At 60.5% G+C, this 114,154-nt stretch carries 105 protein-coding genes, 2 tRNA genes, 1 pseudogene and 1 other annotated feature (2 of these 109 cut by a window edge); of the genes and pseudogenes, 45 read left to right on the top strand and 63 right to left on the bottom strand.

Annotation, left to right across the window (positions count from 1 at the left end):
• The 5 genes from PUT78_RS01155 to PUT78_RS01135 form a co-directional block, all read left to right on the top strand.
• On the top strand, positions 1-518 hold the 3' portion of the coding sequence (locus PUT78_RS01155) for a LysE family translocator (RefSeq protein WP_274350172.1). 76 nt of this gene lie to the left of the window's left edge; 518 of the gene's 594 nt are visible here — the last part of the coding sequence; its start codon lies off the left edge, out of view; its stop codon occupies positions 516-518.
• Between the two features lie 75 nt (positions 519-593).
• Positions 594-1,916 carry an omega-aminotransferase AptA gene (aptA, locus tag PUT78_RS01150; RefSeq protein ID WP_274350171.1) on the top strand — a complete coding sequence of 441 codons (1,323 nt, stop codon included), beginning with the start codon at positions 594-596 and terminating at the stop codon, positions 1,914-1,916.
• 5 nt (positions 1,917-1,921) lie between these two features.
• Positions 1,922-2,389: a YbaK/EbsC family protein gene (locus PUT78_RS01145; RefSeq protein ID WP_274350170.1), complete on the top strand. Its 468-nt coding sequence runs from the start codon at positions 1,922-1,924 to the stop codon at positions 2,387-2,389.
• Complete coding sequence (locus PUT78_RS01140) at positions 2,386-2,820, top strand: RDD family protein (RefSeq protein ID WP_274350168.1); 435 nt, start codon at positions 2,386-2,388, stop codon at positions 2,818-2,820. Before PUT78_RS01145 ends, PUT78_RS01140 begins: the two co-directional genes overlap by 4 nt.
• Positions 2,821-2,902: 82 nt before the next feature.
• Positions 2,903-3,763: an arginyltransferase gene (locus PUT78_RS01135; RefSeq protein WP_274350167.1), complete on the top strand. Its 861-nt coding sequence runs from the start codon at positions 2,903-2,905 to the stop codon at positions 3,761-3,763.
• A gap of 82 nt (positions 3,764-3,845) precedes the next feature.
• Here PUT78_RS01135 and PUT78_RS01130 read toward each other — a convergent pair whose 3' ends face one another.
• On the bottom strand, positions 3,846-4,457 hold the full coding sequence (locus PUT78_RS01130) for a CDP-alcohol phosphatidyltransferase family protein (RefSeq protein ID WP_274350166.1): 612 nt from the start codon (positions 4,455-4,457) through the stop codon (positions 3,846-3,848).
• A 249-nt stretch (positions 4,458-4,706) separates the two neighbouring features.
• Between PUT78_RS01130 and PUT78_RS01125 the strand changes: the two genes are divergently transcribed.
• Genes PUT78_RS01125 through PUT78_RS01115 form a run of 3 tightly spaced genes read left to right on the top strand, consistent with a single transcriptional unit; the run spans position 4,707 to position 8,249 of the window.
• Positions 4,707-5,924, top strand: coding sequence for an ABC transporter substrate-binding protein (locus PUT78_RS01125; RefSeq protein ID WP_274350164.1), 1,218 nt, complete (start codon positions 4,707-4,709; stop codon positions 5,922-5,924).
• A 1-nt stretch (position 5,925) separates the two neighbouring features.
• Positions 5,926-7,614: an ABC transporter permease gene (locus PUT78_RS01120; protein WP_274350163.1), complete on the top strand. Its 1,689-nt coding sequence runs from the start codon at positions 5,926-5,928 to the stop codon at positions 7,612-7,614.
• Positions 7,611-8,249, top strand: coding sequence for an ATP-binding cassette domain-containing protein (locus PUT78_RS01115; protein WP_274350162.1), 639 nt, complete (start codon positions 7,611-7,613; stop codon positions 8,247-8,249). The genes PUT78_RS01120 and PUT78_RS01115 overlap by 4 nt, the downstream gene beginning before the upstream one ends.
• A 112-nt stretch (positions 8,250-8,361) precedes the next feature.
• Here PUT78_RS01115 and PUT78_RS01110 read toward each other — a convergent pair whose 3' ends face one another.
• The gene (locus PUT78_RS01110; protein WP_274350161.1) at positions 8,362-8,802 is read right to left on the bottom strand and encodes a DUF1178 family protein; all 441 of its coding nucleotides are present in this window, start codon (positions 8,800-8,802) and stop codon (positions 8,362-8,364) included.
• Positions 8,803-9,136: 334 nt separating this feature from the next.
• Between PUT78_RS01110 and PUT78_RS01105 the strand changes: the two genes are divergently transcribed.
• Positions 9,137-10,396 (top strand): aspartate kinase, encoded by a 1,260-nt coding sequence (locus PUT78_RS01105; RefSeq protein WP_274350160.1) that lies wholly within the window; start codon positions 9,137-9,139, stop codon positions 10,394-10,396.
• A 30-nt stretch (positions 10,397-10,426) separates the two neighbouring features.
• Positions 10,427-12,670 carry a phosphoenolpyruvate--protein phosphotransferase gene (gene ptsP, locus PUT78_RS01100; RefSeq protein WP_274350159.1) on the top strand — a complete coding sequence of 748 codons (2,244 nt, stop codon included), beginning with the start codon at positions 10,427-10,429 and terminating at the stop codon, positions 12,668-12,670.
• Here ptsP and PUT78_RS01095 read toward each other — a convergent pair.
• Positions 12,649-13,167: a GNAT family N-acetyltransferase gene (locus PUT78_RS01095; protein ID WP_274350157.1), complete on the bottom strand. Its 519-nt coding sequence runs from the start codon at positions 13,165-13,167 to the stop codon at positions 12,649-12,651. The genes ptsP and PUT78_RS01095 overlap by 22 nt on opposite strands.
• An 81-nt stretch (positions 13,168-13,248) precedes the next feature.
• Here PUT78_RS01095 and PUT78_RS01090 point away from each other — a divergent pair, with 81 nt between their 5' ends.
• On the top strand, positions 13,249-13,854 hold the full coding sequence (locus tag PUT78_RS01090; RefSeq protein WP_274350155.1) for a flavin reductase family protein: 606 nt from the start codon (positions 13,249-13,251) through the stop codon (positions 13,852-13,854).
• A 314-nt stretch (positions 13,855-14,168) separates the two neighbouring features.
• Here the strand turns inward: PUT78_RS01090 and PUT78_RS01085 are convergent, their stop codons facing one another.
• From PUT78_RS01085 to PUT78_RS01065, 5 genes are all read right to left on the bottom strand, one after another.
• Positions 14,169-14,654: an RNA pyrophosphohydrolase gene (locus PUT78_RS01085; protein WP_274350154.1), complete on the bottom strand. Its 486-nt coding sequence runs from the start codon at positions 14,652-14,654 to the stop codon at positions 14,169-14,171.
• A gap of 9 nt (positions 14,655-14,663) precedes the next feature.
• Positions 14,664-15,992 (bottom strand): S41 family peptidase, encoded by a 1,329-nt coding sequence (locus PUT78_RS01080; protein WP_274350153.1) that lies wholly within the window; start codon positions 15,990-15,992, stop codon positions 14,664-14,666.
• A gap of 10 nt (positions 15,993-16,002) precedes the next feature.
• Positions 16,003-17,118 (bottom strand): murein hydrolase activator EnvC family protein, encoded by a 1,116-nt coding sequence (locus PUT78_RS01075; protein WP_274350151.1) that lies wholly within the window; start codon positions 17,116-17,118, stop codon positions 16,003-16,005.
• Positions 17,115-18,632: a 2,3-bisphosphoglycerate-independent phosphoglycerate mutase gene (gpmI, locus tag PUT78_RS01070; RefSeq protein WP_274350150.1), complete on the bottom strand. Its 1,518-nt coding sequence runs from the start codon at positions 18,630-18,632 to the stop codon at positions 17,115-17,117. Before gpmI ends, PUT78_RS01075 begins: the two co-directional genes overlap by 4 nt.
• A gap of 98 nt (positions 18,633-18,730) precedes the next feature.
• Positions 18,731-19,969 carry an argininosuccinate synthase gene (locus PUT78_RS01065; RefSeq protein WP_274350149.1) on the bottom strand — a complete coding sequence of 413 codons (1,239 nt, stop codon included), beginning with the start codon at positions 19,967-19,969 and terminating at the stop codon, positions 18,731-18,733.
• 128 nt (positions 19,970-20,097) lie between these two features.
• Here PUT78_RS01065 and PUT78_RS01060 point away from each other — a divergent pair, with 128 nt between their 5' ends.
• On the top strand, positions 20,098-20,526 hold the full coding sequence (locus PUT78_RS01060; protein WP_274350148.1) for an acyl-CoA thioesterase: 429 nt from the start codon (positions 20,098-20,100) through the stop codon (positions 20,524-20,526).
• Complete coding sequence (gene ilvA / locus PUT78_RS01055; protein WP_274350147.1) at positions 20,519-21,766, top strand: threonine ammonia-lyase IlvA; 1,248 nt, start codon at positions 20,519-20,521, stop codon at positions 21,764-21,766. Before PUT78_RS01060 ends, ilvA begins: the two co-directional genes overlap by 8 nt.
• 127 nt (positions 21,767-21,893) lie before the next feature.
• On the opposite strand, the gene htpX is transcribed toward ilvA, so the two are convergent.
• Positions 21,894-22,787: a zinc metalloprotease HtpX gene (htpX, locus tag PUT78_RS01050; RefSeq protein WP_274350146.1), complete on the bottom strand. Its 894-nt coding sequence runs from the start codon at positions 22,785-22,787 to the stop codon at positions 21,894-21,896.
• 117 nt (positions 22,788-22,904) lie between these two features.
• A tRNA-Lys gene (locus PUT78_RS01045) sits at positions 22,905-22,980 on the bottom strand.
• A gap of 129 nt (positions 22,981-23,109) precedes the next feature.
• On the opposite strand from PUT78_RS01045, the gene dapF reads away from it, so the two are divergent.
• The 5 genes from dapF to PUT78_RS01020 are packed head-to-tail and all read left to right on the top strand — an operon-like array spanning position 23,110 to position 27,359.
• Positions 23,110-23,943 (top strand): diaminopimelate epimerase, encoded by an 834-nt coding sequence (gene dapF, locus PUT78_RS01040; protein ID WP_274350145.1) that lies wholly within the window; start codon positions 23,110-23,112, stop codon positions 23,941-23,943.
• Positions 23,940-25,193, top strand: a complete 1,254-nt coding sequence (mtaB, locus tag PUT78_RS01035; protein ID WP_274350144.1) for a tRNA (N(6)-L-threonylcarbamoyladenosine(37)-C(2))-methylthiotransferase MtaB — start codon at positions 23,940-23,942, stop codon at positions 25,191-25,193. The genes dapF and mtaB overlap by 4 nt, the downstream gene beginning before the upstream one ends.
• Before the next feature lie 54 nt (positions 25,194-25,247).
• The gene (locus PUT78_RS01030) at positions 25,248-26,141 is read left to right on the top strand and encodes a D-amino acid aminotransferase (RefSeq protein ID WP_274350143.1); all 894 of its coding nucleotides are present in this window, start codon (positions 25,248-25,250) and stop codon (positions 26,139-26,141) included.
• Positions 26,138-26,890, top strand: a complete 753-nt coding sequence (locus tag PUT78_RS01025) for a sulfotransferase-like domain-containing protein (protein WP_420793435.1) — start codon at positions 26,138-26,140, stop codon at positions 26,888-26,890. The genes PUT78_RS01030 and PUT78_RS01025 overlap by 4 nt, the downstream gene beginning before the upstream one ends.
• A 4-nt stretch (positions 26,891-26,894) precedes the next feature.
• Positions 26,895-27,359: a RidA family protein gene (locus tag PUT78_RS01020; protein ID WP_274350141.1), complete on the top strand. Its 465-nt coding sequence runs from the start codon at positions 26,895-26,897 to the stop codon at positions 27,357-27,359.
• 338 nt (positions 27,360-27,697) lie between these two features.
• Here PUT78_RS01020 and PUT78_RS01015 read toward each other — a convergent pair whose 3' ends face one another.
• Positions 27,698-28,357 carry a dienelactone hydrolase family protein gene (locus PUT78_RS01015; protein WP_274350140.1) on the bottom strand — a complete coding sequence of 220 codons (660 nt, stop codon included), beginning with the start codon at positions 28,355-28,357 and terminating at the stop codon, positions 27,698-27,700.
• Between the two features lie 132 nt (positions 28,358-28,489).
• Here PUT78_RS01015 and PUT78_RS01010 point away from each other — a divergent pair, with 132 nt between their 5' ends.
• From PUT78_RS01010 to PUT78_RS00995, 4 genes are read left to right on the top strand one after another with little or no spacing between them, the layout of a single operon-like run.
• Positions 28,490-29,167, top strand: coding sequence for a TetR/AcrR family transcriptional regulator (locus tag PUT78_RS01010; protein WP_274350138.1), 678 nt, complete (start codon positions 28,490-28,492; stop codon positions 29,165-29,167).
• Positions 29,168-29,185: 18 nt separating this feature from the next.
• Complete coding sequence (locus tag PUT78_RS01005) at positions 29,186-30,112, top strand: TAXI family TRAP transporter solute-binding subunit (RefSeq protein ID WP_274350137.1); 927 nt, start codon at positions 29,186-29,188, stop codon at positions 30,110-30,112.
• A 13-nt stretch (positions 30,113-30,125) separates the two neighbouring features.
• Positions 30,126-32,063 carry a TRAP transporter permease gene (locus PUT78_RS01000; protein WP_274350136.1) on the top strand — a complete coding sequence of 646 codons (1,938 nt, stop codon included), beginning with the start codon at positions 30,126-30,128 and terminating at the stop codon, positions 32,061-32,063.
• Positions 32,060-32,929 (top strand): amidohydrolase family protein, encoded by an 870-nt coding sequence (locus PUT78_RS00995; RefSeq protein ID WP_274350135.1) that lies wholly within the window; start codon positions 32,060-32,062, stop codon positions 32,927-32,929. The genes PUT78_RS01000 and PUT78_RS00995 overlap by 4 nt, the downstream gene beginning before the upstream one ends.
• A 40-nt stretch (positions 32,930-32,969) precedes the next feature.
• Here the strand turns inward: PUT78_RS00995 and PUT78_RS00990 are convergent, their stop codons facing one another.
• On the bottom strand, positions 32,970-34,001 hold the full coding sequence (locus PUT78_RS00990) for an AbrB family transcriptional regulator (RefSeq protein ID WP_274350134.1): 1,032 nt from the start codon (positions 33,999-34,001) through the stop codon (positions 32,970-32,972).
• 90 nt (positions 34,002-34,091) lie between these two features.
• Here PUT78_RS00990 and PUT78_RS00985 point away from each other — a divergent pair, with 90 nt between their 5' ends.
• A complete protein-coding gene (locus PUT78_RS00985; RefSeq protein ID WP_274350133.1) occupies positions 34,092-34,796 on the top strand; it encodes a GntR family transcriptional regulator in 705 nt (234 codons plus the stop codon).
• A gap of 111 nt (positions 34,797-34,907) precedes the next feature.
• Here PUT78_RS00985 and PUT78_RS00980 read toward each other — a convergent pair whose 3' ends face one another.
• The 3 genes from PUT78_RS00980 to PUT78_RS00970 form a co-directional block, all read right to left on the bottom strand.
• The gene (locus PUT78_RS00980; RefSeq protein WP_274350131.1) at positions 34,908-36,002 is read right to left on the bottom strand and encodes a PrpF domain-containing protein; all 1,095 of its coding nucleotides are present in this window, start codon (positions 36,000-36,002) and stop codon (positions 34,908-34,910) included.
• 12 nt (positions 36,003-36,014) lie between these two features.
• Positions 36,015-38,021, bottom strand: a complete 2,007-nt coding sequence (locus PUT78_RS00975; RefSeq protein ID WP_274350130.1) for a tripartite tricarboxylate transporter permease — start codon at positions 38,019-38,021, stop codon at positions 36,015-36,017.
• Between the two features lie 123 nt (positions 38,022-38,144).
• Positions 38,145-39,248, bottom strand: a complete 1,104-nt coding sequence (locus tag PUT78_RS00970) for a Bug family tripartite tricarboxylate transporter substrate binding protein (RefSeq protein WP_274350129.1) — start codon at positions 39,246-39,248, stop codon at positions 38,145-38,147.
• 134 nt (positions 39,249-39,382) lie between these two features.
• Between PUT78_RS00970 and PUT78_RS00965 the strand changes: the two genes are divergently transcribed.
• The 3 genes from PUT78_RS00965 (at position 39,383) to uxuA (ending at position 42,827) form a co-directional block, all read left to right on the top strand.
• Positions 39,383-40,054 carry a response regulator transcription factor gene (locus PUT78_RS00965; RefSeq protein ID WP_274350128.1) on the top strand — a complete coding sequence of 224 codons (672 nt, stop codon included), beginning with the start codon at positions 39,383-39,385 and terminating at the stop codon, positions 40,052-40,054.
• Positions 40,051-41,478, top strand: coding sequence for a sensor histidine kinase (locus tag PUT78_RS00960; protein WP_274350127.1), 1,428 nt, complete (start codon positions 40,051-40,053; stop codon positions 41,476-41,478). Before PUT78_RS00965 ends, PUT78_RS00960 begins: the two co-directional genes overlap by 4 nt.
• Positions 41,479-41,609: 131 nt before the next feature.
• A complete protein-coding gene (gene uxuA / locus PUT78_RS00955) occupies positions 41,610-42,827 on the top strand; it encodes a mannonate dehydratase (protein WP_274350126.1) in 1,218 nt (405 codons plus the stop codon).
• A 183-nt stretch (positions 42,828-43,010) separates the two neighbouring features.
• Here uxuA and PUT78_RS00950 read toward each other — a convergent pair whose 3' ends face one another.
• The 8 genes from PUT78_RS00950 to PUT78_RS00915 all read right to left on the bottom strand — a co-directional run bounded on the left by PUT78_RS00950 (position 43,011) and on the right by PUT78_RS00915 (position 52,901).
• The gene (locus tag PUT78_RS00950; RefSeq protein WP_274350125.1) at positions 43,011-44,525 is read right to left on the bottom strand and encodes an aldehyde dehydrogenase (NADP(+)); all 1,515 of its coding nucleotides are present in this window, start codon (positions 44,523-44,525) and stop codon (positions 43,011-43,013) included.
• A 15-nt stretch (positions 44,526-44,540) separates the two neighbouring features.
• Positions 44,541-45,458 (bottom strand): dihydrodipicolinate synthase family protein, encoded by a 918-nt coding sequence (locus PUT78_RS00945; protein ID WP_274350124.1) that lies wholly within the window; start codon positions 45,456-45,458, stop codon positions 44,541-44,543.
• A gap of 15 nt (positions 45,459-45,473) precedes the next feature.
• Entirely contained in the window at positions 45,474-46,403 is a 930-nt protein-coding gene (locus tag PUT78_RS00940) for a Gfo/Idh/MocA family protein (protein ID WP_274350465.1), read from the bottom strand.
• A complete protein-coding gene (araD, locus tag PUT78_RS00935; RefSeq protein WP_274350123.1) occupies positions 46,403-48,148 on the bottom strand; it encodes an L-arabinonate dehydratase in 1,746 nt (581 codons plus the stop codon). Before araD ends, PUT78_RS00940 begins: the two co-directional genes overlap by 1 nt.
• Positions 48,149-48,172: 24 nt before the next feature.
• Positions 48,173-49,384 (bottom strand): multiple monosaccharide ABC transporter permease, encoded by a 1,212-nt coding sequence (gene mmsB, locus PUT78_RS00930; RefSeq protein ID WP_274350122.1) that lies wholly within the window; start codon positions 49,382-49,384, stop codon positions 48,173-48,175.
• A 12-nt stretch (positions 49,385-49,396) separates the two neighbouring features.
• Positions 49,397-50,914: a multiple monosaccharide ABC transporter ATP-binding protein gene (gene mmsA / locus PUT78_RS00925; RefSeq protein WP_274350121.1), complete on the bottom strand. Its 1,518-nt coding sequence runs from the start codon at positions 50,912-50,914 to the stop codon at positions 49,397-49,399.
• A gap of 72 nt (positions 50,915-50,986) precedes the next feature.
• Positions 50,987-52,039, bottom strand: a complete 1,053-nt coding sequence (gene chvE, locus PUT78_RS00920) for a multiple monosaccharide ABC transporter substrate-binding protein (protein ID WP_274350120.1) — start codon at positions 52,037-52,039, stop codon at positions 50,987-50,989.
• 322 nt (positions 52,040-52,361) lie between these two features.
• Entirely contained in the window at positions 52,362-52,901 is a 540-nt protein-coding gene (locus tag PUT78_RS00915) for a plastocyanin/azurin family copper-binding protein (RefSeq protein ID WP_274350119.1), read from the bottom strand.
• A 236-nt stretch (positions 52,902-53,137) separates the two neighbouring features.
• On the opposite strand from PUT78_RS00915, the gene PUT78_RS00910 reads away from it, so the two are divergent.
• Entirely contained in the window at positions 53,138-53,704 is a 567-nt protein-coding gene (locus tag PUT78_RS00910; RefSeq protein ID WP_274350118.1) for a carboxymuconolactone decarboxylase family protein, read from the top strand.
• Here the strand turns inward: PUT78_RS00910 and PUT78_RS00905 are convergent.
• From PUT78_RS00905 to PUT78_RS00895, 3 genes are all read right to left on the bottom strand, one after another.
• Entirely contained in the window at positions 53,698-54,228 is a 531-nt protein-coding gene (locus tag PUT78_RS00905; RefSeq protein ID WP_274350117.1) for a TetR/AcrR family transcriptional regulator, read from the bottom strand. The two genes, PUT78_RS00910 and PUT78_RS00905, sit on opposite strands and share 7 nt — an antisense overlap.
• Positions 54,229-54,475: 247 nt before the next feature.
• Positions 54,476-55,444 (bottom strand): DUF3179 domain-containing protein, encoded by a 969-nt coding sequence (locus PUT78_RS00900; RefSeq protein WP_274350116.1) that lies wholly within the window; start codon positions 55,442-55,444, stop codon positions 54,476-54,478.
• Positions 55,445-55,631: 187 nt separating this feature from the next.
• Positions 55,632-55,799 (bottom strand): hypothetical protein, encoded by a 168-nt coding sequence (locus PUT78_RS00895; protein ID WP_274350115.1) that lies wholly within the window; start codon positions 55,797-55,799, stop codon positions 55,632-55,634.
• Here PUT78_RS00895 and PUT78_RS23765 point away from each other — a divergent pair.
• The 6 genes and pseudogenes from PUT78_RS23765 to PUT78_RS00870 all read left to right on the top strand — a co-directional run.
• Positions 55,798-55,920: pseudogene (locus PUT78_RS23765) on the top strand (DUF6969 family protein); the annotation flags it as partial. The gene PUT78_RS00895 and the pseudogene PUT78_RS23765 overlap by 2 nt on opposite strands.
• A complete protein-coding gene (locus tag PUT78_RS00890) occupies positions 55,868-56,386 on the top strand; it encodes a DUF6969 family protein (RefSeq protein WP_274350114.1) in 519 nt (172 codons plus the stop codon). The pseudogene PUT78_RS23765 and the gene PUT78_RS00890, both read left to right, overlap by 53 nt.
• Positions 56,383-56,697, top strand: coding sequence for a hypothetical protein (locus PUT78_RS00885; protein ID WP_274350113.1), 315 nt, complete (start codon positions 56,383-56,385; stop codon positions 56,695-56,697). Before PUT78_RS00890 ends, PUT78_RS00885 begins: the two co-directional genes overlap by 4 nt.
• A 146-nt stretch (positions 56,698-56,843) precedes the next feature.
• Positions 56,844-57,128: a hypothetical protein gene (locus PUT78_RS00880; protein WP_274350111.1), complete on the top strand. Its 285-nt coding sequence runs from the start codon at positions 56,844-56,846 to the stop codon at positions 57,126-57,128.
• A 96-nt stretch (positions 57,129-57,224) separates the two neighbouring features.
• Positions 57,225-58,799 (top strand): ABC transporter substrate-binding protein, encoded by a 1,575-nt coding sequence (locus tag PUT78_RS00875; RefSeq protein ID WP_274350109.1) that lies wholly within the window; start codon positions 57,225-57,227, stop codon positions 58,797-58,799.
• Positions 58,800-59,045: 246 nt separating this feature from the next.
• A complete protein-coding gene (locus PUT78_RS00870) occupies positions 59,046-59,690 on the top strand; it encodes a methyltransferase domain-containing protein (RefSeq protein ID WP_274350108.1) in 645 nt (214 codons plus the stop codon).
• Positions 59,691-59,764: 74 nt separating this feature from the next.
• On the opposite strand, the gene PUT78_RS00865 is transcribed toward PUT78_RS00870, so the two are convergent.
• The 20 genes from PUT78_RS00865 to rpsF form a co-directional block, all read right to left on the bottom strand.
• Positions 59,765-60,628 (bottom strand): universal stress protein, encoded by an 864-nt coding sequence (locus PUT78_RS00865; RefSeq protein ID WP_274350107.1) that lies wholly within the window; start codon positions 60,626-60,628, stop codon positions 59,765-59,767.
• A 13-nt stretch (positions 60,629-60,641) separates the two neighbouring features.
• Entirely contained in the window at positions 60,642-62,132 is a 1,491-nt protein-coding gene (locus tag PUT78_RS00860) for a SulP family inorganic anion transporter (RefSeq protein WP_274350106.1), read from the bottom strand.
• 62 nt (positions 62,133-62,194) lie between these two features.
• Positions 62,195-62,250, bottom strand: a sequence feature (sul1 is cis-regulatory element that is thought to sense ions involved in sulfur or methionine metabolism; They are found in Alphaproteobacteria).
• Between the two features lie 348 nt (positions 62,251-62,598).
• On the bottom strand, positions 62,599-63,630 hold the full coding sequence (locus tag PUT78_RS00855) for an ATP-binding protein (protein ID WP_274350105.1): 1,032 nt from the start codon (positions 63,628-63,630) through the stop codon (positions 62,599-62,601).
• Between the two features lie 7 nt (positions 63,631-63,637).
• Positions 63,638-64,447, bottom strand: coding sequence for a phosphate ABC transporter ATP-binding protein PstB (gene pstB, locus PUT78_RS00850; protein ID WP_274350104.1), 810 nt, complete (start codon positions 64,445-64,447; stop codon positions 63,638-63,640).
• A 10-nt stretch (positions 64,448-64,457) separates the two neighbouring features.
• Complete coding sequence (pstA, locus tag PUT78_RS00845) at positions 64,458-66,206, bottom strand: phosphate ABC transporter permease PstA (RefSeq protein ID WP_274350103.1); 1,749 nt, start codon at positions 66,204-66,206, stop codon at positions 64,458-64,460.
• 21 nt (positions 66,207-66,227) lie between these two features.
• Entirely contained in the window at positions 66,228-68,849 is a 2,622-nt protein-coding gene (locus tag PUT78_RS00840; RefSeq protein WP_274350102.1) for an ABC transporter permease subunit, read from the bottom strand.
• Positions 68,850-68,924: 75 nt separating this feature from the next.
• A complete protein-coding gene (locus tag PUT78_RS00835; RefSeq protein WP_274350101.1) occupies positions 68,925-69,890 on the bottom strand; it encodes a PstS family phosphate ABC transporter substrate-binding protein in 966 nt (321 codons plus the stop codon).
• 437 nt (positions 69,891-70,327) lie between these two features.
• Positions 70,328-70,486, bottom strand: a complete 159-nt coding sequence (locus tag PUT78_RS00830) for a DNA gyrase inhibitor YacG (protein ID WP_274350100.1) — start codon at positions 70,484-70,486, stop codon at positions 70,328-70,330.
• Positions 70,486-71,520 (bottom strand): ribonuclease E/G, encoded by a 1,035-nt coding sequence (locus PUT78_RS00825; protein ID WP_274350099.1) that lies wholly within the window; start codon positions 71,518-71,520, stop codon positions 70,486-70,488. The genes PUT78_RS00830 and PUT78_RS00825 overlap by 1 nt, the downstream gene beginning before the upstream one ends.
• On the bottom strand, positions 71,517-72,092 hold the full coding sequence (locus PUT78_RS00820; protein WP_274350098.1) for a Maf family protein: 576 nt from the start codon (positions 72,090-72,092) through the stop codon (positions 71,517-71,519). Before PUT78_RS00820 ends, PUT78_RS00825 begins: the two co-directional genes overlap by 4 nt.
• A gap of 3 nt (positions 72,093-72,095) precedes the next feature.
• On the bottom strand, positions 72,096-72,314 hold the full coding sequence (gene infA, locus PUT78_RS00815; RefSeq protein ID WP_071470354.1) for a translation initiation factor IF-1: 219 nt from the start codon (positions 72,312-72,314) through the stop codon (positions 72,096-72,098).
• 67 nt (positions 72,315-72,381) lie between these two features.
• Positions 72,382-73,278: a carbon-nitrogen hydrolase family protein gene (locus PUT78_RS00810; RefSeq protein WP_274350097.1), complete on the bottom strand. Its 897-nt coding sequence runs from the start codon at positions 73,276-73,278 to the stop codon at positions 72,382-72,384.
• Positions 73,275-73,862, bottom strand: a complete 588-nt coding sequence (locus tag PUT78_RS00805; protein WP_274350096.1) for a GNAT family N-acetyltransferase — start codon at positions 73,860-73,862, stop codon at positions 73,275-73,277. The genes PUT78_RS00810 and PUT78_RS00805 overlap by 4 nt, the downstream gene beginning before the upstream one ends.
• Complete coding sequence (locus PUT78_RS00800; protein ID WP_274350095.1) at positions 73,859-74,257, bottom strand: ketosteroid isomerase-related protein; 399 nt, start codon at positions 74,255-74,257, stop codon at positions 73,859-73,861. The genes PUT78_RS00805 and PUT78_RS00800 overlap by 4 nt, the downstream gene beginning before the upstream one ends.
• A gap of 3 nt (positions 74,258-74,260) precedes the next feature.
• Positions 74,261-74,719 carry an arsenate-mycothiol transferase ArsC gene (locus tag PUT78_RS00795; protein ID WP_274350094.1) on the bottom strand — a complete coding sequence of 153 codons (459 nt, stop codon included), beginning with the start codon at positions 74,717-74,719 and terminating at the stop codon, positions 74,261-74,263.
• The gene (locus PUT78_RS00790) at positions 74,720-75,199 is read right to left on the bottom strand and encodes a UPF0262 family protein (protein ID WP_274350092.1); all 480 of its coding nucleotides are present in this window, start codon (positions 75,197-75,199) and stop codon (positions 74,720-74,722) included.
• A 228-nt stretch (positions 75,200-75,427) separates the two neighbouring features.
• On the bottom strand, positions 75,428-75,757 hold the full coding sequence (locus tag PUT78_RS00785; RefSeq protein WP_274350464.1) for an ArsR/SmtB family transcription factor: 330 nt from the start codon (positions 75,755-75,757) through the stop codon (positions 75,428-75,430).
• 276 nt (positions 75,758-76,033) lie between these two features.
• Positions 76,034-76,642 carry a 50S ribosomal protein L9 gene (rplI, locus tag PUT78_RS00780; RefSeq protein WP_274350090.1) on the bottom strand — a complete coding sequence of 203 codons (609 nt, stop codon included), beginning with the start codon at positions 76,640-76,642 and terminating at the stop codon, positions 76,034-76,036.
• A gap of 12 nt (positions 76,643-76,654) precedes the next feature.
• Positions 76,655-76,882 (bottom strand): 30S ribosomal protein S18, encoded by a 228-nt coding sequence (rpsR, locus tag PUT78_RS00775; RefSeq protein WP_263714540.1) that lies wholly within the window; start codon positions 76,880-76,882, stop codon positions 76,655-76,657.
• Between the two features lie 19 nt (positions 76,883-76,901).
• Entirely contained in the window at positions 76,902-77,255 is a 354-nt protein-coding gene (gene rpsF / locus PUT78_RS00770) for a 30S ribosomal protein S6 (protein WP_274350088.1), read from the bottom strand.
• 262 nt (positions 77,256-77,517) lie between these two features.
• Between rpsF and PUT78_RS00765 the strand changes: the two genes are divergently transcribed.
• Positions 77,518-78,093, top strand: a complete 576-nt coding sequence (locus PUT78_RS00765) for a biotin transporter BioY (RefSeq protein ID WP_274350087.1) — start codon at positions 77,518-77,520, stop codon at positions 78,091-78,093.
• 48 nt (positions 78,094-78,141) lie between these two features.
• Here PUT78_RS00765 and PUT78_RS00760 read toward each other — a convergent pair whose 3' ends face one another.
• From PUT78_RS00760 to PUT78_RS00735, 6 genes are all read right to left on the bottom strand, one after another.
• On the bottom strand, positions 78,142-78,558 hold the full coding sequence (locus tag PUT78_RS00760) for a DUF1284 domain-containing protein (RefSeq protein ID WP_274350086.1): 417 nt from the start codon (positions 78,556-78,558) through the stop codon (positions 78,142-78,144).
• Entirely contained in the window at positions 78,555-80,006 is a 1,452-nt protein-coding gene (purF, locus tag PUT78_RS00755) for an amidophosphoribosyltransferase (RefSeq protein ID WP_274350084.1), read from the bottom strand. The genes PUT78_RS00760 and purF overlap by 4 nt, the downstream gene beginning before the upstream one ends.
• 109 nt (positions 80,007-80,115) lie before the next feature.
• On the bottom strand, positions 80,116-80,667 hold the full coding sequence (locus PUT78_RS00750; protein ID WP_274350083.1) for a CvpA family protein: 552 nt from the start codon (positions 80,665-80,667) through the stop codon (positions 80,116-80,118).
• A 44-nt stretch (positions 80,668-80,711) separates the two neighbouring features.
• Positions 80,712-82,070 carry a DNA repair protein RadA gene (gene radA / locus PUT78_RS00745; RefSeq protein ID WP_274350082.1) on the bottom strand — a complete coding sequence of 453 codons (1,359 nt, stop codon included), beginning with the start codon at positions 82,068-82,070 and terminating at the stop codon, positions 80,712-80,714.
• Between the two features lie 24 nt (positions 82,071-82,094).
• A complete protein-coding gene (locus PUT78_RS00740) occupies positions 82,095-83,240 on the bottom strand; it encodes a cation diffusion facilitator family transporter (protein WP_274350081.1) in 1,146 nt (381 codons plus the stop codon).
• Between the two features lie 109 nt (positions 83,241-83,349).
• Positions 83,350-84,261, bottom strand: coding sequence for a LysR family transcriptional regulator (locus PUT78_RS00735; RefSeq protein WP_274350080.1), 912 nt, complete (start codon positions 84,259-84,261; stop codon positions 83,350-83,352).
• 104 nt (positions 84,262-84,365) lie between these two features.
• On the opposite strand from PUT78_RS00735, the gene PUT78_RS00730 reads away from it, so the two are divergent.
• From PUT78_RS00730 to PUT78_RS00720, 3 genes are all read left to right on the top strand, one after another.
• Positions 84,366-85,589 (top strand): acyl-CoA dehydrogenase, encoded by a 1,224-nt coding sequence (locus PUT78_RS00730; protein WP_274350079.1) that lies wholly within the window; start codon positions 84,366-84,368, stop codon positions 85,587-85,589.
• Positions 85,590-85,708: 119 nt separating this feature from the next.
• Entirely contained in the window at positions 85,709-86,392 is a 684-nt protein-coding gene (locus PUT78_RS00725; protein WP_274350078.1) for a GntR family transcriptional regulator, read from the top strand.
• An 84-nt stretch (positions 86,393-86,476) separates the two neighbouring features.
• On the top strand, positions 86,477-87,871 hold the full coding sequence (locus tag PUT78_RS00720; RefSeq protein ID WP_274350076.1) for an aspartate aminotransferase family protein: 1,395 nt from the start codon (positions 86,477-86,479) through the stop codon (positions 87,869-87,871).
• Positions 87,872-87,879: 8 nt separating this feature from the next.
• On the opposite strand, the gene PUT78_RS00715 is transcribed toward PUT78_RS00720, so the two are convergent.
• Positions 87,880-89,202, bottom strand: a complete 1,323-nt coding sequence (locus tag PUT78_RS00715) for an NAD(P)/FAD-dependent oxidoreductase (RefSeq protein ID WP_274350075.1) — start codon at positions 89,200-89,202, stop codon at positions 87,880-87,882.
• 62 nt (positions 89,203-89,264) lie between these two features.
• Here PUT78_RS00715 and speB point away from each other — a divergent pair, with 62 nt between their 5' ends.
• Together speB and PUT78_RS00705 are read left to right on the top strand one after the other, a co-directional pair.
• Positions 89,265-90,236, top strand: a complete 972-nt coding sequence (gene speB, locus PUT78_RS00710) for an agmatinase (protein WP_274350074.1) — start codon at positions 89,265-89,267, stop codon at positions 90,234-90,236.
• Positions 90,233-90,697 (top strand): DUF1499 domain-containing protein, encoded by a 465-nt coding sequence (locus PUT78_RS00705; RefSeq protein ID WP_274350073.1) that lies wholly within the window; start codon positions 90,233-90,235, stop codon positions 90,695-90,697. The genes speB and PUT78_RS00705 overlap by 4 nt, the downstream gene beginning before the upstream one ends.
• Here PUT78_RS00705 and PUT78_RS00700 read toward each other — a convergent pair.
• Positions 90,687-91,304 (bottom strand): COG3650 family protein, encoded by a 618-nt coding sequence (locus PUT78_RS00700; protein WP_274350072.1) that lies wholly within the window; start codon positions 91,302-91,304, stop codon positions 90,687-90,689. The two genes, PUT78_RS00705 and PUT78_RS00700, sit on opposite strands and share 11 nt — an antisense overlap.
• A 46-nt stretch (positions 91,305-91,350) precedes the next feature.
• Positions 91,351-91,827 carry an Lrp/AsnC family transcriptional regulator gene (locus PUT78_RS00695; RefSeq protein ID WP_274350071.1) on the bottom strand — a complete coding sequence of 159 codons (477 nt, stop codon included), beginning with the start codon at positions 91,825-91,827 and terminating at the stop codon, positions 91,351-91,353.
• A gap of 207 nt (positions 91,828-92,034) precedes the next feature.
• Between PUT78_RS00695 and PUT78_RS00690 the strand changes: the two genes are divergently transcribed.
• Entirely contained in the window at positions 92,035-92,841 is an 807-nt protein-coding gene (locus PUT78_RS00690) for a ferredoxin--NADP reductase (RefSeq protein ID WP_274350070.1), read from the top strand.
• Positions 92,842-93,192: 351 nt separating this feature from the next.
• Here the strand turns inward: PUT78_RS00690 and pbpC are convergent, their stop codons facing one another.
• The 5 genes from pbpC to PUT78_RS00665 all read right to left on the bottom strand — a co-directional run bounded on the left by pbpC (position 93,193) and on the right by PUT78_RS00665 (position 103,176).
• Positions 93,193-95,226, bottom strand: a complete 2,034-nt coding sequence (pbpC, locus tag PUT78_RS00685; protein ID WP_274350069.1) for a penicillin-binding protein 1C — start codon at positions 95,224-95,226, stop codon at positions 93,193-93,195.
• Positions 95,223-100,679, bottom strand: coding sequence for an alpha-2-macroglobulin family protein (locus PUT78_RS00680; RefSeq protein ID WP_274350068.1), 5,457 nt, complete (start codon positions 100,677-100,679; stop codon positions 95,223-95,225). The genes pbpC and PUT78_RS00680 overlap by 4 nt, the downstream gene beginning before the upstream one ends.
• Positions 100,680-100,900: 221 nt before the next feature.
• Complete coding sequence (gene ppk2, locus PUT78_RS00675) at positions 100,901-101,800, bottom strand: polyphosphate kinase 2 (protein ID WP_337994651.1); 900 nt, start codon at positions 101,798-101,800, stop codon at positions 100,901-100,903.
• Between the two features lie 63 nt (positions 101,801-101,863).
• Positions 101,864-101,937: transfer RNA gene (locus tag PUT78_RS00670), tRNA-Gly, on the bottom strand.
• A 45-nt stretch (positions 101,938-101,982) separates the two neighbouring features.
• The gene (locus tag PUT78_RS00665; protein ID WP_274350067.1) at positions 101,983-103,176 is read right to left on the bottom strand and encodes an MFS transporter; all 1,194 of its coding nucleotides are present in this window, start codon (positions 103,174-103,176) and stop codon (positions 101,983-101,985) included.
• A gap of 164 nt (positions 103,177-103,340) precedes the next feature.
• On the opposite strand from PUT78_RS00665, the gene PUT78_RS00660 reads away from it, so the two are divergent.
• The gene (locus PUT78_RS00660) at positions 103,341-104,021 is read left to right on the top strand and encodes a D-lyxose/D-mannose family sugar isomerase (protein ID WP_274350066.1); all 681 of its coding nucleotides are present in this window, start codon (positions 103,341-103,343) and stop codon (positions 104,019-104,021) included.
• Between the two features lie 29 nt (positions 104,022-104,050).
• Here the strand turns inward: PUT78_RS00660 and PUT78_RS00655 are convergent, their stop codons facing one another.
• Positions 104,051-107,761, bottom strand: a complete 3,711-nt coding sequence (locus PUT78_RS00655) for an efflux RND transporter permease subunit (RefSeq protein WP_274350065.1) — start codon at positions 107,759-107,761, stop codon at positions 104,051-104,053.
• Positions 107,758-108,855: an efflux RND transporter periplasmic adaptor subunit gene (locus PUT78_RS00650; protein ID WP_274350064.1), complete on the bottom strand. Its 1,098-nt coding sequence runs from the start codon at positions 108,853-108,855 to the stop codon at positions 107,758-107,760. Before PUT78_RS00650 ends, PUT78_RS00655 begins: the two co-directional genes overlap by 4 nt.
• A 218-nt stretch (positions 108,856-109,073) precedes the next feature.
• Here PUT78_RS00650 and PUT78_RS00645 point away from each other — a divergent pair, with 218 nt between their 5' ends.
• The 4 genes from PUT78_RS00645 (at position 109,074) to PUT78_RS00630 (ending at position 113,635) form a co-directional block, all read left to right on the top strand.
• Positions 109,074-109,724, top strand: a complete 651-nt coding sequence (locus PUT78_RS00645; RefSeq protein ID WP_274350063.1) for a hypothetical protein — start codon at positions 109,074-109,076, stop codon at positions 109,722-109,724.
• Positions 109,725-109,807: 83 nt separating this feature from the next.
• Positions 109,808-111,124 carry a PQQ-like beta-propeller repeat protein gene (locus tag PUT78_RS00640; protein ID WP_274350062.1) on the top strand — a complete coding sequence of 439 codons (1,317 nt, stop codon included), beginning with the start codon at positions 109,808-109,810 and terminating at the stop codon, positions 111,122-111,124.
• 103 nt (positions 111,125-111,227) lie between these two features.
• The gene (gene der / locus PUT78_RS00635; protein WP_274350060.1) at positions 111,228-112,688 is read left to right on the top strand and encodes a ribosome biogenesis GTPase Der; all 1,461 of its coding nucleotides are present in this window, start codon (positions 111,228-111,230) and stop codon (positions 112,686-112,688) included.
• Positions 112,689-112,768: 80 nt separating this feature from the next.
• Positions 112,769-113,635, top strand: coding sequence for a hypothetical protein (locus PUT78_RS00630; protein WP_274350059.1), 867 nt, complete (start codon positions 112,769-112,771; stop codon positions 113,633-113,635).
• 446 nt (positions 113,636-114,081) lie between these two features.
• Here the strand turns inward: PUT78_RS00630 and aroC are convergent, their stop codons facing one another.
• Positions 114,082-114,154, bottom strand: the end of a protein-coding gene (gene aroC, locus PUT78_RS00625; RefSeq protein WP_274350057.1) for a chorismate synthase. 1,043 nt of this gene lie beyond the right edge of the window; 73 of the gene's 1,116 nt are visible here — the last part of the coding sequence; its start codon lies beyond the right edge, outside the window; its stop codon occupies positions 114,082-114,084.

Genomic DNA, 114,154 nt, shown 5'->3' with positions numbered 1-114,154 from the left:
CAGCTTCGGGGGCGCGTTTCGGGTTCCGGCGCACAGTTCCGCACCTGTTTGGGGTGGTTGCTGGTGTTGGTATCACAGCGGGGGTTACCGGGTTCGGGGTTGGTGCGCTTGTGCTGGCCAATCCGGTGCTGGGGCTGGTTCTGCGCTTGCTGGCGGCCGGGTGGATCCTGTTTATGGCGTGGTCCTATTTCAACGCGACACGCCGCCCGGCATCAGACACGCAGGAAACCGGCCAGCCCATGACATTGCTGCAGGCAGTGCTGTTTCAATGGATCAACCCCAAGGTTTGGGCCATAGCCTTTGCCGCATCGGCGGGATATGGGGCAGGACTGTCCCCGTCGCTGGAAGGGCTGCGCCTTGGTCTTGCGTTCAGTTCGGTCAATCTTGGCGTATGCCTGTTCTGGACCAGCGCAGGCGCATTGCTGACAGCGCTTTTGCGCGCACCGCATCACTGGAAAATCTTCATGCGCGTCATGGCCGGATTGCTTGCTGCATCTGCGCTGATGGTCTTTATCTGACCCACGGTTCAGCCCCCTTGCCATGGCGCGCAAATCTGGTAGCGTCATTTGATCAAATCTACGGGAGAAACCCTCATGGCCCTCGACCGCCCTACGCCCAATGACCTGCGCGCATTCTGGATGCCATTCACCGCGAACCGCCAGTTCAAGCAGGCCCCACGCATGCTGGTGGCCGCAGATGGCATGTTCTACACCACATCGGACGGGCGGCAGGTGCTGGACGGCACAGCCGGTCTTTGGTGCTGCAATGCAGGCCACAAGCGCCCGAAAATAACCGAAGCCATCCAGAAACAGGCTGAGGAACTGGATTACGCGCCAGCCTTCCAGATGGGCCACCCCAAGGCGTTTGAACTGGCAAACCGACTGGTGGATCTTGCGCCCGAAGGCATTGATCATGCGTTCTTCACCAACTCCGGGTCGGAAAGCGTGGAAACCGCGCTGAAAATCGCGCTGGCCTATCACCGCGCCAGGGGCGATGCCAGCCGCACCCGCCTTATCGGGCGCGAGCGGGGCTATCACGGGGTGAATTTCGGCGGCATTTCGGTCGGCGGGATCGTCAATAACCGCCGCCATTTTGGCGCAATGCTGGTGGGCGTGGACCATATGCCCCACACCCATATCCCGCAAAACCAATGGTCCAGGGGTCAGCCCGAACATGGCGCAGAAATAGCCGATGAACTGGAACGCATTGTCGCCCTGCACGGCGCCGATACGATTGCGGCTGTCATTGTCGAACCGGTCGCGGGGTCCACCGGCGTTCTTATCCCGCCCAAGGGCTATTTGCAGCGCCTGCGCGAAATCACGCGCAAACATGGTATCCTGCTGATATTTGATGAAGTGATCACCGGCTTTGGCCGCCTTGGCAGCCCTTTTGCCGCGCAGCATTTCGATGTGATGCCCGACATGATCACCTGTGCCAAGGGGCTGACCAATGGTGTCATTCCCATGGGTGCGGTGCTGACCACGGCTGAAATTCACGACGCATTCATGACCGGTCCTGAAAACCTGATAGAGTTGTTCCACGGCTATACCTATTCCGGCAGCCCGATCGCATCTGCAGCGGGGCTGGCCACGCTGGAAACCTACCGCGAAGAATCGCTGTTTGAACGCGCCGCCGACCTTGCGCCCTATTGGGAAGATGCCGTGCATTCGCTGAAGGACCGCCGCCATGTCATCGACATTCGCAACATGGGGCTTATCGGCGCGGTGGAACTGGAACCGATTGCAGGTGCGCCCACACAACGCGCCTTCAACGCTTTCCTGAAAGCCTATGAAAAGGGCGTGCTGATCCGCACAACCGGCGACATCATTGCCATGTCCCCGCCCCTGATCATCGAAAAGGCACATATCGACCAGTTGATCGGCACCCTGGGCGAGGTTCTGGACAGTCTGGACTGAGCGGTATGAGCAAATCCCTGAAACGTGTGGCCCGCGCCCTGTCGGATGCGGGCCTGCACGACACCATCAAGGAAGCAGGCGAGACCCGCACCGCCGAGCAGGCCGCCGCCGCTTGCGACTGCGCGATTGACCAGATTGTAAAATCTATCATCTTCTGCGGCCTGTCATCGGGGGCTGTGCGGCTTTTCCTTACGGCCGGTGGCAACCGTGTCTGCGCACAAAAAGCGTCGGCGCTGGCGGGCGAGGAACTGGGGCGCGCGGATGTCAGCCTTGTGCGCGCATCCACGGGATTCGCCATCGGCGGTGTCGCGCCAATCGGCCATCTGACCCCGCAACCCACATGGATTGATCCACGCTTGCTGGACTTCGGAACTGTCTGGGCCGCTGCTGGCACGCCTCGCCATGTCTTTTCAATTGATCCGCAAATGCTTATGTCACTGTCGAATGCAACACTTGCGGATTTTGTGGAATGACCCTGCCCGACCCAGAACTGCAGCCGGAATTTTATGCCGATGTGCCCCTGAAACGGGTTGGCGCCTGGGCGATTGATCTGGTAGTAACCGCGCTGCTGACGCTGATCGGACTGGTCATGACCTTGTTTATCAGCGTGTTTTTCCTGCCGGTTCTGTTTGCAACCGCCTCAATTGCCTATCGAACGGTAATGCTGGCACGCTATGGCGCGACCCTGGGCATGATGGGAACAGCCCTGAAATGGCGCAGCCTTGACGGGCGCAACCCTGACGCCATGACCGCATTCTGGTATAGTGTAATGCATGCGGGCATGTGGACAGTGTTTCCGCTTCAGGCCGCGTCCATGGTCATGATCCTGCTAACGCCTTATCGTCAGGGGTTGCATGATTTTGTCCTGAATACCACAATGCTGCACCGTATCGCACCACAATAGGGCATCAGACCAATGATTACTTGGCGCAATCACAAAGCCTTGCTAATCTGCGCGCCATCCCATTGCCAACAAGCTTACTCTCATGCGCCATAGCCTTCCGACCATCCCCCAGTTTTATGTGACAGCGCCACAGCCCTGTCCCTATCTGGATGGGCGCATGGAACGGAAACTGTTTACCGCGCTGCAGGGCGATCAGGCCGAAGCCATGAACGACACCTTGTCCAAGCAAGGGTTCCGCAGATCGCAGAATGTTCTGTACCGTCCGTCATGTTCGGATTGCTGCGCATGTTTGTCCGCCCGCATCCGTGTGGATGATTTCACGCCATCGCGCGGCCAGCGCCGCACACGCAGGCGCAATGCCCATCTGATGCGCGAAGTGACCAGTGCCTGGGCCACCGAAGAACAATATGATCTGTTCCGCCGCTATCTGGACAGCCGCCATGCCGATGGCGGCATGGCCGATATGGATGTGTTCGAATTCGCCGCCATGGTCGAAGAAACCCCGGTGCGCACGCGCGTCATTGAATACAGAATCCAAGGGGAAACCGGCAGCAAATCCCTTGCTGCTGTGTGCCTGACCGATGTGCTGGATGACGGGCTGAGTCTGGTCTATTCCTTCTTCGATCCGGATCTGGACAAGCAATCGCTTGGCCAGCACATGATCCTTGATCATCTGGAACTCGCACGGGCTGCAGGACTGCCCTTTGTCTATCTTGGGTATTGGGTGCCTGGCAGCCCCAAGATGGATTACAAGGCAGGCTATAGCGCGCTGGAAGTCTATCACGAAGGGCATTGGCGCGATCTGGTTGATAAATCGGATTATTCACGGGCAACGCATCCGCTGTCGGTGCCGCCCATCGCAGAACAGGTTACTCGTCTGGTCATGCCAAAGGAAATGTCGGCCCCGGTGGGCCTGTCACAGCGCGTGCCGAACCGGGGTTAGAACGCGCATTCGTTGCCCTATGGCATTCTTGTATCAGGTGGCAATGTAGGGCCGGGCAATTCCGGTCTTCTCGGCCCCCCGCTTATTTCGTGGCAAACACCTTCCAGGCCAGCAATACACGCGCGCCGGCTGTGAACAGGCACAACACCCCAAACCCGAAAGCAAGCGGCGAAAACCATGCGGGCAGCAGACACAGCACCAGAAAAAACACGATCGTTTCTGTCCCCTCCAGCAGGCCACTGGTGAAATACAGCGACTTCATCCCATGCGCATCACTTCTCATCTTCCGGCGTTCCGCCAACACGGAAAACCCCAAAAATGACCCCGCATTGACATAGAAGCTCAGTAACAGGAACGTCCCCGCCACGCCATGCGCCGCGGGATTCAGCATGACAAAGGCCAGCGGAATCGCGGCGTAGAACGCGTAATCACAGGTGATGTCCAGATAGCCACCAAAATCAGTGACACCACGCGCGCGGGCCACGGCACCGTCCAGTCCGTCCGCCAGCCGCGACGCCAGAATAAACAACATCGCCAGCACAAAGGCTTCGGCCACCACGGCCCCCGCCGCCGCCAGACCAAAAGCAAGCCCTGCAAACGTCACGGCATTGGCACTTAGTCCCCACCCGGCGATATGCCCGCCAATCCGGTTCAAGGGCGGGTCAATATAAGGGCGGATATGACGATCCAGCATCGCATTTTGCCTTCCTGTGGAACTTCGGAAACACGTAGCATTGCACCATATCAGACCCTTGCAAATCCGATCACACCCAATGTCAGCCCGGAAACGAAGAAACCTGTTTTACACACATAACCGATACGTGCATTGCGGCCAGAATGTTTCAAATAAACTTGCCAGTGTGACAAGGAACAATATCTTCCTGTGAAACAATCGCGTAGGCCGCGCGTATAGGGTACGAACACAATATCGAAAGGACTATCCGTGAAAAGCCATATACTTGCGTTCTCGCTCGCGTTGTTTTCGGCCCTGCACACCCCGGCGCTGGCACAGAATGTCGACCCGAAGGACTGGGACGCGGTGCTGGAACAGGCCCACGGGCAAACAGTATACTGGCACGCATGGGGCGGGGATGCGCGCATCAATGCCTTCATTGCGTCCGTCGGGGATAATCTGCAGGCCCGCCACGGCGTCACGCTGGAACATGTCCGTCTGGCCGATACCGCCGATGCCGTCACCCGCGTCATTACCGAACGCAGCGCGGGCCGGGACGCAGGCGGCGCGGTGGATGCGATCTGGATCAACGGCGCTAATTTCGCCTCGATGAAGGAGCAGGGCCTGCTTTTCGGCCCGTTTGCCGATGATCTGCCAAACTGGGCGCTGGTCGATACTGATGCGAACCCCGGTATTCTGGTGGATTTCACCCTGCCTGTTGAGGGCTATGGCAGCCCCTGGGCCATGTTCCAGATGGTGTTTGAATATGACAGCACCACCCTGCCGGAGCCGCCACGCTCGCTGGATGCCTTGCGTGCATGGATTGCGGAAAATCCGGGGCGGTTTACCTATCCGCAACCACCGGATTATCTGGGCACCAGTTTTCTGAAACAGGCTCTTTACGGCGTGCTGGATGATCCCGCCATCCTGTTGAAACCTGCCGGTGATGCCGATTATGACGCAGTGACAGCGCCCCTTTGGGCGTTTCTGGACGAAATCACCCCGTACCTGTGGCGACAGGGCCGCGCCTATCCCGCGAATGAACCTGCCCTTGGGCAATTGCTGGCCGATGGGGAAATTGACATAGCGTTTGCGTTCAATCCGGGGCGCGCATCCGCCGCCATTGCAGATGGTGAATTGCAAGACAGTGTGCGCACCTATGTTTTCGACGAAGGGACGCTGGCGAATTCATCCTATCTGTCCATCCCCTATAATGCCGCGAACAAGGCTGGCGCGCTGGTGTTGGCCAACCTGATCCTCGACCCTGAAATTCAGGCCCGCGCACAGGATCCGGATGTGCTAGGGTTTCAGACAGTGCTGGGCCTGGACCTGCTGGCCTCTGAGGATCGCGCGCGCTTTGATGCACTGGAGCTGGGCATTGCCACCCTTGCGCCCGACCAGATGGGCACGGGCCTGATGGAGCCGCACCCGACATGGATGACGCGCATTGCCGATGACTGGGTAGCGCGCTACGGCACAGGCCAGTAACATGCCCCACCCGCGCGGCTGGTCGCTGGTACCATGGGTCAGCATTGCGGTGCTGGCCCTTCCGGTTCTGGCGGGCCTCGTGGGGGTTGTGGCCCCTGCCTTTGGCTATATGCCAGCGTTGGGCGGAAATGCTGTTTCGCTGGCCCATTGGCAGGCGACCCTTAGCTGGCCCGGCCTGCCTGCTGCAATACGCCTGTCGGTTGTGACGGGCGTGGCAGCCACCGCGCTGTCGCTGGCATTGACCATCCTTATCGTGGCCGCGTGGCAGGGCACACGCAGCTTCGTCTGGGTCACGCGCGCGCTTGCGCCGCTGCTGGCGCTGCCCCATGCGGCGGCGGCGTTCGGGCTGGCATTTCTAATTGCACCTTCGGGCTGGTTGGCGCGCGCCGCCTCGCCCATGCTGACCGGATGGGACCGCCCCCCCGACCTGCTGATTGTCAATGACACATGGGGAATGGCGCTGATCGCGGGGCTTGTGGTCAAGGAAGTGCCGTTTCTGCTGTTGATGACGCTTGCCGCGCTGGGACAAACCGACAGCCTGCGCACGCAGCTTGTCGCACGCGCATTGGGCTATGGCCGGGTCACAGGCTGGCTGAAAACTGTGTTGCCGCGCGTTTACCCACAAATCCGTCTGCCGGTCTATGCGGTACTGGCCTATTCCATGTCAGTGGTCGATGTGGCGCTGATCCTTGGCCCGACACGCCCACCCACATTGGCCGTGCAGATCCTGGACTGGATGACCCGCCCCGACCTGGCAATGCGGTTTCAGGCAGCGGCGGGGGCTGTGCTGCAATTGGCGCTGGTGCTGGGTGTGCTGGTATTGTGGCGCTTGGCGGAACTTGCCATTGCCCGATGGGGGCGCAACTGGGCCGCAAGCGGTGAGCGCGGGGTGATGGCGGATCGCGGCCTGCGTCCACTCGCGGCCCTCGGCGCGCTGATCATCGGCGCGGTCGTCGCCCTGGGTCTGGCGGGGCTGGTGGTCTGGTCCTTCGCGGGCCTGTGGCGCTTTCCGGACCTGCTGCCGCAAAGCTGGAGCCTGCGCAACTGGACAGGCCAGATGGGCAGCCTTGGCCCGATCACGCGCGACACGGCACTGATTGCACTGGGGGCAACCGCCATCGCCATGGCGCTTAGCGTGTCGGTGCTGGAAGCCGAAGCGCGCGGGAACAAGACCCACGCTATCGCGCTGGTCTATCTGCCGCTGATCGCACCGCAGATCGCGTTTGTGCCGGGGCTTGCCAGTTTCGCGCTGGTGCTGGGGCTGGACGGGTCGCGCCTTGCGGTCATGGCGCTGCATCTGGTGTTCGTGCTGCCCTATGTCTATCTGTCGCTGGCCGACCCCTGGCGCGCATGGGACGCGCGCGCGGGCCTGTCAGCGCAAGCGCTGGGGGCCGGGCCGTGGCGGGTGCTGTGGGCAGTGCGCCTGCCGATGCTGACGCGGCCCTTGCTTATTGCATTCGCGGTCGGGTTTGCCACATCGGTTGCGCAATACCTGCCCACGCTGCTGATTGGCGCGGGGCGGGTGACAACGGTGACCACCGAAGCAGTCGCGCTGGCCAGTTCGGCCAATCGTCGCCTGATCGGGGTGTGGGCCGCTGTCCAGATGGCGCTGCCGATGCTGGTATTCGCGCTGGCGATCCTGTTGCCCACCTTGATTTTCCGGCGCCGCCAAGGCATGCGCGTTACATGACCCTGCGCCTTGAAAACCTGTGCATCACGCTGGCCGGTCGCGTACTGGCCAAACTGGACCTGACGGTTTCCGGCGGCAATGTGCTGACCATCATGGGCCCGTCTGGATGCGGGAAATCCACCGTTCTTGCCGCGCTGATCGGGGCCTTACCGCCCGCCTTCAGCATGCGCGGGCGTATCTGGTTGGATGGCGTGGACGTAACGCAAGTGCCGACCCATGCGCGGCGCATGGGGATTCTGTTTCAGAATGACATTCTGTTTCCGCATATGTCGGTTGCCGGTAATCTGGGATTCGGATTGCCCGGAAATGTGACCGCACGCCGCGCCGCCACAGACGCCGCCCTGTCAGAGGCCGGACTGCCCGGCATGGGCGCACGCGACCCCGCCACCTTGTCAGGCGGGCAGCGCGCGCGCGTGGCATTAATGCGCACGCTTCTGTCTGGTCCGCGCGCATTGCTGCTGGACGAGCCGTTCTCCAGTCTGGACAGCAATATGCGCGCCAGCATGCGCCAGTTCGTGTTTGAACGGGCGACTGAGCGCAACCTGCCGGTGATTCTGGTAACCCACGACCATGATGACGCCCGCGCCGCTGCCGGGCCGGTCATCAACGTCATGGGGGAACGGATACAACTTTAGACATCGGTGCGCACCCATATCAGCGTCGGCTGACAACGCAGATGGTGGGTGGCGTATTTTCCGCAAGATGAAGCAGCCCGGGACATGCGACAGGTTCTGCGGTAGCCTTGGATCAATTGGCCTTGCGGCTGGGGGTAAAAGGCAGGGGCAGCACCGGAACACCGTCATCGATCAAGGCTTTTGCCTCAGACGGGTGTGCCTCGCCATAGATCGGGCGGTCGGGAATGTCGCCCAGATACATCGCGCGCGCCTGCGTGGGGAAATCCTCGCCGACATATTCGGAATGCGCTTCGACATGGGCGCGCAATTCCCGCAATCTGGCCGCCATTTCGGGCGAATGTGATGATGGTGTAGGGGGTGTGTCCGCGTGCTCACGCGCCGACTGCTGGCCCTGCGCCACCGCCGGGGCCATCAACGCCTTTTCAACCTCGGTGCCGCCACAGACAGGACAGGTGACAAGATTGCGCCCTTTCAGGCTGTCAAATGCCGCGCCGGACTGAAACCAGCTTTCAAAACCATGCCCCTGCGCGCATCTGAGGGAGAACTTGATCATTCCGCACGACCCTTGCGACCTCTATATGGTAGTTATACGCAACTTCGCTGAATTCAAGGCAAAACCGTATGCCCGAAGGGTGACATGCACTGCCGGATTGCGGAAAACGACGCCGAAACCGCCCACCCCGCAACGCCGCCCAAAGTTCAGGGATTCGGCACCTGGCGGCCTACCTGCGCGTGCAATCTGACGTTACGTCATGGCGGCAGGTGAAATTCCCCCGCATCACTGGTAAAAAACTGCCCAAAGCCCTACCCTGGTGGCACTGGCCACCTTGCGCGCCCCCCTGCCCCCGCATATGAAGTGGCGCGAAACCGTGTGGAGGGGTCGGCCAATGCCGCTTCTGGTAATGAAATTCGGCGGCACTTCGGTCGCGGATCTGGCGCGCATCCGCAACGCGGCGCAAAAGGTCAAATCCGAGGTTGAGCGCGGCTATGACGTGATTGTCATTGTGTCGGCCATGTCGGGCAAGACCAATGAACTGGTGGGATGGGTCAATGAAACCTCGCCCATGTATGACGCGCGTGAATATGACGCCGTTGTCAGTTCGGGCGAGAATGTAACCGCGGGCCTGATGGCGCTGACATTGCAGGAAATGGATGTGCCCGCACGCAGCTGGCAGGGCTGGCAAGTGCCCATCCAGACCACAAGCCAGCATGGCGCGGCGCGGTTTCAGGACATTCCGCGCGCCAATCTGGACGCCAAATTTGCCGAAGGGTTCCGGGTCGCCGTGATCGCAGGCTTTCAGGGTGTCAGCGCTGAAGGGCGTATTACCACATTGGGACGTGGCGGTTCGGACACCACGGCCGTGGCCTTTGCGGCGGCGTTCGACGCGGAACGCTGCGACATCTATACGGATGTGGATGGCATCTATACAACCGACCCGCGCATCACATCCAAGGCGCGCAAGCTGGACAAGATCAGCTTCGAGGAAATGCTGGAACTGGCCAGCCTTGGTGCCAAGGTACTGCAAACGCGGTCCGTTGAACTGGCAATGCGCTATAAGGTACGCTTGCGTGTGCTGTCATCCTTCGATGATACGGATGAGCTATCAGGAACCCTGGTCTGTGATGAGGATGAAATCATGGAATCGAAAGTCGTGTCTGGCGTGGCCTATAGCCGCGAAGAAGCCAAGCTTACCCTTGTCACCGTGGAGGACCGCCCCGGTATTGCCGCCGCCATTTTCGGGCCACTGTCGGAAGCAGGGGTCAATGTGGACATGATTGTCCAGAATATTTCAGAACAGAATTACAAGGGCCGCGAAAAACCGGTCACCGACATGACGTTTTCCTGCCCCGTCGAACAGGTTGCCCGCGCGCGCAAGGCACTGGAAACCGCGCGCGACGCCGGGACGATAAGCTATGACGCGCTGGAAATAGATGAAGACGCGGCCAAGGTTTCGGTCGTGGGGATCGGCATGCGCAGCCATGCCGGCGTGGCCGCACGCATGTTCCGCGCTCTGGCGGATGAAGGTGTCAATATAAAGGTCATTGCGACATCGGAAATCAAGATTTCCGTCCTGATTGACAGGAAATATATGGAACTGGCTGTTCAGGCGCTTCATGATGCGTTTGAACTGGACAAGGCAGGCTGACCCAACAGCCTGCAACAATTTGGAGGGGCCATGCCCCACAGAACAAAGACAGACAGTCGCATGCTGTTGCGCCGTTTGCGCGACACACTGGCACAAGGCAGCCCCGGACAGGAGCGCCTTGACCGCATTACCACCATCATCGCGGAATCCATGGGGACGGATGTGTGCTCTGTCTATCTGTTCCGCGACCCCGATACGCTGGAACTTTGCGCAACCGAAGGGCTGAAACCTGAATCGGTGCATCATACCCGCCTGCGGCTGGGCGAAGGGCTGGTCGGCAAATCAGCGCGGCTGGCACGCCCCATCAACACAGCTAACGCCCCGGCTGAACAGGGTTTTCGCTATATGCCGGAAACCGGAGAGGATGTGTTCACGTCCTTTCTGGGGGTTCCAATACAGCGTCTGGGCGAGCGGCTGGGCGTTCTTGTGGTCCAGTCGCGCGAATCGCGCCTGTATTCCGAGGACGAAGTTTACGGCCTGGAAGTGGTTGCCATGGTCTTAGCGGAAATGACTGAACTGGGTGCCTTTGTCGGCATGTCGGCTGATATGCCGTCACCCCATATGCGTCAGGCCGTCCTGCATGGCATTCCCGCCCAGGAAGGCGAGGCGGAAGGCCATGTATGGCTGCACCAGCCGCGCGTTGTCATCACCAATCTGGTCAATGATGATTCACAGGCGGAACTGAAACGCCTGCAACAGGCGGTCAATGCACTGCGCGTTTCAGTCGATGACATGCTTGCCGCGACCCGTTCGCGCGACAAGGAGCATATGGAAGTCCTGCAGACATATCGCATGTTTGCCCATTCCCGCGGCTGGCTGAAACGGATGGAAGAAGACATTCGCCTTGGCCTGTCGGCAGAAGCCGCCGTGGAAAAGGAACAATCCGAAGCGCGGGCACGGCTGGAAACGGTGCCCGATGCCTATTTGCGCGACCGGCTGCATGATCTGGATGATCTGTCGAATCGACTGCTGCGCATTCTGACAGGTCAGGGAAATGAAACCGGCGCGGAAATGCCCGAACGCCCAATTCTGGTTGCACGCAATATCGGGCCGGGGGAATTGCTGGAATATGGCCGCAACCTGCGCGGCGTTGTGCTGGAAGAAGGATCCGTCGGCAGCCATGCCGCGATTGTCGCACGTGCGCTGGCCATCCCGCTGATCATCAATGTACCGCGCATCACCACCGAGGCACTGAACGGCGACCACATCCTTGTCGATGGCACCGAAGGTGTTGTGCATCTGCGCCCCGATGACAGTATCACCTCGGCATTCCGTGACAAGATGGCCATGCAGGCCAAGGCGCAGGAACGCTATGCCAGCCTGCGCGGCAAACCCGCAACGGCCCTGTGCGGAACGCGGATCACATTAAAGATGAATGCGGGCCTGATGGCAGACCTGCCATCCCTGCGCAGTTCCGGTGCTGAAGCCGTGGGCCTGTTCCGCACGGAGCTGCAATTCCTGATACGCGACAAGATGCCGAAGCGGGCGGAACTGGTGGCGAATTACACCCGTGTTCTGGACGCAGCGCATGGCAAGAAGGTGTATTTCCGTACCCTGGATATCGGGTCGGATAAGGTTACGCCCTATATGAAGCGCCCGGACGAACCCAACCCAGCGATGGGCTGGCGGGCGCTGCGGGTCGGGCTGGACAAGCCCGGTGTGCTGCGCATGCAGTTGCAGGCCCTGATCCGTGCCGCCGCCGGACGCCCGCTAAGTGTGATGTTCCCGCTGGTGGCACAGGCCAGCGAATTTGACCGCGCGCGCGATGTCTTGATGCGTGAACTTGACCGCGAACGCAGGCTTGGTCATGTCCTGCCGGAAAAGGTGGAAATCGGCACGATGCTGGAAACACCGTCACTGGCCTATGCGCCTGACAGTTTCTTCAAGGCAGTGGACTTCATCTCGATCGGCGGGAATGACCTGAAACAGTTTTTCTTCGCTGCTGACCGCGAAAATGAACTGGTGCGGCGCCGGTATGATACCCTGAACCTGAGTTTTCTGACCTTCCTTCAGCATATTGTGGACCGGTGCCACGTTGCCGGAACCGACCTGTCATTTTGTGGAGAGGATGCCGGTCGCCCATTGGATGCGCTGGCATTCGCAGGAATCGGCATTCAGGCGCTGTCCATGCGTCCCGCGTCCGTCGGGCCGGTAAAATCGCTGATCCGGCGTGCAAACCTGAATGAAGTCTCGGAAATCATCGCCCGCACCAAGGCCCGCGGGCTGGAAAACGCGCGCCCTGCCCTGCTGGACTACGTTGCATCGCTACCCTGAGCGGCGTCGGCATCGGTCGCACAGTATTTGACCACATCGCCGCGAACGCCATCCCAGCCGCCGGGCACCAGCGCCAACCCCAGAATGCGGGCCGGGTTCGTAGGGGGGGGCATATGAACACCGTCCAGCCGGTGGAAACCAAAGCGCCCATAATAGGGTTCATCCCCCACCAGCAGCACCCGCGCCCAGCCCAGTTGCGCGGCGCGCGACAGGCTTTCGCGCATCAGCCAGCCGCCCAGCCCCTCGCCCTGATGGGTGGGGTGAACCGCGATTGGTCCCAGCAACAATACATCCTTGCCCGCAACGCACACAGGCCAGAACCGGATGGCCGCCGCAACCCCGCTGTCATCGCGCAGCAACAGACACAAACCGGCCACTGGTTGCACATCATCACGCAGGCGGTAGGATGACAGCGCCTCGCGCCCCGGTGCGAAGCACAGGTCATAAAGGGCCTCGACCTCCCACCAGTCTGCACGCGCTTCCTGAAATAGCTGCATCACCCGTTCCCCGCGTGCTCAACGCTGGTCGCGGCCCTAGCATGACGCTACACTGGGTGCAAACACACGAAGAGGCATGTTTTGTTTTATGAACCCCGCAACGGCCACGGATTGCCGCACAACCCTTTTAACGCCATCGTGACACCCCGCCCCATTGGCTGGATTTCAACGCGCGGGCGGGACGGGCAGGACAATCTGGCCCCCTATTCCTTTTTCAACGCCGTCGCCTATGTGCCACCACAGGTGATGTTTGCATCCACCAGCACCAAACCTGATCGCGATGGCACCAAGGACAGTGTGGCCAATATTCGTGAAACAGGGGTGTTCTGTGTCAATATCGTGGAACATGCCGCGCGCGATGGCATGAATACCACATCCGGCCCCTGGCCGCGCGAGGTAGATGAATTCCAGCAGGCGGGCATTCCCCGCACCCCCTGCCGAATGATCGATGCTGCACGGGTAGCAAACGCCCCTGCCGCGCTGGAATGCCGGATGACACAAATTGTCACGCTGGCGGGAGAGGCCAATTTCATGGTTCTGGGCGAAGTCATTGGTGTGCATATGCGCGATGACTGCCTGCAGGATGGTATGTTCGACATTACACGCTTCAAACCGTTGGCGCGCTGCGGATACCGGGATTATGCCGTGGTGGAACAGGTGTTCAGCCTGAAACGGCCGGGGGAGTAACGTCAGCGCATGATCAAGGCGAATGGCAAAGCGGGCTGGTCAAATCTGGCCTGAAGGGGACGGTCGAGGTGTAACCCGGTGCGGAATCAAGGACGAAGGCCGCCGCGCCATCGGCGGGCCGTCCCGCGGCCTGCCGATGACCTGATGTCAGTCAAGTCCTTTGAACTCAGGAGTATGCCGCCTGCATAAAGTGAACTTCTCCGGGCGTGGGATCGGCAGTCCCCGGCCCACCGCTGGCGCGGGCTTTAGGCGCTCCCCAACACCCGATTCACACCAGAACCATCCGCTTCAACCCGGCCTGATCACGCATTCGCTTACGCCAACCAGTCGCGGAATTCATCAATGACGCTGGCGTAAATCTCGCGTTTGAAGGGTACGATCGCGGCCAGCATCTCCTGCGCCGTGATCCAGCGCCATTGCGAAAATTCAGGATGTTCCGTCTGAATGTCGATCTGCTCATCGCGCCCGGTGAACCGCATCAGGAACCAGCGCTGTTTCTGCCCGCGATAGCACCCTTTCCAGATACGCGGCACTATGTCATGCGGCAAGTCATAGGCCAGCCAGTCACGGGTTTCCGCCAACGGGGTAACCAGATCAGGGGTCACGCTGATTTCTTCATGCAGTTCACGCAAGGCGGCGGCGCCGGGGTCTTCGCCCGCGTCAATACCGCCTTGCGGCATTTGCCACGCAGGAATGGCACTGTCGATGCGTTGGGCGGCAAAGATCAGCCCGTCGGCATTGATCAGCATCACCCCGACACAGGGACGATAGGGCAGTCGCGCAATCTGTTCGGGGGTCATGGAAACGTATCACCGCCCGTTCAGCGCTGTCAGCCCGCGCAGGATGTCCAGCGCATAGGCCAGCTGGTAGTCATCCAGCCGAAGGCGCGCAACATCCTCGGCCTGCCTGCGCTCATCCTCCAGCTGGCGGCGTTCATCATCGGTGATGTCGCTGTTATCCAGCCGCCCGCGCAAGTCGTCTTCCGACCGGATCCGCGGTGTTTCAGCCTGATCTTCTTCGATCGGCTGGCGGCGGGGCTGTTCGACAACAATATCGGGCGAAACGCCCAACGCCTGAATCGACCGCCCTGAAGGTGTGTAGTAGCGCGATGTCGTCAGACGAATCGCCCCGTCCCCGCGCAAGGGCACCACGGTCTGCACAGACCCTTTGCCGAAACTGCGTGTGCCGACCACGATGGCGCGGCGGTGGTCCTGCAACGCACCTGCAACGATTTCGGACGCCGATGCCGAACCGGCATTAATAAGGACCACAATCGGCTTGCCATCGATCAGATCACCCGACTGGGCATTGAACCGTTCACCAGCGCCTTCATTGCGGCCACGAGTCGAGACGATTTCGCCGCGGTCCAGAAACGCATCGGACACGCGGATTGCCTGTGTCAGCAAACCGCCCGGATTGTTGCGCAGATCCAGCACAACACCGCCCAGTTCATCCAGCCCGCCGAGTTCGTCGATCGCGTCCTGCAACCCGTCGCGCAGGTTCGGAAAGGTCTGTTCGTTGAACGTCGTCACGCGCAGGATGACATTGCTTCCTTCCGTGCGCACACGCACGGCCTGCAGCCGGATGGTGTCGCGGATGATCGACAGGTCGAACGGTTCGGCCACACCGTCACGCAGAATCGTGATGATGATTTCGGACCCGACAGGCCCGCGCATCATATCCACGGCCTGCGACAGGTTCAGCCCCATCAGCGCTTCACCATCGACATGGGTAATCAGGTCGCCCGGTTCCACGCCCGCCTGATCGGCGGGGGTGCCGTCCATGGGGGTGACCACCTTGATGAAGCCATCTTCTTGTGTGACCTCAATGCCAAGGCCACCGAATGACCCGCGCGTCTGTGTGCGCATGTCATCGAAATCATCCGGTGGCAGATACCCCGAATGCGGGTCCAGCGACGTCAGCATGCCATTGATCGCGGCTTCGATCAGCTTCGCGGTTTCGACATCATCTACATATTGGTTGCGAATGCGTTCAAACACATCCCCGAACAGGTCAAGCTGTTCATAGACCGAACTGGTCTGGCCACGTTCCTGTGCCAGCAGCGGGGCTGCAACCTGGGTGGCCAGCACCACACCCGCAAGCGCACCGCCAATACCTGCCACAACGTAACGTTTCATGCTGTCGTTCCTATTCTGGTTCCTGACGTGCAGTGAATGCGAACCAGGGCTCGGGGTCAATGGTGTTCCCGTCATCACGCATTTCAAAATAGAGTGTTTGATTGCGCGTTCCAGTCCCTGGGGCGTCTGAACCGGCGGCAGGCATGGTACCCAAAGGGGCACCACGGGGTAAAATTTCGCCGTTTTCGACCATAAGCCCACCCAGTCCGACCAGCACCATCAACTTGTTTTCCGCAGGTTCCAGAATGACAGTATTGCCCTGCCCCGCCAAAGGTCCGGCATAGCGCACTGTACCCGACCATGGGGCAGTCACCAATGCTTCGGGGGTGGTGGCCAGAACCAGACCGGGGCGCGCGATTCCTGCCGCATCCGGCTGGTTGAAGCGGCGCAACACAGTTGCGCGCACGGGCAGATCCAGCGTGCCATGCGCCGCCGCAAGACTGGCCACCGGTGTATTTGCCAGCGCGGCCACCCCGCCCAGCGCCAGTTCGGCGGCGAATTCATCCAGCGTTGCGGCGTCCTGGGCCAGTATCTGCAAGCGTTCTGGCGCATCGATCAGCCGCTTTGGCAGCGGGCCACGATCGGCTATAGCCTGTGCCAGTGCGATGCGGGCTTCCTGCGCGGTGCCAAGCCCCTGTTCCAGCGCCAGAAGCCCGTATTGACGCGCGCGGCGCAGGGCGCGCAATTCCTGCAAATCATCGCGCAGCGCAGCCACTTCCGCACCCAGACCGGGGGCCAGTTCACCCAGCAATTGCGCAGTGCGCGCGGCCTCCAGCGCGCCGGAAGGATGTACAAGCGCGCTGGCGGCATCAACCCTATCCGTCGCCATCAGAACCGCCAGCAAACGCGCCAGATCCCCGCCGCGCGCAGAAAACACACTCGCCATTGTCGCTTCACGCAACTGCACATCGCGCAACCCTTCGCGCAGGGCGACCATGCCATCCTCATAGGCCTGAATTGTCAGGCTGAGCGCGGCAATCCTGTCGCGCCCGGAACTGGCCTGTTGCAACTCCGCGCCCGCGTCCTGCAATGCGCGCGCCGCCGCCATGGCGCGGTCTGCCGGGTGGCCCAACGCGGGCAGGGATGCAAGCATCAGCCCTGCTGTAATCAGGGCCGCGCGGATCATTCCTGCGCAATCAGGCTTTGGCCTGTCATCTCAGGCGGGGTGTCCAGCCCCATCAGTTCCAGCACTGTGGGCGCGATATCGGCCAGACGCCCCGCGCGCAGCCGCGCGCCCGCAGGCCCGCCGATCAGGACCACCGGCACGGGGTTCAGCGTATGCGCCGTATGTGGCCCACCGGTTTCGGGGTCAGTCATCATTTCGCAATTGCCATGATCCGCTGTTAACACCATGGCCCCGCCCGCAGCCGCAAGCGCATCCAGCGCCGCGCCAAGGCCGGTATCCACCGCTTCGACCGCGCGAATGGCGGCACCCAGATCGCCGGTATGGCCCACCATATCCGGATTGGCGAAGTTCACGACAATCAGGTCATAGCCGTCGCCGATGGCCTGAACCAATTTATCGGTCACTTCGCCCGCAGCCATTTCCGGTTGCAGATCATACGTCGCAACCTTCGGGCTGGAGGGCATGGCCCTGTCTTCACCCGTTTCCATATCTTCCTTGCCGCCATTCAGAAAGAAGGTGACATGCGGGTATTTTTCGGTTTCTGCCAGACGGAACTGGCGCAACCCCTTGGATGCAACCCAAGCGCCAAGCGTGTTCACGATCCTGCGTTTAGGGAATGCTGTGGACATGAAGGCATTATGCGCGTCGGAATATTCAACCATCCCAAGAAGTGCGCACCATTGTGGGGTAGCCCCCCGTTCAAAGCCGCTGAAACTCGGCGCGGCCAGTGCCGCAAGGATTTCGCGCGCGCGGTCAGCACGGAAGTTCAGGCAGAACAAACCATCCCCCGCCCGCGCGCCTACATAGCCCGAAATAACCGTGGGCGCGATGAATTCATCGTTTTCGCCGCGCGCATAGGCTTCGGTCACAGCGGCGGCAGCACTCGCAGCTTCCAGCCCTTCGGCGCGCATGATCGCGTCATGGGCGCGCTGCACGCGGTCCCAGCGATTATCGCGGTCCATCGCCCAATACCGCCCGATCACCGTGCCGATGCTGGCATTCTGCGGCAGGCTGGCTTGCAGATCGTCGATGAACGGGGTGGCGGATTGCGGTGCGACATCGCGCCCGTCAGTAATGGCATGCACCACCACCGGAACGCCCGCCGCACAGATCCCGTTTATCGCCGCTTTCAGATGCGTGATATGGCCATGCACACCGCCATCCGACACCACACCGAACAGATGCGCGGTACCCTTGCTGGCTTTCATCTTGTCGATGAAGGCCTGCAGCGCCTCGTTGCGCAGGAAACTGCCATCTTCCAGCGCCAGATCGATCTGCCCCAGATCCATTGCCACCACACGGCCTGCGCCAATATTGGTATGGCCCACTTCGGAATTCCCCATCTGCCCGCTGGGCAGGCCCACATCCGGGCCATGGGTAATCAATGTCGCGTTCGGGCAGTCGCGCATAACACGGTCGAAATTCGGCGTATTCGCCTGGGCAACGGCATTGCTGGTGCTGTCGGGGTTCAGGCCCCATCCGTCAAGGATGCATAAAACGACAGGTCTGGTCATGGCGTTCCCTTTTTCCGAAGGCCGGTTTTCCGGGCCAGGCCTGAAGGCAGGCTGCCTTCAGGCCGCGAGTATTTCAGGCAAGATGAAGCGCTGTTCGATCAGCCCTTCAGCCGCCGGTTGCGTGCAGCAAGCAGTTTCAGACGCAACGCATTCAACTGGATGAAGCCTGCCGCATCCTTCTGGTCATAGGCGCCGGCATCATCTTCAAAAGTGACATGCGCTTCGGAATACAGGCTGTGCTCGGACCAGCGCCCGACTGTGCGCACGGACCCTTTGTAAAGTTTCAGCCGAACCGTGCCAGTCACATGTTCCTGACTTTTGTCGATGGCAGCCTGCAGCATTTCGCGTTCCGGCGAGAACCAGAAACCGTTATAGATGAGTTCCGCATACCGCGGCATCAGACTGTCTTTCAGGTGGCCCGCGCCACTGTCCAGGGTGATCTGTTCAATCCCGCGATGCGCTTCCAACAGGATGGTGCCGCCCGGTGTTTCATATATGCCGCGCGATTTCATGCCCACGAAGCGGTTCTCCACGAAATCCAGCCGCCCGACACCATGTTTGCGGCCATATTCGTTCAGCGCGGTCAAAATGGTGGCGGGTGACATTGATTCACCGTTGATGGCGGTTGCATCGCCCTTCTCGAAACTGATTTCGATGAATTCGGGCGTGTCGGGCGCATCTTCGGGGTTAACTGTACGCTGATAAACGTAATCCGGCGCATCATCGGCGGGGTTTTCCAGCACCTTGCCCTCAGAAGAGGTGTGCAGCAGGTTGGCATCCACGCTGAAGGGCGCTTCGCCGCGCTTGTCCTTGGCAATCGGAATCTGGTTGGCCTCGGCAAATTCCAGCAGCTTGGTGCGGCTGGTCAGATCCCATTCCCGCCAGGGTGCAATCACCTTGATATCGGGGTTCAGCGCATAGGCTGCCAGTTCGAACCGCACCTGATCATTGCCCTTGCCGGTGGCGCCATGGGCCACGGCATCGGCACCGGTCTGGGCGGCAATTTCTACAAGGCGCTTGGAAATCAGCGGGCGCGCAATTGATGTGCCCAGCAGATACAGCCCTTCATAGAGCGCATTGGCGCGGAACATCGGGAACACGAAATCGCGGACAAATTCTTCGCGCAGATCTTCGATAAAGATGTTTTCAGGCGCGACGCCCAGCATCTCTGCTTTTTTGCGGGCGGGGTCCAGTTCTTCACCCTGACCAAGATCGGCGGTAAATGTGACCACTTCGCAATCATATTCGGTTTTCAGCCATTTCAGGATGATCGAGGTATCCAGCCCGCCGGAATAGGCAAGCACGACTTTCTTGGGGGCATTCGGTTTAGCGGACATGACGGCTCCGGTTGGATGACAGGTTTTCCATTCGTCTATTGGCTTCTGCGCAGTGCTGCAAGGGTACAGGGGTTCTGTTGGGCCACAGATATGCTATGCACTGGCCAGAACGCGCTGTCGGAGGGCACATGCAAAACCGTCTGAACCTGCTGCAAGGGGTCATCCATCCGTGGCACCATGACCATTTCGGCCATATGAATGTGCGCCATTATGCGCCATTTTTCGACGATGCCAGCTATCACATGTGGACCAGACTGGGCTTGCCTTATAGTGAGATGCTCTCTCAGCATGGGGTGCATACTGTAGCAGCGCAGGCCACTACGCGCTTTGTGCAGGAATTGCAGGCGGGGGATCTGATTGTGATTGACGGTGTTGTCTCGCGGATTGGCACGAAAAGCTGTTGCTTTCACATGCGGATGCTGCACGCGGATAGCGGCGCGGTGCATGCAACCTATGATCTGGTTGAGGTGTTTTTCGATCCTGCAACCCGTAAATCCGCACCCATGCCGCCGGAAATCCGCGCGAAGCTGCAGGAATGGCTGGCCCCCCATGAGTGATTTCGCGGATACCGCACAAACCGCGACCAACGCCTTGCGGGAACTGTTCCCACCCACGCCATTATTGCGCAATGAGCATCTGTCGCGGCGATTCAACGCCGATATATGGCTGAAACGCGAAGACCTGTCGCCGGTGCGCAGCTACAAGATTCGGGGCGCATTCAACGCCATGCGCAAGCGGCTGGCCCAGGCACCCGGACAGCGCCATTTCGTATGTGCCAGTGCCGGCAACCATGCGCAGGGCGTGGCCTTCGCATGCAAGCATTTCGGCGCGCGCGGGACTATCTTCATGCCCGTCACCACGCCCCAACAAAAAATCATGAAAACCCGTGCCTTCGGCGGGGATCAGATTGAAATCAGGCTGACAGGCGATATTTTTGATCAGGCGCTGGACGCGGCGCAGCGCTTCTGCAGTGATCTTGGTGCCTATTTCCTGTCCCCGTTTGACGATGAAGACGTCATCGAAGGGCAAGCCAGTGTCGCGGTCGAGGTACTGGAGCAGCTGGGCCATGCGCCCGATATGCTGATCCTGCCCGTTGGCGGAGGGGGCTTGGGTGCTGGCATGTCGGCCTATCTGGCGCATGCGGCCCCAGAGGTTGCGCTGCGTTACGTGGAACCCCTTGGCGGGGCCAGCCTGAGCGCCGCGCTGAACGCCGGAATGCCCGTCACCCTGCCAAAACTGGATAATTTCGTGGATGGGGCGGCCGTCGCCCAGATCGGGGCACATACATTCGACAGGTTGCGCCACGCAAAAGCGGATCATGTGTTTCTGGTGCCTGAAAACAGAATCTGCCTTACCATTCTGGAAATGCTGAATCACGAAGGCATCGTTCTGGAGCCTGCAGGCGCGCTGTCCATAGATGCGCTTCAGGATATCGCGCCGCAGATCAGGGGTAAAACGGTCGTGTGCATTGCGTCAGGTGGCAATTTCGACTTTGAACGCCTGCCAGAGGTCAAGGAACGCGCCATGCGTTTCGCCGGCACCAAGAAGTACCTGCTTCTGCGCCTGCCCCAGCGCCCCGGTGCGCTGAAGGACTTTCTGGGCATATTGGGACCAGAGGATGACATTGCCCGTTTCGAATATCTGAAAAAGACAGCGCGCAATTTTGGAACGGTTCTGTTGGGAATTGAAACCACGCAGCCGCAGAACTTTCATGGGCTTTTTCAACGGATGGAAGAGTACGGATTCACCTTCACCGACATCACCGATGACGAGGTGATCGCCAATTTTGTTATCTGACCCGTTGCTGTCGGATGCAATCGATCAAGGCGCATCGCCCGCATCCGCAGTCGCACGACACGACCGAACCTTTTGACAACGCCTGTTCGGGAAGCGGAAAACCGGTCCCGCTTTGCCGCAACATGCATCAGCCCCAGGGATTACCAGCGCGCGACTGCGGCGCGGGGTGCGAAATGCCGTTTTCCTGTGCCAGCCGAACCAGGGCTGCGATGCGGTTTTCCGTGTTCGGGTGGGTGGAAAACAGCTTGTCGCGCTTATGCACATGCAGTGGGTTTATGATGAACATATGCGCGGTCTGCGGGTTCTTTTCGGCGCGGTCAAAATCAATCCGAGACGCAAAGCCCTGAATCTTTTCCAGCGCTGATGCCAGCCACAGCGGGTTGCCGCAGATTTCCGCACCAGCGCGGTCCGCTTCGTATTCGCGTGACCGCGAAATCGCCATCTGCACCACCGCTGCCGCCAGCGGTGCCAGAATCATCACCGCAATCATGGCAATTGCGCCCCCTGCCCCCTGATTGCGGCCGCCGCGAAAAAACAGCGCGAAATTCGCCAACATGGAAATCGCACCGGCAAAGGTGGCTGTGATGGTCATGATCAGCGTGTCATAATTGCGGATATGCGCCAGTTCATGCGCCATGACGGCGGCAATTTCTTCGCGTGACATACGCCGCAACAGGCCGGTTGTCGCGGCCACAGCAGCGTTTTCAGGGTTACGCCCGGTGGCAAAAGCATTGGGCTGGTCCTGATCAATAACATAGACGCGCGGGGGCGGCATGCCCGCGTCATCGGCCAGCTTGTGAACCATTCGCTGCAAATCGGGGTGAATCTGGCTGTTGCATTCCTGCGCATTGTGCATCCGCAAAACGGCTTTGTCCGAATTCCAGTAGGCAAAGGCATTCATGCCTGCGGCCACGGCCAGCGCGATCAGCAACCCGGCGCCACCGCCAATCGCATAGCCCACGCCCATAAACAGCGCAGTCATGGCCGCCATCAGCACAGCGGTCTTGAAGTAACCTGTCATCACAATACCCCTTTCAGCAATGGACTGGATATGGGCAGAACCGGTCACGCTTGCAAGATCTGTCGCGCAGCCGAATCAGCATGCGGTATGTTACAATTACTTGATGTCACTAAAAGATGGTGAGCCGGACAGGATTCGAACCTGTGACCCGCTGATTAAAAGTCAGCTGCTCTACCAACTGAGCTACCGGCCCACACATGTCGCGCTACTTAGAAAAGCACGGTCACCGGGTCAAGGGCGAAATGCGCTTTTCGCACAGGAATTCGAGGCAATGTTGAAATGACGGCTGGTCAGCGCGCTGTCGGCCACTTATATCGCGCGCATGACGGATGTGAACGCCCCCCTAGCCTTTGTCAAAATGCATGGCGCTGGCAACGACTTTGTTATCATCGACTCGATGCATCAGGCAGACGGGGTAATGACAACTGCGCTGGCCGCCGCCATCGGCGACCGCCATCGCGGCGTGGGGTTTGACCAGTTGGCGGAGTTGCGCCAGTCCGATGCCGCCGATCTGGACCTTGATTTCTGGAATGCCGACGGATCGCGCGCGGGGGCCTGCGGAAATGCGACCCGCTGCGTGGCAGATATGGTCATGACAGCACGCGGTCTGGACCGGCTGCGCATCCGCACTGCACGCGGCATTCTGGTGGCGGAAAACCGGCAGGGGCAGATATGGGTGAATATGGGTGCGCCGCTGCTGGACTGGCAGGACATTCCCCTGGCGCATGCCTGCGACACCGATCATCTGCCGATAGAGGGCGACCCTGCGGGCGTGGGCATGGGCAACCCGCATTGCGTTTTCTTCGTGGCGGATGCAGACGCCGCGCCTGTGGCTGCTCTGGGGCGCGATATTGAACATCACGCACTGTTCCCGCAGGCAACCAATGTCGAATTTGCCAGCGTGACAGCCCCCGACCACCTGCGCCTTCGGGTGTGGGAACGCGGCACAGGCATAACGCTTGCCTGCGGGTCCGGTGCCTGTGCCACTGCTGTTGCCGCGCACCGGCGCGGGCTGACAGGGCGACGGGTACGCATTGACGCCGATGGCGGGCAACTTCTGGTGGACTGGCGCGACGATGGCGTGTGGCTCTCCGGTCCTGTCGCGCATGTGTTTGACGCAACCCTGTCAGCCGAATTCATCGCGGCCCATAGATGAGCGCGCCTGTCTTCACCACACTTGGCTGCCGCCTGAATGCCTATGAAACAGAGGCGATGAAGGCCCTTGCGGAATCTGCGGGCGTGCAGGGTGCTGTCGTGGTCAATACCTGCGCGGTCACTGCCGAAGCGGTGCGCAAGGCGCGACAGGAAATCCGTCGTCTGCGCCGGGAACACCCCGATGCACCCATCATCGTGACCGGCTGCGCCGCGCAGACCGAACCCGAAACATTTGCTGCCATGCCCGAAGTGACCCGTGTCATCGGCAATACCGAAAAGATGCAGGCGGCCACATGGGCACAACTGACCCCTGACCTGATTGGCGCAACCGAACGGGTGCAGGTCGATGACATCATGTCGGTGCGCGAAACCGCCGGGCACCTGATCGACGGGTTCGGCACCCGCGCGCGCGCTTATGTGCAGGTGCAGAATGGGTGTGATCATCGCTGCACATTTTGCATCATTCCGTTCGGGCGGGGCAATTCGCGCTCTGTCCCGGCGGGGGTGGTGGTGGAACAGATCAAACGCCTGGTCGGACAAGGCTATCATGAGGTGGTGCTGACTGGCGTGGACCTGACAAGCTGGGGCGCGGATCTACCCGCGACCCCGCGACTGGGCGATCTGGTGCGCCGCATCCTGAAACTGGTGCCCGATCTGGCCCGCCTGCGGATTTCGTCAATCGATTCGATTGAAGCAGACCCCGCCCTGATGGAAGCCATCGCCACGGAAGCGCGCCTGATGCCGCATCTGCACCTGTCGCTGCAGGCTGGCGATGACATGATCCTGAAACGCATGAAACGCCGCCATTTGCGCGATGACGCCATCCGCTTTTGCGAAGAGGCCCGCCGCCTGCGCCCTGACATGGTGTTCGGCGCGGATATCATCGCGGGCTTTCCGACTGAAACCGACGCGATGTTTGCCAATTCCCTGAAACTGGTGGATGATTGCGGGCTGACATTCCTGCATGTCTTCCCCTTCAGCCCGCGCAAGGGCACGCCTGCCGCGCGCATGCCGCAAGTGGCGGGGCAAGCCATCCGGGACCGCGCCGCACGTCTGCGCGATGCAGGCACGCGCGCCTGCGCCACGCATCTGACCGCGCAGCAGGGCAAGCGCCATCGGGTGCTGATGGAAAACCCCCACATGGGCCGCACCGAACAATTCACCGAAGTTGATTTCGAAACCCCGCAGCCCGTCGGTTCCATTATTGATGTCACGATCTCCGGCAGGTCTGAGACCCGCCTGCGCGCCTGACCCCTTGCGCCTGCGCACAGACACGCTAGCCTGCGCCGCGGAGAAGGGAAACACATGGACACATTCACGCATCAAGCGGCAGAAGATGCGCGCAACGCCGACATCCAGATCTGGGTGAACGGACAGTTGAAACCCCGCGCGCAGGCGCTGGTTTCGGTCTATGATTCGGGCTTCATGCTGGGCGATGGCGTGTGGGAAGGGTTGCGGCTTTACAATGGCGTCTGGGCCTTTCTGGATGCGCATATCGAACGATTGTTTGAAGCGGCCAAGGCAATTGATCTGGAAATCGGGCAAACCCCTGCGCAGATCATGGACGCGCTGGAGCAGACGCGCGCCGCCAACAATATGCAGACCGACGCGCATGCCCGGTTGATGGTCACGCGCGGTGTCAAGACGCGGCCTTTCCAGCACCCGGCATTGTCGCGGTCCGGTCCGACGATTGCCATCATCATGGAGCATTCCCGCCCCGCAATTGCGCGCCCGATCCGGCTGGCCACAGTGCCGCATCTGCGCGGCCTGCCCATGACACAAGACCCGAAACTGAACAGCCATTCGAAACTGAACTGCATTCTGGCCTGTATTGCCGCCGAAAAGGCCGGCGCGGATGAAGCATTGATGCTGGACGTGCATGGGTTTGTGAACACGACCAATGCCTGCAACTTCTTTATCGTGCGCAAGGGCGAAGTCTGGACCAGCACGGGCGACTATTGCATGAACGGGATCACCCGCCGCGCTGTCATCGATCTGTGCAGGGGCAATGGCATTCCCGTATATGAACGGAACTTTTCGCTGGTGGACGCCTATAGCGCGGAAGAGGCGTTTCTGACCGGCAGCTTCGGTGCGCAAACCCCTGTCAGTGAAATCGACGGTCGCCGGATCGGGGATGGACAACTGGGGCCAGTCACCGCGCGGATAAGGGATTTGTATATGGACATGGTGGGTGCATGAAGCGCATTGCCATGTGGTCAGGGCCACGCAACCTGTCAACGGCAATGATGTATTCCTTCGCGGCGCGCGGGGATTGCGCGGTCTGGGATGAACCGTTTTACGCGGCGTATCTTCAGGCCACGGGACTGGCACACCCAATGCACGCCGAAATCATGGCCGCAAGCGAACAGGACGCCGCACGCGTGGCGCATGATCTGGCCCATTCCGACGCGGACGGCCAGCCGGTATTCTTCCAGAAACACATGTGCCAGCATATGATCAGCGGCATGCCCCGCGACTGGATGGCGGGTGTGACCCATGCCTTTCTTATCCGGCACCCAAGTCGGGTTTTGGCAAGTTTTTCCGCGAAATATGCAGCTGTGGGGCTAGATGATATCGGGTTTGTGCAACAGGCCGAACTATTCGATCAGGTCGCGCAAAGCACTGGTGCCGCGCCTGTTGTCATCGATTCCGCCGATATCCGCGCGGCCCCGGACGCAATGCTGCAAGCGTTATGCGCAGCCCTTGGGATTGCGTTCACAGACCGTATGCTGACATGGCAACCGGGGCCAAAACCCTTTGACGGGGTCTGGGCGCCGGTCTGGTATGGGGCAGTTCACCGTTCCAGCGGCTTCGCCGGGCGCGAAGGACCACTGCCGGAGCTGGAAGCCGGATATGCCCGTATCCGCGATGCAGCGCTGCCCCATTATGAACGCCTGGCACAGTACAGATTGACCACGCCTTTGCTGACTTCAACTGACAAGGACTGAACACATGACAAACCCCATCGAAACCCGCCTGTCCGAACTTGGCCTGACCCTGCCGGACGCGCCCGCCCCTGCGGCAAATTATGTCCCTTTCGTGCAAAGCGGCGCGCTTGTCTTTGTGTCGGGGCAGATCAGCACTGGGGCAGATGGCCTGATCTGTGGCAAGCTGGGCGCGGATATGGATATCGCCCAAGGGACAGCGGCGGCAAAAAGCTGCGCCCTTGCGCTGATCGCACAGCTGCGCGTGGCCTGCGGCGGCGACCTGACGCGGCTAAAGCGCGTCGTCAAACTGACAGGTTTTGTCAATTGCACCGCCGATTTCACGGACCAGCCAAAGGTCGTGAACGGCGCGTCTGACCTGATGGTTGCGGTGTTCGGCGAAGCAGGGCGTCACGCCCGCGTGGCAGTCGGTGCCCCGTCCCTGCCATTGGGTGTCGCGGTTGAAATCGATGGGATTTTTGAAATCGGGTAACGGAACGGGCGGCATCGCCCGCGCCCTGACTGCAAGTCTGATCAGAACAGGCTGAAGCATTCTGTTTGGCGGGTGGTTCCGGCCTGAAGGGGACATTTGCACTCGGATCAAGCCCGCGCCATCGGTGGGCCGGGGACTGCCGACCCCACGTTGGAGAAGTTCACTTTATGCAGGCGGCATACTCCTGAGTTCAAAGGACTTGACTGACATCAGGTCATCGGCAGGCCGCGGGACGGCCCGCCGATGGCGCGGCGGCCTGCGGCCTTGATTCCGCGCCTTTGGGTGACTGCTTCAGGCCAGTAACCAGCCTTTGCGTTTCTGCCTGACATGATCACACGCTAACCCAGATGCGTAGACAGAAATGCCTGCGCGCGGGCATGCGCCAGCGTCGCCGCTTCGGCGTCATAGGCATCCGGGCGCGCATCATTGGCGAATGCGTGCCCACAGTCATACATGTGAATTTCCAGCGTCGGGAACGCCGCGCGCGCTTGATCCAGCATTTCCGGCGGAACATGGTCGTCACGCGTGCCGAAATGGCCCTGAACGGGTTTGCCCAGCGCCATGTCCATATATTGCGGCAAACGTGTCCCGTAAAAGCGGACAGCACAGGCAATATCCAGCACCTGCGCCGCACGGATTGCCAGCCCACCGCCCCAGCAAAACCCCAAAACCGCGACCTTGTTGCTTGTTTGCGCAAGCGCGTTCACGGCGGCGGCGATGTCGCGCATTGTGTCATCCGGCTTTGCGGCCAGCATCATGTCCCGGCCCGGCGCGGCATTGTCAAACGGGATGATTGCGCCGCGCTGCTGGCGGTCAAACAGGGCGGGAATGGCGATGTTGAACCCTTTTGCCGCATAGTCCCTGGCGACGCCGCGCAATTGTTCGGTCACACCAAATATTTCCTGCAGAATGACCAGCCCGCCTTGCGGTGATCCTTCTGCGGGCTGCATCCAGCATTCAAAACGATGGCCGTCATCTGCTGTCAGGGGTTTGAACATATCGGAATCTCCTGTCTTGATGGTCACGTGTATATCGTATTTGGACAAGTGTTCAAAATAATAAATCATATGCAATAAAATTAATGGACACTTGTCCAAATCTATGCAAAATCCATACTCAGGAGGACGGCAATGAAAAAATCCGAAAGCCAGAACGACACCGCGACCGCAATCCGCGAGGCTGCGGAACGCCTGTTTTCCGAACGTGGGTTTGCGGCGGTGTCGCTGCGGGAAATCGCGCGCGAAGCAGGTGTCGTGGTGTCCAGCGTGTCCTATCACTATGAGGGAAAGCTGGACCTGCTGCAGACGATTTATGACATTCATACCATCCCCATGAATGCCCGGCGGCTGGAACTTCTGGGCGAAGCCCGCCAGATTGCCGACCTTTCTGCGCGATTGCGCGCCATCCTGCGGGCCTATCTGCTTCCGACATTTTCATTTGCCGCGAATGGGGCGGCGGGCGGCGGCGCGCGGTTCACCCGGATGCGTGCCGTCCTGTCAGCAGAGGGCGACCCGGAGGCAAAACGCATCATCGCTGCGGCTTTCGATGGGGTAACGCGCAGTTTTCTTGATGCCATAGCAGAATGCTTGCCGGGCGCAGACCGACGCCAGATTGTGTGGCGGTCACAATTCCTGCTTGGCGCGCTGTATTACACGCTGATCAACCCCGAACGTATTGAACGGTTGTCGGATGGCGCGACCAGCGGAACCGACCACGAAACAGCGATCCGCGAACTGGTGGACGCTGCGCATGCAAGTTTTCGCGCGCTGTCGCGCGAGCATGTTGCGGATTACTCGACCGCAGACTGAAACCCAAGGGAGGGACTAATGAAACTGACAGGAAGCCTGATTGCCGCAGCCGTGGCCATGGCATTTGCCATGCCTGCGACCGCGCAGGAACGCATATCGATCGGGACCGGCGGGACCGGCGGGCTGTTCTATGTGATCGGCGCCGGAATGGCGGAACTGATCACCGAACATATGCCCGACACCACCGCACGCGCCGAAGTCACCGGCGCGTCCATCGAAAATATCCGGCGCACCGCGCTGGGTGAGCTTGAACTTGGGTTTTCATCCTCATCCACCCTTTATGAAGCTGCCAGCGGCACGGGTGCATTCGATGGCGACCCGCATCCTGTTGCGGCATTGGCCTATCTCTATCCGGCTGTCATGCAAGTGGCCACAACGGCACGCACAGGGATCACCAGTTTCGAAGACCTTGCCGGGCGTCCCGTCAGCCTTGGCCCGCCCGGTTCCAATGCCGCGGTGCTGGCGCAGCGGCTTCTTGAAAGTTACGGGGCCTTCAGCCCGGAAAATGCGCAATTCCTGTCCTATGCCGAAGGGGTGAACGCGCTGGTCAACGGATCAGTTGATGCAGCGGTTGTGCTGGCGGGTGCGCCAGTGGCGGCGCTGATCGATCTTGATGCGCGCGAAGATATGGTTTTGTTGCCGGTTGACGCTGAAAGCGTTGCCGGGTTGCTGGAAGAATACCCCTTCTACCAACTGTATGAAATTCCGGCGAATACATATGGTGGCGTGACGGACCCCACGTTGGTTATCAATGATCCCGCAGTGTTGTTCGTGCATGCTGATGCGCCGGATGAATTCGTGCAGGCGATGACGGCGGCATTGTTCGACAATCTGGATACGTTGGGGGAAATTCATCCGCTTGCGCGGCTGATCCTGCACGAAACCGCGCCAAACACACCCATCGACCTGCATGCAGGTGCAGCGGCCTATTTCGCGGGGAACTGATGTGATCAGGGCGGTGATCTTTCGTTGGCTGAACCCGCTATGCCTTGCGGTGCCCGACCGATCCAGAACGGAGGTGGTGCTGGTATCGCTGCTGGTAACCGGGCTGGCGATTGCCACCACAGCGCTGGTGTTGTGGGGTGCATATTTCGGGCTGATCACCGCCCTGATTCTTCGATCCGTGTTCTTTTCCATGGTCGCTGCGGGTGGCTTGCTTCTGCTGGGCTTGCAGGCGGGGCCGGTCTGGGCGCGGGCGTTTTTCTATGCGCTGGTGCCATTGGCGCTGTATCCGGGCATCAATATAGAAGCGAACTATCTGCCCATCGTCATGCGTGGCGGCATGGCCACCCCGTTTGATGTATATGTCTTTGTTGGTCTGATGGCGGCGCTTATTACCCTGATCTGGCGGAGTGTCGGGCTGGCATTGCTGGTATTGGTGGCCGTGGCGCTGGCCTATGCGATGCTCGGGGACATGATACCCGGCCAGTACGGGCATCGGGGGTATTCCGTGCGGCGGCTGGCATCAATGCTGATGCTGTCAACCGAGGGCATTTTCAGCCTGCCGATGGGTGTCGCGGTCGAATATATATTCCTGTTCGCGCTGATGGGCGGTTTGCTGATGAAAATCGGCACCGGCGAAGTGTTTGTCGATCTGGCACGCGGCCTGACCGGGCGGATGCGCGGCGGGCCGGGGCTGACAGCGGCGCTGTCATCCACAATGCTCGGGTCGATCAACGGCAGCGCAGTTGCGAATGTCGTGACGACCGGAACCTTTACCATACCGCTGATGAAACGCGCGGGGTATTCAAAGAACCTTGCGGGCGCGATCGAGGCTGCGGCAAGTTCCGCAGGCCAGATATTGCCGCCCGTAATGGGGGCTGCCGCCTTTCTGATGGCAGAGATCATTCAGGTGCCCTATGCCACGATCGCGCTGGCCGCGCTGGTGCCGGGCCTGTTATATGTTCTGGCGCTGATGACCGCTGTCTGGCTGGAAGCAGGGCGTCTGGGGCTGGATCGGGATCCGCAGGCGGGATTTCAGCTATTGAAGGAAACTGTGGTCTACCGTGGCTATCTGCTTTTGCCACTGATCTCCCTCATTCTCTTTCTGGCCAACGGGTATTCGCCCACACAAGCGGCAGTGCTGTGCATTGGCGTCGGGCTTGTCATCTCTCCCTGGCGCAAGGAAACGCGCGTCGGGCTGGTGACACTGGCTGTCGTCTGCCGGGACACACTGATCACGACAATGCCCATTGTTGTCGCCGTGGCGTCTGCAGGCATCGTGATTGGTGTGCTGAACCTGACCGGGCTGGGTCTGATGATGTCAGGCATGATCGTGAATATCGCGGGCGGACATCTGCTTGCCTTGCTGATGCTGACCGCTGTGGTGTCATTCGTGCTCGGCATGGGCCTGCCAACATCGGCGGCCTATCTGCTGCTTGCGGTTCTGGTCGGTCCCGCGTTGACGCGCTCCGGACTGGAACCGGTGGTCGCCCATATGTTCATTTTCTACTATGGCCTTGCATCAGCGATCACGCCACCGGTCGCGTTGGCGGCATATGCTGCTGCATCCATTTCTGGCGGCGAGCCAAATCGAACCGCTGTCGAATCTGTCAGGCTGGGATTTGTCAAGCTGCTGGTGCCGTTCCTGTTTGCATCCATGCCCGGCCTGCTGATGATCGGCACTGGCACAGAAATTGCCTTGTCGGTTGTGCTGGCTGCGGTCGGCCTTGTCGGGCTGACCATCGCTTTTGCGGGCTGGTTCCAGTCACCAATGCCCGCATCTGAACGCTGGCTGCTTGCCGCAGCATCCTGCCTGATCCTGTGGCCTTCGCCAGTCAGTTCCACCGACCCTTTGACACTGATCGCACGCATGGGTGGCCTTATGGTCGTCATTGCGTTGCTTGTCCGAAAGGCACGGCTGGCCCCTTTCACCCAATCCAGAGCAGACACATGACAGAACAGAACCTACCGTTTCATCCCAATCCTTCCGTCCCGAAACTACGCCTGCCGGACGGGGCCTGCGATGCGCATTGCCATGTTTTCGGCCCGGCAAAGGATTTTCCATTCGCCCCCGAACGCACCTATACCCCGGTAGACGCCCCTTGGGAAACGCTGGCCGCGCTGCATTCAAGGCTGGGCATCAGCCGCACGGTTCTGGTTCAGGCCAGTTGCCATGGCACCGACAACGCGGCCATGCTGGACGCAATCGCAAAATCCAACGGGTCTTGCCGCGGCGTGGCAATGGTGCGCCGCGACATATCGGATGCGGAACTGGACCGGCTGCATGCAGGCGGGGTGCGCGGGATCAGATTCAATTTCGTGTCGCATCTGGGCAAAGATGCGGATGTGGATGCTGTGCGCGACCTTGCGCAGCGCATTTCGCGTCTGGGCTGGCATGCCGTGGTGCATTTCGATGCGGACCGTCTGGAAACGCTGGCACCTGTGCTGAAATCGCTGCCGGTGCCGATGGTGATTGATCATATGGGCCGTGTTGATGCGTCCAAAGGGATTCATCAGCCTGCCTATGAAATGCTTGTGGACCTGCTGCGCGATGACCGGTTCTGGGTCAAGGTCTGCGGGGCTGAACGTATCACCCGAGAAGGCCCACCCTATGCAGACGCAGTGCCGATTGCCGCAGATCTGGTGGCGCGTTTCACTGATCAGGTCTTGTGGGGCACGGACTGGCCGCACCCGAACATCAGGAAAGACATGCCCGATGACGGCGCGCTGGTCGATCTGCTTGCAGATATAGCGCCCGGCCAGACCCTGCTTGAAAAGCTGACGGTCACCAACCCGACACGGCTTTACTGGCAGAACTGACCCGAACGCCCTGCGCGTGATCCTGAATTCCGGCCGAATGTCATTCCCGACGTTGCGACCACAGCCGCGCGATAATCGGCGCACCAGTTATGACAAGGATCATCCGCATAAGGTGGTGAATAACAACAAAGCCCAGATCCGCCCCGGCGACGATGGCCAGAACGGTCATTTCGGCCTGTCCGCCGGGGCTGAAGGACAGGAACGCCTCGACCTGCGGCGCGTCACCAATATGATGGGCAAGCAGGGTAAATCCTGCCGCCAGCCCGGCCAGAACAACCGCGAAGGCAGCACCCGATGCCACGTCATGGCGCAGTTCCGCGACCGTCACACCGCGATAATACATTCCGATTCCCATGCCGATGAAAAACTGCGCGACCAGAATCGCCTCGGCGGGCGGGCGGTGGTGGATCACGTCACCCAGTGACAGCACCATCGCCAGAAGCAGCGGCCCCAGAATAGAGGCACCGAACAGGCCGATACGTTCGCCACCTTTCCAGCCGATCAGTGCAATTGCCACCATGATCGCCATTTCATGCAAGGGCAGTTCGCTTGCCGGCGCACCGATGGGGTGATCAAGGCTGACCCCGAACGGCCCCGTCAGAAGGAACGGCACCAGCGTCACGATGATCAGCACGCGCGTCGCATGAATCAACGACAGCGCACGGGCATTGCCCCCCGCTTCCTGCCCGAAGATGACCATGTCCTGAAACCCGCCGGGCATGGCGGCATAATAGCTGGTGATCCGGTCAAACCCACAGACACGGTGAAAGAACGGCACCCCCACCAGACCAATCACCGCCACATAGGCCGGGATCAGCGCCAGTGTCACCGCCATCAGCGGCACCTGTCCCAACAGCGCGGGCGTGACGGACGCGCCGACCGCGACCCCCAATATTGTGCGCGCGCCAACCGAGACCTGCCCGGCCCCCTGCATCTGCACCCCCAGAAGCGCCGCGAGCAGACAGGCAAACATCGGCCCGAACAGAAACGGCAGCGGCAACCCCAACAGATGAAAAACCCCGACCCCGGAAAGGGCTATGGCAAATGTCTGCAGGCGTGTGCGGGTAAACATGGTGTGACTCATTGCTGATTAGCTATTGCATACGCTTGCATCCATATGTATGCAATAGGCAATCAACTACCCGTAGCCGCACAGGATGACATGCGCAACCGACCCGAGTCTGCCTCCGACTTGTCGCAGGGCCAAAACGCCTATGACCGGTTGCTCAATGAAATCCGCCATGGCACCCTCCCTCCCGGTGCGCGGCTGCGGGAAGTTGATCTTGCGGCGCGGCTGGGCATTTCACGTACGCCCGTGCGCGAAGCCATCCGTCGGCTGGAAGCTGACGGGTTGGTGGAACACCTGCCCCGTCAGGGTGCGACCCTGCGGCGGCTGAGCTATGCCGAAGTGATGGAGCTATATGAAATGCGCGCCGTGCTGGAAGGCACTGCGGCACGTCTGGCCGCGCGCGCTGCCTCGGAACTGGAACTGCGTGAACTGGCCGGGATCAATGCCGAAATGACCGCCAGCACCAACCCGGAAGATATTGTCCGCCTGAACCGGCTGTTTCATGCTGCGCTGGTCAACACGGCCAAGAACCGCTACCTCCAACGCGCCATCGCCGCTATGGGGCGCACTTTACTGATCCTTGGCCGGTCCACCCTGTTCGACCCCGCCCGCATAGCGACCGGCGCACAGGAACATGAAGAATTGCTGCGCGCCCTGCAAAACCGCGATGGCACCGCAGCCGAAGCCGCAATGCGCACCCATATCGAAGCGGCCCATCGCATCCGCCTGCGACAATTGCGCGAGGCTGGCTTTCTGGACAGCCACGCACATGAAGACGGCGGCGATGTCCCCATATAGGGGGCGACGCGGTGCAAACGTACGGGCCGGTCGTTTCGACAGGGTTGCAGCAACGGCAACAAGCTGAAAATGCTTCGGGGAAAAAATATAGCGCCCGCCGATACCCGCGTGTCAGCGCGCGCCGTCCCAGACCGCGCTCGGGACCATTACATGCCCCCGTGCCAGCATCCGCGCAGTGCGCACGATACCCGCGCTATGGATCGTGGCACCATCGGAATCGCGGACGAAATCCAGCACAACGGGCAAAAACCCGATCGGATGTTCAATAAGCAGTTCTGCAGGGCCAGTGGCAGGTGTCACTGCCAACCCTTCTGCCACTGACCCCGGCAGCACAGCGCAAGCCGACAGGCATTGCGCGCCAGTAACCGCCATGCTGGGATGACAGGTCCAAGGTGTCAGGTAACGCGCACGCAACGCCCCGCCCGTCACAGGCGCCGAAATCAGCCCGACCTTGGGCATGACCGCACCGGAAACATCCGCGCCCAACCCCATCATCGGGCCTGCCTTGCAGCGCATCGACTCGATGCGCGCCAGCAATTGCGTATTCTCGTCGATCTCCTCGCGGGATTCGTCGCCGCGTAATCCGATATCGGCAGCGCGCAGGATCATCATCGGCATGGCAACGTCGATCAAGGTAACCGCAACACCGTCAATCACATCGCGCGCCTTCCCTGTGGGCAACATGGCCCCGGTCGCTGTTCCCACAATCCCTGTGAAACCCAAGGTCACAGGCGCGGCACTGCCCGGCACCCCGGCAATGGTTTGCGTGCCGTCATAGCACACCTGCCCGTCCGGGGTTTGCACCACGGTATCGACCAGCGCACCCGTATTGACCGCGTGGATGCGCAAGCGGGTCTCGCCGCGCTGCACAGGAACAAGTCCCATCTCAAGTGCCGCCGCGCCGACACCGGCCATGATATTGCCACAGGTGGGGCGGAAATCCACAGCCTCACGCATTGGGTCAACCTGCGCAAACAAGTATTCGACATCCACCCCGTCGCAATCCGAGCGTGACAGGATCGCGACTTTGGTGGTCACGCTTGCCCCGCCGCCCAGACCGTCGATATTCAGCGGATGCCCGGACCCGATTGCGGCACGCAGGACATTCGACAGGGTTTCGCGGTCTGTCGGCAAATCTTCGGCATGGAAATACGGTCCCCTTGATGTGCCGCCGCGCATAAAGATGAAAGGGATTGCAGTTTGCATGGGCATCGTTCCTTAACTGAAGGGCCAGGGCAGGCGGTACAGTTCCTGCAGCAGCCCGCCCGGAAAGCGCATGTTCAGCGCCGAAGCGAGTGTCAGCACAAAACCCGTGCAGCCCCCGGTCAGAAGTAGCGTCATCAGCCAGCTTGCCCGCGCCCGTATCTTCAGGAACGCCACGAAAAAGACCACCAATGCGGTGACGAAACCAACCACCGCCGTCAGCGCGACCAGCGACGCCACCCATGCGAGTGCGCCAAGGGTTGAACGCTGGGGTTCGGCATCCGGGCGCTCCAGATGCTCGGTATCACTTGAAACAGCATGATTGGGTTTGCCAAGGATCAGAAACCCCAGCACCAGCGCCGTGAACAGCATACCCGCACTGGCCATGATCAATGGAAAGACCTGCCCCAGAAAACTATGCTGAAGCGCGTCATGCAGCCCGACACTGAAAAACCCGAAAGCAACCAAGGCAAACAGGATCTGCGGCGCGCGGGCGCGTATATTCGCCGCCGGGCCAGCAGCGTCGTCGCGCGCTTCCAGTGCAAGCACTTCTTCGGGGCTTACCTCTGACACACGCGCGCGCAGACCCAGCCAGATCGATCCGGCGGTAATGCCGATGATGATCATGACGCCGGTACGTGTCAGGAATTCCCAACCATAGAACTGCACGGCCTGATACAGATAGGTTTCCGCCTGCGTCGCCAGCACAAAGCCGATCAGCAGCGCGGGCCGCGGCCAGCCAAAGCGGCGCATGTAAACGCCCAGAACCCCTGTCGCCAGCAACACAATCAGATCATCCAGTGTCCGCGTTGCCTGAAACGCGGCAAAGCAGATCACCACAATCATGAATGGTGCCAACAGCCGGAACGGGATCAGCGTCAGCCGGGAAATCGGCACGGCCAGCAGAATGCACAGCCCCGCCCCCAGCACGTTCGCCAGTGCCAGCGACCAGATGATCGTATAGGTCAGGTCCAGATTACTGCCCACCATGGATGGTCCGGGCTGAATGCCCAGCAGCACCATGCCGCCCAGGAAAACCGCCATCGCCCCGCCACCCGGAATGCCGAACAGAAGTGTAGGAAGCAGACCGCCGCCTTCCTTGGCATTATTGGCCGATTCAGGCGCGATCACACCGCGCACATCACCCCGCCCGAAATGTGGGTTATCCTTGACCGTCTGCACTGCGTGGCCATAGGCGATCCAGTCCACCACGGTTCCCCCCAGTCCCGGTATCGCCCCGATCAAGGCCCCGATGCCAGAGCAGCGCAGTGTCAGCCACCAGTTCCGGGCCACATCACGAATGCCTGTAAGCCAGCCAGAACCCAATTTCGCGCCCTCCGCGATGGAGCGGTCCCTGCGCAGAAGATCAATGATTTCGGGTACGGCAAACAGGCCCAAACCGATGATAACAAGGGGAATTCCATCATACAGATAGTCCACGCCGAACACCATGCGGAATTCGCCTGTGGCCGGCGCACCACCGATCGAGCCGATGATCAGCCCCAATGCGCAGGCCGCGACCCCCTTGACCAGCGACTTCCCGGCCAACACACCGACCATCGACAGGCCGAATACCGAAAGCATGAATAATTCCGCAGAACTGAATGCCAGGATCACAGGTCGCGCGATCAGAACGAAGCCTGTCAGAACAACCGCACCGATAATCCCGCCAGTCAGCGACGCGAAAAACGCCGCAGACAACGCACGCGCCGCCTCGCCCCGTTTGGCCATGGGAAAGCCGTCCAGAACCGTGGCCTGTGACGCTGATGATCCGGGAATGCCCATCAGAACGCTGGCAAATGTGTCTGATGTGGGAATGACAGCCACCAGCCCGATCAGCATGGCCAGCGCCGATGTGGTGTCCATGCCATACAGGAACGGGATCATCAGCGACAGGCCTGCAATCCCGCCCAATCCCGGAAAAATACCGATCATCAGGCCGACAACCACGCCGATCATCATGTAACCGATATGCTTGACGGTCAGGATGTCGGCCAATGCGGAAAGAAAAACATCTAACATCTGGGGCTCCTGCGGATATGCGCGGTACACGCAGCCTCTTGGGTTGCGCGGGTTCGGCTGCCATCAGAAATAGGAAAGCCCCCCGGCCGCGCTTGCGCCCGAGGGGTGAGTGTCCGGTGTCGCTCAGTCGCCCAGGCGCACGTTATATTCGTCAGACAGCATGTCGACGACCATGGCGCGCACTTCGGGATCGATATTGGTGCCAGCAGCGAACAAAGCATCTGCCCCGCGGTCCGTTACCTGCCCGTAGCTACCCAGAGCGGCCTCGAACGACTCCTGATATTCGGGGTCTTCGAACACGTCGCGCCACGCCTGACGATAGGTTTCGACCAGCTCATCAGACGCGCCTTCCGGCAGAACGACCATTTTCTGCGCGGCAAACCCTGCCGTGTTGAACGCCTTGTAGGCGTCATACATTGGTCCTGAAGGGGCTTCACCATGCATCGCTTCATAGACCTCTTCCAGAATTGGCAGGTCCGGGAATGTCGGGTCGCGCTGCGGGTTACCGTCTTCGTCCAGAACACCCCAGGACATGATCGGGACGGCCTTGCCTTCTTCAACCAGCGGGGTCACGTTCCCGATAAACGCGGATGATGTCTGATAGTCGATATTGACTTCGCCACGTTCGAACGCCAGCCGGCCGTCACCGCGCCCGCCAAAACCAAAGACATAGTTTACATCCAGCCCCAGAAGCTTGAATGCAAGCATCGGCACCAGATCAAGTGACGTCGCGCCCTGGCTGGCATAGACCAGCCGCTGCCCTTGCAAATTGGCAATATCATCAATGCTCTCGACACCCGTAGACGGCGAGACATAGGCCACACCACCCGTAGGCCCGACCATGACAACCGACCAATCCTGATATTCATAGCGCACGCGCGGATCGCCCAGCAGATAGGGGAATTGCGTCGAACCGGATGTGCCCAGAATTGTCTGACCATCAGCGCGGGCGCGCTGCGCAAACAGATTCGTACCGCGGGTTGACCCGCCGCCGGGTTCGTTCACCACAACCACAGTCGGGTTGCCGGGCAGGTGCCGGGACAGGAACGGCGCATTGAACCGCGCCCAGGTATCAGACCCCCCGCCGGTTCCGAACGGAATGATCCATTCAATGGTCTGACCCGAAAAATCCACCTGCGCCTGTGCCGGTGCTGCAAAAGCAAACGCCGTTGCTGCCGCAGCGAATACCCCCAGCGCCCCGCGCCGGGTGTGTGTTGTAACTGTCATGTTGACCTCCCAGTTCATTTTGCGCACTTTTGACAGACTGCCTCCACATTCTGTCGTGCAGGCTATCGCATAAGCACCAAACCTGTCAGAATCCTGTCAGACCTGAAAACAGGAAGCCGGAAGAAGGAGTCGGGATGCGGATTGTCCTGATCGAAGACAACGCCATTCTGGCACGCGCGCTGATTCATTCGCTGCAGGATGCGGGCCATTCCGTTGACTGGCTTGACAACGGAACCGAGGCAGACAGCTTTCTTGCGCTGAACGGGGCCGATCTGGCCGTGGTTGATGTGAACCTGCCGGGCATGAGCGGGCTGGAAATATTACGCGCAGCCCGCGCGCGCGCGCAGGGTTTCCCGGTGCTGATACTGACAGCGCAAGGCCAGGTATCCGACCGCGTTGCGGGGCTGGATGCGGGGGCTGATGACTATCTTGTAAAACCCTTTGAGATGGCGGAATTCCATGCACGCATCCGGGCATTGTCACGACGCCCGCAAGATGCCCGCCCAACCAAGGAAGCAATCGGCGCTATCACCTATGACAGCGCGGCCCGCAGCCTTTCCACCAAAGACGGGGTGCTGACAATCTCGCGCCGGGAACTCGCACTGTTCGAGGCCTTTATCGACAATCCCGGCCGCGTGCTCTCCAAGGACCAGCTTGGCGAACGCATCTACGGCATCGGCGCGGATATAGATGCAAATGCCGTGGAATTACTGGTCTCGCGTTTGCGGCGCAGGCTGGACGGGCATGGGCTGACAATCCGCACATTGCGGGGGCTGGGATACCTGATGCAGATCGGCGAGGCATGAAACCCGACTGGCGCCAACGCCCTGCCCAATCCGCAGGGTCGCTGCGGCTGCGGCTTTTCGTGATCATCATTGTGCCGCTTGTCGCGGTCGCCATGATGTCGGGAACGATGCGATACTGGCAGGCGCAAACCATGTCGCAAACCCTTTATGACGATGCGCTGAAAGTCGTGGCACATGCCGTCGCGCGCGAAGTCATCATCACCCAGGGTGATGTGGTGTCCGACGCATTGCTGGAATCGCTGGTCAGTGTGTTGGGCGACCCTATTTTCTATAACGTCTCTGCTGCGGACGGGCGCATTCTGGCGGGCTATACCGATATGCCGGTGAATGTCATTCCCGATGACCTGACAAGCGGCGCACCGCATTTCTTTGATTTCGACTACAACGGCAAAGCAGTGCGTGCGGTAGCATTGCGGGAATTCATCGCTGACCCGTTCTTTGATGGCTGGACCACGGTTCTGGTCTGGCAAACGACCACGCAACGCCGCGCGCTGAGTCTTGTCATTTTACGACAGGCGCTTGCAATCCTGATTCTGGTTGTTGTGACAGCCGCCGGGTTCGTCTGGTTCAGTATCGGGCGGGGCCTGCGCCCGCTGACAGAACTCCGCGAAGCCATTTCCCTGCGCAGCCCGTCCGAACTTGGCCCGATCCGGCGCCCGGTTCCGACCGAAGTCAAGCCACTGGTCGCGACCATGAATACCCTTTTTGCCCGCCTGCAGACCGAACTGGAGCGGCGCAACGCATTCATCGCAAACGCCGCGCATCAGATCCGCAATCCTGTCGCGGCCATCCGCGCACAGGCCGAAGCGGCCCTGTCCACGGCAGACGCGGACCAACGCCATGCCCGTATCCTTGATCTGCATGAAGCAGCAGGCGATTTGTCGCGCCTGAGCCAGCAGTTGCTGAGTCTGGAAACCGCCGAGCATTCCGCCACAACCGAAATGGCCCCCACGGATTTCGGTCTGATCGTCGCGGATATGGCGCGCAGATTTGCGCCGCTTGCACTGGCCGCCGGGACGGACATAAATCTGACCGCCCCGGAACACCACTTGCAGGTCCACGGCAATGCAATCCTGCTGCGCGAGGCAATCGAGAACCTGCTGGACAATGCCTTGCGCTATGGCACACGCAAAGGGGGGGAAATAAACCTGCGGCTGGAAACTGATGGCGGGCAGGTGTTATTATTTGTCGAAGATGACGGGCCGGGCATTCCCACCGCGGATTTCGAGCAGGTATTCGAACGTTTCGTCAGATTGTCGCAGCCACATGGCGCCGACCAGACGCGATCAGGCTGCGGCCTTGGGCTGGCAATCGTGCGTTCAATCGCTGTCGCGCATGGCGGAAGGGCCTACCTGAAACACGTACAAAACGGCTGTTGTGTCGCGATTGCCCTTCCCTTGATCACCGATGCCACCGCGCAGTGATCATTGCCATTGATCCATCTGTCGAAATAATCCATGCAATCCCGCTTCCATACTAGTCAACATAATTTTCAGATGTTATGACACAGATCATAAGTTTGAGAATGCCACCGCGTGGGCAAAGGAGAATGGGCATGCGTCAGACATGGCGATGGTTCGGGCCGAAGGATCTGGTTTCGGTTGATGACATGATGCAGGCAGGGGTCGAAGGCGTGGTTTCGGCGCTGCATCATGTGCCGACCGGTGCCGTCTGGACCCCGCAGGAAATTGCACAGCGTCAGGCGGAAATTGGCCGGATGCGCGATGGCAGCGCATCGGGGCTGGCATGGGAAGTCGTCGAAAGCCTGCCGGTTTCAGAAGACATCAAGAAACAGCAGGGTGACTGGCGCGCGCATATCGACGCCTATAAGCAATCGCTGCACAATCTGCATGCAGCCGGGATCAAGGTGATTTGCTATAATTTCATGCCGGTGCTGGACTGGACGCGCACCGATCTGGCATGGCGTCTGCCCAATGGCGCGACCTGCATGCGTTTCGACTATACCGATTTCGCGGCCTTTGACATTCACATCCTGGCCCGCCCCGGCGCGGCCGAAGAATACCCCGCCGAAATTGCCGCCGAAGCCGCAGCGCGCGCCGCGCGTATGAACGAGACGGCGCGCGGGGCACTTGCGCGCAATGTGGTCTTTGGCCTGCCCGGCGCGGCAGAGAATTTCACCCTTGAAGATGTGCGCGCCCATCTGGCCGAATACAGCCGCATCACCCCGCAACGTTTGCGCGCGCATCTGGTGGATTTCCTGTCCGAAGTGGCACCTGTGGCCCAGGCACTTGGCCTGCGCCTGTGCTGCCATCCGGATGATCCGCCCTTCACCCTTATGGGCCTGCACCGCATCATGTCGACAGAAGCAGATTACAGCGCCGTGATGGCGGCCGTGGACCTGCCCGCGAACGGCATAACACTGTGTTCCGGTTCACTTGGTGCGCGACCGGATAATGACATTCCCGGTATGATGGACAGGCTTGGCAGTCGTGTGCATTTCCTGCATCTGCGCAATGTTCTGTGCGAAACCGACAGTATTGCAGGCAGCTTCCATGAAGCCGAACATCTGGGTGGCGGCACCGATATGGTCGCCCTTATTGCCGCCGTGCTGCGCGAAGAAGCCCGGCGCCGCGATGCAGGGCGCGCCGATTGCGATATTCCCATGCGTCCCGACCATGGACAGGACATTCTGGATGATCTGGGGCGCAAGGCGCAACCCGGCTACCCCGCCATCGGGCGGCTGAAGGGGCTGGCGGAACTGCGCGGCATCATGACCGCACTGTCACATCCGGTGGAAGGGCTGCGCAGGTGAAGCTGCGCGCCTGAACGGCAAAAGGCAGTGTTGTCGGGCACACCACAGACAGTCTTGTCGGGCACACCACAGACAGTCTTGTCGCAGGGGCGTCCGGGGCTGTTTTCAATCCCGGCCTGATCTGGCTTCGGATAAATTGGCCGCTGAACCGGCGTTGCCACCGGTTCAGCATGTTTCAGTCAGTTACGCCAGATCGTCCGGCAGCACGCTTTGCGGCAGGTTCTGGTAGCACACCGGCCGCAGGAACCGGCGGATGGACAAGGTGCCCACCGATGTTGCGCCAAAATTGGTTGATGCCGGATAAGGACCGCCATGGACCATGCTATCGGCCACTTCGACCCCGGTGGGGAAACCATTGGCCAGAACGCGTCCTGCTTTGCGTTCCAGCACCGGCAACAGGCGGCGCGCAAGCTCCGCATCGCTGTCATCCATGTGCAGGGTCGCGGTCAACTGGCCCTTCAGGCTGTTGGCAACGCGCGTCATCTCATCCGTGTCCTGCGCAACGACAACCAGTCCCAGCGGGCCGAACACTTCTTCCGCCAATGTGTGGTTGCCAATCCAGTCAGCGGCGGACACCTTGAACAGAAACGGTTTTGCCTCTCTCGGGTCACAGATGGAGGTCAGCAGATCCTGCACACCAGGCTGATCCACCATTGCCGCAGCACCCGATGTATACGCCTGCGCAATGCCGTCAGTCAGCATCACCTGACCACCGGTTTCACCAAGTGCGGTGCGCGTGGCTTCAATGAATACATCAGCTTCCGCGCCCGCAAGCACCACAGCAATGCCGGGATTGGTGCAGAACTGCCCGGCGCCCATGGTCAGCGATGCGGCCCAGCCGCGCCCCAGTTCTGCACCGCGCGCCGCCATGGCTGCGGGCAGCATGAACATCGGGTTGACGGACCCGAGTTCGCCAAAAAACGGAATCGGTTCAGGCCGCTGCGCGCAAAGATCAAACAGCGCCCGCCCCCCGGCCAACGACCCGGTGAAACCCACAGCCTTGATCAGCGGATGCTGGACCAACGCCTGACCCACAGCACGGTTACCACCCTGAATAAGCGAGAACACGCCCGCAGGCACACCGCATTTCGCGATCGCCGCATGCACGGCTTCAGCGATGATTTCACCGGTACCGGGATGTGCGCCATGGCCCTTGACCACGACCGGACAGCCAGCCGCCAGTGCCGCCGCCGTGTCGCCACCCGCTGTGGAAAACGCCAGCGGAAAGTTTGATGCGCCGAACACCGCAACCGGGCCGATGGGACGCTGCATCATGCGCAGGTCGGGGCGCGGCAAGGGCTGACGGTCCGGCACGGCCGCATCATGGCGGCGGTCCAGATAGTCGCCCGTCAGAATATGCTCAGCAAACAACCGCAGCTGCCCGGTGGTGCGCCCGCGTTCGCCATTCAGGCGCGCTTCGGGCAGGCCGGTTTCCTGCGTGCCTATTTCGGTGATTTCCGCACCGCGCGCCTCTATCTCATCGGCGATGGCGTTCAGAAAATCGGCACGCAGCTGACGGCTGGAATACCCATAGGTCCAGAACGCTTCTTCCGCGGCCTGCACGGCCTTGTCCACCAGTTGGGGCGTACCCGCAGAGAAATCATGCGCCGGCCCATGCGCGGGCTGAGAGGCAAACGTATCTTCGGTCCCGATCCAGTTTCCTGCGATCAGATGCTTGCCATGAGGGGTGAAGGTCATCAGAGTTCCTTTGTCTTATTTGCCCCATCGCAGGGCAATAACATCAAGTTCACGCGACAGTTGTAGCAACCTGTCGCGTGTGCGCGGGCTAAGCGGTTGCAGCGGCGCGCGGACATAGTCAGACCCGATCACGCCACCTTCTTTCATCACCACCTTGGCGGCCCGCAACCCGCACTGGCGGTTTTCATGGTTGATAAGCGGCAGGCAAAGCCGCCACAGCGCCAAAGCCTCGTCGATACGGCCCGCGCGGTGTGCCAATAGGATGGGGGCGATCTTCTCCGGTTGCAAGGCCGAAGTCATGGTGCCGGTGCAACCCGCATCCAGATCGGCCAGCAGGGTCACGGCTTCTTCACCATCAAACGGGCCGATGATGTCCTTGCCACCGGCCTCGATCAGGGCCGCCAGCTTGTCGGCGGCAAAGGGCACTTCGATCTTGAAATAGGACACATTTTCAATCTCCTGCGCCATGCGGACCAGCAGCGGCACACTAAGCGTCACGCCCGACAAGGGCGCATCCTGCACCATGATGGGAATGGAAATTGCGTCCGACACCGCCTTGAACTGACCAAAGACGGCATGTTCCGGCGGCACAAGGCCGACCCCATGATAGGGCGGCATCATCATGACCATGGCGGCACCCTGGGCCTGTGCCTCAATGGCGCGGCGCACAGTGATGTCATTGGCAAAATGCGAAATCGTCACAATAACCGGCACGCGGCCCGCGACATGTTCTAGGCTGACACGGGTCAGCGTGGCGCGTTCTTCGTCCGACAGCAGGAATTGCTCGGAATAATTGGCCAGAATGCAGATCGCATCAACACCCTGATCAATCATGCAATCCAGAACGCGCTTCATGCCTTCAGTGTCAATCGCACCGTTATCGAAGAAGGGTGTGGGGGCAACGGGCAGGATGCCGGTAAGGGGCTGTTTCATTGCGTTCTCTCTTGGTTATTCGGTGAAGGGGGCCGTGCGGCGACGGTGGCCAAGCGCCAGCGCATCAGACACATGCACCATCGGGCGCAGGTCCATGTCGATGCCGCCACGCGCCAGAAGCCGCGCCATTTTCGCATAAAGCCGGGGGTATTCGCCCGACAGCGGTGTGTCATCCGCCGGGGGTGGGGCGGCCCCGTCAATTTTGATCCGGGCACCGCCATCGGCCAGCGTCAGGGTGCCCGCGTCGGTTTCGGCAACAATTGTCCATGTCTGATCGCCTTCCTGCCGCCAGTCGAAAACCGCTGAAACCTCTGCCCCTTCGGGGTGGTAAAATGTCAATTCCGCACCAATCGGAGTCTGGCGGTTTTCCGGCACATCCAGCGTGGCTGATGTCAGGTGAATGTCATGCGGCAGGATTTCCGTGACGATGGACAGCGCATTGATGCCGGGATCAAACACGCCCATGCCGCCCGGTTCCCATATCCATTCCTGCCCCGGATGCCAGCGGCGCACATCTTCCTTCCAGATGACGCGCAGTGCCCGCAGGCGCTTATCGGCCAGCCATGCCTTGGCCACCGGAACCTTGTCCGCTTCGCGCGAATGCCAGGTGGCAAACAGGCATACGCGATGCGCTTCGGCAAGCCGGTGCAAGGCGTGGCATTCGGCAAGGGTGGCACCGGGTGGCTTTTCCAGCATCACATGGCGGCCCGCGCGAATGGCACGCGCCGCCGCGTCGAAACGGGGCACCGGCGGCAGGCACAGCGAGATGACGCTGATATCATCGCGCGCGGCCAGCAGGCTGTCGATATCACTGAACGCGGCAACACCCGGCACCGAACCATGGCGCGACACTGTCGCCGCAAGGGTGAAATCGGGCGAGGCGGCAATCGCGGGAACATGCTGATCCTGTGCGATCTTGCCGATGCCCATTAACGCAATATCAATCAATGGCTTTCCTTTCCGACAGCGTTGCCCCGGCAGCCGATCAGAAAATCCAGGTCCGCGCCGGTATCTGCCCCTTGCACATGCGCCTGATGCAGCCACGCATAACCACTTTCGGGTTGGCCGGGCAGCGGGGTCCACCCGGCCAGACGGGTGGCCAGTTCAGCGTCGGACACATCCAGATGCAGGCGGCGGTTCGCCACGTCCAGCTCGATCATGTCACCATTGCGCACGACGGCCAGTGGTCCGCCGGCAGCTGCCTCAGGCGAGGTATGCAGCACCACGGTTCCGTAAGCAGTGCCCGACATGCGCGCGTCCGAAATGCGGATCATATCCGTCACGCCCTTGCGCAATATCTTCGGCGGCAGGCCCATATTGCCCACTTCGGCCATGCCGGGATACCCCTTTGGCCCGCAATTCTTCAGCACCATCACGCAGGTTTCGTCAATATCCAGATCAGGGTCTTCAATCCGCGCCTTGTAATCATCGATATCTTCGAACACGACAGCACGGCCCCGGTGCTGCAACAGCGCGGGCGTGGCGGCAGATGGTTTCAGCACCGCCCCTTTCGGCGCAAGATTGCCGGTCACCACGACAATACCGCCCGATTGTGTCAACGCCTTGTCGGTCGGCAGGATCACGTCATCATTGTGGTTGACCGCGCCCCTGACCTCTTCCCAGATGGTCTTGCCGGAAACCGTCAGCGTGTCGCGGGCCAGCATCCCGCCTTCGCCCAGACGCTTCAGCACCACGGGCAGGCCACCGGCATAGAAGAATTCCTCCATCAGGTATTTGCCCGACGGCATCAGGTTCACGATGGTCGGCACATCGCGCCCCCAGCGGTCCCAGTCTTCCAGCGTCAGATCAATCCCCACCCGGCCCGCCAGCGCCAGCAGATGGATCACCGCATTGGTGGACCCGCCAATGGCGGCATTGGTGCGGATGGCATTCATGAACGCATCTTTTGTCAGAATGTCGGATGGTTTCATGTCGTCTTTGACCATCTGCACAATACGGCGGCCCGAATGCTGCGCGATCACCCGGCGGCGGCTGTCCACAGCGGGAATTGCGGCATTGCCCGACAGCGCCATGCCCAGCGCTTCAGCCATGGATGCCATGGTCGATGCCGTGCCCATGGTGTTGCAGGTGCCGGTTGACCGCGACATCGACACTTCGGCTTCCAGGAATTCCTCCTGCGTCATCTCACCTGCTTTCACAGCTTCGGAAAATTTCCACAGATGGGTGCCCGACCCGACCCGTTCCCCGCGATAATAGCCGTTCAGCATCGGCCCGCCGGTGACCACGATGGACGGAATATCGCAGGACGCCGCCGCCATCATCAGCGATGGCGTGGTCTTGTCGCAGCCGACCATCAGTACCGCGCCATCCATCGGCTGGCCGCGTATGGTTTCCTCTATCGACAGCGCGGCCAGATTGCGGAACATCATTGCGGACGGGCGAAAGGTATTTTCCGAGGCGGAAAATACCGGCACTTCAACCGGAAAACCGCCTGCTTCCCAGATGCCGGCCTTTATCTTTTCTGCAAGGTCTTTCATGTGAATACCGTTGCAGGGCGACAATTCCGAGAAGGTGTTCAGGATGCCTATGATCGGGCGCCCATCAAACAAGTCATCGGGATAGCCCTGATTTTTCAGCCAGCTGCGATGATAAATCACATCGCGCGAGATGCCACCATACCATTCCTGTGACCGCAGCCTGCGGGGCCATTGTGCTGGTTTGAACGTCATGGGAGTTTCCTTTCCCTTCAGGTCTCAGGCCTGTTTGCTTTTGTTGTAGACGTCGAAGAACACGGCGGCGAGCAACACCAGCCCCTTGATCACCTGCTGGTAATCAATACCGATTCCCATGATCGACATGCCGTTATTCATGACACCCATGATGAAGGCACCCACTACGGCACCGATGATCTTGCCCACACCGCCCGACATTGATGCACCGCCGATGAACACCGCCGCAATTACGTCAAGTTCCAGCGCGAACCCCGCCTTGGGCGTGGCGGTGTTCAGCCGCGCGGCAAAGATCAGCCCGGCAAGGGCTGCCAGCACGCCCATGTTGACAAAGGCCAGAAAGGTCAGCCGCTCGGTCTTGATGCCTGACAGTTTCGCTGCCTTTTCATTGCCGCCAAGCGCATAGATGCGCCGCCCGATCACCGTGCGTTCTGTCACGAAAGCATAGATCAGGATCAGCACACCCATGGTGACCACCACATTGGGCAAGCCACGGAAGGTGGACAGTTTGAACATAAGGAACAGAATGGCCGCAGCGATGATGCCATTGCGCAACCAGAACAGGCTTAGTGGTTCATCCTCGGTCCCGTAGCGCGCGTTGCGGTTGCGTTTCTTCAGGCCCATGGCGATGACGGCAGCCGCAGCAACCACGCCAAGGCTGAAGGACAGCACGTTGAAAGCGCGCGTGCCAAACACACCTGCCAGATATTCGCCCAGCACAGCGGGAAAGATGTCACCGACAAACCCCGTGGACAGCAGTTGAAATTCGCGCGGGAACGGTCCGACTGACTGGCCCTGCAACAGCCACAGCGACAGGCCGCGGAACACCAGCATCCCCGCCAGCGTCACGATGAAGGACGGAATCCGCCACATCGCCACGAAATAGCCCTGCGCCGCGCCGATCAGCCCGCCGGTGATCAGGCAGATCATCATGGCGACAGGCATCGGCACATTGTAATTCACGATCAGCACCGCCGCCAACGCACCGATGAACCCCATGACGGAACCCACCGACAGGTCGATATTCCCCGACACGATGACAATCAGCATCCCCAGCGCCATGATGATGATATAGCTGTTCTGCAGGAACAGATTGGTGATGTTCACAGGCCGCATCAGTGTGCCGCCGGTGACGATCTGGAAAAATACCATGATGGCAATCAATGCGAACAGCAGCCCGAAATCGCGCATATGCGATGCCAGATATTCCTTGATTCCCTTGGTTTGTATCGTCATTGCGCTATTTCCCTATTCACTGACGATGAGCGACATGATGCGCTCCTGGCTGGCGTCCGCGGCGGGCAGTTCGCCCACAAAGCTGCCTTCATTCATCACATATATCCGGTCACACATGCCCAGCAGTTCGGGCATTTCAGAGGAGATCATGATCACCCCCTTCCCCTGTGCCGACAGATCATTGATGATCGTATAAATTTCATATTTCGCGCCCACATCGATGCCGCGCGTCGGTTCATCCAGGATCAGCACTTCGGGCGCGGTGTGCAGCCATTTGGCCAGCACCACCTTTTGTTGATTACCGCCTGACAGGTTACCGACCTTCTGGAACACCGAAGGGGTGCGGGTACGCAGCGCGGCGCGGTATTTCTCGGCCACCAGTGTTTCGGCGCGGAAATCCAGCACGCCATGTTTTGACACGCTGCCCAGATCAGCAAGTGTGGTGTTGAACCGGATGGTTTCATCCAGCACCAGACCCAGCGACTTGCGGTCCTCGGTGACATAGGCCAGACCGGCGGCAATCGCGCGGGCCACAGTTGACACATCCACAGGCTGGCCGTGCAGTTTTGCCGTGCCGCTGATACGCCGCCCATAGGATTTGCCGAAAACCGACATCGCCAGTTCGGTGCGCCCCGATCCCATAAGGCCCGCAATGCCCACCACTTCGCCCGCGCGCACATTCATCGATATATCGTGGATCACCTGCCGGTCGCGGTGTTCGGGGTGCCAGACATTCCAGTCCGCGATTTCCATCAGCATTTCACCGGCGCGGCGCGTCCGTTCGGGGTAGCGGTCGGACATGTCGCGGCCCACCATGTCGCGCACGATGTCGTTTTCCGACAGGCCGACCTTGGCATCCTTGGTGGACACTGACATGCCATCACGGATGACGGTCACTGTGTCGGCGACATAGCGCACTTCGCCCAACTTATGGGTGATGATGATGCAGGTGACGCCCTGCGCCTTCAGTTCCAGCATCAGATCCAGCAATTTGCGTGAATCGTTTTCCTGAAGCGCCGCTGTCGGTTCATCCAGAATCAGAAGTTTCACGTTCTTTGACAGCGCCTTGGCGATTTCGACCAGCTGCTGCTTGCCCACGCCGATATGGTCAACCAGTGTGCCCGGACTTTCGCGCAGCCCCACCTTTTTCAACAGCGCCTCTGTGCGGTGGTTGGTCTCGTGCCAGTCGATAACCCCGGCGGTGGCGGTCTCGTTTCCCAGAAAGATATTCTCAGCAATCGATAATTGCGGCACCAGTGCCAGTTCCTGATGAATGATAATGATGCCACGATCTTCGGAATCGCTGATGTCGCGGAATTCGGCAAGCGCACCTTCAAAATGGATTTCACCATCATAGCTGCCCGCCGGATAGACGCCTGACAGCACCTTCATCAGCGTGGATTTTCCCGCACCGTTTTCCCCGCAGATCGCGTGAATCTCGCCTGCTTTCACTTCAAGTGTCACACGGTCCAGCGCCTTCACCCCAGGGAATTCCTTGGTGATGGCGCGCATCTCAAGAAGCGCCGTCATGGTGGCCTCGTGTCTGGCAAAATAAATGCGCCTGCCCGCCGCTATCGGGGGCAGGCGCCGGAAGGAACGGGATCAGTTGATCTGGTCAGCAGTGTAGTAACCGGACCCGATCAGCACCTCTTCCCAGTTCGACGCATCCACGGACACAGGTTCCAGCAGATAGGACGGAACCACCTTGACGCCGTTATCATAGGTTTCGGTGTCGTTGATTTCTGGATCAGTGCCGGCCAGCACGGCATTGACCATGCCCACTGTCACACGGGCCAGTTCGCGGGTGTCCTTGAACACGGTAGAATACTGCTCACCCGCCAGAATGGATTTGATCGACGGGATTTCAGCATCCTGCCCCGAAACGATCGGCATCGGCTGATCGCCGGAACCATAGCCGACCCCCTTCAGCGACGACAGAATCCCGATGGACAGACCGTCATAGGGCGACAGCACGCCATGCACATCCTTGTCGGTATAATGTGCCGACAGCAGGTTATCCATACGCGCCTGTGCCACGGCACCATCCCAGCGCAGCGTACCCACGGTATCCATGCCCATCTGGCCGGAAACGATATCAATCGTGCCGTCGTCGATCAGCGGTTGCAGGATGCTCATCGCGCCATTGTAAAAGAAATAGGCATTGTTGTCGTCGGGGGAGCCGCCAAACAGTTCCACGTTATAAGGGCCATCGCCAAAGCGCGATTCCAGACCGCCCACAAGGCTTGACGCCTGCTGCACACCAACCTGGAAATTATCGAATGTGGCATAGTAATCCACATTTCCGCTGTCCCGGATCAGCCGGTCATAGGCGATCACCCGCACCCCGGCCGCTGCTGCGTTTTCCAGCGCATTCGACAGGGTCGTGCCATCAATGGCGGCGATCACAAGAACCTCAACCCCTTTGGTGATCATGTTTTCGATCTGTGACAACTGGTTGGGAATGTCGTCTTCCGCATATTGCAGATCCGCCTGATAGCCAGCGGCTTCCAGTTCCCTGACCATGTTATCCCCATCGGCGATCCAGCGCGCGGAGGATTTGGTCGGCATGGCAATACCCACAAGGCCCTGGGCATGTACCGGCACAGCAAATGCAATGGCCGCGGTCGCCGCGGCCAGGATTGACTTGATCTTCATGTTTTCCTCCCGAAATCGGCGGCAGTCAGACCTGATCCCCTGCACCCGCCGGATAATGATTGGACACGGTTGTCCACACCGCCTTAATAGGCAGGTAGACACATGCAAGTAAAATTCTGATTTCGGCCTTCGACATACCAAAAATGTAATGCAGAAATGAACGGCATACTATTCATCCAACAGGAAAATTCCTGCATCAGCGACGCGATCAGTCGCACGGATGCCGCTGGCTGATCGTGTGTTTTGCGCAGCACACGCCAAAGGACCACAGCGCGGCAAATTACGACAAGGCAGCCGCGTCGGGCAACGCCTGCTCCCCCAATCAGATCAGCCCTTCGGCCCGCCCTATCCTGTCGATTTCGCCCATGTATTCCGCAACTCTGCGGGCGATCATTGGTCCGGGGCGCGCAGCGCTCGCAGCACGCACAGCCGCAAGATTGCGGGTGAAATCCCCAACAAGGACAAAGCCGATCATTCCCATGGCCTGATGCGGGCGGCAGAAATACCCGTATGTCCCTTCTGCCCGAAATGTAACGTCAATCGTTTCACCGACCCCACCACCGAAGGATCTGGCGCCATCTGGCAGCGTGTCGTCATAGCTCTGGAAGCTATGTCCGCGATCAGCATGACCAAAGCGCACGCTTTCGCCCGGCCTGATCCGCAGAATTGCCGGCGCAAAAGCCATCTGCGTGCCATCAGGCGCGCGGTTATGGGCCGTGACGCTGTGCTGTGTCTGGCCCAGCAGCGCTGAGGGACGCAAGGCAAGCACAGACGCCCCCATCCCCAGCAAAAGCAGGCTATGTCGCCGCGACAGCACCAGCGGTGATGCGAGCGTGTGGCTGTGGCTGTTTGAAAATGTCATGTCCATCCTCCTCGTTGCTATTATAGAACAGTTCGCGGCCGTACCGGTTACGGTTACTGCGTCACGCCTGCACATTCGCGTGATGCCACAGGCATCTGAAGCCGGTTACAGTAACATCCGCGCCCCGCAGGGCGAAGTCCTGAGCATGAACGCACCCTTTCCACGTAGCATTGCATGCGCTGCCGCGTCATCCGAAGATACCCGCAAGAGCATTCCCCAACAGACCATAGGACCCCTTGTCGCATTTCCCGGATATCCACGACCTTGACCTGCACGCACGTTTCAGCAGGTTTCACCAACGCGGTATCCTGCCACTTCAGGAATACCACGACGCGGTCCTGCGCGAAGACAGCGAATTAACCATTGCGGAGCACAAGTTGATCGCGGTCTATGTCCCTTCGGTAAACGGGTGTCATTGCTGCTTTTCAGCGCATCGCGACCATGCGCGCGCCGGGGGCATTGATGAAGGGGTATTCGGCGATGTGGAAATTCATCTGGACCATGACGACATCCCGGCGCGCATGCGTCCAGTCCTCGCTTTCGCACGAAAGCTGACGCGGGAACCATCAGCGACGTCGATGACAGATGCGCAGGCCGTTTATGATGCAGGCTTTTTCGAAGAAGGATTGTTCGACATCCTGTCGGTGACAGCCCTATACAATTTCATGAACCGCATCCTCGAAGGCGCAGGAAGCAAGCGCCACAAAACGCAGCTTCAGATGACGGATGAGATGCGGCGCAAGTTCCGCTACAAGAACCTCTGGCAGATATTCACACGGCAGGCGACCCGCGACGGTCAGTGACGGGGCGGTGCCAGCACCCTTACCGCTTCAGCTGCGGCCTGTTCCAGAAAGTCGCGACCGGCCCCGGCGCGGGCGCGCAGCATCAGACCCCGCGCGATAGCAGCAATCATGACGGCACGGGCCGGAATGTCGCCCGCTTCCGGACCGGCAGCTTCAAGCCGCTCACGGATGCGGTTTTCCAGTGCAAGAAATCGGCGTTCAAGTTCGGCGCGAAAGCGCGGATTGGTGCCCGCCGCATCGGCCAGCACACAGGAAATAAGGCAACCGCGCGCCTTTGGTTCGGAAGTGGCAAGTTCGATCACAGCCGAAAAGAAGGCCGCAAGATCATCGCGCAGGTTCCCCCCTTGCCTCAGCGCCGCCCCGACCCGCGCCGTGCGCGTTCCGGCGTAATGCGCGACAGCCGCCAGAAACAACCCTTCCTTGTCCGCATAGACCTGGTACAGCGTGGCGCGCGGCATGCCCGTTTCACGGGCAAGCAAGTCAACCGATGCGCCGTCAAAACCCTCGGCCCAGAAGATTTTCATCGCGGCTTCCAGCGCCGCAGCTGCGTCAAACCCACGGGGCCGTCCCCGGGGGCGCGCTTGCCGCGAAGGTTCACCAGTTTCTGAACTCATTGTTCTGTAAATATACCGGATTGCGCTTTGCTTCAATTTATAAAACGGCTGTTCCGCAAGCAAAGGAACAACAAGCGCGCCGCATATGCCGTTGTTCAACAGGGCCGCAATGCGCAGGAATAACACGGCTGCCTGTGCTTCTGACCAAAAGCAGCGCTCACTCGCCCAGCATCCATATCCCGTCCGGGTGGAATGCGTGGAAGGCAAAGGCAAACGGGATGTCATGCGGCAGGTCACGCCCCCGCGCGTCGCGTACACGCACTGTGCCCACATCGCGCCCTTGGGCAATGGTGCGGTTGTCCAGCGCTGATGCCTGCCCCGGTGCCCAGTTCAGCACCACACCGGCTTCGCGGATCTCGCCCGCAGCGCGCAGGCGCGCATAGGTCCAGACGCGGTTCTCCACCCGGACCACACGGGCCAGCGGGTTGATGCCATGGGGCGGGTTTTCACCCCGGTACAGAAACGGACGCGCAGACGTATCATAACCCACATAGGGGTTTGACCCATAGGCACGGCGCCATTCGGGTTCGTCCATGACCAGCCCGTCGGGGTTCCGGTCGCGGAATTCTCCCCAACTTTCCATCCAGCCCGGCAACTGGGTCAGCACCTCGCGCGCATGCGCGCCGACCACCCCTTCGCCCACAGCCTGCTGCCACCAGCTTTGCGTCTCGCGGTCATACATGATCATGTCGGAATGACGCAGCTTGCCAGAGACACCGAAGGTATGGCGAATGCCATTCACGCGGGCATCGAACACCATCGCGGAATTGCACAGCGGGCAATAGGTAACGGCGACGGGCAGCCCGCCCACCACGTCATTCACGATCTCATGCCACATCAGGTAGCGGATGGGATAAGCGCGCGCGGCCTCGCCCGCATGTTCATAGGTCAGCACAGGTTCGCGGTCATCAAGCCGTGTTTCCTCCGCTGCAGGAATATGTGCTGGCTCCCAGATCGCCGGAATACCATCCTTGGGCGGCCCGCCAGAAATGACCTCGGCAAAATCGATGGTGGTGCGGGTAAAATCCGTCTGTGGCCATTCACGCGCCCATTGCACCGGATCAGCAGCAGCGGTTAGGGCGAAAATGGCAAGGGCCGGGACCGCAAGATATGTCAGAAGCCGCATGGTGTTCTCCTTCAATCTGGCACAAGCGGGGTATCGAACATGCCGCAAGCGGTCTGGCAGCGCGCGGAGTCGGGCACTGAACCGGTGAACGGGTAAAGCAAAGCGGAACCATGAACTGCCCGGCGTGGGACAAGAGGCGCAGGTCCGGCGCACGCGCGCCCCGTGCATCGGCTATACGACCCGGCGTTCAGTTCTGAACGCGATATTCCGGTTCCATGAACAGCAGGTCATCGGTATTGTCGCTGACGCCCATATGGCAGGCAGCACAGAAATACATCCCATCCGAATTCGCCCCCAGCGTCCGACCCATCAGGCATGATAGCCGTGTGTTACGCAAGGCCAAACTAAACGTCATGGGCGAGGTGCTGAAAGGTCAGGGCCAGTTTGTGCGCCTGACGCATTCCCCGCAGGGCGATGTCTTTGATGCAGAAACGCAGTCGCAATACTACTACCACGCCCATCGCGATGGCGAGCATGACCATTTCCACCTGTTCCTGCGCGCCAGGGGCATTCCGCCCGGTTGTGCCCCTGTGCCAGAAGGCGGCAGGGTGCGACTGGCCAGCAGGCGATCAGGCGCTGTCGCATCTGGTTGCACTCTCGATGGACCGTTTCGGCACGCCCACGGGCCTGTTCACGACCAACCGCTGGGTCACCGCTGAAACATGGTATCCGGGCGCAGATGTCATCCGCATGCTGCCGCATTTCGCCATTGACCATGCATATCCAAGCTGGCCCACAAACCGCTGGCTGACAGCGATGGTCCGGCTGTTCCACCCGCAGATCGCGCAACTGATCCACGCACGCGACGCCGCACTCGCGGCCAGACGCAAGGCCCATCCCGACCGGGACGTATTCGAGGATCGTGAATTCGAAGTGCTGAGCGAAACCACCATGGATGTAGCGGCCCAGATGAAAGCCATCGCGCAGGCACTGGACCAATGATCCGCGCGCGCCGGTTTGTTGCGGTTTTGTGCATCGGCATTGTGGCCAGCACGACTAGCATGGCCAAACCCGTTCCACCGCTATCCGCGAAATTTTCGCACCCCACGAACCGCTATCCGCATAATGTGTTGGGGGATTTGCGCGGGTTTGCGGAGCTGGAGGTGACACTGAAAGCGGGCACAACCCTGCAGCTGGTGCTACCCGAAAATCGCGTGTTCGAACATATCGCCCCGCGCCTGTGGGATGTTGATGGCGACGGAATTCCCGAAATTGTTGCGGTCGAAAGCGATCAGCGCCTTGGGCGCGGCTGACAGCGTGGTCGGCAAGGCAGGCATCCGATGGCACATACACACTGACCCTGCGCGCGGCGGGTGATTTCATCGGCACAAGGTTTCGCTGGCTCGCCCCCGCTGGCATTGCAGACTTCACCGGCGATGGCCGCGCTGAGATTGCCTATGTGGAAATGCCTCATCTGGCGCGCCGCCTTGTTCTGGTCCGGCCGGATGGCAACCGCTTTGTGCCGGTCGCGCGGCTGGACGGGGTCAGCAATCACCGCATCGGCGAGGATTTCATAACAGGCGGTGTGCGCGATTGCGCTGCGGGGCCGGGGATAATCATGCTGTCGGCAGACTGGCATCACCTACTCCGCATAACCTTTGAAAATGGTCGGTTGCGTGCGGCGGGACTCGGCCCTTTCAGCAATGCACAGGCGTTGGAGGCTGTGCTGGCCTGCAATGATTGACCGTCGACGCCGGGCGACAAGAATTTTCTTGTATGCGATGTCATTTATTGAAATGATCGTTCTGATATTCATGAACTCACCCTGCGGGAGCCGCCGATGACCCGAATTGCCATGCTTGCCAGCTCTACCTTGCTCGTTGCCGCCTCAATGAGCCTCGCGGCGCAAGCAGAAACATTCCGTTGGGCCAGCACCACTGATCCGCAGACGATGGACCCCCATGCCGCCAATGTGGCCCCGGTCACCTCGTTTCTGAACAACATCTATGAAGGGCTGGTGCGGCGCAACGCCGACATGGCGATTGAACCTTCTCTGGCAACCTCGTGGGAGCCGCTGGAAGGGGAACACGGCTGGCGTTTCAATCTGCGCGAGGGCGTTACATTTCACGGTGGCGAAGAATTCACCGCAGACGACGTACTGTTTTCCTATGAACGCGCGATTACCGATCAATCCGATGTCCGTTCATGGTTTGCGCCTGTCGCGGAAGTGCGCGTCGTCGACGATTTCACCATCGATTTCATCACCGCGGCCCCCAACCCGCTATTCCCCGACAGCATCGCCAATTTCATGATTCTGGATCGCGGCTGGACCGAAGCGAATGGCGCCGATGTGCCCGCGCGCGACGCGGAAAAATACACCACCCGCAACACTAATGGCACTGGACCCTTCATTCTGACATCGCGTGAACCGGGGGTCGAAATTCGGCTGACCCCAAACGCTGACTGGTGGGACGAGGCCACGCACAATCTGTCCGAAGCCATCTTCAACCCGATCGAGAATGATGCGACGGGTCTGGCCGCCCTCTTGTCGGGCGAGATCGACATGCTGGCGCCGGTGCCGGTCCGCGACGTCGCGCGCTTGCGCGAAACCGCAGGCATTCGCACATTCGAGGGGCTTGAAACCCGGGTGATCATGCTTGGCTTCAACCATACCGCTGATGCACTTTGGTGGGGCGCGACCGATGCGGACAGTAATCCTTTCACTGATCCGCTGGTGCGCCGTGCCGCCGCCCATGCCATAGACGTGACCGCAATCAACCAGATCCTGATGAGCGGGTTGGCAGAACCTGCAAGCCAATTGCTGCCCGAAGGTCTGTCGGGCTGGTCAGCAGCCCATGCAGCGCGGCCCGCGCATGACCCGGATTCCGCGCGCGCCCTGATGGCCGAAGCCGGTCATGAAGACGGATTCACTTTTGGTCTGCGCTGCACGAATGACCGCTATCTCAACGACGAAAATGTATGTCAGGCTGTCACCGGAATGCTGCAACAGGTGGGCCTGAACGCGCAGCTTGAAACCATGCCAGTGCGCAATTACTGGGGTGAATTGCGCGACGGCAATTTCGACATGTTCCTTCTGGGCTGGTCGCCGGGCACATTTGACGCCGAACACCCGATCCGCTTTCTTGCGGCAACTCCTGACGGAACTCTGGGAACCTGGAATTTCGGTGAATTCTCGGACCCGCGGATTGACGAATTACTGCCCCTGATCCAGCAAGAACTGGACCAGCAGGCGCGCCAGGACATGCTGGACGAAGTTGCAGGCGTTATTCAGGACCGGGTCGCCTATATCCCGCTCTATACCGAACCGCTGGTCTGGGCCGCGCGCGACGGGATCGAGTTGATCCAGCGCCCCGATAATTTCTTCATGCTGCGCTGGGTGAATGTTACGCAGTAACCCCTACGGGTGTCAGCGCGCGCGGAATTCCACAATTCCAGCCATTTTCCGTTGCTGGCCGGGCGCGATATATGCAAGAACCACCGCCGAATGCGTCGGGATACCTTGCTATGTTGATTGTCATTCAGAGAGGGTGTAGCGTGCGCTTCCATTCACGCAACACGCTCTGACCATATCACAACGCATGTTCAAGAAGCAGGGGACAGGCATATTGCGCTGCAATCATAGCTGTCTGGCGGACAATCCGTGACCACCTGGATGCATGAACAACGGCTGGAAGCGGCTTTTGATGTCGTTGCAAAAGCAGGTGCGCGCACCGTGCTTGACCTTGGTTGCGGGGATGGTGACCTGTTTGTCCGGCTGGCCGCGCACCCCGCGATCACGCAACTTGTCGGGATCGATATATGCACGGCATCACTGGCACGCCTTGAACACAGGTTGGCGAAAATGCCCCCGACGGCGGCCAGCGTCGAGTTGCGCATCGGGTCCATGACCGAAGCACACCCCGCGCTTACGGGCTTTGATTGCGCTGTGCTGATCGAAACGATCGAACATCTTGACCCGTCGAAACTGTCGCAGCTTGAACGCACCGTATTCGGACAGATGCGGCCGCGTATGGTGGTGGTCACAACCCCGAACGCAGAATTCAATACGCTGCTGGGGGTGCCCCGGCACAGGTTCCGCCACCCCGATCATCGGTTTGAATGGCCGCGGGTGCAGTTTCGCAAATGGGGCGACCGGGTTGCCAAAGCGTCTGGCTATGATGTCAGCTATTGCAACATCGCGGGCTGTCATCCCGATCTTGGCGGTGCCAGCCAGATGGCGGTGTTCAGGGATCTGTCCCGGCACCACGCCGACCGGGATACAGGTGGAAATCTGTCCAGCGGGTGACAATGCCAACAGCGAATTGCAGGATCATCTGACGGAAAGCCGCCCTGTCCGGGGCGGCTTTTGTCATTGGCGCATCAGCGCATCAGCACAACAGGCACTTTGCAGGAGCGGATCATTTCAGTGGTCGTGGACCCGATGATCAGGCTGCGGATGCGCGAATGGCCGTAAGCCCCCATGACCAGTAAATCAAACTGCGCCTCGTCCACCAGTTTGCCAAGCGCGGTTTCAGGCTGGCCCGCAATGACAGATGTTTCCGCGTCTATGCCTGCAGCCTTCAACAGCGCTTTCGCGTCCTCCAGCCCTTTCTTCGCCTCGGCTGTTGCCGTGCCAACAGTCACAACATGCACCGCAAGCCCCTGAAACAGCGGGCTGCGGGCAATATGGTCCACCGCCTTCATCGCCGATGTACCGCCATCATAGGCCACCAGCACTTTCGAGATGGGCTTGAACGCGCGCGATGCAACGAAAACAGGTCTGGTGCTGGCGCGGATGATACGTTCAAGGTTGGACCCCAGATGGCCCTTGGCGAAATCAGCCGCCTCACCGCGTTTGCCGACCATCACAACGCGGGCATCTTTTTCAACTTCGCTGACGGTTTCAACCACATCACCCTGACGCAGGCGGGTGGTAATTTCGCTGACACCGGCCTTGTCCAGAATGGCACGCGCATCTTCCAGAATGGCGCGGCCCCTGTGACTGATCAGCTTTGCGCGCTGTGCATCCAGTTCCGCCAGTTCTTCCAGCAGCGCTGTGCGCGCGCCCAGCTTGATGGAACCGGACAGATCTGTCTTGTCCGGTGCTTCACGGCGACCCAGCACATGCAGCAATTCAACCGGGGCACCGGTGCGCTGCGAAATCCATGCCGCATGTTCGCAAACACTGGCCGAATAGATGGACCCATCGATAAGGGCCACGATTTTCTGTGGTTGTTCGGTCATGCCCGGTTCCCCCTCAATGCGACATCAGCTTGTCCATCGCGCCCGGCTTGTCATGGATGGCAAGCTTGTCAACGATGGTTTCGGTGGCTTCATTCATGCCGATGACTTCAACCTCGGCCCCGTCACGGCGGAATTTAAGGATTGCCATATCCAGCGCCTGAACGGAAGAAATATCCCAGATATGCGCACGGCTGACATCAATGACAACGCGGTCCAGTGCTTCGCGGAAGTCGAACGCATCCATGAAATCCTCGACCGAGCCATAGAACAACTGACCTTCAAGGATATAGGTGCGTTCGCTGCCATCCTTGGAAATCGTGCTGCGCATCGTGAACAGTTGCGCGATCTTGCCCGCGAAGAAAATGCCCGACAGCAGCACGCCCACCAGCACACCAATCGCAAGGTTATGCGTGTAAACCACGGTTACCACGGTCGCGATCATCACAATGGAACTGGACCGCGGATGCACCTTCAACGCCTTGATCGACGACCAGGAAAATGTCCCGATCGACACCATGATCATCACCGCCACCAGCGCTGCCATGGGGATCTGTTTCACCAGATCGCCCAGCACAAGGATCAGGAACAGCAAATAGACACCTGCGGCAAAACACGACAGGCGCCCGCGCCCGCCGGATTTCACGTTGATGATGCTCTGCCCGATCATCGCACAGCCCGCCATACCCCCGATGAAGCCGGTCGCCGTGTTGGAAATGCCCTGACCAATACATTCCTGATTGCGGTCCGAACGCGTGTCGGTCAGGTCATCGACGATATTCTGCGTCATCAGGCTTTCCAGCAACCCCACGACCGCAATCGCCATGGAATAGGGCAGGATGATCATCAGCGTTTCAAAGGTCAGCGGAATATTCGGAATCAGGAATACCGGCAGCGTGTCGGGCAATTCGCCCATATCCCCCACTGTGCGCACGTCCAGCCCCAGTACGATGGCCACTATCGTCAGCACCACGATTGTCACCAGGGGCGACGGAATCGCCTTGGTCAACATGGGCAGGCCATAGATGATGCCAAGCCCTGCGGCCACCAGAACATAGGTAATCCAGGACACCTCTCGCGGGTCCAGTTCGGGCAGTTGCGCAATAAAGATCAGGATGGCCAGCGCGTTCACAAACCCGGTCATCACCGATTTCGACACATAGCGCATGACAAAGCCAAGCTTGAAAATCCCGGCACCAATCTGCAACAGGCCCGCCAGCACCGTGGCGGCCAGCAGGTATTCCAGCCCGTAATCGCGCACCAGCGTTACCATCAGCACGGCTGTCGCCGCTGTGGCTGCCGAAATCATGCCGGGCCTGCCGCCGGTAAAGGCGATCAGCACCGCAATGGAAAAGCTGGCATAAAGCCCGACCTTCGGGTCCACCCCCGCAATGATGGAAAAGGCAATCGCTTCGGGGATAAGCGCCAGCGCGACAACCAGCCCGGCAATCAGATCGCCGCGCACATTGCCAAACCACTGCGCGCGGTAAGCATCAAGTGAAATCATGTCATAAATTCCTGACCGGCAGCGGCTATGGCAGCACATCTGCATTTCATGGTGTTTGTTCAGGTTATCCGGCGGATCAGCGGCCGGAAGAGCCACCCGGACTTGCACCGGGTCCATGCTATTTGCGCGGGTGGTATGCGAAAAGATGCATCCTGCGCAACCCAAAAAGGGAGAAAACCGCCGCAGCGCAGCGAAGCCCGCCACAACTGTGTCTTTTCGCGTCAATCGTCAGCGGGCGGGAATCGCGAAAGTCCACGGAACACGCATTGCCAGCAACCAGCGCACGCCCGTAACATCGCGGACGGTATCCACATGGCCAGCAGTATCGCCATAACGCGGCGGCATGCGGCCACAAAACGGCAATGGGCCACCCTACCCCGGCAGCGGGTCAACTGCGCAAATGGTGGTCATCGCGGATGCAGCGCGCGACAACAGCAGCCCCGACCGGCCTGATGATACCGCGCCGCTAGTTGCAGGGAAGCAAAGCGTCGAATGCCGCGCCTTCACCCTGGGTTGACCGGATGCTCAGCCGACCCCGATGGCGGCTGAGGATATGTTTCACAATCGCCAGACCAAGCCCTGTCCCCCCACTGTCACGCGACCGGGCCTTATCGACACGGTAGAAACGCTCGGTCAGACGCGGGATGTGGACCGGATCGATCCCTTCCCCGAAATCGCGAATGCTGACGCGCAGTACAGGCCCGTCAAATCCGGGCATAGCCGCCAGTTGTTGCGCCGAAATATCAAGCCGCCCGCCACCACTGCCATATTTCAGGCCATTCTCGATCAGGTTGTGAAAAACCTGTACAAGCTGGTCATAATCGCCCGGAATGTCAGGCAGGTCAGCGGCCACAGCATAGGTTATCTGCACCTGCGCCGCGTCTGTCTGCGGGCGCAGCGCCGCCAGCGTGGCCTTAAGCACCATGTCGATGGATACAGGCGTGCGTGGTCTTATCTTCTCCGCCGCTTCGACCCGGCTGAGCGACAGCAGATCAGCTACCAGCCCTGTCATGCGCGCCGACTGTTCAGCCATGATGCCCAGAAACTCCGACCGGGCCACCGGGTCGTCGCCCGCCGGGCCTTGCAATGTCTCAATGAAGCCTGAAAGCACTGTCAGGGGCGAACGCAGTTCATGGCTGACATTTGCCACAAAATCGCGCCGCTGGGCCTCTGCCGCCTCGATATCCGAAATATCGCCCAGCGACAGAACGATTGTCTGTGCATCCGCATGGCGTGCCATAACGCGCCAGACCGTCTCGCGGCTGCCCGCACTGGCGTTGAAAGTCGCATTGCCATCCGCAGCGCCGGCCAGCACCCGTTCCAGCATCGCCGTGACATCAGGCTGACGCAGATGCGCGCGGATCTGCGCGTCAACAATATGCGCCCCGAACAGTTCCAGCGCGGGTGGGTTCGCGCGCTGTACGAAACCCGCCATATCAATCAGAAGCACCGGCTGAGGAAGGGCCGCTATCAGCCGCGAAATAGCCGCGCTATGCATGACCGGATCATCCAAAACGGCCGGTCACATAATCATTGGTGCGCGACTTCTGGGGGTTGGTGAAAATGGTGTCAGTGTCCCCGTATTCGATCAGCCGCCCCAGATACATGAACGCAGTATTGTCCGACACGCGCGCCGCCTGTGCCATCGAATGCGTGACCATGACAATCGTGTAGGTGCCTTTCAGTTCTTCGATCAACTCCTCGATGCGCGCTGTGGCAATCGGGTCCAGTGCCGAACAGGGTTCATCCATCAGCAGCACTTCCGGGTCCGACGCGACCGCGCGCGCAATGCAAAGGCGCTGTTGCTGACCACCGGACAGGCCAAGGGCGCTGTCGTTCAGCCGGTCCTTCGCCTCGTTCCACAATGCGGCCTGTTTCAGGGCATGTTCAACTGTTTCATCCAGAATGGATTTCTTCGTCACACCATCCACACGCAGGGGATAAGTGATGTTGTCATAGATCGACATCGCAAAGGGGTTGGGTTTCTGAAACACCATGCCCATACGTTTGCGCAGCGCAATCACATCAACACCCTTGGCATAGATGTCGAAGCCGTCAACCGTGATCCTGCCCCGGATGCGCAACCCGTCAACAAGATCGTTCATCCGGTTCAGGCAGCGCAGAAGCGTGGATTTACCGCAGCCAGATGGCCCGATCAGCGCCGTGACCTGTCCTTTCTGGATTTCCAGATTGCAGTCAAACAAGGCCTGGCTTTCGCCATACCACAAGTTGAAATCGCTGATATCAAGCGCCGGGCCTTCGGGGCTATTCTTGACATGATAGGCGGTCGGTTCGAATTCGATGATATCGGACATGTCTCTAACCTCAGAACTGGCCGGTTGCGTATTTGCGCTTCAGGCGATTGCGGATAATGATGGCCGTTGCGTTCATTGTGACAATCAGCGCCAGCAGCAGCAGCGTGGTGACAAACACCATCGGCTTGCCGGCTTCCGAATTGCGCGACTGGAAGCCCACATCAAAGATATGAAAGCCCAGATGCATGAAGCTGCGATCAAGGTGGATGAAGGGGTAAAACGCGTCGATAGGCAGGGCAGGTGCCAGTTTCACAACCCCTACCAGCATCAGGGGCGCCACTTCGCCCGCGCCCCGCGCCATGGCCAGAATCATACCGGTCATGATGCCCGGCAGCGCCTTGGGCAGAACGACATAGCGGATGGTCTGCCATTTTGACGCGCCACAGGCCAGCGACCCTTCGCGCATGGACCGCGGAACAGCCGCCAACGCTTCTTCCGTGGCGACAATCACCACCGGCACAGTCAGCAACGCCAGCGTCAACGAGGCCCAAAGGATACCGCCCTTGCCGAAAGTCGGGTTGGGCAGGTTTTCGGGATAGAATAGCTGGTCAATCGTGCCGCCCATGGTATAGGCGAAAAAGCCCAGACCGAAGACCCCGTAAACAATGCTGGGCACACCGGCCAGATTGTTGACGGATATGCGAACAATCGAGGTGATCCGCCCCTGTTTGGCATATTCGCGCAGGTAAAGCGCCGTTATCACACCGAAGGGGGCGACAAAGATGACCATCAGCAATGTCATTGCCACTGTGCCGAAGATAGCAGGCAGAACGCCGCCCTGCGTATTGGCTTCGCGCGGTTCGGTTGAAACAAATTCCCACCAGCGCGAGATATAGATGCCCAGCTTGTCAGCAATATTCAGCGTGTTGGCCGGGAAATAGCGCACGATCTGGCTCATCTCCGGGGTGATCTGGCGACCGCCAACTTCTTCCAGCGTAACAGTATAACGCCGGTCTATGGCGCGGATTTCATTAACCCTTTGTTGCAAATCCTGAAATTCAGCCTGCAATTCGGCAATCCGCATCTGCGATGCGGTCACTGTTGCCGCCGCCGCCTCTTCGCCCATACGCAGGACTGCTCGGCGTTGGTTCAGGCGCTCACGCTCTATCTGGTAGTTCAGCGCGCCGATTTCGCGGCGCTCCAGATTGCGGATTTCCTGAAACCGCGCACGCGCCGCGCGCTGTTCGCGGTGCATGACCGCCGGGTTATAGTCCATTTCCTGACCGTCAATGGTCATGCTGGCAATGCGCCCGACAAAAACGCCCCAGACCTGGCGTTCAAAATAATAGAAATCCGCAGGCTGGGTGACATTGGCGGTTTCATAATCCGCAACCCATTGGAAATCATCGCCATAAAGGTCAAAATTGGCGGTCTGATACAGTGTCCGATAGGCAAAACCGTCATTTTCAGTGACCTCGGCACGCTGGTCTTCGGTCAGGCGCGGCAGATCGGGGCGGAAAATCGCGCCGCGCCGTTCAACCCCGGCAATTACGCTGCCATCGGTCAGTTCCACGCGGTCAATTGGCTTTGGCCAGAAGGTTGTTGCGCCATTATAAAGGACAATCATCAGGAACCCGGCGATCAGGATGATCCCCAACGCGAGTGCCCCCCCGAACCCCCAGAGTGCGGGTTCACCAAGCGCCGAAAGATCGGCCGAATAGCGCCTGCGATTGCGCGGTTTCACCGCCGCGCGCGCCGCGACAGCGGCCACGCCAGCAGCGCCGGAGGCAGGTGGCTGTTGTTCATTCAAGCTCGTCATGTCTGTCCCCAAGCCCCGAAATTACAGATTGAAGGCGCGCTTGCGGAAGCGCTGGCGGATCAATTCCGCGCCGGTATTGATGATGAAGGTCATGATGAACAGCGTCAGCGCAGCAAGGAACAACACGCGGTAATTGGTGCCGTCTTTCACCGCCTCGGGCAGTTCGATGGCGATATTGGCCGACAAGGTGCGCAAGCCCGAAAAGATGTTCCATTCCATGATGGGCGTGTTGCCTGCGGCCATGACCACAATCATGGTTTCCCCCACAGCGCGCCCCATCCCCATCATCACCGCCGAAAACACACCGGATGCCGCAGTCGGCAACACCACCCAGCGCGCGGTTTGCCACGGCGTCGCCCCACAGGCCAACGACGCCGAACGCAGATGGCCAGGCACGGCATTCAGCGCGTCTTCGGCCAGCGTGTAGATGTTGGGGATCACCGCAAAGGCCATGATGAACCCGACAACAAGCGCATTGCGTTGCTGATAGCTGTCAATGAGCGACCCGCGCGGGTCATAGCCGATAGCGGTCAGGCCCAGCGCAACAAGGATGGACAGCACCATCGCGACCAGCAGCAGCGCCAGCCAGCGCCCTGCATCCACCATCCCTGCCCGTGACCGGTCCATCCCGGCGATCAGGTCGCGGTAATGATGCCCGAACTGCTTGCGAAACCCCCATGCGGTCACGAAATACGACAGCGGCAGCAGAATCAGGAACATGAAGGGTGTTCCTGTGCCGATGCGCCCTGTCGTCCATTGCTTGAAATCGCCGTAGAACAGCACACGTTCCAGTGACGCGCCAAGTTGCGCAGCCACCCATGCGGTGATCAGGATCGACAGGCCCATCAGCACGAATTTCGGAAAGCCATCGTATTTCAACGCCGTCTGCGCAGGCAATGTCTGCCACGCAAAAGCGCCGATCATCAGCCCCATGGGCAGCGCGAAGAAGCCCAGCAGCACCGCGCCGATCCATTCCTCGACCAGGGGTGCCAGCACCAGCGCCGCGATGAAGCCCAGAACCACAGTCGGCAGGGATTCCATCATCTCCATCATTGGCTTGACGGTGCCGCGCACGCGCTTGTCCACGAATTCAGACGTATAGATCGCCGCCATAAGCGCGATCGGCACCGCAAAGATCATGGCGTAAAATGCGGCCTTGAACGTGCCGAAAATCAACGGAACCAGTGAATATTTGGGTTCCGACAAATCCGTCCCTGCGGTGGACTGCCAGATATATGCGGGCTGGCCATAGCCTTCGTACCAGATTTTGCCGAACAGCACTTTCAGGGTCACTTCGGGGTGTTTCTGGGTGTATTGCCACGCCTCGAATTCGGCAGTGTCATTGACCAGCAACACCCCGTCAGCGCGCGGGAACAGCATCGCCCGCGCGTCGGCGGTCAGATCGCCGCTGCGTTCCAGTCGGAACAACACCTGATCAGAGGTGGAATGATACACCCAGACATTTCCAGCCGCGTCAGTGGCAACAAATTCCTTCGAACGCTGCGATTCAGACAGGTCGGTAACCGCGGCTGGCATTGGGGCATGCACCCGTGCGCGCACCATTTCACGCCCGTCTGTGGTGGCGCTGGTGCCAGTTTGCAGCCGGAACCAGACGGCAATACCGCCATCATCCATGCCCACGACAAGCGCGTCCTCGGCGGTCAGGAAACTCAGCGATGTCACACCGACGCCCTGGTCAGCAACGCGGCGGCGTTCTGCCATGGACGGCGCATCCATGTTGCGCAGGTCATAGCGGTAAATAAACCCGGCATCGGTTGCCACAATCGCACGATCACCTGTGCCTGACATCATGATGCCTGTGATCGTTTCATCCGCGCCAATGCCCAGTGGGGGCAAGTCGGTTGTGGTGGTTGAAACCGTTTCCTGCCCGGTCATCATGTTGATCTGCACACGCGACTGGCTGACACGGACCTGACCGCTTGCATCCACTGTTGCGAAGGCAATGGTCGGCCGCTCGACCGTGCCGCCAACACGGTAATCAATCGCGATAATCGGCTGGTCTGAAACCTGTTCGACCGAGGTCAGTTCAATCACGCTGGAATTGGTGCGGTAATCGCCGGTCCCGACGCGCGTATAAACAAAGCCATCCAGCATCTGGTCGCGCGCGTCAATCCGGGTCAGTCCGGTGGGCATACGCGAACGTGCGGTGGCGGTGCTGGAAAATCCGACAGTCGAAAAGCGTACTGTCCCGTCGTCAAAACCGAACGCCACGCGGTCGCGTTCCAGTGTACCGGCAACCGATGTCACCTGCGCCCCGTTGAAATCCAGTTCCGTGCGCGCAACTTCTGTGCCGCTGGGCACATGGAAGGTCAGCGCAGTGCCCGTTGTGTCAACCAGAACACCAAGGGTCTGGAATTCATCGCTGTTGACCCACACAACCGCGCCGGGCAGGTCCAGCTGGTGACGGACATTCCCGTCAAGTTCGCTGCCGGTCATCAAGGGGGCGACAACGCGAAACAGGAACACCATGATCCCCAGAACCGCAACAATCACCATCAACCCGCCGACTGTAATAATGCCGCCCGCCAGTTTTTCGCCAAGAACCACGCTGGACCGGGTGGTCATGCGCCGGCGCTTTGCCGCCATGCCGCGTTCGCTGGTGGTGGGGGCCATATCGCTCATGTTGCGTGTCCATCACGTTGAAAACAAAAAATGGGTAGGGCAGCCAATGCCGCCCCACCCGTGCAGGTCAGAACCTTATTTCAGGCCGAAAGCTTCCAGATCCATGTCTGCAATGCGAGCCGTCACAGGGAAGAAGCCAGCGCGCACAACGTCGTTCTGGCCTTGCTGGCTGTAGACGTAGCGCACGAATTCAGCGCGCAGCGGTTCCATTTCGGCATTGGGATCGACGTTCATGTAAACATACAGGAAACGGGCGATGGGATAGGTGCCTTCCGGTGCATCATCGGTGGAATAGCAATTGCCATCATCACCGCGGATTTCCAGCGCGCGCACATCTGCTGTGCCGTAGCCAACACCCGAATAGCCGATACCGCCGATATCAGCGGCAACGCCCTGAATCACAGTCGAGGAACCTGGCTGCTCGCGCACTTCGGGGCTGTAATCGCCGCCGAACAGCGCCACATCCTTGAAGTAGCCATAGGTACCCGAAGCGGAGTTGCGGCCATAGGTGGCAATCGGGCGGTCTGCCCATTCACCGGTCGCGCCAACTTCACCCCATGTCGTGATCGGCGCATCTGCACCGCCTGCGCGCGTGGATGAGAAGATCGCATCGACTTCCTGCAACGACAGGCAGGTCACTGGATTGTCGCGGTGAACAAACACACCAATGGCGTCAATCGCGCCGCGCATCGGGATGGGCGGGTAGCCGTAGCGGGCTTCGAATTCTTCAATTTCCGAGCCGCGCATAGCGCGCGACATCGGGCCGAACTGTGCAGTGCCTTCGACCAGAGCGGGCGGGGCTGTGCCCGAACCAGCGCCCTGAACCTGAACGGCAACGTTCGGATAGAAGCTGCGGAAACCTTCGGACCACAGCGTCATCAGGTTGTTGAGCGTGTCCGACCCGATCGATGTCAGGTTCCCCGACACACCCGAGGCGGCCTCGTATGTGGGCAGGCTCGGATCGACATTCTGTGCATTGGCCATGCCAGCGGTCAGGGCCAGCGCAGAGGCGGCAACGGAAAGGGTGAAGGATGTGCGCATCAATACGCTCCTTTGTTTTGTGTCCCCGGGGGGACAGTTGGAAACAACGGCTGAATACGGAGCGGATGTAACGGGATTATGACAAATGCAGCCTGCGGGATTTAATTTGCGCGATGCCCGGCATTGTTGCGCAACTCTGGCACAAGGCGGAATGCCGCATCTGCGCCAGCAACGGTTCCCGCGCAGCCAAACAGCCGCGGTTCCTTATCCAGCGCCGGAAGGGGGCGGCTGCAGCCAAGGCGCGATCAGATCAGCTGCAACACCCGTTCGCGGGTCGTTGCGGTCTGAAGCTGCGATTGGGGTTTCCACAGACGCGGCACAAAACCCGCACGTGACCCACACCGCAGGTCAGCCGGTTTTCTGGCGTCAGTTCAGCCTTTGAATGGCGGGATATGCCGCTTGTATAATACGCCCCCACTCTGACGTGGGTAAGCGCGCTAGGGTTTCTCTTCGATATCCGCGTCAATATCGGCATCTGGGCCGGGAATTGAATATTCTTCACGCAACCAGCGCCCCAGATCGATATCCGCACAGCGCTGCGAGCAGAAGGGCCTGAACGCAGGAACTGTCGCTTGTTTGCAGACCGGGCAGCGCATCACAGGCACGCCGTCAGCGCCACCCGGTCGCGTTTGCGCGTCAGTTCATAATTGCCAAGCGGGGTCCAGCCAGCCATCACTGTATCACGCCCGTCACGCCGGAATGCCGCCCGCAAGGATTGTTCAAGAACCTGCCGGTCCTTCTTGGCGCATGGTGCGAAATCAATGATCACCTGCCCCCCCAGCCCACGCAGGCGCAATTGACGCGGCAGTTCCCGCACAGTTGCGATATTGGCCTTCAGACCAGCGGCGGGGCTGGTATCGGGGCCGGTATTCACATCCACAGCGACGAAAGCGCTGGTGGTTTCTATCTGCATATGCGCGCCACCCGGCAACGGCACATGCGGGGCGCGCAGGCTGTCTATGGCCTCTGTCACGTTATGGCGCTGAAAGCTGCCTACGGTGTCGTCCAGCGTGTCAGGCAAGGCCCAGTCGCGCCACGCAGAAATATGCGGACCGGGCGCTGCCACCAGACATTCCGGCGAACCTGCTTGATCTGCCAGCACGTGTTCCGCAAGCGTGCGTATCTGCGCGATATCCTGCGCTATCTCATCATCATCCACTGTGGCGCAGGCAGACCGCAGGATAAGGCCCAGCCCCGCATCTGCGCCTGACATTGCATCCTTTGCTACCTCTGCCAGCGCAGCGCGCAAATCTTCATCATCAATCTGCCGCGAGATGTTCAGACCCGGCGCATCCGGTGTGACAATGGCATAGCGACTTTTGAACAGCAGCCGTGTCGTCACCGGGATCGCCTTGCCCTGTTCAGCAAGACCTGTCACCTGCACCAGAACCGGATCACCGGGGCGTAACCCCTTTGTCTGGCGCAAAAACCCGCGCTGCCCGTCCGGCAAGTCAACAAATGCCCCGCCAAGCCCTTTTACCGGGCGTCCCAACTTGCCGCGCAAAATGGTTTCGGGGGCCAGAACATCATCCGGAAGCGCGATCAGCACATCATCCAGCTGGCCATCCACCATCAGCGCGGCAGCTTCCTTGCCGTGGATATGGTCAAGCGCGATAACACTGCCCTTCATGCCGTAACATCCATCTGATAGCCCGCTGCGCGCAACAGGGTTGCCGTTTCGACCGCAGGCAACCCCATGACGCCTGTGAATGATCCCGATATCCACGGGATGAACGCGCCTGCCTGCCCCTGAATGGCATAGCCGCCCGCCTTGCCCTGCCATTCGCCGGACGCAAGATAGCCATTCAGTTCGTCATCAGACAAGCGCTTCATCCTGACCGTTGTGACCTGCGTGCGCGCCCAATGCCTGTCCCCGCGCCGCAAGGCAACGGATGTGATGACAGAATGCCGCCGTCCGGCAAGTTTTACCAGAAATTCTGCCGCCTGGGCCGCATTGTCAGGTTTGCCAAGGATACGACGCCCCAGCGCAACCGTGGTATCAGCGCAAAGAACAATATCGTCGGGGTCGGACGCAATCGCATCCAGTTTGGCGCGCGTCACGCGCTCGCAATAGCTGCGCGGCAATTCCTGCGCTTGCGGTGTTTCATCAATATCTGCCGCAACAATCGCGTCCGGCACAATACCAAGCTGTGCCAGAATTTCGCGTCGCCGCGGACTTGCAGACCCAAGAATAAGGCGCATGCCTTATTTGAAACGGTAGTTGATACGACCCTTGGTCAGGTCATAGGGGGTCATTTCAACCTGAACCTTGTCGCCGACCAGAACACGGATGCGGTTCTTGCGCATCTTGCCTGCCATATGTGCGTTGATCTCATGGCCGTTTTCCAGCTCGACCCGAAACGTCGCATTTGGCAGGAGCTCCTTCACGACGCCTGGGAATTCGAGCAGTTCTTCCTTGGCCATGGTGACTCCATACTTAAAGACAGCGCAGAATTGCGCGTCGCTTAAATGATCGCAATTCCGGCCTTTTTCAAGCGCTATATGGCGGTTTCACCACCTCTATTGCCGCGGAAAGGCGGTTTTCCTGCTCATTCCAATGGGCGTGGTTCAGAACGGCGCCTTCCCGACGCACCCGCGCTACGCTGGCGGGTTCGATTTCCGCGCAGGCCCAGCCGGGCATGTTCAGCACGGTTTGCGCCAATATCCCGGTTTCCGGGAAACCCAGATCGGGCGGGCCATAGATGGCGGCGGCCCCGGCGTTCATGTCCACGGCCGGGCACCATGGTGCCGGGCCCACAGTCGGCGCATGCACGGTAACACACTGGTTTTCCAACGCGCGGGCCATCGCCCCCACCTTCACCCGCGTATATCCCGCCAGCGTTTCGGTGCAGGAAGGTGCCAGCAGGATTTCTGCGCCTGCCTCCACCAATGCGCGCGCCAGCAGCGGGAATTCACTGTCATAACAGATGATGATACCGATCTTGCCCAAGACTGTATCAAACACTTTCAGCCCCTGCCCCGGCGCGATATCCCATTCTTCACGTTCAAACCGGGTCATGATCTGCTTGTCCTGACGGCCGATCACACCTTGGGGACCATACAGAACAGCCCGGTTGACCGGGCGCGGACCATCCGCCATGGCGGGGCCACTGGACCCAAGGATATGCACGCCATGCTGCGCGGCCAGCTGGCAATGCAATGCAGTGACAGCCGCCTGATGAGCCATGACTTCATGCAGCGCCGCTTCCAGATCGGCGGCGACTGCAGCCCCGCCGAGGCTGGCCAGTTCCATCGCGCCATATTCGGGGAAAACCAGCAGGTCCGCCCCTTCAGCCGCGCCTTGCCCAACCCAGTCGGTCAGCTTCTTTTCATAGGCGGCCCAATCAGGCAGAAAATCCAGCGGATAGGCGGCAGCGGCGATTTTCATAGCTGTTTCATCCAGAATTGCAGCGATTTCGCAGTCTCAGCATCTTCTCCGACATCGCGCCAATGGAATTGCGCGACAATCCCTTTCAGCGGCGTATATCCGCGTTTGCGCCAGAACCCGTCCAGCGGGGTATATGCCGCAGGGCGCGCCGGGTGGTCAGCAGGGCGCACAACGCTGCAAAACGCCGCGAAACGCAGGCCAAGGGCGCGCGCATGGGTTTCGCGCAGGTCAAAAAAGCGGTGGCCCGCACCCTGACCACGATACGCTGGCAGCAACACGGATTCGGCGCAATAGAATATCTGCGACAGATCATGCCCGCTTCCGGCAAAAGCAGCTGCAAATTCCGGGTCCGCATCCGCCATCGGTAGTCCTGTAGCGGCCCCGACCAGCGTTTCACCGTCGAACGCCGCAGCAATGACCGCGCGCGGATTGTCAGCATAGACCAGCAGATAGGCGCGTTCATACGCCGCATCCCCGTCATACAGATAGGGCCAGTCCCGGAATACCCGGATGCGCAATGCCGCCAGCCCGTCAATGACCGGGCCAGCCTGCGCCCCTGACAATGACAGGAATCGCAGATTCATGCAGCGACCTGTCGAATCCAGTCCTGCAGGTTGTAATAGGTCGTGATGCGGGAAATCTTGTCGCCCTTCAGTGCGAAGAACGTACCGGCAGGCAGGACATAACGCTGCCCGCGCGCTTCCGGCAGGCCGGGGTCGGTTTCCAGATATTCACCATGCACAGTGAATTCCGCAGCCGCGCGGGTGCCGTGATCATTCACGAAAATAACCATGTCGCGCAACTGCTCGCGGTAACTGACACCCATATGGGCGCAGAATTCGGCGAACTGGTCGCGGCCCTTGCGCATGTCACCCTGATTGACGAAATGTTCCACATCATCACTGACCAGCGCCAGCATGGTTTCGGTATCGCCGGTGTTGAACGCTTCAAAATAGCGGCTGATGATTTCGTGGCTCATGTCTTACCTTTCCGTTGGCGGCCCGAACCGGGCCAGCAGCCTTTCCTTGATCTGGTCGCGCGTCTGGCGATAGGCCTGCAATTTCGCTTCGCGTGTTTCACCCAGTCCCGACGGGTCCATGATCGGCCAGTATTCCACATCGATATGGGCAAAGCGCGTCAGTTCCAGCGCCTGCCGTTGGCTGGCGGGCGACAGCGCAACGATCAGGTCGAACCCGGCAAGATCATCGCCCCATTCGATCATTTCATCAAAGGACCGTACACGATGGCGGTCCAGTTCCACGCCATCCTCGGCGCTGACAGCAATGGAAAACCCGTCAATGTCGCGGTCGCTTCTGACGCCTGCGGACTGCACATAGGCGCGCTGCCCGTACATCTTCTTCATCAACCCCTCTGCAATCGGTGATCGCACAGAATTATGGTCACAGCAAAATAATATCGAAGAGGGGAAGCAACCCGCCATTCAGCCCCCGAAATGCAAAACACAAACCAGGGTGAACAGGCGGCGCGCGGTGTCTATGTCCATCTCTGCCTTGCCTTCAAGCCGCTCTTGCAGGATACGCGCGCCTTCATTGTGAATGCCACGTCGCGCCATGTCGATTGCCTCTATCTGGCTGGGCGGCAGGTGCTTGACCGCATCAAAATAGCTGCCGCATATCTGGTAATAATCCTTCACCACCTGCCGGAACGGACCCAGTGAAAGCTGCAATTCACCAACCTGCGCGCCGGTTTCGTTCCTGATATCGATAACAAGCCGCCTGTCACGGATACCAAGCTTCATGGCAAATGGGCCAGCGGGGGCGATCTTGCCATCGCGGGCGACCAGAATGAAACTATTGTCTTCCAACAGGTCAAAAACTGCGACCTTGCGTTCCTGCTCGACCTCTGGTGTGGGGGTCGGCAGGCCGCAATCATCGATATCTATCTGGCAAATCCGGCTCATCGTTGCTCTTTACGCTATTTGATCGCAATTAAATGCCCTGTCCTGACAATATGTGCAAGGCAGGAAGCAAAAAGGCGTCTGACCGGGGTCGCCATCTGCTCATCGCCCCAACGACGCCTGCGCGAGTCGGGACAAGGCAGTATTGCGGTGCGTCAGACGCTATGGCCGCACTGTAAAATGATCATATATGTGGGCAGTGCCTTCTGCCGTATCTGCTGTGTGTGGTGTTCACTTGTCCAGATTGGCGCAGAACATCTCATAGACCACAGCGATAATGCGCGCGGCCCGCTGATCATGCAGCGAATAGTAGATGGTCTTGCCATCCCGGCGACATGACACCAGCCCTTCCAGACGCAAACGTGCCAATTGCTGGCTGACCGCGGCCTGACGGGACTGCAACAGGTGCTCCAGTTCCGTCACCGATTTCTCGCCCGAGGACAGATGACACAAGATCATCAGCCGCCCTTCATGCGCCAGGGCCTTCAGGAAATTTGATGCGGCCTGCGCCTGCGCGGTCATATCCTGCGGTGCCATGCCCGCAGAATGTTCGTCCTGCATGTCAAGCAGGTCATCTGCAATATGGTTTTCGATCTGCATGGATTACCCCTCGAATCCCGGCAAAGCTGGCCGGGATGCAGCGGACGCGTAGCGTGCCTGACAGTTGCATTAAAGCGAATATGTAGGGAGTTTAGCGGGAAATGCAAGCGGCGCGGGCGGGAATGCGCGACACTTTGCCGGGAATGCCCACCAATGCCAGGAAATCCGGCGCTGCCTTCAAAACAGATGCGCCCGCTGATACCTGTCAGCGGGCGCATCAATCATGTTTCGACCGGTTCAGGCGTCGCGCGGATCGTCGCCACCGCCACGGGGGTCATCATCATCCATGCCCGCCGCGCCGATATCATCGAACAGCTCGGAAATTTCGAACTCAGCAGCGGCTTCTTCTTCAGCAGCCAGTTCCTGAATTGATTTCCCGGATGCCTGAAGCGCAGCTTCTTCAACCGAACGTGCAACGTTCAGCTGAATCTGTGCCTCAACTTCGGGGTGCAGCGAAATCATCGCCGCATGCAGACCAAGCGATTTGATCGGTGTCGGAATCACGATCTGGCGGCGTTCAACCGTAACGCCAGCTTCACCCAGAAGGTCGGTCACATCGCGCGGGCTGACCGAACCATAAAGCGCACCACCATCAGATGCCTGACGGATCACGACATAGGTTTCGCCGTCCAGACGCTCGGCCACGGCCTGTGCTTCCTTGCGGGTTTCAAGGTTCTGCACTTCAAGTTCCGCCTTGCGGGCCTCGAAGGATTTAATGTTGTCATCAGACGCACGCAGCGCCTTGCCTTGCGGCAGCAGATAGTTACGCGCGTAACCGGGCTTGACGTTTACCACGTCGCCCATCTGGCCCAGCTTGGCCACGCGTTCAAGAAGGATCACTTGCATGTCCCGTTCTCCTTATTTCACGGCGTAAGGCAGAAGCGCCAGGAAGCGGGCGCGCTTGATCGCGCGGGCCAGTTCACGCTGTTTCTTCGCGGAAACGGCGGTAATGCGCGATGGCACGATCTTGCCACGCTCTGAGATATAGCGCTGAAGCAGACGTGTGTCCTTGTAGTCGATCTTGGGCGAATTCTCACCCGAGAAGGGGCACACTTTGCGACGGCGGAAAAATGGTTTTGCAGCCATGTCTTATACTCCTACTGGATCAGGACGCACGACGACGCGGTTCGCGCTCGTCACGTTTCTGCATCTGGGCAGAAGGCCCTTCTTCATGGGCTTCGACCTTGACTGTCAGAACCCGCATCACGTCATCATGCAGGCGCATCAGACGCTCCATTTCCTGCACGGCAGTTGCAGGCGCATCGGTGCGCAGGAAGGCATAATGCCCTTTGCGGTTCTTGTTGATCTTGTAGGCCATCGTCTTGACGCCCCAATACTCGTGTTCCACGAGTTTCCCGCCATTGTCGGCCAGGACGGCGCCAAAATGTTCGATCAGCGCTTCGGCCTGTGTATTCGACAGATCCTGACGCGCGATCATGACATGCTCGTATAGCGGCATGCGATCTCCAATCATGTATGTGGTGCATTTCAAAAGGCAGGCCATCTTTCCACCCCCACCTACGAGAGCTGCACCGGTTCCATTGCTCGTGGAAAGACAAAACGGGCCATACGGCACTTGACAGCACCATGCAAGGGGCTTTCACCCCGCCGGCAAGGCCAAAGCCGCATGAAATAACGTTCAGGCCGATTGCGCCGCTTGCCTTGCCGGTCAAGTTTCAGCATAACCAAGCGCAACGGTTTGCAAACAAGAGGGGTCCATCATGGCTCATACTACACCATTGGTAACGGCACTTGGCGGCAATGACACCATTGCACGCAAGGTGGCGATGGTTCTGCTTGGTTCGGTTCTGGTGGCCATGTCGGCCCAGGTCAGTGTACCGATGTTCCCGGTACCGATGACGCTGCAGACACTGGCGATTTCGCTTATCGGTCTGACCTATGGTTCCCGTCTGGCGGCGGCGACGCTGGTGACCTATCTGGCGCAGGGCGCGATCGGGTTCCCGGTCTTTGCAGGTGGTGCTGCGGGTGCTGTGCATCTGGTTGGCCCGACGGGCGGCTTTCTGGTGGGGTTTGTTGCCATGGCATGGCTGACCGGCCTGCTGGTGGAACGCGGCATGAACCACGGATTCATGCGCCTGTTCCTTGCCGCGCTGATTCCCGCCTTGCTGCTATTTGTTCCGGGCGTTCTGTGGCTGTGGTTCATCACACCGCTTGACCTTGAAGGTGCCTTCATGGCTGGCGCGCTGCCCTTCCAGCTTGGTGGCGTCGTGAAATCCGCTGTGGCCGCCCTGATCGCAACAGGCGCATGGGCTGCACTGAAATCCCGCATGGGCTAAGGCCACATCACACGAAAACACGAAAGGCGGGCCATGTGCCCGCCTTTTTTATTGGTCCTTATGCAACGCGGAAAGCCCGGCTTCGCATAAGCCAAATTCCAGCCACTGACACCCTGCGCATAACTCGCGCAATGACCCCGGCGGGACATGGGCGCGGACACGCGATTGCGCCTCAGCCCATGTCAGGCGCTGCCCGGCCCGCAACCCCAAGGCCTGCGCATGCCGGTTGTCGAGGGCGGCAATCTGATCAGCCTTGACACAGGATTGGCCGCGCCGGTGGGGGCAAGGGGCGCAGATACTGTCAGCCACCCCTGTCACCTCTATCAGCGTGTTCCCGCCATCAGGCGCACGCAGTTGAGCAACTATATCAGCCATGTTCCGGGTGAACCTGTCGGAATAGCCCTTGCCCTGAAACCCCAGCGCGCACAGGAAATGATGCGGCCGGAACTGGACAGGTTCCGTCATTCTGCCGCTTTGGGCAGAAATCCGCGTTCGATCATGTCATGCGGTGCAACCGGATACTCGCCTGAAAAACACGCGTCGCAATACTGGGGGCTGGCGCCATCACGCCCACCCGCTTCGCCTGCGGCACGGTAAAGCCCGTCAAGGGACACGAATTTAAGACTATCCACCCCTATATGGTCGCGCATTTCGTCTTCGGTCATGGTCGCGGCCAGCAGCTTGTCACGCTCTGGTGTATCGACCCCATAAAAACAGGGCCATGCCGTCGGCGGAGAGGCGATGCGGAAATGCACTTCTGCCGCGCCTGCGTCGATGATCATTTCCTTGATCTTCTGACTGGTGGTACCGCGCACGACCGAATCATCCACCAGAATGATACGTTTGCCGCGGATCAGCGCGCGGTTCACATTCAGCTTCAGTCGCACGCCCATAGACCGGATCTGCTGTGACGGCTCAATAAAGGTGCGCCCCATATACTGGTTGCGCGTGATCCCCAACGCAAAGGGAATGCCCGATTCCTGACTGAAACCAATCGCAGCGGGCGTGCCGCTATCGGGCACAGGGCAGACCAGATCAGCATCAACCGGGGCTTCGCGCGCCAGTTCCACCCCAATCTGGCGACGGGTTTCATAGACAGAACGCCCGCCATAAGCGCTGTCAGGGCGCGAGAAATAGACATGTTCAAAGATACAGAACCGCGATTTCTTCATCGCGAAGGGACGCATGCTTTCGACGCCTTTGGGGCTGATGACAACCATTTCTCCGGGGTCGATTTCGCGTATGAATTCCGCGCCGATAATATCCAGCGCACAGGTTTCCGATGCCAGAACCCAGCCCTGCGCCAACCGGCCCAGAACCAGCGGGCGCACACCCAGCGGGTCGCGCACACCAATCAGTTTGGTGCGGGTCATGGCGACGATGGAAAATGCACCTTCGGCCCGGCGCAGTGCATCTTTCATCCGTTCGGGAATCGTTTTCTGGAACGACCGCGCCATCAGGTGAATCAGGCATTCACTGTCTGAACTGGACTGAAAAATGGATCCGCGTTCGATCAGCTCGCGACGGATACTTTCGGCGTTGGTGATATTGCCGTTATGCGCGATTGCCGCCCCGCCCATGGCAAATTCGCCAAAGAAGGGCTGCACATCACGAATCTGTGTGGCGCCTTTGGACCCGGCGGTGGAATAGCGCACATGCCCGATTCCGATTGATCCGGGCAACCCTTCGATAACGCCGGCTTTCGTGAAATTGTCACGCACAAGGCCGAATCTGTGTACGGAATGGAAGCCTGATTCGGGGTGATGGGTGATGATCCCGCCCGCTTCCTGGCCCCTATGCTGCAACGCATGAAGGCCCAGAGCGATGAAATTGGCGGCGTCTTCCAACCCGATGCAACCAAAGACGCCGCATTCTTCGCGAAGCTTGTCATCATCGAATGGATGGCTGAGCATGGGCGCACTTGCTCCTGTCTGCTATGTCGCGCACCCTCTACCTTATCGGGGGGGCAGTGTCACGCCTTGATGCGACATTGCCCCGACCGAAACGGGCACCACGCCCCCTTTAGTTGCAGACTGCGACCAGTTCTTCGTATTTCTGGACCAGCCAGTTCGGCGCATCATGCGGAACAGCATCATTCAGATTGCCCGAAAGCTGCCCGAATACTGCGGCAGAACGCGAATTTTCCACCATTTCGACGGAACCCGCAGGAACAGCGCGGTCAAACACCAGAAGCGCGATGGCCACCAGCAGCACCCCCCGCGCCACACCGAACAAAAAGCCCAGCGCCTGATCCAGCCCCCCCAGTGCCGAATTCCGCACGAAAGATGAAAACAATGGCGTGAACAGTGATGCCAGCAGCAGCGCCACCGCAAAAACCACCGCAAACGCCGCAATCACCGCCAGTTCACAACTGTCCCCCAGAAAATTGCCGACAAACGGGATTTCACGCACCAATGGCTGCACTGCCGGTGCCAGAACATAGGCCAGCACGGCTGCGGCAACCCAGCCCAGAATCGCCATCGCTTCGCGCATGAAGCCGCGCGAATAGGCCAGAATGCCGGAAACGATGATAACGACTGCAACGCCGCCGTCGATAATCGTAAAGCCTTCCATGACTGTCTCCCTTCGGGCACTATGGGCGGCCCTGACGTTTTTGTTCAGCCTGCGCCAAATATCTGCCCGACCACTTCGGCCAGATCCGGCATCTGTCGCAATGTCATTTCATCCACCCCCAACGGTTTTGCAAGCGTCGGGGCAATAGCTGCGCAGAAACCAAGTTTTTGCGCTTCTTTCAACCTGTTTTCGGTCTGACTGACCGGGCGCAAGGCCCCGGACAGGCTGATTTCACCAAAAACCACTGTATCTGCGGGAAGTGCTATGTCTTCGCGCGCCGATAAAAGCGCACATGCCACCGCCAGATCAGCGGCGGGTTCATGCACGCGCATCCCGCCCGCGACATTCAGAAACACATCCATACCCGCAAATGGAATACCACAACGCGCTTCCAGAACCGCCAGAATCGTGGACAGGCGTGCCGAATCCAGCCCGACAACCGTGCGCCGGGGGGTGCCCAGTGGCGACGGTGCCACCAGCGCCTGAATTTCCGTCAGCATGGGGCGCGTCCCCTCGATGCCCGCAAAAACCACAGAACCGGGCGCAGGCGTGCCGCGTTCGGACAGAAACAGCGCCGAAGGGTTCGCCACTTCTGCCAGCCCCCTGCCCGTCATTTCGAACACACCGATTTCATCAGCTGGCCCGAAGCGGTTCTTGACCGCGCGCAGAATGCGGAACTGGTGGCCGCGCTCTCCTTCGAAATAAAGCACGCAATCAACCATATGTTCGACCACGCGCGGTCCGGCGATCTGGCCGTCCTTGGTGACATGGCCGACAATAATGACCGATACGCCCCGCCGCTTGGCGAAGCTGACAAGTTCATGCGCTGCGGCCCGCACCTGCGACACCGACCCCGGCGCGCTGTCCACGCTGTCCAGCCACATGGTCTGAATCGAATCAATCACCAGCAGATCGGGGCGTTCACTGTCCACTGTGGTCAGAATATCGCGCAGGTTGGTTTCCGCGCCCAGTTGCACCGGCGCTTGTGACAACCCAAGGCGGGCTGCGCGCAGCCGCACCTGCGCCGCCGCTTCCTCGCCCGAGACATACATGCAGGTCAGCCCCGCATTGGCAAATGCCGCAACCGCCTGCAACAGCAGCGTTGATTTGCCGATACCGGGATCGCCACCCACCAGAATGGCCGAAGCCGCAACCAGCCCACCGCCCAGCACGCGGTCCAGTTCCGCAATGCCGGATGTGCGGCGCGGCGGGGGCGCTTCGCTATCCGCCAGCGTTGACAGCGCAATCTGCCGCCCCTTGCTGGTGCGCGGGCCGGGGCCTGCGGAAATCGGGGCTTCTTCAATAATGCAATTCCACCCGCCACAGGCATCACAACGCCCCGCCCATTTACGATGGGTCGCACCGCAGGCGGTACAGCTGAACTGAGGAAGCGCTTTTGCCATGGGTGCCGTTATCGCAGGGCCGGGCTAGTCGCGCAAGACGGTGCTGATACGGTGCAGGCGCAGAACGACCACTTCCGGCAACGCATCGGTCAGGGTTTCGGCCAGTTGCGATTCGGTGCGCACAGGGTCCGCATCGGGGCGCAGATCGGCCAGCAATTCGACATGCAGACCATCGTCGAAATACCCAAGGCGCAGGGATTCCAGTGTCACAATCATGGGATGGGCCTTCGCAAGGGTCAGGATCATGCCTTCCACCTCTGCGCGCAGGGGGGCGGCTTCGGCACCAAACCCTTCGAAATGACCCGCAGGTTCCACATGGATGACCAGATCGGACAGCGCGTCGATTTCATCCAGCGCACGGGCGCGGGCCACTTCAGCAATGCGGTGCCCTTCGGTCACGCTGATTTGCGGGTCCACCATGACCGACACATCCGCCAATGTCTGCGCACCGTGTTTGCGCATGCGCAGATCCCGCAGCCCTTGTACACCGGGCGTCGCGTTCAGATTCCCTTCCAGCGTGGTGCGCAGATCATCGGGGGCTTGCGTGTCCACCAGTTCGGCAGCGGCGGTTTTGCCAAACCCCCAGCCAGCATGCAGCAACATCAGTGCAATAATGATGGCCGCCAGCGGGTCTGCCCAACCGAACCCGAACTGCGCCGCCCCAATGCCCACCAGCGCCACGACGGATGACAGCGCATCCGTGCGATGATGCCAGGCATTCGCTTCCAGCAGCGCAGACCCGGTCGCCCGGCCAACCCGCAAGGTATAGTGAAAAAGCCCCTCCTTGATCAGGATGGACACAGCGACCACCACCAGGGCCAGCGCGCCTGGCGCAATATCCGGGCCGCCTGCCAACCGACCCGCCGCATCCCAGATGACCCCCACCCCAGTCAGAACCAACACCGCCGCCAGTGCCAGCGTTGCCAGCGTTTCAAACCGCCCGTGCCCATAGGGGTGGTCAGCATCAGGGGCGCGCGCAGAATGGCGCAAGGCCCATAGCACCATGATATCTGACGCCATATCCCCCAGCGAATGAAACCCGTCCGCCACCAATGCAGGGCTGGCCAATGCGAAGCCCGCGATGATTTTAAGTATGGACAGGACAAGGTTGATCGCCGCGCCCGCAAGCGTGACGCGCGTTTTCGCCCTGGTCTGCAAGGGATTGGTCATTGGCATCTATCCGGCGAAAGCGGGTCAGGGGCGCACCCGTCATCCGACCATACCCGCCACGTCGCGCATACCGCAACCTGCAAAGCAGGTGAAACTGCCTTCGCGCGGGTCAGGCGAAAAATCCGTCATCGCGGGTTATCTCGGTCATCAGCCAATCCCGGAATGCACGCACGGCGTCACCCTGACGGCCATGTTCCGGCGTCATCAGCCAATAGCCGGACCCATTCCCCCATTCCGGTCCAAGCGCCACCAGATCACCTGTGGCCAGTTCACCGCGAAACAGGAACGGCGGCAGCAACGCCACCCCAAGCCCCGCGACACAGGCCTGCGCCAGCGTTGCCAGATGTTCGAACACCATGTCCGGCGCGGGGGCTGGCGGAAGATCATATGCCACCATCCAGCCGTCCCATTCCTGCGGGCGCGTTGCCAGCGCAAGGCGCGGCAGGCGCGCAATCTGCGCGGGTGTCGTACCCCCTGCCGGTTCCGCCGCCATCCCCAGCGCAGGGGCCGCCATGGGTTGCACGCGATCTTCAAACAATTGCAGCGCCCGCGCCCCCGGCCAGTCGGGCTGGCCCGCATGAACCGCCGCATCCACCCCTTCAGCCAGCAAATCGAACTGCCCGATTCGCGTGGTAAAATGCAGGGTAATTTCCGGATGCATGCGCAGGAAACGCGGAATACGCGGTATCAGCCAGCGTGTGCCGAACGTGGGCAATATGGCCAGCGTCAACCGCCCCGTGTCCTGCGCACCGCGCAAGGCAAGGGCGGCTTGCTGCAATTGCTGCAAGGCGGAATGCGCTGCCTTGGCATAGGCCTGCCCTTCCGGGGTCGGCGCCACGGAACCCTTGCCACGCAGCAGCAACACCTGCCCCAGTTGCGACTCCAGCGCCGCCACCTGACGCGACACTGCCGATTGCGTCAGCGCAAGTTCCTGCGCGGCGGCCGTAAAACTGCCCGACCGGACCACCGCGTCAAAGGCCTGCAAGGATTGCATTGAGGGCAGAAACCGCCGCGAGATCATTTGCTATTCCATTTTGGAATGATGATATGAAAGATCATTCCTTTATATATGCACGATCAAGGCGTATCAAATGCCCAAATGGAATAAGCCACAGGACATATACCATGCCACAGGACAAACCCGCATTGAAAGCAACAGACGCCCCCGACCTGGGCCGGTTCACATGGGATGATCCCTTGCGACTGGAAAGCCAACTGTCCGAGGATGAGCGCATGTTGCGCAATGCTGCGCATGAATTTGCGCAATCAACGCTACAGCCGCGCGTGATCGACGCTTACCGCGAAGAACGCGCGGACCCCGGACTGTTCCGCCTGATGGGGGAAGCCGGCCTTCTTGGGGCAACGCTGCCCGAAGCCTATGGCGGGCTGGGCGCATCCTATGTGACCTACGGCCTGATCGCACGCGAGATCGAGCGCGTGGATTCCGGTTACCGGTCCATGATGTCGGTGCAGTCGTCACTGGTGATCTATCCCATCTATGCCTATGGGTCAGAAGCGCAGCGGCAGAAATACCTGCCCGGTCTGTGTTCGGGGGAACTTATCGGGTGTTTCGGCCTGACCGAACCGGATGCCGGGTCCGACCCCGCAGGCATGAAAACCCGCGCCGAAAAAACCGCGTCGGGGTATAAGCTGACCGGTACGAAAATGTGGATTTCCAACAGCCCCTTTGCCGATGTCTTTGTCGTCTGGGCGAAATCGGACGCGCATGGCGGGCGCATTCGCGGCTTCGTGCTGGAAAAGGGCATGAAGGGGCTGTCTGCACCCAAGATCGACGGCAAGCTGAGCCTGCGCGCCTCGACCACGGGCGAAATTGTCATGGATGGGGTCGATGTTGGCGAAGATGCGCTGCTCCCCCATGTCGAAGGGCTGAAAGGGCCGTTCGGCTGCCTGAACCGCGCGCGCTATGGCATTGCATGGGGGGTCATGGGGGCCGCCGAATTCTGCTGGCACGGCGCGCGCAGCTACGGGCTGGACCGCAAGCAATTCGACAAACCACTGGCGCAAACCCAGCTTTTCCAGAAAAAACTGGCCGATATGCAGACCGAAATCACCCTTGGCCTGCAGGCGGCATTGCAGGTGGGGCGGTTGATGGATGCCGCGCAGGCCGCGCCCGAAATGATTTCACTGATCAAGCGCAATAATTGCGGCAAGGCGCTGGATATCGCCCGCATGGCCCGTGACATGCATGGCGGCAACGGTATTTCCGAAGAATATCAGGTCATCCGGCACATGATGAATCTGGAAACCGTGAATACCTATGAAGGCACCCATGATGTGCATGCCCTGATACTGGGGCGGGCGCAAACGGGGCTTCAGGCATTTTTCTGAACGGACAGCAAAATCTGACAGATGCAATCGCCGGGCTGACGCCCGGCGATTTATTGAGTATTTGGGGCGAAATGAATTATCCAATAGCGTGAATGCCCGCATATACGAAAGAACGCCTCATGACCGGACGCCAGCCAACCCATCAGATTGCATATCTTGCCTTGCGGGATATGGTTTTGTTCGGGGAACTGGCACCGGGGGATGCGGTAACCATTGAAGGGCTGGTCGCCCGGCTTGGCCTTGGCATGACCCCCATACGCGAAGCGATCCGGCGTCTTATTGCGGAAGGGGCGCTGCAATTGCTGGGCAACAGGCGTGTCTGCGTGCCAAGGTTGACCGAAGCCGCACTGGCCGATCTGCAATATGCGCGCGAAGCTGTGGAAACGCGGCTGGCGGAACAGGCGGCGGGCCGGTGCGATGTTGCGACATTGCGGGCGCTGCGTGAAACCGACACCCGGCTGGACAGCGCAATAGCCATGGGCGACATCCCGGCCTATCTGCGGGAAAATCATGCGTTTCATTTCACGCTTTATGCCTGCGCGGGATCGGACGTGCTTGAAGCGCTGGCCGCATCATTGTGGTTGCGCTTTGGCCCGTCGTTGCGCGTGGTCTGTCAGGGGCCTGCAGGCGCGGGCGCGCGCGGCGCAGATGGTGAAACGCTGCACATGCCCGATCACCATAAACGCGCCCTTGCCGCACTGGAAGCGGGCGACAGACCGGCCCTGAAAGCCGCCCTTCGCGATGACATTGCCCAGGGTGTTGCCAATATTCGCGCCGGGTTGCAGGCAGGGGTATTCGGGTAGCAGTCAAAAATTTGATCAAATTCTCTTGACGGCAGGGGTTGCCTGCGTATCCTTGGCACAAATCCTGAGCTTTGGAGCATATTCATGACTTTGCGCAACACCCCCCCGACGGCTGAATTGCAGGCACTGGATGCCGCCCATCACATGCATCCATTCACTGCCAATACGGCATTGGGCAAAAAGGGCGCGCGGATAATCACCCATGCGGAAGGTGTGCGGCTGACAGACAGCGATGGCGCAGAACTGATCGACGGCATGGCGGGGTTGTGGTGCGTCAATATCGGCTATGGCCGCCATGAACTGGCCGAAGCCGCGGCCCGCCAGATGCGCGAATTGCCCTATTACAACACGTTTTTTCAAACGACCCATGTGCCCGCCCTGCAACTGGCGGCCAAGCTGGCGGAGCTGGCGCCGGGGGATCTGAACCATGTGTTTTTTGCCGGGTCCGGGTCCGAAGCCAATGACACCAACATCCGCATGGTACGCCAGTACTGGGCGCTGAAGGGCCAGCCGGAACGCCGCACCATCATCGCGCGCCACAACGGCTATCACGGGTCCACCATGGGCGGTGGCAGCCTTGGCGGCATGGCCGGAATGCATGCGCAGGGCGGCCTGCCGATTCCGGGCATTGTCCATATCGACCAGCCCTATTGGTATGGCGAAGGCGGCGACATGACGCCTGCGGATTTCGGCCTTGCCCGCGCGCGCCAGCTGGAAGAAAAAATCATTGAACTGGGCGCGGAAAATGTGGCGGCCTTCATTGCGGAACCTGTGCAGGGCGCAGGTGGGGTCATTATTCCGCCCGAAACCTACTGGCCGGAAATCCAGCGTATTGTCGACAAATACGGGATTTTGCTGATCGCGGATGAGGTGATCACCGGATTCGGGCGCACCGGGTATTGGTTCGGGTCACAAAGCTATGGAATCCGGCCGCATATCATGACCATCGCCAAAGGGCTGAGTTCGGGCTACCAACCCATTGGCGGGTCCATCATCTGCGATGAGGTCGCGCAGACAATCGGGCAGGATGAATTCAACCACGGTTATACCTATTCCGGCCATCCGGTGGCCGCAGCGGTCGCGCTGGAAAATCTGCGCATCCTGCAGGAAGAAGACATCATCGACCGTGTGCGCACCCATACCGCGCCCCATCTGGCACAGGCCTGGGGCAGTCTGGCCGACCACCCGCTGGTCGGCGAGGCCGTATCGCGCGGCATGATGGCCAGCCTTGCCCTGACGCCGGACAAGGCCAGCCGGGCGCGTTTTGCGGCCGATGCGGGCACGGTTGGCTATATCTGCCGTGAATATTCCTTTGGCAACAATCTGGTCATGCGCCATGTCGGTGACCGGATGATCATCGCGCCGCCGCTTGTCATTTCCGCTGCCGATATTGATGAACTGGTTATCCGCGCCCGCAAGACGCTGGACCAGACCCTTGACCATCTGCACCGCGAAGGGCTGTTTCAGGCCGCAGCCTGACGCATCGCTTACCGGACGGGCCGCACTGGCCCGTCCAGCACCGCCGCCGCCGCCATGGCCATGCGCAAGCCCAGTTTGCGCGGGAACATGAAGCGGGGCGGCGGGCGACGCAACAGCGCTGGCGGCGCGGATGCGTCCCCCATCACGGCGCGGGCAACCCGCCTGCCCCCTTCGGATGCGGCGGCCACACCATTGCCATGCCAGCCCAGCGCCAGCCACAACCCGCCAGCCCCCGGCACCGGGCCGATATAGGGCGCACGCGATCCGGTCAGGCAGACCAGCCCGTTCCAGGAATATTCCGTTTCCGCCTGCGCTAGATGTGGAAAGATCACCTCATATTCTGTGCGGGCCCGTGTCGTAAAACGCGCAACCGCATCGGGTGCAAAAGACGTCCCGTCGCGCGCGCCGAACAGAAACCGCCCATCAGGCAGCAACCGGAAATAATGCAACATCATTCGCGCATCATAGGCCATCAGATGTCGTGTCCAGCCCTGCGCGGCCAGTTCCGCAGAGGACAGCGGGCGCGTGACCATGATGTTTGACAGCACAGGCAGCGTGCGCCGGACAATCCAGCGCGGCAGGCGTTCATCGGTGTAGCCATTCGTTGCAATCACAACCTGCGTTGCCCGGACCTGCCCTTGTGCGGTGCGTAGCACCCAGCCAGCCCCGTCCGGCTGCAGCCCCGTCACACGGCTGTCGCCGAATATCCGCACACCCGCACCCGCCGCCGCGCGCGCAAGGCCCGTGACATAGGCAAAGGGATGCAGCCCAAAACCATGCGGGCTATAGCGCCCGCCATAATAGGCGGCGGTAGCCAGACCCTGCGCCTGCAAATCCTGCCTGTCCCACAGTGCTGCGCCCCCATCCGTCAGCGCTTCGGCCTGCATTCCGGCCCAGGCGCGGGGGGAATGGGCCAGAAGCACCTCCCCCGTTTCGGTTGTCTGGGCGTCAATATCATAGCGCTGCAGGTTATCGCGCACCCGCGCAATGGCCGCATGCTCAAATGCCTGCCATTCGCGGGCGGCGTCCTGTCCGGCGCGGCGCATAATGGCACGCGCGTCCAGCATGCTCCCCCCAAGGCAGCAGAACCCGCCATTGCGCCCCGACGCACCCCAGCCGGGCTGCGCGGCATCCAGCACGGCCACGCGCAACCCGAAGCGTTCAACCAGTTCCAGCGCGGCATTCAGCCCCGCATATCCTGCGCCGATGACGGCAACATCAACGCAGATTGCGCCGTGCAACCCGGCATGGGCCTGCTGCATGGGACCGCTTGCGCGCCAATAGCTTTCGGGCCAGATCGCTGCGTCATATCCGGCAGATTCATAAAGCATATGAGCTACCTTGCGCTATACTGGTGCAAAGCTATCCCATTGCGGCACGAAGGAAAACATCTATGGCACTTGAAATGCCCGGACACTCCGTGGACAGCGCTTTTACCCGGCCAGACCGGCGCGGCCTGTCATATGAAGCAAGTTTCAGCGGGGCGACCAGTTTTCTGCGCCGCAGCTACACCAAAGACCTTGCCGGGGTTGATATGGCGGTCACAGGCGTATGCTTCGATCATGCCACGTCCAACCGCGCGGGCGCGCGGTTCGGCCCGCGCGCTATCCGTGACGCCAGCGCCTTGCAACCCTGCTATCCCCCTTATGGCTGGGGGTTTGACCCGCTGTCCGAATTCGTGATTACCGATCATGGCGATCTGGCCTTTGATTTTGCGCGCATCGCCGATTTTCCGCAAACCCTGCAGGACCATATCGCAGGCATTCTTGCCGCCGGGGCTGGCAGTCTGACGCTGGGCGGTGATCACTTCATCACGCTGCCGATCCTGCGCGCCTATGCGGCGCGGTTCGGCCCCATAAGTGTCATTCAGTTCGACGCACATTCCGACCTGTGGGCGGATGACGACCCCGCGCGCATTGACCACGGCACCATGATGTACAAGGCCGTCGGGGAAGGGCTGGTAGACCCCGCGCGATCCGTGCAGATCGGCATTCGCACCGAATGCCCTGACTATCTGGGCATGAATGTGATCGACGCTTTTGAACTGCATGCCATTGGCCCCGCCGAAGTGGCCGCGCGGGTGCGGGGCATTGTGGGCGATCACCCGACCTATATCAGTTTCGACATCGACGCGCTGGACCCTGGTTTTGCGCCGGGCACGGGAACGCCCGTCTGGAACGGCATGACCCCCAATCAGGTTGCTGTCATCCTGCGCGCGCTGGCCGGGATCAACCTGAAGGGCGCCGATGTGGTCGAGGTCAGCCCCCCCTATGACCCCACAGATGCAACCGCCATCATGGCCGCCCATATCGGAATGGAACTTATCAGCCTTTATTGCTGGGCACTGAAGGACGCACGCGCATGATCAAGCTTGTATTTATTGTCATTCTGCTACTGGCCGTTGCGGTCACGGCCTATATCCGGCTGGCCCCGTCCGACCCCGCACGCTGGCACGAAGACCCCAGACTCGTCGCACGCCCCAAAACGCCGAATTTCCACCTGATCCGCATGGTCGGTGGCGATGCCATGCCGCCGGTCTTTCAGACATCGCCGGAATCACTGGCCGCGCGGCTGGACGACATCGCGCGCGGCGACGGGGCGCAATTGCTGGCAGGATCGGTGGCGCAGGGGCATATGACCTATGTAACCCGCACCCCGATCATGGGTTATCCGGACTATACCACGGTGCTGATTGAACCCGCAGGCGAGGGTGCCGCGCTGCTGGCCTTTGCCCGCGCGCGTTTCGGACATTCGGATATGGGCCATAACCGCGCCCGGCTGAACCGCTGGATTGCCACACTTCAGGGCGCGGCAGTCACTGACTAAGGCTGCAACACCCGCTCAGCAATGGTGTGGCAGGACCGGTCATCAACGAGATTGACACCCCATAGGCGCGGTCGCTCATGCCATCATTGCACATGGCGGGGTAAATGAACGCCGTGCCCGCGCCATCCGGTCCCGACAGCCGCACCATGCGGCGGAAATCCTGTGCAATTCCGCTGTCCTGCGCAATTTCAATCTCCAGCTCCGCAGATGTGCCGTCCATGCTGTCATACTGCCAGACGCCACCATCACTGTGCAGTGACCAGAACGGCTCGGTCCCGAAACAGCGCAAGCCCACCGGCATGTTGTAGTGGTCGATGGGCTGGCCCTGCCCGCTCAGGTAGCGCATGAATACCCATCCGGTGCTTTCATCCATGTTGACCAGCCCCCAACGCTGGGTGGAATTCAGCATGATCACTTCTATGCCAGTGGCATCGGCAGCAAAATTTCCCACAACATCGCTGCTGGCAGATGGCGCTTGCCGGATGTTCAGCACGTCATCCGCCGCCACATCCACAACGTCAAACAATTGCGGATATTCCTGCGCGGAAAGCTGCGCGCCCGCGCCCAGCACAACAGCCAGAATGACGGGCTTCAAGAACCTGAACATGTTTAATCCCCCTTTGTGATCCTGACCGGTGCGGCATGCCCCCGTATCAGGCGGTACCCTCGTCCAGTGGCAGAATCGTAGTCGCCTTGATTTCTTCCATCGACAACAAGGCGGTGACATTATGGATGCTCACCTCTGATATCAGGGCCTGATAGAACTTGTCATAGGCGCGGGCATTTGGCACGCGCACTTTCAGGATATAGTCGATATCCCCGGCCAGACGATGGGCCTCCATCACCTCCGGGCGGGCACGGACCGCGTGTAAAAAGCGCTTCTGCCAGTCCGCTTCATGGGCGGCAGTGCGGACCAGAACGAAGAAACATGCCTCCAGCCCCAGTGCTTCGGGGTCCAGAAGTACCGTCTGGCGGGTGATGACACCCGCTGCGCGCAATTTGCGGACCCGATTCCATACTGGTGTCTTGCTGGACCCGACCTTGCGCGCGATTTCATCCAGTGACTGGCTTGCATCGTCCTGAAGTTCGCGCAGAATACGCCGGTCCAGATCGTCCAGACTGTTTGTCATTGGTCCAATTTCTCCATATTCAGTGCATCAACAGGATAGTTTCCCGAATTTACATTTTCTCATCCTATGAAATGGAAATATCTTCTGCAACAGGTTATGTGCTGCGGCGATATGCACCAATTGATGTTGACCCGTATCAAGGTGTAGACACGGAACGAAAGCGACGCTGCGCGGGGGAACCCGCCCGCAAACAGGAAAGAGCGCAGGATGGATCAAATCGCACCCGCCGTAAAAGCGACCCCGACCTTGCCGGATGCACAGACCGTCACCAGCGTGACGCATTATACGGACCGGCTATTCGCCTTCCGGTGTACGCGCCCGCTCAGCCTGCGGTTCCGGTCGGGTGAATTTGTGATGATCGGTCTGCTGGGCGACAATGGCAAGCCGCTGCTGCGCGCCTATTCCATTGCCTCTCCGTCCTGGGATGAGGAACTGGAATTCTATTCAATCAAGGTTCCCGATGGGCCGCTGACCTCGCGCCTGCAGCATATCCAGCCCGGCGACCAGATCATCCTGCGCCCGAAACCCGTGGGGACACTGGTTCTGGACGCATTGCTGCCGGGTAAACGGTTGTGGATGCTGGCCACCGGCACCGGCATTGCGCCTTTTGCGTCGTTGCTGCGCGACCCGGAAACATGGGAAAAATATGAGCAGGTGGTTGTCATGCACACCTGCCGCGAACAGGCCGAACTGACCTATGGGCGCAATCTGATCGAAGCATTGCCCGATGACCCGCTGATCGGCGAGCTGGTTGGCGACAAGCTGCTGTATTACCCTGCAACAACCCGCGAAGACGGGAAGTATACCGGCCGCATCACCGATAACCTGTCATCGGGCAAGGTTTTCGCGGATCTGGGCATTGCACTGCTGGACCCCGCGACCGACCGCGCCATGGTCTGTGGTTCGCTGGCATTCAATCTGGACATCAAGAAGGTTCTGGAAAATGCAGGTCTGAACGAAGGGGCCAACAGTTCACCCGCCGAATATGTTGTCGAAAAGGCATTTGTGGACTGAGTCCCGCAAGCTGTGCCGCGCCATACATGACCACGGATAGTGGCTTGGCTTGGGCATGATCAGGTTGAATGACCGGTTTGCAGGTGGTTCTTGGCCTGAAGGGGACGTTCGCGCTTGGCTCAAGCCCGCGCCATCGGTGGGCCGGGGACTGCCGATCCCTCGTTGGAGAAGTTCACTTTATGCAGGCGGCATACTCCGGCATCCAAGGACTGAACTGACGCTGGCGTAATCGGCAGGCCGCGGGACGGCCCGCCAATGGCGCGGCGGCCTGCGGCCTTGATTCCGCGCCTTTGGGTGACTGCTTCAGGCCAGACGCGACCAGCCTTGCAATCCCCCCGGCACATTCACACTCTAGCGCAGTTCGATGTGCGCGCGGGCTGCATGTCCATCCGCATCCACGACCGACAGGCTGACAAATCCCGGCCCCTGAAGCGGTAAATACGCGCTGCGTTCATGGCTGCGCACCAGCACGGGCGCATCATTGGCAAACCATGTGAAAGGCGCGCGCCCACGTTCAACGCGCGCAACCAGCCCATCAGGCGCGGATATCAGAACCGCCCCGTCAGGTGGGAACGCCAGTTGCGGCGCATCGCGTGTTTCACCAGCGCGCTGCCCGAAATGGCGCAAGGGCGCGGGCAGGTCCGCATGTGCCACGACCAGTGCCCCCGGTGGTGCGGGCGGCAAGGGTGCGGGCCGTGGGCCAAGCCGGGCAAATACATCGAACAGGACAGGCGCGGCCACATCCCCCCCGAATATGCCCGGAACCGGCACGCCATCCGCGCGCCCGATCCAGACACCGACAACATACCGGCCGTCATAACCGATCGCGATCGCATCGCGGTGCCCATAGGATGTGCCGGTCTTGAACGCCAGCGGCCAGTCCGGCAGGACCGGCGCGCGGGGCGCGGCGGCCAGAATATCACCGATATGCCATGCCGCTTCCGGGGTCATGATGCGTTGGCGCAGCGCGGGCATGGGCGCGGTTGCCGACAGCATCACCCCTTCGCCGCCGCGCGCGATGGCCGCGTAAAGCTGCACCAACCCTTCCAGACTGACACCCAGCCCCCCCAGCGCAATTGCCAGCCCCGCCACATCACCGGGAATCTCCGCCGTGACCCCTGCTTGTCGCAAACCCACCATCACCCGCGCCGGACCAAGCGCCTGCGTCAGCTCCACCACCGGCAGGTTCAGCGACAATTGCAGCGCTTCGCGTGCGGTGACAGGGCCACGAAAACTGCGGTCGAAATTCTGCGGGGCATAGCCGCCGAAACTGGCAGGGCGGTCATTCAGTACGGTTTCCGGATGGGCCAGCCCGTCAGAAAATGCCAGCCCATAGACCAGTGGTTTCAGCGTTGACCCCGGTGACCGCAGCGCCTGTGTCATATCCACAAACCCGCGTCGCGCCACATTGGTATAATCGCCCGAACCGACAAGCGCACGAATGGCCCCGCTTTGGTGATCGGCAACCAGAAGCGCCAGATTGGCCTGTGGCGGCAGGCGCGGCAGTGCGCGCGCGGCAAGTTCTTCCAGCGCGGCCTGCACGTCGGCGTCAATACTGGTGCGGTGCAGGCGCATCTGCGGCGCGGCAGCGCGCAGCCGGTCGGCCAGATGCGGGGCATGCGCCGGAAAAGGCCTGCGCTGCGTCGGGACGGGTTCACGCAGCGCCGCGTTCATCTGTTCTGCGGTGATGACCCCCGCCTTCTGCGCGCGCGCCAGCACACGGGCGCGGGCTGCGCGCGCACGCTCCGGGTGGCGATCGGGGCTGCGCAGTGCCGGGGCCTGCGGCAGGGCCACCAGCAAGGCTGCCTGCGCAAGCGTCAGGCGTTCCGGGTCACGCCCGAACCATGCGAAACTGCCCGCGCGCACCCCTTCCAGATTACCGCCCATGGGCGCGCGATGCAGATAAAGCGACAGGATCTGACCCTTGTCCAACCGGCGTTCCAGCGCCAGCGCCAGCCTGATCTGGCGCAGCTTTCCGGCCCAAGTGCCGGTCGGGCCATCTTCGATCAGGCGGGCGGCCTGCATTGTCAGCGTTGACCCGCCCGATACCACGCGCCCCTTGAGCACGACCTGAGCAGCACCGCGCAGCAAGGCCAGCGGGTCCACACCGGAATGCCGGTAAAACCGCCGGTCCTCATAGGCGATCAGCATCGCCAGATAAACAGGGTCCACCCTGTCGGGCGCAACGCCCAGACGCCAGCGGCCATCATCCACCGTGAAGGCGCGCAGTAACTGCCCGTCATGGGCCAGCACCTCCGTTGCGGTGTCACTGCGCAGGTCCGGCACATCCGTTGTGGCCACCCAATGGTCAAATGCCAGCCATAGCGCAGCGCCCAGCGCCAGTATCAGCGCGAATGCACCCCCCCGCGCCGCTCCCCCCCTCATGGGGAAATACGCACCCGACCTGTTCCCGTGATGGCGCGGCGGGTCGGGCGATACATATCTTCGACCTTGGCGGCGGGATGGTGGAATTCACCCGGCGACACGGCCCGCACAATATAGGCCAGCCGCAGGGGTTCATCGGATGTCCAGTCAACAGCGGCAAGAAACCTGTCGGCCCGCGCTTCGGTCATTTCGGCGTAATCATGGGTGTTCAGCCAGTCCAGCGCGCGGATATCCCCGTCGCGCAACAGATTGGCATTGTCGATTTCAAACCCGGCGGGCAGGGCATCATCGACCATAAGACGCCCGCCACCGATACCACGGTCAGGGCGGATTTCCAGCAACGTCACCAGCCGGTCACCGGGGTGCAGGCTGTCCAGACCGGCGGGGTCGCCGTCGGTGGTGAAATAGCTGCGCGAGATGGTATAGCCTGTGCCACCAGCCTGTGGTGCCGTTTCGGGCACACCAAAGGCTGTCAGCGTCACCGCCACCGCCTGCGCCCCGTCATTGCGCAGTTGCGCGGGCTGCCCGTCATACAGGTGGACAACATTGCCCACCGCAGGCTGGCCATTCAGGCTTAGCCCTTGGGATTGCGCATCAAGGGCCACAGCCGCCCGCAATGTCCATGCCGCTTCCTGGGGGGATAACTGGTCTGTTGGTGTCTGCCCCGACAGCATCGCGGCCAGGCGCACACGGTCCGGCACCGCGCTTCCCGCGTCAACCGCCAGCGCCAGCACCGCCGCCCTGTCGCGCAATGGCGTGCCATAGTCACCACGCCATCCGGCCTGCGTTTCATCGGCAACAGTGAGCGCCAGCGCGCGCGTAAACATACCATCCGCGCGCACCTGTTCACCGTAAGCTGCCAATGCCGCGCCCAGTTGTGCCGCGGCAATCGGGGTGTCGAACTTGTCAGCAAGAGTGTCGGCGTAATAGCGCAGGTCACCGATCGCGGCTTCACCAGCGCGGGCCAGCACCTCAAACGCATAGGCATAGCCCCCCGCCCCGTCATACAGGCTGCCGGCCTGCGCCACCTGATTGCGCAGATTGTTCAGCGCCATGCGCAGCGCTGTGGCGGGAACCTGTGCGCCCTGCGCATCTGCGCGCAACAGCACATCGGTCACATAGGCGTCCAGCCACAGGTCGGACCCGCCGCCACCGCCCCACAGGCCGAAACTGCCGCGCCGGTCCTGCCGCGTCAGAATGCGGTCAAGCGCGTCCTGCAACCGGGTCCGCACGTCGGCTTCAGTCATCAGGCCAAGCTCTACCACTGCGCCCGCCGCCAGCAACAGCGGCTGAATCCCGGACGCAATCTGTTCGGTGCAGCCATAGGGATAGGCGTTCAGCCGCTGGATCAGGCCAGCCACATCCAGCGCAGCACCCGCCCCCGCAACCAATGTGGCGCGGCCCGTTCCCGCGCGCAACCCGTCCAGCGCGGCCGCATCGAAACTGAAACTCTGCCCCGGTTCCAGCGTGAAACGCGAGGATCGCGCCACCTGTGGGTCAGTGTATTGCACGCTCAATGCCACATCGCGGGTCAGAACATCCCCGTCAGGTGTGGTCAGCGTGATCTGGTAAGCATGATCGCCGGGTTCGGTCGGTTGCAAAGGCAGGTTCAGCGCAACAGTTTCCCCTGCGCCAAGCGTGACGCTTGCAGGCACATCGCCCAGCCCGTGGCCGGTGACCTGCAATGCCATTTCGCCAGTGGCACCCTTGGCATGGGTCAGTTCCAGCCGCAGGCGGCTGCTGTCGCCCGGTGTCATGAAACGCGGCAGGCTGGGCTGCACCACAACGGGATCGCGCACCAGCACATCCGCGCTGGCCTGCCCCACGGCATCATCGGACCAGACCACCGCCATAACGCGGACTGTGCCATTGAAAGCGGGCAGATCAAAACTCAGGTCAGCGCGGCCGTTTTCCAGCGCCACCGGCCCATAAAACAGCGAAAGGATATCTTCCGCAGGGGCCGGGCCTGAACGGACGGCGGCACTTGCGTCGCCACCGGAACGGACCTGCCCCATGGCGCCCTGCCGCGCATCGATCAGACGGCCATACATATCGCGGATAGCGACACCAAGCCCGCGCTGCCCGAAGAAATACGCATGCGGGTCGGGGCTGTCGAACCCGGTCAATGTCAGCACCCCCAGATCGACAGCGGCCACAGTGGCATAAACGGGACCATCGGGCGCATTTTCCAGCACCAGCGCCATGTTCAGCGGGCCGCGTGGCGCGGCCTCCGCAGGGGTATCAAGGGTGGCGTTCAGCGCGCGCGTGCCCGGCGCGATGGGCGCATGCACCAGCCCAAGTGCGCGCGCTGGCATCTGGTCGGCACTGTCAGACGGGCGGATCAGACTGGCCGTGACATAGGCACCCGTGCCCCAGTCATCGGTGACCGGAAGGTCAATCACTGTCTCGCCCGACACTGCAACAAGCTGCATATCCACCACATGGTCAGACAGAACCGAAACCAGCGCCATGCCGTCTTCTTCTGCCACGATGCGCAGGCGCGCAACATCGCCGGGCGCATAGGCGGGCTGGTCGAGTGCCAGCGTCAGCATATCGGGCGTGTCGCGCGCTGTGTCAGCGGCAAACCACCCTGCCGCAAACCCGACAGAAGCACTGACCAGTTCCGCGCCTTCATGGGTGACGCGCAATTCGTGATTGCCCCAGTCAACCGGCACAACAATCCCTTCGGGGCCATCGGCAAGCATCACTTCGCCTTCGGCAACACGGCTGCGGCTGGTCACTGGTTCCCAGTTCCAGCGCCCGTCCAGACTGTACCACTGATAGCGGGTTTCAACCTTGTCCACCTGCCATTGCACATTGCCCGGCAGCGCCGCACCATCAGGACCGACAAGCACCAGATCAAAGCGCGCCTGCGCATTCTCGGGCAGGGTGTCGTCAAATCCGGGGCGAATGCCCAGCACAGGCCCCGCAGGGCGCAGCGCACGGGTCAGACTGCGTTCCACCGGACGCGATGCGCCATCCAGCAGGGTGGCGGTTACTGTCGCGGCATAGGGGCGGTTTTCCAGCCGAATTCCGTCCAGCGGCAGGGGCGCGGAAATCCGGCCAGCGGCATCGGTCTGCACACCGCGATCAAAGCTGCGGCGCTGCGGATCAAGGCGCTGGTCATGACGCCCGAAGCGAAAACCCGGCCAGCCGTCAAACTCGGGCACAGGTCGCAGCGTCACGGTGCCACTTAATGCCAGCCCCGCGGCGGGCGGACCGAACAGATGGCGCGCAGAAATCGCGACTGTGGGCAGCGCAGCAATGTCGATGGGTCCGTCGGTTGACAGATCAAGGTCAAAATCCACACGTTCGGGCAGGAAATCTTCGACCAGAACCGACTGCATGGCCAGCGCGGGGGCCTCCGGGTCTGACAGAATTTCCAACTGCCAGACACCGCGCGGAACATCGCCGCCCAGGGGCATCGCGAATACATGCCCGCCCGCATGTTCGCGGGTTGACAGAATGCGTGAATATTCCACACCATCCGGTCGCAAAAGCCGCGCAATCAAAGGCAGGCCATGAATGGCGCGGGTCTGATTGTCGCGCACCAATGCAGTGGCATTGATAACCTCGGCCGCGCGGTAAGCCCCGCGATCAGTGGTCAGAAACACATCCACAGCGCCGGGGGCCGCGCGCCCTTCCACGCCGCGATCGGACAAATCGAATTCCGGGTCGGTCAGCGACAGCACGGCCATGTCCTGATCCTCGGTTTCCACCAAAATCATGGCAGGGGCGCTGGTATCCCGCCCGCGCAACAGATCGGCGGCAAAACGGATATGGCCCTGTGCGTCACTCTGCCCCTCGGCCAGCACGCGGTTGGACTGCGCCAGAAGCGCTACGCGCGCGCCATCTGCCGGGGTTCCGTCCGAAAGGCGCTGCACAACGACATGCATCCCGTCACTGCCCTGATAGCTGGTCACACCCAGATCCGAGACCATGAACCACTGCATCGCCGCAGGCACGTCATAGGGGTCGGTCCCCGGAACAGCGGCGCGCAGGACATAGACCCCCGCCGAAAGCGGTCCGACATCATCCAGTGGCAGGCGCGATGTGGCAGTGCGGTTCAGCACCCCTTCCAGGTCGGCCACCCCGTCCCAGACAGGTTCTGCCAGAAGATTCTCGAACCTTTCCCCTTCCCATTGGCTAAGGGCCTGCGCGAAATTTCCCTGACGGATTGCGGCAACCAGATTGCGGTCAGACACACGCAGCAGGCGCAGTTCCAGCCTGTCGGCATTCACGGTTTCCACCGGCAGCGCACGCGGACCGGAAACCGGCAGCACATAGCCCCGCCCCGGAAAACGCACCAGCGGAGTGCGGTCGCGGACATACACATCCAGCGGGACATCGCGCACCAGTGTATCGCCCGACGCGGCAGGCAGCCCGGCGCGGAATGTCACGGAATAGGTTTCACCATATTGCAGGCCGGTCAGGCAAAGCTGCTGCCCCTCCACTTCCACGGCCAACCCTTGAACCGCGCTGTGAACAAACGGGGCATAGTCGCGCGATGGTGACAACCCGTCCGAAAAACTGGCACATATGCGCGGTGTTGCGGTCAGCGCGTCCACATCATGCGACAGGAACCTGAACCCATATTGTTCGCGCAGCCGCGCCAGATCATCGCCCGCAATTCCGGGGCTGAGCCTGTCTGCAAGCCGCATGGCGGCAAGCGCCATATCCCCACGGAACACCGCTTCCATCGACGCCGCCATCTGCACCAGCGCCTGCGCCCGCGCGGGGCCATCATTCAGGCGCAGTGCCGCGTTGATGGCGGCATTCGTGGCGCGGCGGTTCAATTCAAACCGGGTGTTCGGGCTGTTTTCCGCATGCGCGGACAGCGCGCGCGCATAGGCAAGCCAGGCCTGCCCGCTATCTGCCACAGTCACCGCAGCCCCGCTCCAGTTTACGGCGTCACTGCCGGAACGCGCGCGCGCCCCGTCCAGAAGGGCCGCTTCGGACATGCGATTGGCAAAATGCCTGTTGGCCATGGTTTCCGCCATCTCGCGCGCGGCATCTATATCCGACCGTTCCAGAAAATCCATTTCCTGCCGCAGTATCGGCGCCTGGGTCAGGACCGTTGCCCCGATTTGCGAAACCACACCGGACACAGCCCCTTCATAAAGGGTGGATTCGCCGATAAGCGATTTCGGAAAACATGACCCATTGCGCTGGTTGAACGTGAAACCCGTGCAATCGGGCATGCGCAGGCAGGTGGCATGGCATTGCACCAATGTCGTGTCGAAAACCGGCGTCAGGTCACCACCGGGGAAATCGGTATCTGCCTGCATGGTGGTAAACCGTTCCGGCACCGGGCCATTGGATTGCGCGTGTGCCCCGACGGGCAGCGCCAGCGCCAGAACCAGAACTGCCTTGCGGCCAGCGCCAAGCACTGCCCTGCCATATTGTGGCAACAGGGTGCGGGCCAATAAACGGGTTTGAAACAGGGCAGCCATGGAAACCTCCGGCAAGGACAAGGGCAGGATTTGCAGCAGTAACCGGACTGTCTGAAACCCGGAATTACTTTAGCATGCACCTTGCCTGTGTTGCGTGAATTTTTTGTTGCGCGCGCTTATAGCGTGCCCGTGTTCATTCGCATTCACGCGACATGCTCTAACTTCTTGATTACGCATGTCCGCGAGGCGCAAAACCGGTACCCACTTTTGCGCGACATGCCCTAACTTCCATCCTGCCACAGTTCCATCTCCCACCCTTCGGGAGGGGTGCATATCTGCGGATCAGGCGGGATCACGGCAGCGCTGTCCTTGTAGTCATAGGGCAGTTGCCCAAGGATATGGCGCAACACCGCCAGCCGCGCGCGAAACTTGTCTTCGGACCGGATGACCGTCCATGGCGCAAAGCCCGTATGGCTGCGCTGAAAGGTTTCAGCGATCGCATGGGTGTAGCTGTCCCATTTGCCCAGCCCTTCAACATCGATACGCGACAGTTTCCAATGCTTCATCGGGTCCGATTCCCGCGCCAGCAGTCGGCGCAACTGTTCAGCGCGGCTGACATTCAGCCAAATCTTGATCAGGTGAATGCCGTCATTCACCAGCATGCGTTCAAATTCCGGCAATTGCAGGAAAAAACCTTCGCGCTGATCGGGGGTGCAAAACCCGAAGACATGCTCGATCACGGCGCGATTATACCAGCTGCGGTCAAACAGCACCATTTCGCCACCAGCAGGCAGACATGCGACATAGCGCTGGAAATACCATTCGCGCAACTGCCGGTCTGTCGGGCGTGGCAGGGCCTCCACGCGGACAGTGCGGTGATTCGTCACTTCGGTCATGCGGTTGATGGCACCGGATTTCCCAGCCGTGTCACGCCCTTCGAAAATGACGATCACCCTCTGTCCGGTCTCAGCAACCCAATGCTGCAATTTGACCAGTTCAAACTGCAGGGGTTTCAGCTCTTCCTCATAGTCCGATTTCTTCATCCAGCGCGGATAGGGGTAGCTGCCCGCCAAGGTATCGCGCTTGCGGGCGTCCAGGACTGTCTGGCGCAACGATTCAGGCGCGGTGTCATTCAGAAACGCGGTAACCTGCCCGTCCAGGGGCATCGGGATTGCATGCATCACTCATTCCTCTTGCTGGTTCAGCCAAGAGAAGCGCTAATCAATTCCGATGCAAGTGTTTGCTGGAGCGGGCAGCGGGAATCGAACCCGCACCAAGAGCTTGGAAGGCTCATGTGATACCATTTCACCATGCCCGCGCTGGCCATGAACTAGCCCAAGGTCAGCGCAGGGTCAAGCGCTGGCTAGACCCGCATCATCGGTCTGCGGGGCAAAAACACTGTGATCATACCCAGCGCAGGCAACCACGCGCAGACCTGATACACCCATGCAATACCACGATAATCCGCCAGAACACCCAGCAAGGCTGCCGCAATCCCCCCGAACCCGAAGGCCAGCCCGAAAAATATTCCCGCCACCAGCCCCACACGCCCCGGCAGCAATTCCTGCGCATAGACCACAATGGCCGGAAAGGCCGATGCAATCACCACCCCGATCACCACCGACAGCACGCCGGTTGCCACAGGGCCGACATGCGGCAACAACAGCGTGAAGGGCAGCACCCCAAGGATGGACACCCAGATCACGACCAGCGGGCCGAACCGGTCCCCGATCAGCCCGCCCAGCATGACACCGGCCGCCGCCGCCGCCAGAAACAGGAACAGCATCTGTTGCGCGGCCCCGATTCCCATATCAAAACGGTCAATCAGAAAGAATGTGTAATAGCTGCTGATGCTGGCAGTATAGGCATTCTTGCTGAATGTCAGAATCGCCAGAATGACCACGGCCCAGACAACCCGCCCCCGTGGCAGGCCAATTTCGCGACTGGGACGTCCGCGCGCGGCATTGGCGCGGTTTATTGCCCCGTACCATGCGCCGACGCGGTTCAGCAAAACCATTCCCAGAAGGGCCAGAACCGCAAACCACGCCACACTTGGCCGCCCCATCGGCAGCACAATGAAGGCCGCCAGCAACGGCCCCAGTGCAGACCCGAAATTCCCGCCTACCTGAAACAGTGATTGTGCTGTGCCGAACCGCCCGCCGGATGCCAGCCTTGCCACGCGGCTGGCTTCGGGATGGAATACTGCCGACCCCACACCAATCAGCATGGCACCCGCCAGCAACCCCCCATAGCTTTGGGCGCTGGCCAGCAGGATCAGCCCGATCAGGGTGGACCCCATCCCCACTGGCAGGGATTGCGGCATCGGCCGGCGGTCTGTCACCAACCCCACCAAAGGCTGCATCAGCGACGCAGTAACCTGAAACGCAAAGGTCATCAGACCGATCTGCCAGAAACTCAGCGTGAATTCCTGTGCCAGCAGCGGATAGAGCGCCGCCAGCAGCGACTGCATGACATCATTGATCATATGGCACAGGCTGATCCCGACAAGCACAAGCCATGTCGTCGTTGCAGCGGGGGTGTCAGAATGCGCGATCATGAACGCAGGCCTTTCGGAATGGGGACCAAGGCGCGCAACATGCGCAGCACCGCACAGAAATGCAAGTGGGTGGCGATGGCCCCGGGGCAACAGATATGCCCGCCCCCTTCCCCTGGGCGCCAACCCGTGGCACAACACGCTGCTAGCGCAAACAGGGGGGGCACATGAAACGATCCGCAATCAATGACATCCTGAAATCCGCCAATGATTTCATCGCAGACTTTCGGTTTGCATTGCCGCCCTTTGCGCATCTGTCGCCCGATGCGCTGCGTACCAGCGACAACACCTGTATCAGAGAACGGCGGCTGGGCTGGGACATCACCGACTATGGTGGTGGCGATTTCGCGCAGATGGGGCTTGCGCTGTTTACCCTGCGCAATGGCACCCTGGCGGAACTGCAACAAGGACGCGGCATGGTCTATGCCGAAAAACTGCTGATTTCACGTGTGAACCAGCTTAGCCCGATGCATACCCATGCCCTGAAATCCGAAGACATCATCAACCGTGGTGGTGGCACGCTGGTGGTCGAACTTTTCGCATCAGCCGCCGATGGTCGGCGCGACCCTTCTGCTCCCGTTACGGTTTTCTGTGACGGAACCGCGCGCACCCTGCCCGCTGGCGGCAAACTGAAACTTGCCCCCGGCGAAAGCGTGACATTGATGCCCGGTGACTGGCACGCCTTCTGGGCCGAAGGTGCGGATTGCCTAATCGGCGAAGTCAGCACCGTCAATGATGATGAAACCGACAATATCTTTGACCCGCCCCTGCCCCGCTTCACCACCATTGATGAAGACGAGGCCCCGTGGCGGCTTCTGGTCAGCGACTACCCCCGTCTTCTTGCCTGAAATACATGCCGCCCCTGTCAGGCACGCAGCTATTCTGCTGCGCGCAAGGATGCCGGTGGCAATACCGGGTTTTCCAGTTGCAATGGCAGTTGCTCCTCCAGGGGCGCGGGGGGCGGCACGTGCCAGATCACCTCTGTGCCGCTGATTGTCCGCAACTTGCGTTCCAGCGCGTTGTCCCTGCGCACCGCAGATTCGCGCGGCGACAGCAGCCAGCGCAGCCCCAGCGCACCGCGATAGGCGCCTTTTTCAATCCAGACCCGCAGCGCCAGCATCGCAGGCGTCAGCATCAGCGTCAGGATCGTGGCGACCCCCAGCCCGAACACCACGGCTGTGCCCAACTGCTTCCACCACAGCGATGTCGGGTTATCGATGGCATAGCCACCATTGGCAAAATCTATGCTGATACCCAGCATCATCGGCGTCAGGCCCGCCATTGTCGTGGTCGTGGTCATCAATACCGGGCGAATGCGCGCTTCAACCGTGCGGATGATCGCTTCGATCCGGGGCATGATGGCCGCATAATTCTGATAGGTGTCAATCAGCACAATATTGTTGTTCACCACAATCCCGGCCAGTGCGACAATCCCTGTGCCCGTCATGATGACCGAAAATGTCTGATCCATCACCAGCATGCCGATCAACACCCCGGCCGAGGACAACACCACAGCCAGCAACACCAGCACCGAATTATAGAAACTGTTGAACTGCGTCAGCAGAATGACAAACATCAGGCCCAGCGCGGCGCTGAACGCTACCATCAGGAACTGCGTGCTTTCTTCCTGGTCCTGTTGCTCGCCGGTCCATTGCCAGTCCACCCCGTCAGGCAACGGGCTTTCGGCAGTCAGCCATTCGGTCAGCGCGGTAATGCGTTCGGTTGCGGTAATCGGCACAATCCGCCAACGGTTCTGCTCAATCTCTGCCAGGGTTGCCTGAGCGGTGGCGTAGCCGTCGCTTCCTGGTTCATTTTCGCGCAGGATTGTTTGCGCGCGCGGAACCACACGCATGGTCTCGCCTGATGCATCGACCAGCCGCACCAGTCCGGCGCGCACATCTGACTTGACATCGAAAAAGCGCTGCTGGTCCACGCGGTCGATCTGCCCGCGCCGTGCAACCGCCTGCGTGGAAATGAAATTCGACAGCGGCACCATGCCGAAACTTGTCTGCACCCGCAGGGTTTCCAGCGTTGACAGCAAACGGTCCCCGTCCGGCAGGCGCACGCGAATGTCCACTTCCTCATCTGAACTGTCGATCCGCATCGTGTCCAGCAACAGACCGCGCGTGATCAGTTGCACCATGCCGCCGATCGTGGCGACATCTGCCCCGAAGCGACCCGCCATTGCTGTATCGACATCAATCTGCCAGTCGATGCCGGGAATGGGGCGGCTGTCTTCCAGGTCAAACAGGCCCGGCATGTCGCGCATCCGCGCCAACACGGTTTCCACCGCCCCTTCCAGCACATCGAAATCCTGTCCCTTCAGGCGCAGATGTACGGGTTTCTGCCCCGAAGGCCCGCCGCTTTGAACCAGAAATTCGGTCTGTATGCCGGGCAATTGGTCGAATTTCTGTTCCAGCCGTTCCAGAATCGCCGCCCCACGCATGTAAGGGTCGCCGACACGGGTTTGCCAATGCGTCATTTCAAACTGGATCTGACCGATTGCGTCGCGCGGCGGGCCTGCGCCCGCAGTATTGGTGTTCAGCCCGCCTGCACCCGCGAAAGCGAACACGGCATCTATCCCGTCTTCGGCAAGGGTAATTTCTTCGACCTGACGCACCAGCGCGTCCTTTTCCGTGATCGAGAAATTACCGCGCGCGCGGACATAAATTATTCCGCGCTCCGGTTCGGTTTCGACGAAGAATTCCACGCCGCGGTTGTTTTCGCCATAATACTGGAACGTCCCGACAACGAACGCTGCGACAACCACCATCAGCACAACAGGCATGACCGGATTTCCAACGAAAAACCGCATCACATGCCCCGCAACGGAATATCTGCGCCGCGCATCTATGCGGCGGGGTTTGGGTTCCGGTTTGATGGCCGCGAAACTGACCGAAATGCCCATTGCCGCCAGCAACATCAATATTGCGCCGGGCAATAGCTGCAACGCGGATTCGGCGGGCTGCGTCGCCCCTTGCAGGTATCCGGGGTTCAGCAGCAGCATTGCCCCCAGCCACATTGCCCCGGCAGCGACAACAGCAAAAGGCACGCGCGCCACCCATGGCAGGCGGCGCAGGCCGGTTGTCGCATACCCCAGCACGCGCGCCGCGCGCCCGCTGATCCCGCCCAGAACCGGCAGGAAGATCAGCGCGACAATCAGCGATGCTGTCAGAACGAAAATCAGCGTGACCGGCAGCAGGCCCATGAATTCCCCCGCCACGCCCGGCCAGAACAGCATCGGCAGAAAGGCACAAAGCGTGGTCGCGGTGGATGCCGTGATGGGCCAGAACATGCGCTGCGCGGCCTTGACATAGGCCTGCATCGGGCCATCGCCTTCCTGCAGGCGTTTGTCGGCATATTCGGTCACCACCACAGCACCGTCAACCAGCACCCCCACAGCCAGAATCAGACCGAACATGACAATATTGGACACGGCAACGCCCATCAGCCCCAGCAGGATGAAGCACAGCAGGAATGACGCCGGAATGGCAAAACCCACAAGCATGGCAGACCGCGCGCCAAGTGCCGCCAGAACCACGATCATGACCAGCGCAATCGCCGTCAGCACCGACCCTTCCAACTGGCGGACCATTTCGTCCACTTCGACGGATGTATCCAGCGCCGGTGTTATGGTAATGGCCGCCTGCAATTCTTCCGGCCAGCTGGCGCGTTCGGTGGCAATGGCGGCCCGCACCTGTTCAGCCGTATCGATGGCGTTGAACCCTTTGCGTTTGACCACCTGAATGGCAAGATTGGTTTCGCCGTTGAAGCGCGCAGTGCCGGCCCGGTCCGCGAATGTCATGCGTATTTCGGCCAGATCCCCCAGCCGGACCACGGAATCGCCGTTCACCTTGACTGGCAGGCGGTAAATATCTTCCGGCCCCGCGAAGCTGGCGGGAACTGTCACACCAAACGCCCCGGCAGATGTTTCCACTTCCCCTGCGGCGACAAGCTGGTTGTTCTGCGTGACCACACTGATCAGCTCGCCCGCTGTCACATTATAGGCTTCCAGTCGCAACGGGTCGATCAGCACCTCTACCATTTCGTCGCGCGCGCCTGCGATTTCCGCTTCCAGAACCGAATCCAGCCCTTCGATGCGGCGCTGCAAATCGCGCGTGGCGCGCAAAAGCGCGCGTTCGGACACATCGCCCGACACTGCGACGATTATCATCGGGAATTCGGAAAAGTTGATTTCGGTAATCGCGTAATTCTGCGCGCCACTGGGAAAATTGCCTTCGGCGCGGCCCATCGCATCGCGTATTTCAGCCAGCGTTGCGGTCTTGTCCCAGCCGAATTCGAATTCCAGCACCGCAGCCGCAAACCCGTCAGCGGAAAACGCGCTAAGTGTCTTCAACCCGTCCAGATCGGATAATTCGGTTTCCATGGGCCGCACCAGCATGGTTTCGCCATCCACGGCCGAAATCCCCGGAAAGGGTACGGTAATAATGACTGCCGGAACTTCGATATCCGGCTCGCCTTCTTTTGGCAGGCTGATATAGGTCGCAGTGCCTGCAAACAGGGTCATCAGCACAAGCGCCATGACCATGCGCGCATGGCTGGCAGCCCAGGAAACCAGTCCGATCATGGATTAACCTCTTGCGCATCTTTGGCAACGGCATCGACATAGGCCCTTTCACGGGTGAATTCCTGCCCCAGAATGATTGCCGTGATCGTGTCGGGCAGACCGGTCAGCCAGACACCCGTATCCGTGTCGCGCAAAACGGTTGCAGGCGCGAAACTTACCAACCCGTCATCATCGACAAGACGCAGGCCCAGTTCGCCCTGATCATTCAGTGTCAGTGCAGAACCCGGCAGCATATGGCCGCTTTCAGGGCTGGACATGACCATAATGTCAGCACTTTGCCCGTCGCGGATGGACAGGTCAGCATTGGGCACGGTCACTTCAACACGGAATGTCCGGGTCTGCGGGTCTGCGGCGCGCGACAGGAAACTGACCGTACCCGCCACCTGCCGCCCCGAAGCAAGCCGCGCCTGCGCCATTGCCCCCGGAACCAGCCGGTCAATCTGCGTTTCGGTCGCAAACCCCACAAGGCGGATCGTGTCCAACTGGATCAGTGTTGCGCATAGCGCACCGGGTTGCAGCAGACTGCCCAATTCGGCAGTATCGCTTTCCAATATACCATCGAAGGGTGCGTACATGACAAGCCGCGCCATTTCTTCCACAGCGCGGTCCACCCCTGCCTGCGCCGCCTGCAACGCGGCCCGCGCATTTGCCAGCCGTGTTTCAGGTGCATAGCCGCTTTCGGACAGACCCGCTGCCGCGCGATAGTTTATCTCTGCTTCAGTCAGGCGGGCGCGGGCTTCGTCCAGCGCGGCCTTGCGCACGCCCGGTGCCACCTCGCATAGCGGGGCACCTGCGGCGACCTGCGCGCCACGCCGCAAGGGTTCGGATGTCACCAGACCGGATGTTTCCGCCTGCACATCGACCTGACGCGCGGCTTCAGTGCGCCCGCGCAGCACAACGGCATTTTCAATTTCGCGCGCCTGGGAATTCTGTACGACCACGCGAACGCGCGCTTCGGGCGGGGTCGTTGCCTCTTGCGGGGCGGGGTCTTCGGTCACCACGCCTGCATAGCCCAGCAGGGCATCGCGTTCCATCACCATCAGATAGATTACGGACATCACCAACAGCGCGGTGAATAGCGGAAACAGGCGCATGTTGATCACTCCGGTTCTGGGGCAGGCAGTAAAGCAATACATACTAAACTAGCGGGTTCAGAATAAACATCCTCCGAGTAAAGCGCAAGTGATGTTTACGCGATTAACATAGAGAGTGGATTCAGGATTTCAACACCAGTTTCGTCTATGTCGCGCAGGGCTTGGCAATTCCCCCCGCTTCGCGGTAAGAGTGTCTGGTTTTTACAACGAGGTGCTGCGTGAGCAATCCGGACAGTTTCATCAACGAAGTCACCGAAGAACTGCGCCGCGACCGCATGGTCGGGTATCTGCGACGCTATGGCTGGATCGCTGTGCTGGCAGTGCTGCTTATCGTCGGCGGCGCGGCATGGAACGAATGGCGCAAGGCCAGTGAACGCGCATCCGCGCAGGCCTTCGGCGATGCGGTTCTGACAGCCCTTGAAAACGACGCATCCGCCGACCGGATTCAGGCATTGTCACAGATCGACGCCACTGGCCCGCAGCAAGGGGTTCTGGCCCTGCTCAGCGCGGGCGAGCTGTTTGAAAGCGACCGGGCCGCCGCACTGGCAGCATTGCGCACGGCATCCGAAGATACCGCGCTTACGGATTCATACCGCCAACTGGCAGCGCTGAAATACGTAATCGCCGGGGGCAGCGAAATTCCGCTGGCGGAACGCGAATCCCTGCTTGCCGGGCTTGGGCAGCCGGGCCAGCCTTTCCGGCCCCTTGCCCTTGAACAGACCGCCCTGCTGCAACTGGAACAGGGCAATACCGAAAGAAGCATTGAAATCCTGACGGACTTGCTGTCACAATCCGACGTGTCGGATGCATTAAGGCGTCGGGCAACGCAACTTATCATTGCCTTGGGTGGTGATCCCGCCGCAAACTGACATACGCCGCCTGATATAAGGGCATTGCCCGAACGGGCATTCATTCAACAGCCCGGCCTTTCGGACCAGATTAATAGGAGCGCATGGTGAAACTCTGGACATACGCGAGCATCCTTGCCCTTGGCACCCTTGTTGCCGCTTGCGACCGCGGGTTCATCCTTGAGGGGGAACGCTTCCCCTTGCGTGCCCCCTTTGCCGAAGGCGCAGGCGAAGCACCGGCAAACAGGGCCGTACCGATCAGCCTGCCCGCAAGCGTCAGCAATGCCGCCTGGACACACCGTCTGGGCACCCCCAGCACACGCATTGCCCACCCGGCGCTTGGCGGCAGTCTGCAACCGCTCTGGTCGGTGCAGATCGGCCAGGGCGAAGGGCGCCGCCACAGAATCACCGCAGAACCAGTGGCCAGTGGCGGGCTGATCTATACCCTGGACAGCCGTGCGCAGGTCACTGCGGTCACCACGCAGGGCCAGATTGCCTGGACACGCGATCTGACGCCATCATTCACCCGCAGCGGCGATGGTGCATCCGGCGGCGGGCTGGCGGTTGCCAATGGCAGGCTTTATGTCACCTCCGCTTTCGGTGTTCTGGCGGCGCTGGACCTTGCCAGCGGCAATGTAGTCTGGACCAAGACATTCGACGCACCCCTGTCCGGCGCACCAACTGTCGCGGGGGACAGGGTTTATGTCGTGGCCGCTGACAGCACGGCATGGTCCATCAATGCCGCCACCGGCCAGACCGACTGGCAACTGTCAGGCACCCCCTCTACCGCCAGCATGGTCGGCGGCGCGGCCCCCGCCATTGCGGGGAACCTTGTGCTGTTCCCCACGCCAGCGGGTGAGTTGATCGCGGCACAGCGCGACACCGGCCAGACCATGTGGCGCACCGTGATCGCGGGAACGCGCGTAGGGGTTGCCTATGCCAAGGTCACTGATGTCACGGGCGACCCTGTGGTTCAGGGCGATCAGGTGTTTGTGGGCAACCAGTCCGGGCGCGTCATGGCCCTGAATACCCGCGACGGCAGCCGCATATGGACTGCGGATGAAGCTGCCTATGGCCCTGTCTGGCCTGTCGGCGGGTCGGTCTTTCTGATGTCGGACCGCAACCGCCTGATCCGGCTCAACAGCAGCAACGGCGAATTCATCTGGGCACAACCGCTGCCGCTGCACACCCAGACCCGCGAACGCCGCCGCGCCGAAATCTATACTCATTATGGTCCGGTTCTGGCCGGGGGGCGGCTGATCGTTGCATCCGGTGACGGGCTGATCCGTCTGTTCGACCCTGCCTCTGGTGCATTGAACGGTCAGATCGAATTGCGCGGCGGTGCCGCAGTCAGCCCCATCGTTGTGGGCGGAACGCTTTATGTACTGTCCAGTGACGGGCGGTTGCACGCCTATCGCTAGGACCAGCTAAATCCGCCAGCCGTCAGGTATGCTCCTGCGGTGTGGCACCCAGTTTTCCTGATGGCCCCTGTCCGGGGCCATCACGCTTTCCCCGGAGGGGCAAATGAGTTTCACTCTCGCCATTGTCGGCAGGCCGAATGTCGGCAAATCGACGCTGTTCAACCGCCTTGTCGGCAAACGTCTTGCGCTGGTCGATGACCAGCCCGGTGTGACGCGCGACCTGCGCGAAGGGGCCGCCAAACTGGGCGACCTGCGCTTCACCGTCATTGACACTGCCGGTCTGGAAGAAGTCACCGATGACAGCCTTCAGGGCCGCATGCGCCGCCTGACCGAACGCGCGGTCGATATGGCCGATATCTGCCTGTTCATGGTCGATGCCCGCACCGGCATTACCCCCACGGACGAAATGTTCGCCGATATCCTGCGCAAACGGTCCAGCCATGTCATTCTGGCCGCCAACAAGGCCGAAGGGCGCGCTGCCGATGGCGGTGTTCTGGATGCCTACAGCCTTGGGCTGGGGGAACCTGTCCGCCTGTCGGCCGAACATGGCGAAGGGCTGGATGAACTCTATCACATGCTGCGCCCACTGTCGGATGCCTATACCGAACGCGCCGAAGCAGACGCGCCTGAAACCGATCTGGATGTATCGGATGACGAAAGCGACACGGCCGAAGATTTCGCCCCCAGCCTGAAACGCCCTTTGCAAGTTGCGGTCATTGGGCGCCCGAATGCCGGAAAATCAACCCTGATCAACAAGATTCTGGGTGAGGACCGCCTGCTGACCGGGCCAGAGGCCGGCATCACCCGCGATTCGATTTCACTGTCGATGACATGGTTAGGCACGCCCACGCGCATTTTCGACACGGCGGGCATGCGCAAGAAGGCGCGCGTGGTCGACAAGGTTGAAAAACTCTCAGTCGCGGACGGGCTGCGCGCTGTACGCTTTGCCGAAGTGGTGGTTGTGCTGCTGGATGCCGCAATTCCGTTTGAACAACAGGATCTGCGCATCGCCGATTTTGCGGAAACCGAAGGGCGGGCCGTTGTGATCGCGGTCAATAAGTGGGATCTGGAAGACGACAAGCAGGATAAGCTGAAAGCCCTGCGCACGGGGCTGGAAAAGCTTCTGCCGCAGTTGAAAGGTGCCCCGCTGGTAACGCTTTCGGCCAAGACGGGCAAAGGGTTGGACCGGTTGCACGCGGCTGTGTTGCAGGCGCATGAGGTCTGGAACCGCCGCGTGCCGACCGCGCGGCTGAACCAATGGCTCGCCGCCATGGTCGAGGCACATCCACCCCCCGCGCCGGGTGGCCGGCGCATCAAGCTGCGCTATATGACACAGGCCAAAACCCGCCCGCCGGGTTTCGTGGTGATGTGTTCCAACCCCGAAGACCTGCCCGCCAGCTACACGCGCTATCTGGTCAATAGCCTGCGCGACAGTTTTGACATGCCGGGTACGCCGATCAGGGTTTACATGCGCTCCCAATCCGACAAGAACCCCTATAAGGGCCGCAAGAAGGCGCCGCCTTCGAAGCTGCGCAAACATCTGCAGGGGCGAAAACCGGACTGAACCGCGCCATTATTGGTTTGTTTACCGGAACCTGCCATGATCGCAGGAATCAAGACAGGGTGTTGCAAATGAATTCTTGCGTGCAGAAGGGTCTGTTCGGGCTGCTTGCGTTTTGTCTGGCCTGTGTGCAACTGCCCGCACAGGCGGATATGCCGCTGAATACGCGCGTGGTCATGTCCGGCCATTCGCTGACCGACCCCATTCCCGACATGCTGCGCCCCATGGTGCAGGCGGTGGCGGGGGGCCGGGGCGCGGTTATTGACCGGTCCACGATTCCCGGCAGCCCGATGGACTGGCGCTGGAACAACGCGGCCCAGGCCCAGACAGTGGATGCCCGTGCGGACATCGCCGGTTATGATTTGCTGGTATTGACCGAACGGGTGCCGCTGCTGAACACGATGGGCTATCACAATTCCGCGGACGAAGCGCTGCGATGGGCCCACCATGCATGGGAAAACGGCGCGGATGGTCAGGGGGCGGCGACCGTGCTTTATGCCTCTTGGGTTACACGCGACACCGGGCCGGGGTCGGGCGATGACACATCCGAAAAGCATATTCCGTTCCGCGCGCGGCTGCAGGTCGAACAGGAACGCTGGCTGGAAATCCGCGACCATGTGAATCAGCACCGGCCCGATGGCATGCCCGAAATGGTCATGATCCCCGGCCCGCGGCTGATGACCGCGCTTTATGACGCCATCGATGCAGGCGATGCCCCCGGACTGAACAGCATTGATGCGCTGTTCAGCGATGCCATCCATGTCAATGATCTGGGGGCCTATGTCATGGCATTGGCCCATTTTGCTGTCATCTATGGCCGCAGCCCGCTGGACGTGCCGACAGGTCTGGGCCGCACGCCGACACCGGAACCGGAACTGGCGCGCTGGCTGCAACAACTTGTTGCGGATGTAGTGGCCGAAGCCCCCGAAGCGCAGGCCTCAGGTCATTGACCGGCCGGGCTGACCCGGCAAACGGCGTCTATATCCGGATCATATCAGGCGGAAACACCATTGCGGTGGTGGGTTCTGGCCTGAAGGGGACGTTGGGGCCTAGATCAAGCCCGCGCCATCGGTGGGCCGGGGTCTTCTGGTCCGGCGTTAGATTAATTCACTTTATGCAGGCGTCACAATCCTGCATTCAAAGGCTTGGCGTGACATCAGCGAAATCGGCAGGCCGCGGGACGGCCCACCGATGGTGCGTTTTCCGGGCTTTCGCCGCGCCACTGGCGCGACGGTCCCTTCAAACCCTGCGGCCTTGATTCCGCGCCTTTGGGTGACTGCTTCAGGTCAATTTTAACCAGCTTTGGCATTTAAGGCTGGCATCATCAGGCCATATCAGCCCGTCTGGGCCAGCATCCGGACATCCGGCACCGCCGCGCGCCTACGCTGCCAGCAATTTACTCCGCTGGCCCAATCCGGCCAACCGGCCCCGCCTGCCCCGTCTGGGCGCGCTGCATCAGCAGATGGTCC

The sequence above is a fragment of the Roseinatronobacter alkalisoli genome (assembly GCF_028745735.1).
In the GTDB taxonomy this organism is placed as follows: Bacteria; Pseudomonadota; Alphaproteobacteria; order Rhodobacterales; family Rhodobacteraceae; genus Roseinatronobacter; species Roseinatronobacter alkalisoli.
This window is presented reverse-complemented; position numbering and strand designations above follow the sequence as displayed.

Excerpts from the sequence above, each read along its gene's own strand:
- aptA (WP_274350171.1), top strand. The coding sequence starts at position 594 with ATGGCCCTCGACCGCCCTACGCCCAATGACCTGCGCGCATTCTGGATG.
- PUT78_RS01145 (WP_274350170.1), top strand. The coding sequence starts at position 1,922 with ATGAGCAAATCCCTGAAACGTGTGGCCCGCGCCCTGTCGGATGCGGGC.
- PUT78_RS01140 (WP_274350168.1), top strand. The coding sequence starts at position 2,386 with ATGACCCTGCCCGACCCAGAACTGCAGCCGGAATTTTATGCCGATGTG.
- PUT78_RS01135 (WP_274350167.1), top strand. The coding sequence starts at position 2,903 with ATGCGCCATAGCCTTCCGACCATCCCCCAGTTTTATGTGACAGCGCCA.
- PUT78_RS01130 (WP_274350166.1), bottom strand. The coding sequence starts at position 4,457 with ATGCTGGATCGTCATATCCGCCCTTATATTGACCCGCCCTTGAACCGG.
- PUT78_RS01120 (WP_274350163.1), top strand. The coding sequence starts at position 5,926 with ATGCCCCACCCGCGCGGCTGGTCGCTGGTACCATGGGTCAGCATTGCG.
- PUT78_RS01115 (WP_274350162.1), top strand. The coding sequence starts at position 7,611 with ATGACCCTGCGCCTTGAAAACCTGTGCATCACGCTGGCCGGTCGCGTA.
- PUT78_RS01110 (WP_274350161.1), bottom strand. The coding sequence starts at position 8,802 with ATGATCAAGTTCTCCCTCAGATGCGCGCAGGGGCATGGTTTTGAAAGC.
- PUT78_RS01105 (WP_274350160.1), top strand. The coding sequence starts at position 9,137 with ATGCCGCTTCTGGTAATGAAATTCGGCGGCACTTCGGTCGCGGATCTG.
- ptsP (WP_274350159.1), top strand. The coding sequence starts at position 10,427 with ATGCCCCACAGAACAAAGACAGACAGTCGCATGCTGTTGCGCCGTTTG.
- PUT78_RS01095 (WP_274350157.1), bottom strand. The coding sequence starts at position 13,167 with ATGCAGCTATTTCAGGAAGCGCGTGCAGACTGGTGGGAGGTCGAGGCC.
- PUT78_RS01085 (WP_274350154.1), bottom strand. The coding sequence starts at position 14,654 with ATGACCCCCGAACAGATTGCGCGACTGCCCTATCGTCCCTGTGTCGGG.
- PUT78_RS01080 (WP_274350153.1), bottom strand. The coding sequence starts at position 15,992 with ATGAAACGTTACGTTGTGGCAGGTATTGGCGGTGCGCTTGCGGGTGTG.
- PUT78_RS01075 (WP_274350151.1), bottom strand. The coding sequence starts at position 17,118 with ATGATCCGCGCGGCCCTGATTACAGCAGGGCTGATGCTTGCATCCCTG.
- gpmI (WP_274350150.1), bottom strand. The coding sequence starts at position 18,632 with ATGACCAGACCTGTCGTTTTATGCATCCTTGACGGATGGGGCCTGAAC.
- PUT78_RS01065 (WP_274350149.1), bottom strand. The coding sequence starts at position 19,969 with ATGTCCGCTAAACCGAATGCCCCCAAGAAAGTCGTGCTTGCCTATTCC.
- PUT78_RS01060 (WP_274350148.1), top strand. The coding sequence starts at position 20,098 with ATGCAAAACCGTCTGAACCTGCTGCAAGGGGTCATCCATCCGTGGCAC.
- ilvA (WP_274350147.1), top strand. The coding sequence starts at position 20,519 with ATGAGTGATTTCGCGGATACCGCACAAACCGCGACCAACGCCTTGCGG.
- htpX (WP_274350146.1), bottom strand. The coding sequence starts at position 22,787 with ATGACAGGTTACTTCAAGACCGCTGTGCTGATGGCGGCCATGACTGCG.
- dapF (WP_274350145.1), top strand. The coding sequence starts at position 23,110 with ATGACGGATGTGAACGCCCCCCTAGCCTTTGTCAAAATGCATGGCGCT.
- mtaB (WP_274350144.1), top strand. The coding sequence starts at position 23,940 with ATGAGCGCGCCTGTCTTCACCACACTTGGCTGCCGCCTGAATGCCTAT.
- PUT78_RS01030 (WP_274350143.1), top strand. The coding sequence starts at position 25,248 with ATGGACACATTCACGCATCAAGCGGCAGAAGATGCGCGCAACGCCGAC.
- PUT78_RS01025 (WP_420793435.1), top strand. The coding sequence starts at position 26,138 with ATGAAGCGCATTGCCATGTGGTCAGGGCCACGCAACCTGTCAACGGCA.
- PUT78_RS01020 (WP_274350141.1), top strand. The coding sequence starts at position 26,895 with ATGACAAACCCCATCGAAACCCGCCTGTCCGAACTTGGCCTGACCCTG.
- PUT78_RS01015 (WP_274350140.1), bottom strand. The coding sequence starts at position 28,357 with ATGTTCAAACCCCTGACAGCAGATGACGGCCATCGTTTTGAATGCTGG.
- PUT78_RS01010 (WP_274350138.1), top strand. The coding sequence starts at position 28,490 with ATGAAAAAATCCGAAAGCCAGAACGACACCGCGACCGCAATCCGCGAG.
- PUT78_RS01005 (WP_274350137.1), top strand. The coding sequence starts at position 29,186 with ATGAAACTGACAGGAAGCCTGATTGCCGCAGCCGTGGCCATGGCATTT.
- PUT78_RS00995 (WP_274350135.1), top strand. The coding sequence starts at position 32,060 with ATGACAGAACAGAACCTACCGTTTCATCCCAATCCTTCCGTCCCGAAA.
- PUT78_RS00990 (WP_274350134.1), bottom strand. The coding sequence starts at position 34,001 with ATGTTTACCCGCACACGCCTGCAGACATTTGCCATAGCCCTTTCCGGG.
- PUT78_RS00985 (WP_274350133.1), top strand. The coding sequence starts at position 34,092 with ATGCGCAACCGACCCGAGTCTGCCTCCGACTTGTCGCAGGGCCAAAAC.
- PUT78_RS00980 (WP_274350131.1), bottom strand. The coding sequence starts at position 36,002 with ATGCAAACTGCAATCCCTTTCATCTTTATGCGCGGCGGCACATCAAGG.
- PUT78_RS00975 (WP_274350130.1), bottom strand. The coding sequence starts at position 38,021 with ATGTTAGATGTTTTTCTTTCCGCATTGGCCGACATCCTGACCGTCAAG.
- PUT78_RS00970 (WP_274350129.1), bottom strand. The coding sequence starts at position 39,248 with ATGACAGTTACAACACACACCCGGCGCGGGGCGCTGGGGGTATTCGCT.
- PUT78_RS00965 (WP_274350128.1), top strand. The coding sequence starts at position 39,383 with ATGCGGATTGTCCTGATCGAAGACAACGCCATTCTGGCACGCGCGCTG.
- PUT78_RS00960 (WP_274350127.1), top strand. The coding sequence starts at position 40,051 with ATGAAACCCGACTGGCGCCAACGCCCTGCCCAATCCGCAGGGTCGCTG.
- uxuA (WP_274350126.1), top strand. The coding sequence starts at position 41,610 with ATGCGTCAGACATGGCGATGGTTCGGGCCGAAGGATCTGGTTTCGGTT.
- PUT78_RS00950 (WP_274350125.1), bottom strand. The coding sequence starts at position 44,525 with ATGACCTTCACCCCTCATGGCAAGCATCTGATCGCAGGAAACTGGATC.
- PUT78_RS00945 (WP_274350124.1), bottom strand. The coding sequence starts at position 45,458 with ATGAAACAGCCCCTTACCGGCATCCTGCCCGTTGCCCCCACACCCTTC.
- araD (WP_274350123.1), bottom strand. The coding sequence starts at position 48,148 with ATGACGTTCAAACCAGCACAATGGCCCCGCAGGCTGCGGTCACAGGAA.
- mmsB (WP_274350122.1), bottom strand. The coding sequence starts at position 49,384 with ATGACGATACAAACCAAGGGAATCAAGGAATATCTGGCATCGCATATG.
- mmsA (WP_274350121.1), bottom strand. The coding sequence starts at position 50,914 with ATGACGGCGCTTCTTGAGATGCGCGCCATCACCAAGGAATTCCCTGGG.
- chvE (WP_274350120.1), bottom strand. The coding sequence starts at position 52,039 with ATGAAGATCAAGTCAATCCTGGCCGCGGCGACCGCGGCCATTGCATTT.
- PUT78_RS00915 (WP_274350119.1), bottom strand. The coding sequence starts at position 52,901 with ATGACATTTTCAAACAGCCACAGCCACACGCTCGCATCACCGCTGGTG.
- PUT78_RS00905 (WP_274350117.1), bottom strand. The coding sequence starts at position 54,228 with ATGAAAATCTTCTGGGCCGAGGGTTTTGACGGCGCATCGGTTGACTTG.
- PUT78_RS00900 (WP_274350116.1), bottom strand. The coding sequence starts at position 55,444 with ATGCGGCTTCTGACATATCTTGCGGTCCCGGCCCTTGCCATTTTCGCC.
- PUT78_RS00895 (WP_274350115.1), bottom strand. The coding sequence starts at position 55,799 with ATGACGTTTAGTTTGGCCTTGCGTAACACACGGCTATCATGCCTGATG.
- PUT78_RS00890 (WP_274350114.1), top strand. The coding sequence starts at position 55,868 with ATGCAGAAACGCAGTCGCAATACTACTACCACGCCCATCGCGATGGCG.
- PUT78_RS00885 (WP_274350113.1), top strand. The coding sequence starts at position 56,383 with ATGATCCGCGCGCGCCGGTTTGTTGCGGTTTTGTGCATCGGCATTGTG.
- PUT78_RS00875 (WP_274350109.1), top strand. The coding sequence starts at position 57,225 with ATGACCCGAATTGCCATGCTTGCCAGCTCTACCTTGCTCGTTGCCGCC.
- PUT78_RS00865 (WP_274350107.1), bottom strand. The coding sequence starts at position 60,628 with ATGACCGAACAACCACAGAAAATCGTGGCCCTTATCGATGGGTCCATC.
- PUT78_RS00860 (WP_274350106.1), bottom strand. The coding sequence starts at position 62,132 with ATGATTTCACTTGATGCTTACCGCGCGCAGTGGTTTGGCAATGTGCGC.
- PUT78_RS00855 (WP_274350105.1), bottom strand. The coding sequence starts at position 63,630 with ATGCATAGCGCGGCTATTTCGCGGCTGATAGCGGCCCTTCCTCAGCCG.
- pstB (WP_274350104.1), bottom strand. The coding sequence starts at position 64,447 with ATGTCCGATATCATCGAATTCGAACCGACCGCCTATCATGTCAAGAAT.
- pstA (WP_274350103.1), bottom strand. The coding sequence starts at position 66,206 with ATGACGAGCTTGAATGAACAACAGCCACCTGCCTCCGGCGCTGCTGGC.
- PUT78_RS00840 (WP_274350102.1), bottom strand. The coding sequence starts at position 68,849 with ATGAGCGATATGGCCCCCACCACCAGCGAACGCGGCATGGCGGCAAAG.
- PUT78_RS00835 (WP_274350101.1), bottom strand. The coding sequence starts at position 69,890 with ATGCGCACATCCTTCACCCTTTCCGTTGCCGCCTCTGCGCTGGCCCTG.
- PUT78_RS00830 (WP_274350100.1), bottom strand. The coding sequence starts at position 70,486 with ATGCGCTGCCCGGTCTGCAAACAAGCGACAGTTCCTGCGTTCAGGCCC.
- PUT78_RS00825 (WP_274350099.1), bottom strand. The coding sequence starts at position 71,520 with ATGAAGGGCAGTGTTATCGCGCTTGACCATATCCACGGCAAGGAAGCT.
- PUT78_RS00820 (WP_274350098.1), bottom strand. The coding sequence starts at position 72,092 with ATGCGCCTTATTCTTGGGTCTGCAAGTCCGCGGCGACGCGAAATTCTG.
- infA (WP_071470354.1), bottom strand. The coding sequence starts at position 72,314 with ATGGCCAAGGAAGAACTGCTCGAATTCCCAGGCGTCGTGAAGGAGCTC.
- PUT78_RS00810 (WP_274350097.1), bottom strand. The coding sequence starts at position 73,278 with ATGAAAATCGCCGCTGCCGCCTATCCGCTGGATTTTCTGCCTGATTGG.
- PUT78_RS00805 (WP_274350096.1), bottom strand. The coding sequence starts at position 73,862 with ATGAATCTGCGATTCCTGTCATTGTCAGGGGCGCAGGCTGGCCCGGTC.
- PUT78_RS00800 (WP_274350095.1), bottom strand. The coding sequence starts at position 74,257 with ATGAGCCACGAAATCATCAGCCGCTATTTTGAAGCGTTCAACACCGGC.
- PUT78_RS00795 (WP_274350094.1), bottom strand. The coding sequence starts at position 74,719 with ATGGCGGGTTGCTTCCCCTCTTCGATATTATTTTGCTGTGACCATAAT.
- PUT78_RS00790 (WP_274350092.1), bottom strand. The coding sequence starts at position 75,199 with ATGAGCCGGATTTGCCAGATAGATATCGATGATTGCGGCCTGCCGACC.
- PUT78_RS00785 (WP_274350464.1), bottom strand. The coding sequence starts at position 75,757 with ATGCAGGACGAACATTCTGCGGGCATGGCACCGCAGGATATGACCGCG.
- rplI (WP_274350090.1), bottom strand. The coding sequence starts at position 76,642 with ATGCAAGTGATCCTTCTTGAACGCGTGGCCAAGCTGGGCCAGATGGGC.
- rpsR (WP_263714540.1), bottom strand. The coding sequence starts at position 76,882 with ATGGCTGCAAAACCATTTTTCCGCCGTCGCAAAGTGTGCCCCTTCTCG.
- rpsF (WP_274350088.1), bottom strand. The coding sequence starts at position 77,255 with ATGCCGCTATACGAGCATGTCATGATCGCGCGTCAGGATCTGTCGAAT.
- PUT78_RS00765 (WP_274350087.1), top strand. The coding sequence starts at position 77,518 with ATGGCTCATACTACACCATTGGTAACGGCACTTGGCGGCAATGACACC.
- PUT78_RS00760 (WP_274350086.1), bottom strand. The coding sequence starts at position 78,558 with ATGACGGAACCTGTCCAGTTCCGGCCGCATCATTTCCTGTGCGCGCTG.
- purF (WP_274350084.1), bottom strand. The coding sequence starts at position 80,006 with ATGCTCAGCCATCCATTCGATGATGACAAGCTTCGCGAAGAATGCGGC.
- PUT78_RS00750 (WP_274350083.1), bottom strand. The coding sequence starts at position 80,667 with ATGGAAGGCTTTACGATTATCGACGGCGGCGTTGCAGTCGTTATCATC.
- radA (WP_274350082.1), bottom strand. The coding sequence starts at position 82,070 with ATGGCAAAAGCGCTTCCTCAGTTCAGCTGTACCGCCTGCGGTGCGACC.
- PUT78_RS00740 (WP_274350081.1), bottom strand. The coding sequence starts at position 83,240 with ATGACCAATCCCTTGCAGACCAGGGCGAAAACGCGCGTCACGCTTGCG.
- PUT78_RS00735 (WP_274350080.1), bottom strand. The coding sequence starts at position 84,261 with ATGATCTCGCGGCGGTTTCTGCCCTCAATGCAATCCTTGCAGGCCTTT.
- PUT78_RS00730 (WP_274350079.1), top strand. The coding sequence starts at position 84,366 with ATGCCACAGGACAAACCCGCATTGAAAGCAACAGACGCCCCCGACCTG.
- PUT78_RS00725 (WP_274350078.1), top strand. The coding sequence starts at position 85,709 with ATGACCGGACGCCAGCCAACCCATCAGATTGCATATCTTGCCTTGCGG.
- PUT78_RS00720 (WP_274350076.1), top strand. The coding sequence starts at position 86,477 with ATGACTTTGCGCAACACCCCCCCGACGGCTGAATTGCAGGCACTGGAT.
- PUT78_RS00715 (WP_274350075.1), bottom strand. The coding sequence starts at position 89,202 with ATGCTTTATGAATCTGCCGGATATGACGCAGCGATCTGGCCCGAAAGC.
- speB (WP_274350074.1), top strand. The coding sequence starts at position 89,265 with ATGGCACTTGAAATGCCCGGACACTCCGTGGACAGCGCTTTTACCCGG.
- PUT78_RS00705 (WP_274350073.1), top strand. The coding sequence starts at position 90,233 with ATGATCAAGCTTGTATTTATTGTCATTCTGCTACTGGCCGTTGCGGTC.
- PUT78_RS00700 (WP_274350072.1), bottom strand. The coding sequence starts at position 91,304 with ATGTTCAGGTTCTTGAAGCCCGTCATTCTGGCTGTTGTGCTGGGCGCG.
- PUT78_RS00695 (WP_274350071.1), bottom strand. The coding sequence starts at position 91,827 with ATGACAAACAGTCTGGACGATCTGGACCGGCGTATTCTGCGCGAACTT.
- PUT78_RS00690 (WP_274350070.1), top strand. The coding sequence starts at position 92,035 with ATGGATCAAATCGCACCCGCCGTAAAAGCGACCCCGACCTTGCCGGAT.
- pbpC (WP_274350069.1), bottom strand. The coding sequence starts at position 95,226 with ATGAGGGGGGGAGCGGCGCGGGGGGGTGCATTCGCGCTGATACTGGCG.
- PUT78_RS00680 (WP_274350068.1), bottom strand. The coding sequence starts at position 100,679 with ATGGCTGCCCTGTTTCAAACCCGTTTATTGGCCCGCACCCTGTTGCCA.
- ppk2 (WP_337994651.1), bottom strand. The coding sequence starts at position 101,800 with ATGCATGCAATCCCGATGCCCCTGGACGGGCAGGTTACCGCGTTTCTG.
- PUT78_RS00665 (WP_274350067.1), bottom strand. The coding sequence starts at position 103,176 with ATGATCGCGCATTCTGACACCCCCGCTGCAACGACGACATGGCTTGTG.
- PUT78_RS00660 (WP_274350066.1), top strand. The coding sequence starts at position 103,341 with ATGAAACGATCCGCAATCAATGACATCCTGAAATCCGCCAATGATTTC.
- PUT78_RS00655 (WP_274350065.1), bottom strand. The coding sequence starts at position 107,761 with ATGATCGGACTGGTTTCCTGGGCTGCCAGCCATGCGCGCATGGTCATG.
- PUT78_RS00650 (WP_274350064.1), bottom strand. The coding sequence starts at position 108,855 with ATGCGCCTGTTTCCGCTATTCACCGCGCTGTTGGTGATGTCCGTAATC.
- PUT78_RS00640 (WP_274350062.1), top strand. The coding sequence starts at position 109,808 with ATGGTGAAACTCTGGACATACGCGAGCATCCTTGCCCTTGGCACCCTT.
- der (WP_274350060.1), top strand. The coding sequence starts at position 111,228 with ATGAGTTTCACTCTCGCCATTGTCGGCAGGCCGAATGTCGGCAAATCG.